The sequence below is a fragment of the Streptomyces sp. Inha503 genome (assembly GCF_047215865.1).
GTDB classification, from domain to species: Bacteria; Actinomycetota; Actinomycetes; order Streptomycetales; family Streptomycetaceae; genus Streptomyces; species Streptomyces lycopersici.
In genome coordinates, this window is record NZ_CP178360.1 from 3322736 (window position 1) to 3434343 (window position 111608).

Genomic DNA, 111608 nt, shown 5'->3' on the forward strand with positions numbered 1-111608 from the left:
CCGCGGCCACCGCGGGGTGGCCGAAGGGGAAGCGCAGTGCGGCGGCCCGCAGCGGCACCTCGAACTCGGCGCACACCTCGGCCAGCCGCCGGGCCCGCGCGAGGAGTTCGGGCGGCGCCTGCTGGTAGTCGTAGCGGGCCCCGGGGGCGGGGTCGGCGAGCAGCCCGGAGTTGTAGACCCCGGCGGCCACGACGGAGGTGCCGCGCCGCTCGCACACCGGCAGCAGATCGTCGAAGGCGGTGCGCTCCAGCAGCGTCCAGCGCCCGGCGCACAGTACGACGTCCACGTCGAAGTCGGCGACGAACCGGGCGAGGAGGTCGCTGTGGTTCATGCCGAAGCCGATGGCCCGGACGAGCTTCTCCCGCTTCAGCTCGGCCAGTGCCGCGAAGGCCGTCTCATAGACCTCATGGACGTGGTCCTCCGGGTCGTGGAGGTAGACGATGTCCACGGCGTCGACCCCGAGCCGTTCCAGGGAGGACTCGAGGCTCGCGCGGATGCCGTCCCGGGTGAAGTCCCACTCCCGGACCCGGTCGGGGGTGTCGGCGAAGCCGTCCGCCTGGACGGGCTCCCCGGGGGCGCGCGGCCGCAGCCGCCGCCCCACCTTGGTGGAGAGCGTGTACCCGGCGCGGTCGCGCCCGGCCAGCACCCGCCCCAGCCGCTCCTCGGACAGCCCGACGCCGTAGTGCGGCGCGGTGTCCATATAGGTGAGGCCGGTGTCGAACGCCGCCCTTACGGTGTCCAGCGCGCGCTCCTCGGGCACCGCCTCGTAGAGGTTGGCCAGCGGCGCGCAGCCCAGGCCCAGGGGTGGTACGCGCACCCCCGAGCGCCCCAGTTCACGCGGGCCGCTCGGTACCCGTCCGCCGTCGACCGCCATGGCTTTCCTCCCGGCCCTCAGTCCTGCTTCTCGCCGCTGGCGTAGCGGGAGATGATCAGCGCGACGATGATGATCGAGCCGTTGATGAACTGGTTCCACAGGGGCGGTACCCCGCCGAGGGTCATCACGTTGACGACCAGCTGGAGCGTCAGCACACCGGTGAGCGCGCCGAAGAGGGTGCCGCGGCCGCCCTTGAGGCTGATCCCGCCGATGACCGCGGCAGCGAACACCTGGAAGATCCAGCCGTTGCCCTGGGTCGCGGCGACCGAGCCGTAGTGGCCCGTGTACAGGATGCCCGCGAAGGCGGCCAGCAGTCCGCCGACGCTCAGCACGATCCAGGTGATCCGGTCCACCCGGATGCCCGCCGCCCGCGCGGCCTCGGGGTTGCCGCCGATCGCGTACAGCGACCGTCCGTGCCGCAGATAGCCCAGCGCCAGACCGCCGAGGGCGTACAGCCCCAGGCAGATCCACACGGCGGCGGGCACGCCCAGCCACTCGGCCTTGCCGAGGTAGCGGAAGGACTCGGGGACGTTGACGATCGACTGGCCCTCGGCGATGCCGACCTGGAGTCCGCGCAGCATGGTGAGCATGCCCAGGGTCGCGATGAAGCCGTTGACGCGCAGTTTGAGCATCAGGAAGCCGTTGGCGGCGCCGATCAGCGCCCCGACCGCCAGGCACAGCGGTATCGCGGTCCACACCGGCAGCAGCCCCAGGCCCTCGAACCGCGCCCCGTGCTCGGGCAGCACTAACCACAGGGCGATCACCGGCGCCACGGCGATGGTCGACTCCAGGGAGAGGTCCATCCGCCCGCTGATCAGGATCAGCGCCTCGCCCAGCACCAGCAGCCCCAGCTCGGTGGACTGCTGGACGACGCCGATCAGGTTGTCCTCGGTGAGGAAGGCGGGCGAGACGATGAAGCCGATCACCCCGAGGACGAAGATCACGGGGACCAGCGACAGATCGCGCCAGCGCGCGATGTCGATCCGCGGCCGGCCCCCCGCCGGGTCGTCAGCCACCGCCTCGGCGGTCCGCTGCCGTGCGGTATCGGTCATGTCTGCCTTCCTTCTGTGCGGTCTTCGGTGTCCCCCGCCGTGCCGTTGGTGCCCGGCTCCGTGATGCCCTCCATGGCGGCCACGAGCTGGCGGTCGCTCCAGCCGCTGCCGAACTCCGCGACCACCCGCCCGTGGAAGAACGCCAGGATCCGGTCGCAGACCCGCAGATCGTCCAGTTCGTCGGAGACGATGACCGCGCCGCTCCCGGAGGCGGCCACGTCCCGTACGACGCCGAGCAGCGCGTCCTTGGACTTCACGTCCACCCCGGCGGTCGGGCGGATCGCGACCAGGACGCTGGGCTCACGGGCCAGCGCCCGCGCGATGACGACCTTCTGCTGATTTCCGCCGGACAAACCCGAAACGGGCTGCGAGGGTCCCGAGGTCTTGATGTCCAGGGAGGTGATCATCCGCTGGGCGAAGGCGCGGGTCCGGGAGGGCAGCACCGTGCCGTAGGGCCCGAGCTGGTCGGTGACGGTCAGCGTGGCGTTCTCGGCGACGCTGCGGCCCAGGACCAGGCCCTGGTCGTGCCGGTCCTCCGGGACGTAGCCGATACCCGCGTCGATGGCGTGCGGCACGCTGCCGGGGCGCACCGGCCGGCCGCGCACCGACAGCCGCCCGCCGGCCGGTTTGCGCAAGCCCACCAGGGTCTCGCCGACCGCCGTGTTGCCGCTGGCCGTGGCCCCGGCCAGGCCGAGCACCTCACCGGGGCGCACCACCAGGTCCAGCGGGTCGAACTCGCCCTCCAGGGCGAGCCCTTCGGTGCGCAGCACCGGCTCCCCGTCCGGGTCGGCCTCCTTACGGGCGACGGGAGCGCGGACGACGGCCCGGGAGTCGCCCTCGGGCGCCCGGCCGTCGTCCCCGGTCATCGCCGCCACCAGCTCCTCCTTGGGGAGGCCGGCGACCGGGGCGGTCAGCACATGGCGGGCGTCGCGGAAGACGGTGACGGTGTCGCAGAGTTCGTAGACCTCTTGCAGATGGTGCGAGATGAACAGGAAGGCGACCCCCTGCCGGCGCAGCTCGAGCAGCTTGGCGAAGAGCCGGTCGATCCCGCCCGCGTCGAGCTGGGCGGTGGGCTCGTCGAGGATGATCAGCCGGGCGCCGAAGGAGAGCGCGCGGGCGATCTCCACGAACTGCCGCTGCTCGACGCTGAGGTCCTTGGCCCGCGCCTGCGGATCCACCTCCACGCCGTACTCGGCCAGCAGCGCGCGGGCGTCCTCGCGCAGGGCGCGCCAGCGGATGCGCCCCGTGCCCGGGAAGCGGTTGAGGTAGAGGTTCTCGGCGACCGTCAGGTCCGGGACCACCATCGACTTCTGGTAGACGCAGGCCACCTTGCGCTGCCAGGCGGCCGTGTCGCCGTAGCCGGGGGCGGACTCGCCCGCGAAGGTCACCTCGCCCTCGTCCGGGCGCTCCATCCCGGTCAGGACGGACACCAGCGTGGACTTGCCCGCCCCGTTGCGCCCGACGAGCGCATGGGCCTCCCCGGGCCGCACCGCCAGCCGGGCGTGGTCCAGGGCGACGGTGGGCCCGAACCGTTTGACGATGCCCTGGGCCCGTACGACGGCGGGCTGCTCGGCCTCGGCCATGGTCACTTCTTCTCGAGCTGGTTGGCCCACAGCTTCTTGTCGTCGACGTTCTCCTTGGTCACCAGCGGCGCCGGGAGCTGGTCCTCCAGGCCGTTCGCGATCTTGACGATCTTGGAGTCGTGGTCGGTGGGGCCGGGTTTGAACGTCTTGCCGTCCAGAGCGGCCTTCGCGTAGTTCAGGGCCCACTGGGCGTAGAGGTCGGCGGGCTGGGAGAGCGTGGCGTCGATCTTCCCGGAGCGGATCGCGTCCAGCTCCTCGGGTATCCCGTCGTTGGAGATGATCGTGATGTGCTTGGCCGAACCGGCGGGCTTCAGCAGCCGCTTCTGCTCCAGCAGCGCGAGCGTGGGCTGGAGGAAGGCGCCGCCCGCCTGCATGTAGATGCCGTTCACGTCCTTGTGCTGGGCCAGCAGGCTCTGGAGCTTGGCGGAGGCGACATCGCCCTTCCAGTCGGTGGGCAGCTCATGCACCTTGATGCCGGGGTACTTCTTCTTCATGCAGGAGGCGAACGCCTGCGAGCGGTCCCGGCCGTTGATGGAGCTGAGGTCGCCCTGGAGCTCGGCGATCCGGCCCTTGCCGCCCAGCTTCTCGCCGAGGTACTCGCACGCCTTGGTGCCGTACGCCCGGTTGTCGGCGCGCACCACCATGTAGACCTTGCCGGAGTCGGGCCGGGTGTCCACGCTGATGACGGGGATCTTCTTCTCCTCCAGCTGCTCCAGGGTGGAGGAGATGGCCCCGGTGTCCTGGGGCGCCATGATGACCGCCTTGGCGCCCTGGTCGGTGAACGCCTGGACGTTGGCGACCAGCTTGCCGATGTCGTTCTGCGAGTTGGACAGCGGGAGCGCGGAGACCGTGCCCTTGTCGATGCCCTTCTCCAGGTACTGCTGGTAGGAGTTCCAGAAGTCGGTGTCCGTCCGCGGCATGTCGATGCCGACCTTGCCGCCGCCGGCGCCATTGCTCTCTCGGTTGCAGCCGGTGAGCGCTGCGACGGCCAGCAGCACGGCGCAGGCGGCGGTGCCGGTGGTGCGGAGTCTCGTCATCGAGTCCCGTCCTTGGTCGTTCCTGGGTCGAGTAGTGCGGGTGGTGCCGGCCCCTCGGGCGGAGGCGATTGTGCGGTTGTCTCAAGCGATCGGGCGGTTGTCTAGGAGGCGGCGGGGCGCAGCCGCAGCCCCTGCATCCCTCCGTCGACGGCCAGCGCGGTGCCGGTGACGGCCGCGGCGGCGGGGCTGGCGAGGTACGCGACGGCGGCGGCGACCTCGTCGGCGGAGACCAGCCGTCCGGTGGGCTGCCGGGCCTCCAGGGCGGCGCGCTCGGCCGCCGGGTCGGTGGCCTGGCCGAGCAGCCGGCCGACCCACGGGGTGTCCACGGTGCCGGGGTTGACGCAATTGACGCGCACCCCTTCGCGGATGTGGTCCGCCGCCATGGCGAGGGTCAACGACAGCACCGCGCCCTTGCTGGCGCTGTACGCGGCGCGCTGCGGCAGCCCCGCGGTGGCGGCGATCGAGCAGGTGTGGGTGATGGAGACGGCGCCGGGCCGGTCGGCCGCGGCGGCGCGCAAGTGGGGCAGCGCGGCCCGCGCGGTGCGGACCAGGCCCAGCACATTGATGTCCAGCAGCCGGTGCCACTCCTCGTCGGAGTTGTCCTCGACGCTGCCGATCGCGCCGATGCCCGCGTTGCCGACGACGGTGTGCAGGGCACCGAACTCGGCCACGGCCGCCTCCACCGCGGCCCTGACGCCCTCGTCGGAGGTGACGTCGGCCTTGAGCGGCAGCGTGCCGTCCGGGGCGCCCGACGGATCGCGGTCGAGCACGGCGACCCGCGCGCCCCGGTCGCGCAGCGCGGCGGCGATGGCGGCGCCGATACCGGAGGCGCCGCCGGTGACGAGCGCGGCCAGCCCTTCGAAGTCGCCGGTGGTCACTGGTGGTCCTCCTGAGGCTGTGCGGGTGCGGACGGTGCCGGTACGGGCTGGGCCGCTGCGGACGGAGCCGGTACGGGCCGTGCGATGCGGGCCCGCCATTCGGGCCCGTCCGGATAGCGGTAGGCGGCGATCGACTCTGGGTACATACGGGCGGAGAAGCCCGGCGCGGTCGGAGCCCGGTAACGGCCCGACTCGACGACCACGGGATCGGCGAAGTGCTCGTGGAGGTGGTCGACATACTCGATGACCCGGTCCTCCCAGCTGCCCGAGACGGCCACGAAGTCGAACATGGCCAGGTGCTGGACGAGTTCGCACAGCCCGACGCCGCCCGCGTGCGGGCACACCGGAAGTCCGTACTTGGCGGCGAGCAGCAGGATCGTGAGGTTCTCGTTGACCCCCGCGACCCGTGCCGCGTCGATCTGGACGAAGTCCACCGCCTCGGCCTGGAGCAGCTGCTTGAAGACCACGCGGTTGGCGACGTGCTCACCGGTGGCCACCTTGACCGGCTGTCCGGCACGGATGGCGGCGTGGGCGAGGACGTCGTCCGGGCTGGTGGGCTCCTCGATCCAGTGCGGGTCGTACGGCGCGAGGGCGCTCATCCAGCGCACCGCCTCCGCCACGTCCCAGCGCTGGTTGGCGTCCACGGCGATGCGCACATCGGGGCCGACGGCCTCGCGCGCGAGCCGCATCCGTCTGAGGTCCTCGTCCAGATCGGACCCGACCTTGAGCTTGATCTGGCCGAAGCCGTCGGCGACGGCCTCCTGCGCCAGCTTGATCATTTTCTCGTCGGAGTAACCGAGCCAGCCGGGCGAGGTGGTGTAGGCGGGGTAGCCCCGCTCGCGCAGCCGCGCGGCGCGCTCGGCGCGGCCGGGCTCGGCGGCGCGCAGGATGGCGAGCGCCTCCTCCGGGGTGAGCGCGTCGCTGAGGTAGCGGAAGTCGACCAGCTCGACCAGCTCCTCGGGCGACATCTCGGCGAGGAACTGCCACAGGGGCTTTCCGGCCTGCCGGGCGGCGAGGTCCCAGGCGGCGTTGACCACCGCACCCGCGGCCATGTGCATGACGCCCTTCTCGGGCCCCAGCCAGCGCAGCTGGGAGTCATGGGTCAGCTCACGGTGCAGGGCGGCGAGATCCGCGGCCGTCAGCGGCGCGGGGCGGCCCACCACATGGGGGCGCAGGGAGCGGATGGCGGCCGCGGTGACATCGTTGCCGCGGCCGATGGTGAAGACGAAGCCGTGTCCCTCGGAGGCCGCGCCCTCCTCCGCGTCCGTGCGCAGCACGACATAGGCGGCGGAGTAGTCGGGGTCCGGATTCATGGCGTCCGAGCCGTCGAGCTGCTCCGAGGTGGGAAACCGGATGTCATGGACCTCGAGCTCGGTGACGGATGGACGCTGACTCAATGGGGGCTCCCTGAAACGATGCGCGAGAGAGAACATCGGACCTTTCGCGATGATCCGATGTATAGCGCTGCCCTATGGGTTTCGTCCAGAGGGGTGGCCGAACTTTTGAAGGACAGATCGGATGAATCTCTTAGTGCTCCTGGACAGGGGCTGCGGCCGGGGCCCCGGAAAGCCGTAGGCTTGGGTGGCACGCAATGGGAAACGGCAGCTGGAGGCGGCATCATCCGTCCGCCCCGGCCGGAAGGAGGCGCTGGGTGATCGAGCTTGAGGGGGTTCCCGAGCTGATCGACCCGGTCATGATCTGTGCCTTCGAGGGCTGGAACGACGCCGGAGACGCCGCCTCGACCGCGGTCGGGCACCTGGACCGGGAGTGGAAGGGCGAGGTCTTCGCCTCGCTCGACGCGGAGGACTACTACGACTTCCAGGTGAACCGGCCCACCGTCGCCCTGGAGGGCGGGGTGCGCAAGATCACTTGGCCGACGACCCGGCTCTCGGTGGTCCGGGCGGACACCGGGGAGAAGTCCCGGGACCTGGTGCTGGTGCGCGGAATCGAACCGAGCATGCGCTGGCGGTCGTTCTGCAACGAGATCCTCGGCTACGCCCATGAGTTGGGCGTGGAGATGGTCGTCATCCTCGGCGCGCTGCTCGGCGACACCCCGCACACCCGGCCGGTGCCGGTCAGCGGGGTCACCTCCGACCCGGACCTGGCCCGCAGCCTCGATCTGGAGGAGACCCGCTACGAGGGCCCGACCGGGATCGTCGGGGTCCTCCAGGAGGCGTGTGCCCACGCCGGCGTCCCGGCGGTGAGCCTGTGGGCGGCCGTGCCGCACTACGTCTCGCAGCCGCCGAACCCAAAGGCCACCCTGGCGCTGCTGAACCGCCTCGAGGACCTGATCACGGTGCGCATCCCCCTCGGCGAGCTGACCGAGGACTCCCGGGCCTGGCAGCTGGGCGTGGACCAGCTGGCCGCCGAGGACAGCGAGGTCGCCGAGTACGTCCAGTCGCTGGAGGAGGCGCGGGACACCGCCGAGCTGCCCGAGGCGTCCGGCGAGGCCATCGCCCGCGAGTTCGAGCGCTATCTGCGGCGGCGCGACGGCCAGCCCGGCCCCGCCGGCGGCCACGCGACCGAGAGCGGCGGTCTGGAGGGCGGCTCGGGAGGGCCGGGCGCCCCCTATCTGCGCGACTCCTCCACCGGCCATGGGCGGCCGCGCAAGCCGTCCCCCAAGGACGAGATGGCCAAGGACGACGCCGAGGACACCGGCGGCGCCGCCGAGGACGAGGCCAAGGACGTGGCCGAGGCCAAGGAAGCCGACAGCGCCAAGGGGGCGGACGACGCCAAGGAGGCGGACGGCGGCCAGGGCACCGATGAGCGGGACGGCGAGGACCGGGGTGGCGACGGGGACGAGGGGTCCGGCTCCGACCGGTGACCACGGCCGCCACGCACGGCGTACGACACCACACCATGCGCACCACGCCACGCACCCTCGTACGACGGGCACACCGCGTACGACGCGCACGACGCGTACGAGACAGCGCGAAGCCCGCGCCGGGAGGATCCCGGCGCGGGCTCATGCGTTCACCGTCGCGGCGCGGGCGCCCGACGTCGCGTCAGAGGGCCACGCCCAGCAGCGCGTCCACGGCGCGCGAGACCAGTCCTGGCGCCCCCTCGTCCGTACCGCCGGTGGCCGACTGCGCGGCGGCCCAGCGGTCGACGGCGGCCAGGGCGGCCGGGGAGTCCAGGTCGTCCGCGAGCGCCTCGCGGATCTCCTCCACCAGCGCGTCGGCCGGGGGCCCGTCGGGCCGCGAGACGGCGGTACGCCAGCGGGCGAGGCGCTCCTCGGCCTCCCGCAGCAGCCCGTTCGTCCACTCCCAGTCCGAGCGGTAGTGGCGGGCCAGCAGCGCGAGCCGTATGGCCGCCGGGTCGACGCCGTCGCGGCGCAGCGCCGAGACGAAGACCAGGTTGCCCTTGGACTTGGACATCTTCTCGCCGTCCAGGGCCACCATCCCGGCGTGTACGTACGTCTTGGCGAACGGCCGCTCACCGGTGAGGACCTGGGCGTGCGAGGCCCCCATCTCGTGGTGCGGGAAGGCGAGATCGGATCCGCCGCCCTGCACGTCGAAGCCCATGCCGAGGTGGTCCAGGGCGATGGCCACGCACTCGATGTGCCAGCCCGGGCGGCCCCGGCCGAGCGATCCGCCGTCCCAACTCGGCTCGCCGTCACGGGCGGCCATCCACAGCATCGGGTCGAGGGGGCTCTTCTTGCCCGGGCGCTCCGGGTCGCCGCCGCGCTCGGCGGACAGCAGCCGCATGGCCTCGGCGTCGAGCCGGCTGACCGAGCCGAAGGAGGGGTCGGACTCCACGGAGAAGTAGATGTCGCCTTCGAGTTCATAGGCGGCGCCCAGGTCGCGCAGCCGCTCCACGAGCGGCACGATCCCCGGTATCGCCTCGACGGCGCCGATGTAGTGCCGCGGGGGCAGCATCCGCAGGGCCGTCATGTCCTCGCGGAAGAGGGCGGTCTCGCGCTCGGCGAGGGCAGTCCAGTCGTCGCCGTTCTCCTGCGCCCGCTCCAGCAGGGGATCGTCGACATCGGTGACGTTCTGGACGTAGTGCACCTGGCGCTTGGTGTCGAGCCATACGCGCTGAACGAGGTCGAACGCGTTGTAAGTCGCCGCATGACCCATGTGGGTCGCGTCGTACGGGGTGATCCCGCAGACGTAGATGCGCGCGACGGGACCGGGGGTCAGGGTGATCCTTCCCCCGGTCGCGGTGTCGTGAATGCTCAGGTCGCGGCCACTGCCGGGCAGGGCGGGAACCTCAGAAGCGGGCCAGGCATACATGCAATGAGCGTAACCGGATGCAGCGTCCGTATACGAACCGGACCAGTGGTGTTGGCCGGATGGGCGGTCTTGCGCGGACGCCCACGAGCTGCTTGAGCTGCCCGATCCCCGTTCCAGGGGCTCCGGACGTGAGCACGGCGAGCCCATCCGGTCAGACCGGCCGCCATCCCCTGGCCGCGGGTCAGACCGGCGGCCAGGGGATGGCGGGCCACTGGCCGCTGGGCTCGGGGTGTCTCCCGGTGCGCAACAGCGCGGCGACACGGGCCCGCAGGGCCTCGATCTCGGCCCCGGTGATCAGTTCCGCCAGCCGGGCGCTCAGCGGGCCGCCGTCGGCGAGCTCGCCCGCCAGCCGGCGCAGCACCTTCAGCACATCTTCCGGCAGCGGCTCCCCTGCCCAGCCCCACAGCAGCGTGCGCAGCTTGTCGTCGGCGTTGAAGGTCACTCCGTGATCAATCGCATAGAGCCGGCCACCGGCCGCGGGCAGCAGATGGCCGCCCTTGCGGTCGCCGTTGTTGATCACCGCGTCGAGGACGGCCAGCCGGCGCAGCCGTACGTCGTCGGCGTGGACCAGCAGCGCCGTACGGCCCTCGCCCACCTCGGCGTAGCCCACCGCCTTCCAGCCGGGGCCCGGCTCATCGCCCTCGACGAGCGCGAGCAGCTCCGCTCCCCCGGTCTCCTCCGAGCCGTCGCCGTCCGGCCCGCCGTCGGCCCCGTCCGGCCCGCCGTCGGCCGTCTCGACCTCCACCCAGAGCTGGCACATCCCCTGCCCGTACGGCCCGTCGCGCAGCACCGTGGGCGGCACCAGGCCCCAGCCGGTGGCCTCGGAGATCTCGTAGGCCGCGACCTCGCGCTGGGCGAGCGTGCCGTCCGGGAAGTCCCACAGCGGCCGCTCCCCGGCCACCGGCTTGTAGACACAAGGGGCGCTGTGGCCCTCGTACTCGACCGTGCAGTACAGCACCGCGTTGGACGCCTCCCGGACCCGGCCGCGCACCGTCAGCTCACCGAGAGCCAGCAGCTCGGCCGGGGACAAGAGCCGCGGAGCCTCCGTTGCGGGGGGTGCGAGACGGGTGGGCGGCGTCAGGCTCCGCGGCGGTATCCGTTCTGGCGCGGACATACGTGTCCCTCCGGGTCGAGCGGCAGACTGCACAGCGGGCAGGGCGGCCGGCCGGCGTTGACGACATCCAGGGCGCGCTTGGCGAACGCACGCGCCTGCGCCCCGGTGAGCCGCACCCGCAGCATGGGCGGGCCGTTCACATCGTCCTGGAGCAGCCGCTCCTCGGCCTCGGCCAGGTCCTCCTCGGACTCGGCCTCAAGCTCGACCAGCGCCTGCGCCTCGACGATCATCCGCTGCTCCTCGCCGTCCCAGGCGAGTGCCATGGTACCGACCCGGAACTCCTCCTCCACGGGGACTTCCAACGGTGCGGTGTCGCTGACTTCGGTCGGTGCGACGGCGGGGACCGGGGCGTTTCCGCCGGTACGCCGCACCACCTCGTCCAGCAGCTCGTCTATCCGCTCGGCCAACGCCGCGACCTGTGTCTTCTCCAACGCGACACTGGTGGTCCGGCTACCGGCGGACGCCTGTAGGAAAAAGGTACGGCGACCAGGCAGCCCGACCGTACCGGCGACGAAACGGTCCGGCGGGTCATAGAGGAACACCTGACGGGACAACGTCCTGCTCCATTTGATTCGACTGCTCGGCTGACTGACTGCTGACCGCTGGGTGTCACGACCGCCCGGTCACGGCTGCCACGGCGCCCTCGCACCGCGGCACCACCCTACTGCGCACGGCGATCACGGTGCTCCCGCGTCGCCGCCCACCGCCGCGTCCCCGCCGCGGCCGCCGGAGTTCTCCGCACGCGGCGCCAGTCCGGCGAAGTCCCCGGTGTCGCCGAGCCGGACGAGGAAGGGGCGGGTCGGGGTGTACCGGATCGCGGTGACCGAGCAGGGCTCGACCGAGATCCGCTGGAACAGATCGAGATGGAGTCCTAGGGCGTCCGCGACCAGCGCCTTGATGATGTCGCCGTGGGAGCACATCAGATAGACCGCGTCGGCGCCGTGCTCCCGCTCGATCCGGGCGTTCCAGTCGCGCACCGCCTCGACCGCGCGCGCGTGCATGGCGCGCATGGACTCGCCACCGGGGAAGGCGGCCGCGGACGGATGCTGCTGGACGATGTTCATCAATGGTTCATCGGCGAGCTCGGCCAGCTTCCGGCCGGACCAGTCGCCGTAGTGGCACTCCCCGATCCGGTCGTCGGGGTGCAGCGCCAGTTCGGGGCGGGCGGCGAGCAGCGGGGCCAGGGTCTCCCGGCAGCGTTGCAGGGGGCTGGTGACGGCGGCGGCGAGCGGCAGTCCGGCCAGTCTGCCGGGCAGCGCCGCGGCCTGGGCCGTACCGCGCTCGTCGAGGGCGACACCGGGTGTCCAGCCCGCGAGGACGCCCGCGGTATTGGCGGTGGACCGGCCGTGCCGTACGAGGATCAGCATGGGCATGGCTGCCACCCTACGACCCCTCCGGCGCCGCTCAGCGGGGATGCGCACCGATCCCGTACCGGGGTCCCCCTGTGCCGATCCGCGTCTCGCGAGGCACAATGCGCAGCGTGATCGTGGATTGTGCCATCTACCGGGACGGGGCCCGCACCGAGGGACCCGCTGACTTCTCCGACGCCCTGGACGAGGCGCGCGCGAGTGGGGACGCCTTCTTGTGGATCGGGCTGCACGAGCCGACCGAGAAGGAGTTCGAGCTGGTCACCAGCGAGTTCGGACTGCATCCGCTGGCCGTCGAGGACGCCCTGTGCGCCCACCAGAGGCCGAAGCTGGAGGTCTATGACGACTCGCTGTTCCTGGTGCTCAAGCCGGTGCAGTACGACGACAAGGCCGGGACCGTCACCGCGGGTGAGCTGATGGTCTTCGTCGGTGACTCCTTCGTGGTGACCGTAAGGCACGGCGGGGCCAATCCGCTCGGCTCGGTGCGCGACCGGCTGGAGAAGATGCCCGAGGTGCTCCAGCACGGCCCTACGGCGGTGATGTACGCGGTCTCGGACGCGGTCGTGGACCACTACCTGGACGTGGCCGACGATCTGCACGGGGACCTGGAGGAGCTGGAGACGGAGGTCTTCGCCCCGAACGCGGGCGCCGGGCAGAACACCGCCGGGCGGATCTACGCCTTCAAGCGCGAGGTGATGGAATTCCGCCGCTCGGCCGGGCCGTTGGGGGAGCCGATGGAGCGGCTGACCGGCGCCGGGGTGCCGTTCGTGCACGAGGGCTCCCGGCCGTTCTTCCGCGATGTCAGCGACCATCTGACCCGGGTGAACGAGCATGTTGAGGGGCTGGACCGGCTGCTGTCGGACATCCTCTCCGCCCATCTCGCGCAGATGGGCGTGCGGCAGAACGACGACATGCGGAAGATCTCGGCGTGGGCGGCCATGGCCGCGGTCCCGACGATGATCGCCGGGATCTACGGCATGAACTTCACGCATATGCCGGAGCTGAAGCAGCCCTGGGGATACCCGGGGGTGGTCGCGCTCATGGCCGGTGTGATCGCGCTGCTGTACCGCTGGTTCAAGCGGCGTGGGTGGCTCTGAGCAGGGGACTCGGTCCCAGGGCTCCGTCAGACGTCAGAAGTCAGACATCAGACGCCAGACGTCAGACGAACTCGGGCGCCTCGGGCGCGCCGGAGGCGCTCTTCGCGGGTCCGCCCAGCGCGTTCCGCCGCTCGGGCATCCGCAGTGACACCATGCGCCGCCAGCCGCCCAGCCGCTCGTATGTGTGCAGGGCCTGGATCCCGGCCGCGAGCAGCGCGGACTTCGGCTTGGGCCAGCCCAGGAGGCGTCCCATGTGGGCCATCACGGCCAGGCTGACGTCCCGGTAGACCTCCGTCTCGACGAGCGCGCTCTCCCGCAGGGTCCGCTGGATGGTCCGGCCGTACCCGTCGGCGGCCAGGCGCAGCAGCTCCTCGTGGCAGTAGGCGAGGTGGTTGTCCTCGTCGTCGGCGATCATGCGCACCGCGCGGCCGAGGTCGGGGTGGTCGCCGAAGTACCTGCGCAACATCGTCATCTGGGCGGAGGCGCGCTGTTCGGTGACCCGGCTGTGGGCGAGGTAGATCACGATGTCGTGCTCGGTGAGCGGCTCGTCGCGGCGCAGCTTGTCATGGGCGAGGCCGATGCCGCGCGCCTCCAGGAGCATCGTGTAGTCGGTCTCGCGCGGCACTTCCATGGGCTCCAGACCCCGCTTGTGGAGCAGGGCGTTGAAGATCCGGCCGTGTTTGTCCTCGTCGGCGCCATGGCGGGCGATCTTGGGCGCGAGGTCGCGGCGGCTCTCGGGCACCAGGGCGGCGATCCGGCCGTTCTCCCAGCCTCCCTGGGCCTCCCCGCTGGCCGCGACGGAGCAGAAGAGCCGGAACGACTCGTCGTTGTCGAGGACCTCCTGGAACACGCTTCTCGCCGAGAGCATCGCCGCCACCTCCGTGCGCTGGTCGTGCGCCGCCGGGCGCAGAAAAAGTCAACGGCCCGGTGGGGGCGGTGGCAACAGCTGGGACACCCGGCTCGGCCGAACGGGGGATCCCTCCGTACGCCGCGTCCGCGTAACCCCTGGGCGGCGGAGGCGTTGTGCTGGATGACGGCCGTGGCGGGGAAGACCCCCGAGCCCCCACCACGGCCGCAGAACTTCCTGGCGCCACCTTCCTGGCGCCGCTCTCCCGGCACCGCTTTCCCGGCGCCGCGCTTGGCTCGGCTCTTACGCGAGCCCGGCCCGCTCCAGGGCCTCGACGCCCGCCCGCAGCCCGGCGAGCCGCTCCTCCAGCGTGAAGCCCGCGGGCGTGAGCGACAGAGTGGTGACCCCGGCCCCCGCGTACGCCTGCATGCGGTCGGCGATGCGCTCGACGGGGCCGAGCAGCGCGGTGGAGTCGATCAGCTCGTGCGGGACGGCCGCGGCGGCGCCCTCCTTGTCCCCGGAGAGGTACTTCTCCTGGATCTCGGCGGCCTCCTTCTCATACCCCATGCGCTGCGCCAGCTTGTTGTAGAAGTTCTGCTTGGCGCTGCCCATACCGCCCACGTAGAGCGCGGTGTACGGGCGGAACTGGTCGGCGAGGCCGCGGACGTCGTCGCCGAGGGCCATCGGGACGGTGGGCACCACGTCGAAGCCCTCGAGGTCCTTGCCCGCCTTCTCGCGGCCCGCGCGCAGCGAGCTGAGGGTGGTCTCCTCGGCGTGCTCGGGATCGTAGAACAGGACCAGGGCGCCGTCGGCGATCTCGCCGGTCTGCTCCAGGTTCTTCGGGCCGATGGCCGCGATGTACAGCGGGATGTACTCCCGCACCGGGTGGACGGTGAGCTTGAGGGGCTTGCCGGGGCCGTCGGGCAGCGGCAGGGTCCAGTTCCGGCCCTCGTGGGTCAGCCGCTCGCGCGACATCGCCTTGCGGATGATCTCCACGTACTCGCGGGTGCGGGCGAGCGGCTTGTCGAACCGGACCCCGTACCAGCCCTCGGACACCTGGGGCCCCGAGACGCCGAGCCCGAGGCGGAAGCGGCCGCCGGAGAGGGTGTCCAGAGTGGCGGCGGTCATCGCCGTCATGGCGGGGGTGCGGGCCGGGATCTGGAAGATGGCGGAGCCGACGTCGATGCGCTCGGTCTGCGCGGCGACCCACGCGAGCACCGTGGCGGCGTCCGAGCCGTAGGCTTCGGCGGCCCAGCAGACGGAATAGCCGAGCCTGTCGGCCTCGCGGGCGACCGCGAGGTTGTCCGCGTCCATTCCGGCGCCCCAGTAGCCGAGGTTGATGCCGAGCCTCATACGCACCCCTTACTGATCAGTAACGTCGCTGTTCCGGGGACTCTAGCGCGCATGGCCCCGGTACGTCAGGGGTGGGTTATCCACAGGCTGCCACGTGGCGCTTTGCGGCCAGTAATCTCGACGTTCATGGAGCTAAGGCACCTCGGCAGCACGGGCCTGCGCGTCTCCCGGCTCGGGCTCGGCACGCTCACTTGGGGGCGGGACACTGACGAACACGACGCCGCGGATCAGCTCAAGGCGTTCTGGGAGGCGGGCGGGACGCTCGTCGACACCGCGGATGTGTACGCGGACGGCGGCGCCGAATACCTCCTGGGGCAGCTGCTGGAGGGGTTACTGCCCCGGCGCGATCTCCAGATCGCGACCAAGGCGGGCAGCGTGCCCGACCCCGACCGCCGCTTCGACGCCTCGCGCGGCCATCTGCTGGCCGCGCTGGACGCCTCGCTGGAGCGGCTGGGCACGGACTATGTCGACCTGTGGCAGGTGCACGCCTTCGACCCGTTCACCCCGCTCGAGGAGACCCTTCAGGCGCTCGACATCGCGGTGAGCAGCGGGCGGGCCCGCTATGTGGGGGTGTCCAACTTCAGCGGCTGGCAGCTCGCGAAGGCCGCCACCTGGCAGCTGGCCTCCTCGGGCGCGCACACCCGGCTGGCCAGCACACAGATGGAGTACTCGCTGCTCCAGCGCGGTGTGGAGCGCGAGGTGCTGCCCGCCGCGCTCGACTTGGGCGTCGGGCTGCTGCCGTCCTCGCCGCTCGGCCGCGGTGTGCTCACCGGCAAGTACCGCCATACGACGCCCGCCGACTCACGCGGCGCCTCCGAGCTCGCGGCGTTCGTCGAGCCGTATCTGGACGAGGAGGCGAGCCGCATCGTCGAGGCGGTCGCCATAGCCGCCGACGGCCTGGCGACCACCGCGCTCAACGTGGCCCTGGCCTGGGTCCGCGACCGCCCGGGCGTCACCGCCCCGGTCGTCGGCGCGCGCAACGCCCAGCAGCTGAGGGCGGCGTTGTCGGCGGAGACCCTTAGTCTTCCGGACGAGATCTGCCAGGCGCTCGACGATGTGTCGGCGCCCGTGCACCGCTATCCCGATCAGGACTGGAGCACGCTGTGAGTACCGACCGCCTCGCCGGCGACGCCGCACCCGCGCCCGAGGAGGCCGACCCGTCGGCGAAGCCGGAAAACCCTGGGGCCCGCGCGCCGGGTGCCCCGGGCGCCCCCGGCACCGGGACGGACCCGGACCACGCCCCGGACGACCGCGGCGAGCCCGCCGCCACGGTCGCGCCCGCGGGGGCGGACCGGAACGACGCGGGGGCGGCCGCGGCCGCCGGACCCGCGGAATCCGCCGGACGGGGCGGGGCCGACGAGGCGGGGGCTCCCGGCACCGGAGCGAGCCCCCACAGCGCCCAAGAAGGCACCGACGGCGAACAGCCCCCGGCAGGCGGGGCCGATGGGCCCGCAGCGGGTGGGCAGGCCCCATCCGCTGGGCAGGGCACGTCCGGCGGCCCAGGGTCGGGCCAGGGCTCCGGGGACGCGAAAGCGCCGGGGCCAGGCGGGGTCAGCGGTGGCGCGGGAGCAGGGGCTCCCACCCCCGCCGGACAGGGCGAGTCCGGCGATGCCGAGGCGGGCCCCCGCGCCGAGGGCGCCGGCCGAGAGCGGGCTCCCGCCGGGCACCGCGCATCCAGCCCGGGGGTGGGCCAGGGCGGCGCCGGAACGAGTGGTGACGCGGGCACGGGAGATGGTGCTTCCGGACCCGCCGGGCAGGGCGAGTCCGGCGGCGCTGGGGAAACCTCCGGCGGTGGGGGCAAGGGGCGGCGGTCGGCGGCGGCTGAGGCGTTGGCCGCTGCCGTGCGGGCCGTGGAGAGCGGTGAGCGGTCGGCCGCGTCGTTCTTCAACGACGCCCCGGCAGCGCGTCCGGCGGCGCCCGCCGCCCCCGCGGCCCCCGCGGCCCCCCGTGAGCGGGCCCGTACGGCGGCGCCCGCCTCCGCGCCCGCTCCCGTACGGCCGTCGTCGGCCCGTCCGGCGCGCGGGCCGAGGGCCGAGATCCCCGGCAGCGGCGACGTCCGGGCGGTGCTCGCGGCGGGCGGGGCCCCCGAGGCCCTGGCCGGGAAGGTCGCCGAAGCGCTCGGGGAGCACGCCGCCGAGGCGCTGCGCGAGGACCCCTGGCAGTTGCTCACCGTGCCCGGCGTACGCCCCGACCAGGCGGACGGCTTTGCCCGCTCCCTCCTCGGCCCGGCCTGCGAGCCCGGCGACGAGCGCCGTGCGCTGGCGCTCACCGGCTGGCTGCTGGAGCGCGCCGCCCTCGAGGGGCACACCGCGCTGGAGTCGTCCGCACTGCACGACGCGCTCGCCAAGGCGTCGGTGCCGGACCCGGACGAGGCGCTGCGCACCGCGATCGCGGAGGGCGTGGTGCTGGTCTTCCAGGACGCGCTCGACGCCCCGGCTGGGGCCCGTCCCCGGGCGGCCGAGGACGAGGACGCCGAGCAGCCGGTGCGGGTGCTGCTGGGGCTGGACCGCTATGCCCTGGCGGAGGAGAGCCTGGCCGACGGTCTCGCCCGGCTGGCGAGCACCTTCGCCCCCGCGCAGGACGGCGAGGCGCCCGTGGGGGACGCCGAGTGGGAGGCCGCGGCCGCCGCCGCGCCGTCCGCCTCCGCCGCGGAGCTCATCCGTACCGTCGCGGCCCACGGCCTGGTCGCCCACAGCGGTGGCGAGGCGGCGCGCGCCGAACCGGCGGCGCTGGTCGCCGCCGCCCGTGCGATGGGCCTGCGGGCCTACGCGGCCGCGCACACCGAGGACGGCAGGCGGCGGCTGGCCGCCGCACTCAGCGAGACCGCGGGCACCGGCCAGGACCCGGACCCGGGCCCGAGCCCGGAGGCAGGCCCGGACGAGGCCCCGGGCACCGGCCCGGAGGCAGGCACGGAAGCCGCCTCGGCGGCCGTCACGGTCGCCGGGCTGCTGGCCGGCGCCGAGGGCCCCGGACGTGACGAGGAGGGCGCTCTGGCGCTCGATCTGCTCGTCGTCCTGGACGCCCCGCAGCTCGATGTCGAAACGGCCGCGATGCTGGTCGAGTCGCTGCCGGACGGCGCCCGTCTGGTGCTCAGCGGGGACCCCGGGGTGCTGTGGTCGGCCGGTCCCGGCCGGGTCTTCGCGGACCTGGTGGCGGCCCGCCGCTGCCCGCAGGTCGTCTCCCGCACCCCCGACCCGGGCCCCATCGGCGAGCTGGTCTCGGGCATCGGGATCGGCGAGCTCAACCAGGTGGAGGCGCCCGGCAAGGAGGTCGTGATCGTGCCCGTGCGGGACGCGGGCGAGGCGGTGCACCGCACCGTGCAGCTCGTCGCCGACTCGGTGCCCCGTGCGATCGGCGTCCCGCCGGAGCAGACCCAGGTGATCACCCCGGGCCACGGCGGCGCGGCCGGCACCCGCGCGCTCAACGCGGCCCTGAAGGACCGCCTCAACCCCGGCCCCGGCCGGTTCGGCGGCTTCGACCCGGGCGACCGCGTGGCGTACACCCCGGCCCCGGGCCGTACGGTGCCGGGCACCGTGGTCTCGGCGGACGCCGAGGGGCTGCGTCTGGACTGCGCGGGCACGCCGGTCGTGGTGGCGCGAGAGGAGGTCGGCGAGCTGGTTCGGCACGGCTGGGCCCTCACCGCGCACCAGGCGGCGGGAGCGCGCTGGCCCGCGGCCGTGGTGGTGCTGCCGGGTGACGCCACGGCGGGGCTGACCCGGGCCTGGGTCTACACGGCCTTCGGCCGCGGTGAGCGCCATCTGTCGGTGGTGCACGGCGCGGATGCGGCGCTGCCGCGAGCGGTGGCGGAAATCCCCTTCAAGGACCGCACCACCCGCCTGCGCGCCCTCCTCCAGGCCCAGGTCCCACCCGCGCCCACCGGCTGACCGACGGCCCGCGCCGGGCCCCGCCCCGCGACGGGCCTCCAGCACGCCCCCGGCCCCGGATCGCCGGTCTCATGACCGAGCGTTCCGGGGCCGGGGTACGGAGCCGAGTGACCCGGTTCCGGGCGGCCCGAAGCCACCGCCGGGCCCGAGTCGCCCGGAACCGGGCGATCCGAGGGCAACCGGCCCCGGGCCAAGCGGCCCGGAACCCGGACCTCAGCTGCCCGGCTCCAGGACCTCCAGGTCGTCCTCGTCCTCGAGTTCCTCGTCGTCCTCGAGCTCTTCGTCGAAGACCGAGCTCATGTCGAAGCGGCACACGACCATATGCGGATCCGCCTGGTCGAAGGGGGCGGAGAGCCACTCCCCCGGCTCCGGGGGCTCCTCGGCCGCCACCACCCAGAGCGTGGAGTCGCCCTCCTCAAGGCCGAACTCCTTGTGTCGGGAGGCGATCTCGTCCGGCTCGAACTCGCCGAAGACCACCCCCAGGGCGGTGTGCACGCTCTCCCCGGCGGCCGCCCCGCCACCCTGCTTGTCGTTCCCCGTGTCGATGTCCGGATCCAGGTCGGCGATCCGCTGCGCCTGCGAGAGCAGTCGCTGCGGCTCGGCGACGACGTAGTCCCTGCGGATCAGCACGCTCAGCGCGCTCGGCTCCTCCGGCCCGGTGTAGGCGGGGAGACGGTCGTCACCAGGGATCTCGAAGGGCGTCACCTCGTCGTAGGCGTCATAGAGCAGCTCGTCGTAGACCTCGGCTGCCGCGGCCAGTTCGTTGAACGCGGCGTAGACGGCCGGATCGCCTTCCCCCGAGCGACGTTCGACGGCGTCGAGGTGACGATCCAGTGCGGCTTTCACCGCTTCGGCGGCGGCACGTACCTCGGCAGCGGATGGCTGCGCAGCATCAGACATAGTGCAGACGCTATCCGTAGCAGGGCAGTTCCCGCACAATAGATGCGATGCCGGAATACGAATTCTGTGATGTGTATGTGCCGCGCGGTGTTTCCCGCAAGGCCACTACCCGCCTGCTCACCGACCATGCCGAGTACGGACACTGGGAGTTGGATCGCTTGAGACTCAACCCCGACGGCAGCCGCAGAGTGCGATTGCGGCGCCGGATCATCCGCCAGCTCCGGGCGACCTGGTAGCGGGCCGGGACATGACCGGGCGGGCCCCGCCGACCGCGGGGCCCGCCCGGAGTGACGCCACCGTCACCCGGCGTATGGGATCCGGTGTGTGATGCGTGGCGTGTGAGGTGCGGTGCACGGTGTGTGGTGCGGTGCTGCCACCGCCCGGCACCTGTCAGCGCCCATCAGCGCGAGGTGTGATCAGCGCTGCGCGGCGCGGGCCCGGCGGTAGAGCACCGTGCCCGCCAGCAGCATGCCCGCGGCGGCCGGAATGGCCAGCTCGACGGGGCCCGCGCCGGTCTGCGCGAGCTGCTCCTTGCTGCCGAGGTTCGCGGACGGGTCGAGGCCATGGGCTCCCGCGTGCTCGGCCTGGTGGCCCTGCGAGGAGTCTCCCGGCTGCTCCGAGCCACCACCGGGGTTCGAACCTCCCGGGTTACCGGGGTTGCCAGGGTTGCCCGGGTTCCCAGGCTGACCCGGGTTTCCGGGGTTACCCGGGTTTCCGGGGTTGCCAGGGTTACCCGGGTTTCCGGGGTTACCCGGATCACCAGGGTTACCCGGGTTCCCAGGGTTACCCGGATTCCCCGGGTTGCCGGGCTCCCCCGGCTCCCCCGGGTTCTCCGGCACCGCCGGCACCGTCTCCCCGCAGTCGCCGCCGCCACTGCTGTTCCCGTACCCGACCGCGCTGACGTTGTTCCCGCACACATTGACCGGAACGCCGATCGGGGCCTGGATGTTGTTGCCGGAACCGATGCCCGACGAGCCGCTGCTGCTGCCCTGCGCCTGCGAGCCGCCGGACTGCGAGCCGCCACCGCCGGACGAGCCTCCCGAGCCGCCCGAGCCGCCCGAGCCGCCCCCGGACCGGTTGCCGCACTCGGCGCCGTTGAAGACACCGACGATGCTGATCGTGTTTCCACACAGGTTCACCGGCACATGCACCGGGGCCTGGATGTTGTTGCCCGAGACGATGCCCGGCGAGTATCCGGCGCCACCGTCGGCGCCCGACCCCGCCGCGTGGGCATAGCCGCCGGTCACGGCGAGAACGCCGCTGGCCGCGGCTACGGTGATCAGGCCCTTTTTCGCAACCTGTCGCATAACTGTCTGCTCCCCTAGCCTTCCGTCCCGGACGGAGCGCGCGCGGGCGATCTCGCCCGCACCCCCATCCCCGAGCGGCCCCGGAGCGCGCACACTCCGGAACCGCCCGGGATCACACCCCGGTGGACCGTGACCCGATGTCACGTGATCGATGCGGTAGTTGCCGAAGGCGGGGCACAGCACCACCCCCTTGTCGGCATCGCGGCCCGGTTACGAGCCGCACACACCATGTAACGAGGAGGGAGCAATCAAGCTATCAAGCTACGACACCATTCACCCTTTTTGGTCCCTTCGGTATGTGTGATCGATTAGGCCGATCGTGTCAGCCGCTCAGCGGGCCCGGCAGCCCCCTCAGCAGGCCCACAACAGACTCAGCAGGCGTCCAGGAACCGGTCCAGCACCCGCACGCCGAACTTCAGCCCGTCCACCGGCACCCGCTCGTCGACCCCGTGGAACATCCCGGCGAAGTCCAGCTCCGGGGGCAGCCGCAGCGGCGCGAAGCCGAAGCAGCGGATGCCGAGGTCGTCGAAGGACTTCGCGTCCGTACCGCCCGAGAGGCAGTACGGCACGGCGCGGGCGATCGGGTCCTCGGCCTTCAGCGCCGACTGCATGGCGTCCACCAGCGCCCCGTCGAAGGTGGTCTCCAGCGCCTTGTCCGCGTGCACGTCCTCGCGCTTGACCCGCGGGCCGAGGATGCGGTCGAGGTCGGCCAGGAACTCCTCCTCGAACCCCGGCAGGAAGCGCCCGTCCACATGCGCCGTGGCCTGCCCCGGAATGACGTTCACCTTGTAGCCGGCGCTGAGCATGGTCGGGGCGGCGGTGTTCTGGAGCGTGGCGCCGATGATCTTCGCGATGCCGCCCAGCTTGGCGAGCGTCTCGTCCATGTTCTCCGGGTCGAGCGGGGTGCCGAGCGCGTCGGACAGCTCGTCCAGGAAGGACCGTACGGTCTTGGTGACCCGCACCGGGAACTTGTGCCGCCCGAGCCGCCCGACCGCCTCGGTCAGCTCGGTGATGGCGTTGTCGTTGTTGGTCATCGAGCCGTGACCCGCGGTGCCGTCCACCGTGAGCCGCATCCAGTGCATGCCCTTCTGCGCGGTCTCGATCAGATAGAGCCGCAGCTGCTCGTTGACGGTGAAGGAGAAGCCGCCGACCTCGCCGATCGCCTCCGTCACCCCCTCGAAGAGCTCGGGATGGTTGTTGACCAGGTGCTTGGCCCCGTAGACGCCGCCCGCCTCCTCATCGGCGAGGAAGGCCAGCACGATGTCGCGCGGGGGCTTGCGGCCGCTGCGCAGTCGCTCCCGGATAACCGCGAGCGTCATCGCGTCCATGTCCTTCATGTCCACCGCGCCCCGGCCCCAGACGCAGTCGTCCACGATCTCGCCGGAGAAGGGGTGGTGGGTCCAGTCCTCGGCGTTGGCCGGTACGACGTCGGTGTGGCCGTGGATCAGCAGCGCGGGACGGGACGGATCCTCCCCCTCGATCCGCGCCACGGTCGACGCCCTGCCCTTGTGCGACTCGAAGATCTTGGGCTCGAGCCCCACCTCGGCCAGCTTCTCGGCGACGTACTCGGCGGCCGCGCGCTCACCGGGGCCGGAGTGGTCGCCATAGTTACTGGTGTCGATCCGGATCAGGTCACGGCAGAGGTCGACCACCTCGTCCTCGCCCTTGACCGTCCCGGTCGTCGTCGCGCCCGAAAGCGACTCACTCACGATGCCTCCTCGTCGTTGCGCTGCCGCGGAACGCCCTGCCACGGCCCCCCGCGGCAGGGGGTCACCCGCCCATCCTCCTCCGCTCGCCCGCCCAGCCCAAGGCGGCAATACCGCCGTCATGCCCCCGTCACACAGCCCGCCCATCCCGCCACCCCGGGGGCACGACCGGCCGTGATCGAGCACGTCCCGATGTTTGCTATGGTTTTCCATGTCGGAACGGCCACGGGCCGACCGGCAGACACCTGGTCCGGGTGGCGGAATGGCAGACGCGCTAGCTTGAGGTGCTAGTGCCCTTTATCGGGCGTGGGGGTTCAAGTCCCCCCTCGGACACAGAGGGTATCCCCAACTTGTGCGGGTCGAGCTGAGCCTCGGCCCGCACGAGCTGTTTTCCGGGCCTCGTAGATCAGCTTGAGCCCGAGCTGCTGGTAGACCTCAGCCTTGTCGCGCGGCTCGGCGTCGGCGAGGGCATCGCGGATCGGGCCCAGCGGCTTGAACATGGCGCGGATCTCGTCCTGGGTCATTGGTCTCTTCTTCAACGCCGGCCCGGAAGCTCCCGCCGCCCATCCCTGGGAGGGCCACGCAGATCCGTGCCGCGGCAGCCCGCAAGTTCTGCTCTGGTTGCCCAGTACCCGCCGCGAAAACGGAGCTCGCCGCGCCCTCACCGCAGCCTTGGCAGCCCTGACGCCCCCTCTCTCGTCCCGCTGGCCACCACCAACGCAGACCTCGTCGCCGACCATGAACAAAGCGACCCCGCCGTGGCCCGCTGGCTGCCCCTGGACACCGCCAACCCCTCAGCGCCCCCTCAATGTGGGGTGGCTGACCAGCGCGTTGGCGGCGAGCCAATGTGCGATGCGGAGCCAAGCGATTTCCAGGTCCTGAAGTGATTTCATGGTGATGGTCGTCGCATGGGCTGACCGCGGCCTGGGGGCCTCTGCACCGGTGATGTGCTTGCGAGGAGCGGTCAACGGATATGAGTCGCCGGATTTCAGCCATGGTGAGTAGGACGAGAGAGCCGACACACACTATTTCCACGGATCCCGCTTGGCGCGACTTCCACCCCCCTACCGTGGAGTTCATGACGCCTCTTCACATTCGCGACCATGGAGGCAGTGGCCCGCCGCTGGTGTTGCTGCACGGGGCGGGGAGGTCGCTCGCCGACTGGGACGCCTCGGCTTCCGCGCTCACCGTCGGGCATCGTGTCCTCGCCCTCGACCTCCCCGGGCACGGCCGTTCTCCCGATATCTCCCCCTGGACCTTCCCGGCGGTGGTGCGGCACCTCGCGGACACGCTGGACGCGTATGGGATACCGGAGGCCGTAGTGGTGGGCCACTCCCTCGGCGGGCTGGTCGCGGTCGAGTACGCGCGGGCGCACGCGGGCCGTGTCCGTGGAGCCGTGAACCTGGACGGCTTCTGGTGGGGGCGGCCGGGCCAGTACCCCGGTGCGGAGCGGGTCGGAGAACTGGTGCGGTCGTCGGCCGGTGCCATCGCGCCACCGGAGTACATCGAGGAGCAAGTCGCCCACACCGCGCGGTACGGGATCCCCTCCGAGCACGCTGAGCCGGCCACTCGCGCGGCCGTACGCCCGTTGCCCGACGGCAGGTGGCAGACACTGCCGGAGCGCAAGGCAGCTCTGGAGATGTACGACGAGCTCGACAGGCTGGGTGCGCTCGGTGTCAGCGCCTGGCTGGACGGGGTGGACCCTCCGCTGCTGCTGGTGCAGGCCGGTCGGCCACAACCGCCGACGCCCACGATGGAGTGGTTCGACGACTTCCTCGCCCGGTTCGCCCAAGGGCTCTCCACGGAACTGGACGGACTCTCCCGCACCCGGCCGACGATCACGGTCACCGGGATCGACGCCACCCACGCGATGGTCCTGGAAGCTCCGGAAGCGGTGGCGGCACTCATCGCCGGATTCGTCCGAGGACTGCCCGGCTGACGAAGACGCCGGTGGTCCGCACACGCTGCGCGTCGATCACACACGTGGAAGGCCCCGTGCCCTTGTCCACCGAGGGTTCGGCGGCCGGTCAGCCGTCCCTGGGCAGGGTGATGTGCAGTGAGCCGCAGCCGATGCGGGCGGCTTCGGCGGTCACATAACGAGGAAGGAGCCTGCGGATGTATACGGGAAACCGGCCGTCGGGCGACCGGATCAGGAAGGTGACCGGGCCGGTGCGGCACCGTGCCTGGAACAGCCCCAGGTCGTCACGGATGAAGCCGTGGCCGTCCCGCTTATCGGCCTTGATCTGCTGCGCGGCGCCTTCCTGGGCCAGCCGGTCGTAGAGCGGGGCCAGGCGGGGGTCTTCCACCGTCATCAACCGCACTGTGGGGTGGCCGTAGGTGACATCGCGGTCGCAGGTGCGCACCGGGCCCTCGCCACGGGTCACCCAGGTGCGGCCAATGTCGTACGCCTCTGGCAGAGGCAATCCCTTGATGCCACACAACGCGTCCTTCTTCTCCTCCAGGTCCCGTCCCGGCTCCGGCATCCGGCCGACCCGGTCCGCGGTGGTGCTGGTGCAGCCCTGGTCAGTCTTGTAGTGGTTGACCAGTGTGACGATGGCGTGGGCGAGCCGGTTGCGGGCGGCGGTGTCGACCTTGCCGTCGTAGTCGGTCCAGCCGGTCTCCATGTCGATCACCGTGGGGCCATCGCCGTGTAGGGGCCGGAAGTTACAGTCGTCGGGCACCGCGAGCCAGGCGCGGGTGTCCGAGGCCATGCCCAGCAGCCTGCCGCCCAGCGGGGACAGCCGCGCGGACAGGAATTCATCGGCCCACTGGTCGCTCGCACCGCCGGGCCAGGTCTCCAACTGGTGTACCTGAACGGTGATCTGATCGCGCCCCGACGTCAGACGGCATTCGCCGGAGGGCCCCTTGGTGTCGAGTCGGTTGACAGTGATGGGCAGCTCGGACGTCTTGATGTCCGTCTCACCGTCGAACAGGGTCGCCACATCGTCCCGGTCGAACGCGCCCCAGCAGGCCCGGTGGTCCGCGAACGGACCCGCCTCCGCCTGCCAGGCCACGCCCACGCCGCCGAGCAACGCCCCGACGACGGCCATGGTGATGGCGAGCCACAGCCGACCGCGGGTCAGGCGCCGCCAGTGCCACCAGCGGCGGCGCCCCTCGTGCGGCGGCTCATCCGTGCCCTTCTCGCTCTTGCCGTGCATGGTGTTCTCGGTATTGGGCATCGTCGGGTAACTCCTGGTGCGAAGGGCGCGCAATCGATGGGTCGCTCGTACAGGGACAGGACAAGGACGATTTCAGCCAGGTGCTCGGGCCCGCAACAAAGCGTGAAACTCCCCCAATTGACGATCAGGACTCATGTGCCGGGGCCGGGGTGCCCCTGGCGAGTTGCCTCGGCCCTGCGTTCGCGCCAGGCCAGCGGACTGACCAGCGCGATCAGGAACGCCGCTGCCGCGAAACCGCCGCCCACGCCCAGGACTTGAGAGACCATGCCCACCGCTACGGCACCGAGACCGGTTCCCGCGTCGTAGGCCATGTTCCACGCGGTGCTGGCCATGCCGTGCCCCGATCGGCCGGCACGGTGAAACATCACCACCAAAGTGTCGTTCTGCAACGCGCCGAAGCCCAGCCCGTACAGGACGGCCGCTGCCCAGGCCAGGCCGGGCAGACCGCTGATGGCGAGAGCGAACCCGGCAGTACCGAGAGTGCAGGCCAGCACGCCGGGCACCAGCAGGCGCCCGGCCCCGGTACGGTCGCTGAAGACCCCGGCCGCCCAGCGGCCCACGATCACCGCCGCGGACAGCATGAACAGCGCGGTCGGTGCCGCGGCTCCCCCCTCCAGGGCAAGGGGGAGGAAAGCCGTCACACCACCCACAGCGCAAGCTGCGACGATGAGCATGACCCACGGCCCGCTCAGTGGGCGCAGACCCGCCACAAGATGGCTTGAGTCCGCACGGGCCGACGACCGACCGCGATCAGGAGTGTCCTCCTCCACCCGCCCCGACATCAGCCCGGCCAAGGGGGCCGCGAGCACACTCAGGGCCCCGGTGACCACGAAGATCGCGGTGAAACCGAACCGCTGCGCGGACCACACGCCTACCGGCAGGCAGACGACTTGCGGCAGGCCGACCGCGATCCCGTACCGGCCCACCGCCCGACCGCGCTGGTGCGCCGGTACCAGTTCGGCGACCAGAGCACTCCCGGCCACCGCGACCATGCCGAAGCCGACGCCACGCACCGCCGAGACACCAAGCACCCATTCCAGACCGGAGGAAAAGGAATAAGTGAAGGTGGGCGCACCCAGCAGAAGCGCACCGACGGTCAGGAGCCGACGCGGTTCGTACCGGCGCAGCAACGGTCCCATGACCAACTGCACACCCACCGTGGTGGCCATGGTCACCCCGGTGGCCGCCCCCACGCCGCCATGTCCGGAACCGCCCCCGGCGACCCACAGCGAAACCACGGACAGCAAGGGTGCGTAGTTCGAGAAGGTCCCCAGCGTAGCGGCGATGAGCAGAGCGAAGTCCCGGCCGGCGAGCCCCACGGAAGACCGCTTGCCTGTCCCCATGACGCGGCGCGAGGCAACGAAAAGACCCATCACTCCGGTATAGACGTACTCACCCATCGAGTCCAACGAACATCATCGATCAAACCCATCAGAGATTACGATCGATTGATGGAGCTGAAACACCTCAATACGTACCTCACCGTCGCCCGCCATATGAGCTTCACCCGCGCCGCCCAAGAACTGGACTATGTGCAATCCAGCGTCACCGCCCACATCAAAGCGCTCGAAACGGACCTTGGCGTCCCTCTCTTCGAACGCCTCGGCCGCCGGGTCACTTTCACCGACGCCGGCCGCGAACTCCTGCCCCACGCCCAACAACTCATCCATCAAGCAGAACGCGCCCGCGATGCCGTCCAAGGCATCGGCGCGGACCCCCGAACCCTCCGCGGAACGCTCCGCATCGCCGCTCCCGAAAGTCTGTGCGCCCATCTCCTTCCACCCGTCCTCCGCGCCCTGATGGATCAATTCCCCCTCCTGCGCGTCACCTTCGGACCCGCCGACAGAAACAGCCTCCTCACCTCACTCGGCGACGGCACCCTCGACGCCGGTTTCCTCCTCGAAGAGCGCCTCACCGCCCCCATGGCCACCGCCGAACTCCTCGCCTGGCAAGAACTGACACTCATCACCCATCCGGCTCATCCGCTCCTCAACCGCGCCTCTGTCCACACCGCCGACCTCGCCCACGAAACCCTGCTCCTCATCGAAGCAGGCTGCGCCCAGCGCGATGTCATGGAACGCGAGCTCCACCAAGCAGCCATCCAGCCCGCGACAATGGAGTTCGTGAGCATCGAGGCGCTTAAACGGTGCGCGGCCGCCGGCCTGGGCATCGCCCTGCTTCCTCAGGCTGCCGTCTCCGGCGAACTGATCCGGGGAGAAGTCGCCGCCCTGCCCTGGAGCGCCAAGCCCGTCCTCGGCATTCATTACCTGATCCACAAAGACCGCCGACCCACCACGGTCCTCACCACCCTGGCCGATCTCGCCCGCCGCCACTGGAACCCCACACCCTGACTCCATCACGCACGCATGGGCGCTGACCGAAATGATTGACGATCTGGTCGACATCCTCTACCCGTCGCCGGGCGCAGGGGATCACGATCCGCTGCTGGCGGAGCCCAACTCAAGCTGAAAAGGTTGGAATATCAGCTGAGTGCTTGAATCTCGGTCGCTAGCCTCTCCTGGCTAGCCGCCCACGACGCCAATAGGGCTAGACCCTCCGCGGTCGCGGTGCCAGCGGGCGCGGTGTAGACGTTCAGGAGCAGGCCGGGTTCGGCAGGCAGATCCATCGACTCGACGTCCAGGTCGAGCCGGCCCACTACCGGATGGTGCACACGCTTGCGTCCGGACCGGTGGAGCCGAACGTCCTGAGATGCCCACCGCTGCCGAAATAGTTCACTGTGTGTTGATAGTTCTCCGACTAGGGCGATCAGCTCCTCGTCGTGCGGATTGCGGCCGGCTTCCATGCGTAGTTTCGCGGCCACATCGCAGGCGATTCGGTCATAGTCGACGAAGAACGTTTTTGCCGCTTCGGGATCTAGATACACGAACCGCGCGGTGTTCGCCGGCCGTCGCGTGTCGGCCAGCACCGGTGAATACAGCGCGCGGGCAAGTTGATTCGTGGCCAGCACGTCATAACGGGCGTTGCAAATCCAAGCCGGCGCATCGGTGATGGCGTCGAGCACCTGCTGAAGCGCCGGACGCACCGTCACGGCGGGTCGCCGGCGGCGTGGACCGCCGGGCGACCTGGACCGCCGCGCAAGGTGGAATAGGTGATCGCGCTCGGCCTCGTCAAGTTGCAAGGCAGAGGCCAACGCGTCGAGCACCCCGTCGGAGGCGCCGGTGAGGCTGCCGCGCTCCATACGCACGTAGTAGTCGACCGATACCCCTGCCAGTAGAGCCACCTCTTCGCGACGCAGACCTTTGACCCGGCGGTTGCCACCGTAGGCGGGCAGTCCGGCCCGCTCGGGCGCGATCCGCGCGCGACGCGAGCTCAGGAATTCCTTGATCTCAGTGCGTAGATCGATCGTGGCCACCCCTTCACCATAGGCCCTGTCCTCAGGCGAAGGGAGGTTCTGCTGGTACCCCCGACGGCTACGCACCCCCTCACACGCGGCATGCGCCCAGCGTCGTAGCGGGAAAAGGCCCGCGTCGACACCTGGATACCCGAAGCAGTCGTGGCAATGGCACCGTCGACCGGGACAATGGCGCCCGTCAGGTAGGACCCGGCCCGACTGGCGAGGAACACGGCGCTGCCCGCCATGTCGTCGTCGCGGCCAAGCCCCGGGCCATGGGAGCCCACACCCACCGAGAGCCGCCGCCACGACCGCGCCGGGCGCCGACGCCTAGGTACCTGATGCGGTCGTGGCGATGCCGCCGTCGACCGGGATGATGGTGCCCGTGAGGTACGATCCGGCCCGGCCAGCGAGGAACACGGCGATACCTGCCATGTCGTCGTCGCGGCCGAGCCGACGCAGAGGGGCCTTCGCCGCGATCGTGTCGCCGATGGCATCGAGCGTGGACGCCATCATCTGCGACGGGAACGGTCCCGGGGCCACCGCGTTCACCGTGACGTGCTGTGGGCCCATTTCCCTGGCAAGCACTCTGGTGAGTTGATGGAGTGCCGCTTTGCTGCTGGCGTACGAGTAGTTGGGCGACTCGGCGACATGGATGGCGGCGATACTGCCGATGTTAATGATCCGCGCGGGATCATCGGCGGTGCCCGCCCTGCGAAGTGCGGGGAGCAGCGCCTGCACCAGCCAGAACGGCGACTTGAGGTTGATGTCGATCACTGCGTCCCAGGCCTCGTCCGGGAACGTCTCCAGCGGCTCGCGCCACATCGCTCCCGCGTTGTTGACGAGGATGTCCAGGCGTTCCGAGTCGGCCTTCACAAGATCAGCGAGGCGCTGACACTCGTCGTACCTGGACAGGTCGGCGGGGATTGCTTGAACGTCGCCGAATTCGGACAGTAGATGCTGTGCCTCCGCGCACGTGTCTGCCTTGCGCGAGCTGATAATGACGCGGGCGCCCGCCTGTAGAAGGCCGCGCGCTATCATCATCCCAATGCCCCTGGTGCCGCCAGTGACAAGTGCGTACTTCCCACTCAGATCGAAAAGGTCTGCGTGAGTGGTGAACTGGTTGTCCGCCATTGTTTCTTCGTTCCTTCTGCCGTGGAAGCATGTGCTGACACGGTCGCGCGTCCGGTGCAGCTGAATTGAACTGATGAGGGCAAAGCAAAGCTGCAAGTGCGTGTCCATGGAGTGTTTTCGGCGCTTTCGTTCAAGGCGCCTGGGACGGATTCTCGGGCGGCCGCCGTGCGCGCCTCCCGTGGATCCATTACTTCTCCTCTGTGTAGCTGGGAACCGACTCAAACAGGTTGACAGGCGTCCTGGACGTCTGGGAGATCCTGGTGATACGGGTACTGTGAGAGCCCCCCTTGCCTGGTGCGCTGGCTCAGTACCAAGCCCCTCCAACTCGTCGGCCAGCACTGCTTCGGATGCGGGGCCGGGGGCGACGCCCGGATGTTCGCCGCCGGCGCCAGAACTGCAAGCGCCCGAACCGGACGGTGCAGGTCATCGTCACCGTAGCCACGTCCGGGGCGCCGGGGTCGAGCTGTTCGCCCAGCACCCGCGGCGAGAAGCCCCCGCCCAGCGGGCCCTCGTGCTCGGCCGGTGTGGTGCAGCCGGTCCCGTCGCTGCTCCACACACCGTGATGGCGGACAACCGTCCCGGGCGCCACCTTGCCACCACGGTGGCCGGGTCGCGCAGCGGCCGCAGGCCACGGGCGGGCTGGGAGGGGTGATCGTGTACCGGCCCAGGACGTTGACGTGTTTGTCCTTCAACGGCGAGAGCCGGGCGTACTCGGCGAACGCCTGCCCCAGCGGCGTCATCCGGCCTTCCCTGCCGAACACGCGCAGCGGGGCCGCGATGGTGTCCCCGCGCAGGTAGTTCTGGTCCACATGCGACAGGCGGCTGCGGGTCAGCCCCCCGTGGCCGGGGTTGATCACCGGGGTCGGACCGATGTTGCACGCCTCGGCGACCAGCAGTGCCACCAGCGAGCCCGGCAGGCCGGCCATCCTGGAGGCGCCCTCGGAGACGTGGGTGAACGCGTCGAGGAACCCGGTCCAGGAGTGCATCTCGAACACTCGGGCGGGACGACGACCTCGACCTTCGCGTCCGGCCCGGCCTCGGCCATCCTGTCGGCCATCCGCCGCCACACCGCGTCCGCAGCGCCCGGTGCGGCTGCTCGAACACGCACACCACGTAGGCGTCCCGGTCCACCGCCCCGGCCGGCAGCGCCGGGTTGGCGAACACCACCGGCTTCCACGAGCGCGGCACCAGATCGGCGTCGATGTCCTTGGTCGGCGGCGACTTCGAGGCGCCCTTGCGCCGCGACAGCCCCGACAGCCCCGACGGCGTGCGCACCGCGGCCCGGATCTGCCGCCCGCCCTGCGCGGCGGCCAGCGCCTCCGGCTCACCCACCGCCGCCAGAAACGGCCGGACCGTGTTGTAGCGGGCCGTCGGAGCCTTGCGTAACGCGATCTCGGCCGAGCCGTCATCGACGGGCACCAGCTTCTCGACCATCGACATCGCCGCCGTGATCTTGTCGCGGGGCGTGATCTCTCCCAGCACGTGCCACGCGGGCGATGGGTCCAGAGCGGCCTGGTCCCGGTCGGCTTCCTCCAGCAGCCGCAGCAGCGCACCCGACACCCGTTTCAGCGTCCGGGAGGCGCGCTCCAGCTGCGGCAGGTTCGCCAGCCGCTCCTTGTCGGTCGCACGCTTGGCCGGCGACAGCGCGAACCCCCGTGGGCGTGCCCGCCCTCCAGCCCACCGCGGTCTGCCTGACCGGGCAGCACCTCATCGTGACGACTGCCTCCTACGGGCTGGCCGATCCCGGTCCATGGGACGGGGCCGCGCTCCGCGCCTCCTGCACGGCCACCGCGCCGGCCACGCGTCGGCATGTCGTTTGGGGTAACCGGTCTGGTGGGTCTCCTGGTTGGGTTCTTTGAGGTCCACCCGCTGCGAGCAGCCGTGGTACAGGTAGTAGCCCTGCCAGACCGATCCGCTGCCCAGCTTCGTCAGGGCCAGCGAGGTGACGTCCGCCTCCGGTACGAGGGGGCGGCGGTGGTGGGCGATGGCCATGCCGCCGCCCAGTTCGCAGGTGGCATACGGGTAGCGGCTGATGTCGGGCCCGGTGCCGGTGGATGCGGCGTTGCGCAGGTCGGCGCCGATGGCGAAGTCGTCACGGATCGGGGTGAAGAAGAAGTGGCGGCGCATCTCCCGCGCCGGCCCCACCTCGGCGTCCTCCCAGAAGACCTCCGAGTAGCCGCCGTACAGGGGCAGCAGGGTGTCATGGGGGATGTCGGCCGCGCCCCAGGCGGTCGCCGTCGAAACGCAGGGTGCCGCGGTCGTTCTCGTGCTGGTTCCAGAACAGATAGGTGGCGACCAGGTCGATGCCGCCCGCCTTCATCTTGAGGAGTTCTTCGCGCCACTCGGCGGCCGGGTAGCGGCTGAAGTGGAACTCGCCCATGGCGGGGATCCAGGGCCGGCCGTCCCGGATCAGGCTCTGGCTGTCCACGGTCAGCGAGTGCGGCGCGGTGTCGGAACTGCCCATGGGCAGATGTCCGCTCAGGGCCGGAGGCGCTGGATGTATTCATAATTAACGCTCAGCGTTAGGATGAGACACATTCCGGCGCAACACCACTCTCAGCCGCAAGGAGAACTCCGCATGGCGTCCTACACGGGCAGAGGTGTGCACGGGCAGATCGTGCACACACTCGGCACTCGCATCGTCGGCGGTGACCTGCCCGAAGGTGCGATCCTCGACCTGCGGGCGCTCGGCGAGGAGCTGGACGTCAGCCTTACTGTCATGCGCGAGTCCATGAAGGTGCTGGCCGGCAAGGGCCTGATCGACGCGCGCCAGAAGCGCGGCACCTTCGTTCGGGAGCGCAAGCACTGGAATCTGCTCGATGCGGACCTCATCCGCTGGCAGGTGGAAAGCGGCGGGAGCCGGCGTCTGATGCGCGACCTGGCCGATGTCCGCTCCATCGTGGAACCCGCGGCCGCGCACCGGGCCGCGCTCCACCGCACTGACGAGGACCTGCACGCCATGCAGATAGCACTCGACGCCATGGCGGAGGCCCTCGCCCACTCCGCGGCAGACCACGCCGAGGCGGACGCCGCCTTCCACCGTGCGCTGCTCAACGCGACCGGCAACGAGATGCTGGCCAGGATGGACCTGCTCCTGGAACCGGGACTGCGCGAGCGTGATCGCGTGGTTCACTCCCACACTCGGGCCGCCGACCCGATCCCCAGCCACCAGGCCGTGCTCGACGCGGTCCGCGATCAGGATGCGGCCCGCGCGGAGCTGGCCATGCTCGACCTGCTCGCCCAGGCCACACACGACCTCGATCAGGTCACCGGCGACCTGCCCACCCCACCGCCGCAGCGCTCGTAGCGCCGCTTTAGATCCGAGCCGGGCGGTCAAAGATGAGCGCAGCTCATCGCGGTAGCGACGCCGCAGGCGTCCTTGATGGTCCGGCTCGGACCGGACACTTCACTGCCGGGCGGCCCGACTCCTTCGTGCTCACCTGAATCGCACAATTCCGGCCGGCCCTCGCCGCGGTGCCCGTAAGAGGCGCGTCAAAGGCGTGCTGATCGCCGTATGGGAGCCGTCAACGACGGTCGGTTCCGGCCATGGGGCGGGGTTTCCTTCTTGCGTTGCCCCTTCGATCCGCCGTTCGCGGATCTCCCCCGACCTCTTCTCCAGGAGCTCGCGATGGCCGATGTGGCCTTCGTCATCGCCACGATCGCGGTGTTCGCGCTGGTGGCCCTTGTCGCCAAGGGGGTGACGAAGCTGTGACCGCCGAAAACGTCGTCGGCCTGATCGTGGCCGTCGCCCTGCTGGGCTATCTCGTCCTCGCCCTGATCTTCCCGGAGAGGTTCTGAGAACAAGCATGAGTCCCGTACTCGCCGGCGTGCTACAGCTGCTCGCCCTCATGGGAGCGCTGGCGCTCGCCTACGTCCCCCTCGGCAACTACATGGCCAGGGTCTACTCCTCCGACAAGCACTTGCGGGTGGAGAAGTGGATCTACAAGGGCATCGGCGCCAACCCCGACGCCGAGATGCGCTGGACCGCGTATCTGCGCGGGGTGCTGGCCTTCTCGGCGGCCGGGGTGCTCTTCCTCTATCTGCTCCAGCGGCTCCAGGGCGGTCTGCCCGGCTCGCTGGGGTTCTCCTCGATCGAGCCCGCGCAGGCGTTCGACACGGCCGCGTCCTTCGTGACGAACACCAACTGGCAGTCGTACGCCGGCGAGCAGGCCATGGGCCACGTCGTGCAGACCGCCGGTCTGGCCGTGCAGAACTTCGTGTCGGCGGCGGTGGGCATCGCCGTCGCGGTGGCGCTGGTGCGCGGCTTCGCGCGCTCGCGCACCGGTGAGCTCGGGAACTTCTGGGCCGATCTGGTGCGCGGCACGGTCCGCGTCCTGGTGCCGGTGGCGGCGGTCGCCGCCGTGGTGCTGGTCGCCTGCGGGGCGATCCAGAACTTCTCCGGCATCCACGAGGTGGGCCAGTTCATGGGCGGCTCGCAGCAGTGGAACGGTGGCGCCGTGGCCTCGCAGGAGGCCATCAAGGAGCTGGGCACCAACGGCGGCGGGTACTTCAACGCCAACAGCGCCCACCCGTTCGAGAACCCGACCCCGTTCACCAACCTCTTCGAGATCTTCCTGATCCTGGTCATCCCGCTGGCGCTGACCCGCGCCTTCGGCGTCATGGTCGGCTCGGTCAAGCAGGGCTACGCGATCCTGGCGACCATGGTCACCATCTGGGTCGGCTTCGTCGCCCTGATGATGTGGACCGAGTTCGCCCACCACGGCCCGGCGCTTCAGGCCGCCGGTGGTTCGATGGAGGGCAAGGAGACCCGCTTCGGGGTGGGCGCCTCGGCGCTCTTCGGGGTGTCGACCACGCTCACCTCGACCGGGGCGGTGGACTCCTTCCACTCCTCCTTCACCGGCCTGGGCGGCGGCATCACCATGCTCGGCATGATGCTGGGCGAGATCGCGCCGGGCGGTGTGGGCTCCGGGCTCTACGGGATGCTGATCATGGCGATCATCGCGGTGTTCATCGCCGGGCTGATGGTCGGCCGTACGCCCGAGTACCTGGGCAAGAAGATCGGCCCCCGCGAGATCAAGCTGGCGGCCTGCTACATCCTGGTCACCCCGGCGCTGGTGCTGATCTTCACCGCCGCCTCCATGGCCCTGCCGACGCCGCCGAACTCGATGCTCAACTCCGGTGCGCACGGCTTCTCCGAGGTGCTGTACGCCTTCACCTCCGCCTCGAACAACAACGGCTCGGCCTTCGCGGGCCTGAACGCGAACACCGACTGGTACAACACCACGACCGGGCTCGCGATGCTGCTCGGCCGCTTCGTGCCCATGGTCTTCGTGCTGGCGCTCGCGGGCTCGCTCGCCGGGCAGCGGCCGGTACCGGCCACCGCGGGCACTCTGCGCACCGAGAAGCCCCTGTTCACCGGGTTGTTGGTGGGCGCGATCCTGATCATCACCGGTCTGACGTACTTCCCGGCGCTGGCGCTGGGGCCGCTGGCCGAGGGGCTGGCGTGATGACCACCCGCATAGAAAACCACGAGGACTCCATGTCCACTGCCACTCCGACCAGAGCGCCGCACAGCGGCGTTCGCACCGGGCACACCCCGGCCGAGGACCGTGTCGGCGGGGGTCTCTTCGACCCCAGGCAGCTGCTGCGGTCGCTGCCGGACGCCTTCCGCAAGCTGGATCCGCGGGTGATGGTGAAGTCGCCCGTGATGTTCGTCGTGCTGGTCGGGTCCGTACTGACCACCGCGTTCTCCTTCACCGACCCGGGCGACTGGTTCGGCTGGGCGATCAGTGCCTGGCTGTGGCTGACCGTGATCTTCGCCAATCTGGCGGAGGCGGTCGCCGAGGGCCGTGGCAAGGCGCAGGCCGACACCCTGCGCAAGGCCAAGACCGACACCGTCGCGCGACGGCTGCTGGGGGACGGCTCGGAGGAGCGGATCCCCGGTACCGGGCTGACCATCGGGGACCTGGTGGTCTGCGAGGCCGGCGATGTCATCCCCGGCGACGGCGATGTCGTCGAGGGCGTCGCCTCGGTCGACGAGTCGGCGATCACCGGCGAGTCGGCGCCGGTCATCCGGGAGTCCGGTGGCGACCGTTCGGCCGTGACCGGCGGGACGAAGGTGCTCTCCGACCGCATCGTCATCAGGATCACCACCAAGCCGGGCGAGACCTTCATCGACCGGATGATCAACCTGGTGGAGGGCGCCGCACGGCAGAAGACGCCCAACGAGATCGCGCTGAACATCCTGCTCGCCTCGCTGACCATCGTCTTCCTGCTCGCCTGCGCCACGCTGCCGCCGTTCGCCACTTACGCGGGCACCCATCTGACGATGGTGGTGCTGGTGGCGCTGCTGGTCTGTCTGATTCCGACGACGATCGGCGCGCTGCTGTCGGCGATCGGCATCGCGGGCATGGACCGGCTGGTGCAGCGCAATGTGCTGGCGATGTCGGGCCGGGCGGTGGAGGCCGCCGGTGATGTCTCCACGCTGCTGCTGGACAAGACCGGCACCATCACCCTGGGCAACCGGCAGGCGGCGGAGTTCGTGCCGGTGCGCGGCACCACCGAGGCCGAGGTGGCGGACGCAGCCCAGCTGTCGTCGCTGGCCGACGAGACCCCCGAGGGCCGGTCCGTCGTCGTCCTGGCGAAGGAGGCGTACGGGCTGCGCGAGCGCCACCAGGGTGAGCTGGTGGGCGCCGAGTGGATCGGGTTCACCGCGCAGACCCGGATGTCGGGCGTGGACGTGGACGGCCGGAAGATCCGCAAGGGGGCGGCCGGTTCGGTCGTCGCCTGGGTCCGGGAGCGGGGCGGTACGGTCGCCGAGGACGGGGGCGGGGGCGAGGACGCGGGCGCGGACGCGGGCCGGATCGCCCGCCGGATCTCCGCGGCCGGTGGCACCCCGCTGCTGGTGGCCGTTCAGGACGACGAGGGCGCTCGTGTGCTGGGCGTCATCCACCTCAAGGACGTGGTCAAGGAGGGCATGCGGGAGCGGTTCGAGGAGCTGCGCCGCATGGGCATCAAGACCGTCATGATCACGGGTGACAACCCGCTGACGGCCAAGGCGATCGCCGAGGAGGCGGGCGTCGACGACTTCCTCGCCGAGGCCACGCCCGAGGACAAGATGGCCCTGATCAAGCGGGAGCAGGCGGGCGGCAAGCTGGTCGCGATGACCGGCGACGGCACCAACGACGCCCCGGCGCTGGCGCAGGCGGACGTCGGGGTGGCGATGAACACGGGGACGTCGGCCGCCAAGGAGGCCGGCAACATGGTCGACCTCGACTCCAACCCGACCAAGCTGATCGAGATCGTGGAGATCGGCAAGCAGTTGCTGATCACCCGGGGCGCGCTGACCACCTTCTCCATCGCCAACGACGTCGCGAAGTACTTCGCGATCATCCCGGCTCTGTTCGCGGCGGTCTACCCGGGCCTGGACAGGCTGAACATCATGCGGCTGTCCTCGCCGGACTCGGCGATCCTGTCCGCGGTCGTCTTCAACGCGCTGATCATCATCGCGCTGGTGCCGCTCGCCCTGCGGGGCGTGCGCTACCGGCCGATGAGCGCGGACCGGATGCTGCGGCGCAACCTCGGGATCTACGGTCTCGGCGGCCTGATCGCGCCCTTCGTCGGCATCAAGATCATCGACCTGCTCATCTCCCTCATCCCCGGGATCGGCTGATCGCCATGAACCATTCCGTCACGAACACCGTCCGGCTGTTCGGCGCCGGGCTGCGCGCCCTGCTGATGCTGACCCTGGTCACGGGCGTCATCTACCCGCTGCTGGTCACCGGCGTCGCCCAGGGGCTGTTCCACGACAAGGCGAACGGCTCCGAGATCACGGCACACGGCAAGGTCGTCGGCTCCTCGCTGATCGGGCAGTCGTACGACCTGCCGCTGAAGAAGGGCCAGGAGACCCCGGATCCCGATCTGAAGTGGTTCCAGGGACGTCCGTCGAACGGCCTCGGCAGCAACAGCGTCAACACCCGGTACAAGCTGCTGCTGTCCGGAGCCACCAACCTCTCCGCCGACAGCAAGGAGCTCCTCCAGCGGGTCCGGGCCGCCAAGGCCGCGGTGGTCAGGGACAACTCGGTGCCCGGCTACACCGTCAAGCCGTCCCAGGTTCCCGCCGAGGCGGTGACGTCCTCCGGCTCCGGTCTTGACCCGGACATCTCCCCGCGGTACGCGAAGATCCAGGTCCATCGGGTCGCGGAGCGGAACGGGCTGTCCGTCGGCCAGGTGGAGAAGCTGGTCAAGGACAAGACTGAGGGCCGTACGGCCGGTTTCATCGGCGAGCCGCGGGTGAACGTCCTCGAGCTGAACGTCGCGCTCAGGGATCTGGTGGCCCGGCGCTGAGGTTCGAGCCCTGAGGTTCGTGCGCCGAGGAGTTGGTAGCTGTCGGCCGGAGGGTTCCCCGGCCGACAGCTCCCGTCTGCGGTGGGTTGTTCCCCTCCAGGGGCGGAGCCGCGCTTACGCGGGGGAACCCCTACGCGGGGGAACCGCTGCGTGGCCGCTCCGGCAGCACGGCCCGGTCGGGCGAGGGCACGGTTTCCGTGGTGGTCTTGGTGGACTTGGTGGTGGTGAGATCCTCGATGCGGTCGGCGAACCCCGGCTCCGGCAGCGGGAGGTCGATGTCGGGGTCGTCGGTGAAGTCGACGGCCTCGGCGACGTAGTGGATGACCGCCCTGGTGGCGGGCGGGACCTCCTGTCCCCTCTTCAGGCCGTGCAGGATGCGGAGGGCGGCGGCCATCTCGTGGTCGGTGGCGGTCCAGTCCTCCACGGTGTCGGTGACCGGCGGGATGTCGTTGCCCGCCTGCTCGTGCCACCACTCGAGCCATGCGTGCGCCTGGCCGTCCTCGCCCAGCGCCATGTGGTGGAGGTAGAGGCAGTACGCGGCGGCGGGGTCGCCCGCCCCGGCGGCGAACTGCCACCAGAACTGGGCGTGGTCCTCATGCCCGGCCAGCTGGAGCACGCATCCCAGGACCCGGGAGCCGGGCGGTTCGAGGATGCGGCGGGTGAGGAAGTCCCGTAGCTGGGTCAGGGCGTCGGGCCGGGCGATGATCGCCTCGCACAGGGTGTGCAGATCCTGCGCCATCCGCTCGTCCGCGCCCGGCGCCGCGGCTCCGGCGGTCGCGGCGGTCCGCCGTTCCTGTTGTGGCGGGCGCTCCTGGGGCGGGATATGGCCGGGGTTGGTGTGGCGGGCGGCGAGCCGGGCCTCCGCGGCCTCGAAGTCGATGGGAGGGGTGGGGTTGAGCAGGGCCCGCGCGAGGATGCGGTCAATGGGTGGGGTCATCGGTTGTCCTTGGCCAGGAGTTGCTGGAGACGGCGGCGGGCGTAGCGGGCGGTGGAACGGACACCGGCCTCGGTTATCCCGAGGTGGGTGGCGGTCTCGGCGACGCTGTAGCCGCGGCAGTGGAGCAGGATGACCACGTCCTGCTGGCGCTCGGGGAGTTTCTTGATCGCCTGATAGAGGTTCAGGCTCTCCTCCAGGGCGGCGATGGGGTCGACCGCGTCCTTGAGGATCGCGGTCTCGAAGGTCGCGTTGTCCAGGAGGGCGGGGCCCCGGTTGCGGGCCCTGGCGAGGTCGATGACCCGGTTCTTCATCACCTTCCAGGCGTAGGCGGCCGGGTTCTCCATGGTCAGCACCTTGGGCCAACAGCGCAGGAGTTGTTCGAAGGCGGCGTCGACGGCCTCTTCGGCGTCCGCGTGGTTGCCGAGGTAGACCATGGCCCGGTCGATGTACGCCTTCCGGTGGAGTTGGTGGAAGGCACGGAAGTCGGCGGGGAGTCCGGCGGTCATCGAGGTGATCTGGCGCGAGCGCGGGAAGTCGTTGGTCACCGCTCCCCTCCCTCCTGATTGTTGCGATGCAGTTCCGATACGCCGACGCGGACGCCCGTCGCGGCCGCGCGGCGCAGGAGGGCGATGGCGTCCCTGCCGAATACCCGGGTGACGAGTACGGCGGTGACGACGTTCACCACGGTTTGAAGATTCACCGGACTTCGCTGTCCTTCTGTTCGTCGTACGAGGGTGGCCCCCACACGCCCCGCGAGTGCGCCGTGTTGCGCCCTCTGTTCAGATAGCGCGTACCGACGCGGGTTCGTGCATCGGATGAGCCTAAAATCTTACGGAACGCAGCGATCCAATTACGCAAATATGAAAATCTCATCGCAAGATTCGGGTGCACGGGTCCGGCCCCGTACCACCCCCTACCACCCCGCGCGGCCCCGTGCCGTCGTACGCGAGGTCGTACGCGAGCGGCGGGCTACGGGGGGGTCCGCCGCGTGGCAAGGGCTACCGGGCTGCCGGGACGGCGATTCGGCCACCCCTATCGCCTCCACTGATGCGGATCCAGCCATCCCGGCCTGATGGGAGCCCTCATACGGCCCCGCCGCCACCCTCGTCCCCACCCTCCGTGGCGGCCAAGGGAATTCACGGCTCCAGATACGTGATTCCGTAGTGCGCCAGGCACGTCGCCGTCCGTACCGTCATTGGTGTCCGGGAACGCGGAAGACAACAAAAGCCGGTTCCCGAACGGATCGGATCCCTCGCAACCATCGGGAAGGGAAAAGCGATGACGGTTACGGCCCAGAAGAGCGCGGTCTGCCTCGTATGCGAAAGCGAGCTGGAAATAGAGAGCGATGCGGAGAACGGAGAGATCATCGAATGCGGGACCTGCGGTCAGGAGCATGAGCTGACCGGCCGGACCCAAAGCGGCTGCTCGGTCGCGCTGGCGCCCGAGGTCGAGGAGGACTGGGGCGAATGACCGTCGCAGCCACCGATGTCCTGCTGTCGGTGACCGTGCTGCGCCCCGACGAGCGTCGGCTCCTGGACGCCTTGCGCGCCCAGGGGCTGACCGCCCGTCCGGTGCTGCCGCCGGACATCGCGGAGGTCCTCAGCGACGAAGGGGCCAGGCCCCGGCTCGTCGTGCTCAGAAACCTGTCCCACCGTGAGGCGATCGGCACCGCGCGTCGGCTCGAACAGGCCGGGATCGCCACGCTGAACAGCCCCTCGGCCATCGAGGTCTGCAACGACAAGGGCCTTCAGGCCCTGCTCTTCGCGCGGCACGGCATCCCCCACCCGGTGACCCGGCACGCGTTCAGCTACGACCAGGTCCGCTCCGCCGTCTCCGAACTCGGCCAGCCCGTGGTGGTGAAGCCGCCCTCCGGCTCATGGGGGCGCGGGGTCACCCGGCTGGCCGACGAGGGCGAGCTGGAGGCGTGGACGGGCGGGCGGGAGTCGGCCGACGCGGCCGGAAAGCTCTTCCCCGTCCTGGTGCAGGAGTACGTGGACAAGCCGGGCCACGACATGCGTGTCGTGGTGATCGGGGAAACCCCGGCGGTCGCCTTCCGCCGGAAGTCGGACAACTGGCGCACCAATACGCATCTGGGCGCCACGGTGGAACGTGTCGAGATCACCGCGGAAATCGAGCGACTGTGCGCCCTGGCGGTTTCCGCTCTCGGTCCCGGTTTCTACGGGGTGGACCTCGTGGAGGACCGGCTCACCGGTGAATTGACGGTGCTGGAGATAAACGCCAATCCCGAATTCGCCCGGTCCTCCGATGCGCATGGAGTCGATGTCGCCGGCCGGTACGCCGAATACGTCGCCGACGTTCTGGGCTCCCCACTGCTGTCCATAGCGGCCTGAGTCGCCTCGCACCGGTACCAGCGGCACCACGGGGGAACTCCGGTGCCACCGAACACCATGATCCGTTTGAGGGGATATTTCATGGAACAGTTCGACGCCGCGCTCGTCCTCACCCGGGTACTGACCTCCGGCATCGTGATGAGCATCGAGAAGAACGACAAGGAGCTGCCCTCCTTGGAACGGCTGTTGACCAAGCGGACCGGCCGCGCCAAGGCGGTGCTGGTCAACAGCCGGACGGCCGCGATCCATGCCGCGCTGAGCGGTCAGGGCATCGGCCACGGTGACCGGGCCGCGCTGCCCGAGCTCGATGAGCGTGCCCGCTCCTTCGTCCACTGGCTCGGCGTGGAGGAGGCCGGGCCGGGCGCCGGTGGACCGGCCTTCGAGCTGCTGAGCGTCACCGCGGAGAACGCCGACGGGTTCGGCGAGGCCGCCGCGGCCGCCACCGCCCCGGCGCTGGCCGTGGACCTCACCGGGCTCGGCTTCGGCCCGGCGGCCGCCGTGCTCACCGACGACGAACAGATCTGGTCGCGGGCCGAGCGGCTGAAAATCTTCGGTGCCTTCGATCTGCGCACGATGTGGACGCAGGAGGAGGCCGCGCCCGGCCTGGCACCGGGCGTCCAGTTCAACTACCGGCTCAGCCCGCTGGTCGCGGCCTGTGTCCGGATGGCACTCAGGCAGGTCGGTCCGCGCACGCCCGTCATGACCGGAGGAACCAACTGATGATCACGGACTTCCCGTCGGCCCCGCTCCCGCTGCCCGACGCCGCCGAGGTCGCGGCCGAACTCGCCGAGTTCGGCGGCGGGGCGATGATCCCCAAGGAGATGCGGCGCACCATCTTCCCGGTGATCACCAAGGAGGATGTGTTCACCATGCTGCTGGCGCAGCGGTCCGACCCGGACAAGGTCGTGGCCGACTTCGCCGAGAGCTACCGCGCCTATGTGGGCGCCCACCGCGCACTGCCCACCGCGAGCGGCACCTCCAGCCTCCATCTGGCCCTGATCGGAGCGGGTGTGCTCCCCGGTGACGAGGTGATCGTCCCCGCCTTCACCTTCATCGCCACCGCGCAGGCGGTCGTGGCCGCCAAGGCCGTACCGGTCTTCGTCGACATCGATCCGGACACCTACTGCATGTCGGCCGAGGCCGCCGAGGCGGCGGTCACCGAGCGCACCCGGGCCATCATGCCGGTGCATGTTCACGGGCTGCCCGCGGACGTCGCCGCGCTGCGCGAGGTGTGCGGCCGACATGGGGTGGCGCTGGTGGAGGATGCCTCGCACGCCCACTCCGCGAAGATCGGTGACCGGGTCTGCGGCTCCCTCGGGGACGCCGCCGGGCAGAGCCTGATGGCGGACAAGAACTTCCCGCTCGGCGGCGAGGGCGGGATCGCCTTCTTCGGCAGCGACGAGGCGTACGGCCGCACGACCGAGTTCCTCGACCGGAACGGCATCGACTACGGGATGTCCTGGGTGGCCGCGGCGTTCGGCGCGAGCCAGCTGGCGCGGCTGCCCTACTACGACGCGATCCGGGCCCGGAACGCGGCGCTGCTGGCCGACGCGCTGCGGGAGACCGGTCTGTTCACCCCGCCGCATGTGCCGGACGGCCATGTCCACGCGTACAACATGTACCGCGTGGGGCTGGTGCCCGAGGCGGTCGGCCTCGACGATCTGCCGGTCTGGGCGGTGAAGGAGGCGGTGCACGAGCTGCTCACCGCCGAGGGGGTACCGGCCCGCGAGTGGCAGAACACCCCCATCCCCTGCCATCTGCCCTTCAAGGAGCGGGCGGGCTTCGGCAACGGCTATCCGTTCACCCTCAACCCGGCCGCGGTCCGGGACCACGAGCCGGGGGACTTCCCGAACGTGACCGCCATGCTCGACTCCACCGTGGTGCTCTGCCGTGAGCTGCGCTCCCCGGTGGAGTACGAGCGGGCGACCCGCTACGCGGACGCCTTCCGCAAGGTCGCCGCCCGCCCCGACGCCATCCGCAAGCTCGTCGCCGAGCGCGAGTACCGGCGGCCCTATGAGAAGGCGGCCCGCCTTGGCTGACAACGACCGGCTGCGGGTGGCCGTTCTCGGCGCCAGCGGCTACACCGGTGCGGAGCTGGTCCGGCTGCTGCTGGACCACCCGCGAGTGGAACTCGCCTATCTGTCCTCGGAGCGCTACAGCGGGCTCCCCATCACCTCCGTGCTGGCCGGGGTGCGCAACCACCCCGCCGCCTCCGGGTTGCGGTTCCGGCCGCTGGACGCCGTCGACGAGGTCGATGTGGCCTTCGGCTGCCTGCCCACCGGGGCGCTTCCGCCGCGGATGCCCAAGCTCGCCGAGCGGGCGGGGCGGGTGATCAACCTGGCCGGGGACTTCCGGCTCACCGACCCCGAACAGGCCGCCACCCACTACCCCGAGTCGGCCGGGTGGGAGGAGCCGTTCCACTACTTCGTCCCGGAGTTCTCACCCCCGCCCACCGACGCCCGATTCGTCAATCTGCCCGGCTGCATGGCCGTCACCACGCTCTACGCCCTGCAACCGCTGGTCGCCGCCGACCTGGTGGGGGACGAGGTCGTGGTGGACGCAAAGACCGGGGCCAGCGGCAGCGGGGCCAAGTCCTCGGAGCACCCCGCCGAGCGGATCGGCAACTTCCGGGTGCACAAGCCGTTCGGGCACCGGCACGCCCCCGAGATCACGCAGGCGCTGCGGGCCTTCTCCGGACGCGCCCCTCGGCTGCGGTTCTCCACGTACAGCCTGGATGTCTCCCGGGGCATCCTGATCTCCGCGTACGGTCCGCTGCGCCCGGAGGTCTCCCGGCTGGACGTCAAACGGGCCTACGGCAAGGCGTATGCGAAGACCCCGTTCGTCCGGATGCGCACCGCGCTGAAGACCCCCGGGGACTTCCCGATGCTCAAGAGCGTCGTCGGCTCCAACATGGCCGAGGTGGCGGTCTCGGTCCGGGACGACCGGTACGTGGCCGTCGCCGCGCTGGACAACCTGCTCAAGGGCGCGGCCGGACAAGCGGTCCAGGCCCTCAACCTCCTCCACGGCTTCGAGCAGTCCACGGCCCTCCCCTTCACGGCGGTGACACCATGAGCGGACTGCCCCTGTACGTGATCAAGGTCGGCAGCAGCACCCTGCTGCACCCCCAGGTCTTCGCCGAGATCGCCGCCGTCCGCCGGCGCGGGGCGCGGGTGCTGCTGGTCGCGGGCGGCGCCGAGGGGATCGAGCGCCACTACCGGTCCATCGGCCGGGCCATGCCCGAACTGACCCTGCGCAACGGCGACACCGTGCGTTACTGCCCGCCGGAGGAGATGCCGCATATCGTCGCCGCGTACAGGCGGGTCACGCTGCCGGTGGTGGAGGCCGGTCTGACCGCGCACGGCCTTGGGGTCTTCACCGCCGTCGCGGCCCAGGGCGGGCTGGTCACCGGACGCGTCAACCGGCCGCTGCGGGTGCTGGCGGACGGCCGGTCCAAGGTGGTCAGGGACCATCGCGCGGGCACCGCCGAGGAGGTGGACACCGAGCGGCTCGGCGCGCTGCTGGACGCCTACGACGTGGTGTGCCTCTCGCCGCCGGTGCGGGACGCCGAGGGCGGGAGCGAACTCAACGTCGACGCCGATGTGCTGGCCGCCACGGTGGCCAACGCGCTGGGCGCGGACCATCTGCGGCTGGTGACCGGGACCGCGGGGATCCTCACCGACCCCGCGGACCCCGGCTCCACCCTGCACGACGCGTTCCCCGGCACGGCCGGCCCGTACGCGGGCGGCCGGATGAAGCAGAAGGTGCGGGCGGCAGAGCTCGGGCTGCTGGGGACCGCGGACGTCGCGGTGACCGGCCCGCACACCATGGCGGAGCCGGGCGGCTGGACCCGGTTCTGGGCCGCCGAGGAGCCGGCCGCGGACCTGGCCCTGCTCAGCCGGACCGTGCAGATCCCTTCCACCTCCTACGACGAACACGAGCTGGTGGACTATCTGGTGCGGTGGTGCCGGGAGCGGGAGATCCGGGCGTGGCGCGACGAGGCCGGCAATCTGGTCGCCGAGCGTGGCACCGGACCGCGCACCCTGCTCCTCCTCGGCCACCTGGACACCGTGCCGTTCACCTGGCCGGTGCGCTGGGAATCCGGCGCGGACGGCGAGGAGGGCGCGGAGAACGCGGTGTTGCACGGCCGGGGCAGTGTGGATGCCAAGGCGTCCATGGCCGTCTTCCTCGACGTCCTGGCCGCCGCACCGGTCCCCGAGGGGTGGCGGCTGCGCGTGGTCGGCGCGGTGGAGGAGGAGGTCTCCTCGTCCAAGGGGGCCTTCCATGTGCGCGACCACTATCCGGCGGACGCGGTCGTGGTGGGCGAGCCGAGCGGTTCGGGCGCCCTCACCCTCGGCTACTTCGGGCTGTTCAAACTGCGGGTCACCGCGACGGTGCGCAGCGGCCACTCCGCCGGTTTCCAGGCCAGGTCCGCGCCCGACCAGCTGATCGAGTCGCTGGAGGCGATCCGGGCGGCGGTGCTGAAGGAGGCCGACGACGCGCTGAGCGCGGTCATCGACATCGGCTGCTCGGCCGACGCCGGCAGCCAGTCGGCCACCGGGATCCTCAACTTCCGGGTGCCGCCGGCCGCGGATCTCCAGGCGCTGCGGGCCAGGGCGCTGGAGGCGGCGGACGAGGGCGTGCGGATCGAGTTCCTGCGCGCCACCCCGGGCTTCTCCGGCCCCCGCTCGACGCCGCTGGCCAAGGCGTTCAGCCGTGGCTTCGGCCGCAGCGGCATCCGCCCCCGGTTCCTGCTGAAGAAGGGCACATCCGATATGAACACGCTCGCCACGACGTGGCGGAACGTCCCGATGGTGGCCTACGGACCGGGTGACGCGGCCCTGGACCACACCGAGCACGAGCACATCGACGCGGCCGAGTACCGCAGGGCGCGCACCGTGCTGCGCGAGGCGGTGACTGGTTTCTTCGCCCTCAGCGGCGCGGGCGCCGACACCGTACGGACCGGGGAGGTGGCGTGATGACGGCGATCGTCGCGGAGGCCGGGGCGCCCGGGGCCGGCGCATCCGTCGCCGAGCGGCCCGCCGCTCACCGGACCCTCCCCGATGTGCTGCGGGAGCGCGCGCTGACCGCCCGCCGCATGGTGATCGACATGGCGGCCTCGCCGACCGGCTGCCACCTCGGCGGCAGCCTGTCCGCGATGGACATCCTGATCGCCGCACTGGACCGGACGGCCTCGTCCGACGACGGCAGCCAGGTGGTGCTGAGCAAGGGCCACGCCGCCGCGGGGCTCTACGCGGCGCTGTATGTCACCGGGATCCTCCAGGAGGACCCGGTGCCGCACTACGGCGCCCCGACCCACCACTTCACCGGCCATCCAGGGCCCGCCGTGCCGGGCGTGCGGTTCCCCACCGGAAGCCTCGGCCACGGTATGCCGTACGCGCTGGGCTGGGGCTTGAGCCGCCGGCTGGCCGGCTCGGGCGGGCTCGGCATCGCCGTCGTCGGGGACGGTGAACTCCAGGAGGGGCTGATCTGGGAGACCTGCCAGGTCGCCGCCGCGCAACGGGTGGGCAATCTGGTGGTGTTCGTGGACCGCAACGGCGGCCAGAACGACGGCCTGGTCGCGGACATCTCCCCGCAGCCGCGGCTGGCCGAGCGGTTCGAGGCGTTCGGCTTCGAGGTGTGCGAGGCGGACGGACACGATGTGGCCGCCCTGCGGACGCTGCTGGAGCCGGACCGGACGGCCGCGGTGAAACCGCTGGCCATCATCGCCGACACCGTCAAGGGCAAGGGGCTCCGCCCGGTCGAGGGAAAGGCCGCCTCGCACTACGTGACCATCGACGCCGCGCGGGCCACCGCCTGGAAGGGGATCGTACGATGACGCTGCCCGGACGCACCGCCTACCGCGAGGAACTGACAAAGATCGCCGCGGACAACCCCCGGGTGCTGTGCCTGGAGGCGGATCTGGGCGGCCGGGGCCATTCCTTCGCCGAGGCTCATCCCGACCGCTTCTTCAACGTCGGCATCGCCGAGGGTGCCATGGTCGACATGGCCGCCGGGCTGGCGGCCGGCGGCTACCAGCCCTTCGTCTCCACCTTCGCGCCGTTCGCCGCGCTGCGCGCCGCGGAGAGCCTGAAGCTCGCCCTGGGCTATCTGGGGGCGGGCATCACGGTGGTGGCCCCGTACGCCGGGGTGTCCGGCGGCTGGTTCGGCACCACCCACCACTGCCTGGAGGACTTCGCGGTCCTCCGGGCGGTGCCCGGCGTCACCATCGCCGCCCCGTACGGGGAGCGGGAGATGCGCGCGGTCATCCGCCGGGCCGCACGCACCGGGACCCCGCACTATGTGCGCACCGGGCGCAACGCCGCCCCGGAGAGCCTGCCGTGGCAGGGGACGGATCCGCCGGTGGTCAACTGGGACGACGCGGGGGCACGGCCGGACCGCGTCTGCCTGGTGTCGGTCGGCGAGGTCGGCACCGAGCTGTGCCTGGCGGTGCGCCGGGCCGACCCTGGGCTCGCGCACGCGCATCTGTGCTTCGTCGACCAGCCGCATCTGGAGCAGGCCGCCGCCGAACTGGCGCGCCGGTACGACCGGTTCGTGGTGGTCGAGGAGCACCGGCCCGCCGGGAGCGTCGGCTCCGCGCTCGCCCTGCTGCTGTCCGGGCGCGTGGTGCGCTCGGTCAACGCCGGCGAGGGCTGGCCGAGCCGGGGCGGCAGCCATGAGCAGGTGCTCGATCAACTCGGCCTGAACGAGGCCGCGGTGTGGGAAGCGCTGGCTTCCGTCAAGGAATCGCCGCTCGTCACCGGCGCACGGGAGAGGAACGGGATATGAGTACGCATCGGGTCGGGCTGGGGCAGGGGACCGCGATCTATGTGGGCGCGATCCTGGGCGCCGGCATTCTGGCGCTGCCCGCGCTCGCGGCGCGGGCGGCGGGCCCCGCCTCGCTGCTGGCATGGCTGGCGCTGCTGCTGTTCTGCGTACCGGTGGCCACCAGCTTCGCCGCGATGGGGGCGCGCTATCCGGACAGCGGCGGCGTGGCCACCTTCGTCTCCAAGGCTTTCGGACCACGGTTCTCCGGCGCGGTGGGGTACTGGTTCTACTTCGCCCTGCCCGCCGGGGCACCGGCCACCGCCTATGTCGGCGGCCAGTACGCGGCCCATGCCCTGGGCGCCGGACAGCATGTCACGCTGGCGGTGGCCGCGGGGCTGCTGCTGGCGGCGTTCGGCAGCAACGCGGTGGGGCTGCGGATGTCGGCGCGGGTACAGCTGGTGCTGGTGGGGCTGCTGGCGGTGCTGCTGCTGATCGCCGTGGTCACCGCGCTGCCGCACGCCCGTACGACCAACCTCACGCCGTTCGCGCCGCATGGCGGCGCGGCCGTCGGGCAGGCCGCCAGCCTGCTGTTCTTCACCTTCGCGGGGTGGGAGGCGGTCACCCATCTCTCCGGGGAGTTCCGCGATCCGCGCCGTGATCTACGCCGGGTCACCGCGGCCACCCTGGTGGTCATCGGGGTGCTCTATCTGGGCCTGGCGGTGACGTGTGTGCTGGTGCTGGGGCCCGAACTCAGCGAGACCGACGCCCCGTTGACGCTCCTGCTGCAACGCGGGATCGGCTCGTCCGCCTCGGCGATCACCGCGGTGATGGCCATGCTGCTCACGTTCGGCACCATGAACTCCTATCTGGCCGGGGCCTCCCGGCTCGGGGCGGCGCTGGCCCGGGACGGCGCGCTGCCGGCCCCGCTCGCCAAGGGGCACCGGCCCGGGGAGGTGCCGCGCCGGAGCCTGGCCCTGTTGTTCCTGCTCAGCGCGCTGGTGTGCGCCTTCGCGCTGCTGACCGGCACCGGGCTGGGGAAGGTCATGCTGGCCGCCTCCGCCTGCTTCATCGCGGTCACGGTGGCCGGTCTGGTCGCCGGGGTGCGGCTGCTGCCGAGGGGCAGCGCGGTGTGGTGGGGCGCGATCATCGCAGCCGTGGTGATGAGCGTGGTCCTGGCGTTCTCCGGATGGTTCCTGATCCTTCCGGTGCTGCTGGGAGCGGCGGCGGTCGGCGGGCAGTGGTGGTCGGCGCGGGCCCGGGAGCGGGCACCCAGGGCGCGGACGTCGGCGGCGCCGAAAGTGGTGACCGCCTGCGCGCCGCTGTCGGAACAGGCAGAGTGAGCGGTCCGGAGAAGTCCGAGGAGGGGTGACGTGGATCTGGGGTTGAAGGGGCGGGTCGCGATGGTCGCGGCCGGTACAAGCGGCATCGGGCTCGCCGTGGCCCGCCGGCTGGCCGGGGAGGGCGCCACCGTGTCGGTGTGCGGGCGCTCCCCCGGCCGGCTGCGGGAGGCGATGGGCCTGCTGGCGGAAGAGGCGCCCGGGGCGGTGCACGGAACGGCGCTGGACGTCACCGACCAGACCGCGGTGGAGGGCTGGGTGCGGGAGGTGGCCGAGCTCCACGGCGGGCCGCATGTGGTGGTCGCCAACGCGGGAAGCCCCCCGGAGGGCGGGGCCGAGCGGTTCGGCGTACCGGACTACCGGGCGGCGGTGGAGCTGAACCTGCTGTCCGCGATCGCCCTGACCCGGGCGGCCCTGCCGCATATGCGGGAGGCGGGCTACGGGCGGATTCTCTTCATCACCTCGCTGGCCGCCAAGCAGCCCATCCCTGGCCTGGCGCTGTCCAACACGGTGCGCCCGGCGGTGGTCGGCTACGCCAAGGCACTGGTGCACGAACTCGCCGAGGCGGGCGAGGGCTCGGTGACGGTCAATGTGCTCGCCCCCGGGATGACCCGTACCCCCACGCTACAGGCGTGGGCGGAGGAACTCGAGGGCGGCGTGGAGCGGTTGAGCGCGGACATCCCGATCGGGCGGCTGGCGGAACCCGACGAGGTGGGTGCCGCCGCCGCCTTCCTCGCCTCGTCGCTGGCGGGAGCCACCACCGGGGTGGTGCTCCCGGTGGACGGCGGCGCCACCCGCGGCCTGCTGTGAGAGGAGACCGCGGGTGGCGCCGCCATCGGGTCAGACGGCCACGGTGGGACGTCCGTGCAGGGCCACCGCGAGCTGGGCGCGGCGGCTGATGCCGAGTTTGCGGTAGATCCGGGTGATGTGCTGTTCCACGGCGCGCGGGGAGACCCGAAGCCGTTCGGCCATCTGCTGGTTGGTGAGGCCGTCGAGCATCATCTGGGTCAACCGCCGCTCGTGGGGCTTGAGTTCCCCCGCCTCGCCAGTCGGCCACCCCGGACCGGGGACATCGGGGCCGGCCGGCGGGGCGGAACCCTCGGTGAGGATGTCTCCGAGCTTTCTGGCACGGGTGTCGAGGACGAGCCGCTGCCGGACGTAGGGATCCCCTCCCAGCACGCTCCACAGCGCGTCGTGGTCGTCGACCTGGAGCAGCAGCGTGTCGCCCCGCCCCTCCCCCCAGGTTCCCCCGTACAGCAGAACTCTCTCGCGGGCCATGTGTCGCCAGTACGAGCGGTGGCTCGACCTCGTACGGTGTAGGTCCTCTCCCTTGCGAAGTCGGCGTTCTATCATGAATTTCATCGCTGCTCCCGTTGCCAGGGACGGTGCCCACGAGACCCGGACGCCCCGCGGTACTACGCCCGTAGCATCCAGCGGCGCTCTCCCCAACGCTTCCCGTCCTGTTACCAGATGGCCGAGTCATGACCGGGAAGCGTTGTATTTTTTTCGGGCCCTGGTCATTACAGTGGGTACGCAACCGTTTGCCGAGGGGGCAACATTGACCGAGGAGAGGCCGGATCCGGTCCGGTTCAATGTGCTCGGCTCACTGGAATGTCTGACGGCGGACGGGGCACAGCTTCCCCTCGGCGGGCCCGTCCACGAGCGGGTGCTGGTCTCCCTGTTGCTCTCCCCGAACCGGGTGCTGCCGGTCAGCCGGCTGGTCGAGGCCGTCTGGGACGAGGACCCACCGGCCACCGCCTCGCACCAGGTGCGCAAGGCGATCGCCGGGCTCCGCGGCCGCATTCCGCGGGGGCGTGAGCTGCTCCTCACCGACGGTCCCGGCTACCGGGCGGCGGTCGCGGCGGACCGGCTGGACCTGAGCGTGTTCTCCGAGGGGCTGCGCCGGGCCCAGCAGGAGGCGGCCGAAGGCCGCGCCGTGGACGCGGTCGACACCCTGCGCGACACGCTCGCGTTATGGCGCGGACCGGTGCTGGCCGGGACCGGCGGAGCGGTGATCACGGCCGCCTCCGCCGCGCTGGAGGAGCGGCGGCTGGCCGCCACCGAGCAGTACTTCGAGCTGAGGCTGTCCCTCGGCGAGAGCAGTGAACTCGTCGGGGACCTGCGCATTCTGATCGGCTCGCATCCGTTCCAGGAGACCCTGCGCGGGCTGCTGATGCTCGCCCTGTACCGGTCGGGGCGGCAGGCGGAAGCGCTTGCGGAATTCGACTCGGTGCGCAAGCTGCTCTCCGTGGAGCTGGGCATCGATCCGGGCGACCGGTTGTCGAGGCTGCACGAGGCGATTCTGCGCAACAGCCCCGAACTCGCCGCCCCCAGCCGCCCGGCGCCCGTCGCCCCCGCGCCGCCACCCGCGCCCGTAGCCACCGTGACGGTCACCGCCCCCACCGGCCACTCACCGCCGCCCTCCCCCGCCCCCACTCCCGCACCGCATCCGTCGGTACCAGCCGCCGCGCACTGCTGCACCCTCCCCTACGACCTGCCGGACTTCACCGGACGGGACCGGGAGTTGCGGGACCTGCTGGAGGGCGGCGGCGGTCTCGGTCCGCGGCCCGGCCGCGGCCCCCGCATCATGGCCATCGACGGTATGGGCGGCAGCGGCAAGACCTCGCTCGCGGTGCGGGTCGCCCATCAGCTCGCCGACCACTGGCCGGACGCCCATCTCTACCTCGATCTGCGCGGTTTCACCCCCGGCGAGCCACCGCTACAGCCCGCCGCCGTCGCCGAGGCGATGCTGCGGATGCTCGACGTGCCCGGCGAGCGCATCCCCGACGACGAGGCGGGCCGGCTTGCCCTGTGGCGCACCACGGCGGCGCAACGCCGGCTGGTGCTCCTCCTCGACAACGCTGTCGACAGCGCTCAGGTCCGGCCGCTGCTGCCGGGCACCTCCGACGCGCTAGTCCTGATCACCAGCCGTTCCCGGCTGGTCGAACTGGACGGGGCGCAGTGGATATCGCTCGGGATCATGCCCCCGGAGGACAGCACCGCGCTGGTCGTCAGGATGCTCGGCGAGGAGCGCATGGCGGCCGAGCCGGGAGCGGTCGCCGAGCTGGTGGAGTTATGCGGCCATCTGCCGCTCGCGTTGCGGATCGCGGCGGCCCGGCTGCGCAACCGGCCGCGCTGGACCGTCCGTTATCTGGTCGAGCGGCTGCGGGACGAGACCCGTCGGCTGGACGAGCTGCGCTCCGGGGAACGGGGCGTCACCGCGACCCTGACTCTGTCGTACGAAGGACTCGACCCGGCGCACCGCGCCGCGTTCCGGCTGCTGGGCCGGCACCCGGGCGCGGATGTCGACGCGTACTCGGCCGCGGCGCTGCTCGGCACCGATCCGAGCCTGGCCGAGGATGTGCTGGAACATCTCCTCGACACCCATCTGATGCAGCAGCACGAGACCGGCCGCTACGCCTTCCACGACCTGGTGCGCAGTTTCGCGCAGTGGCTACGGAACCAGGAGAGCGCGGACCAGGACCAGGCGGACACCGCGGCGGCGGAGCGGCTGCTCGACTACTACCTGACGGCCACCGAGGCGGCCTGTGACATCGTTTTCCCGGGCCGGGCACCGCTGAGCCCCGGGCCCGACGGGCCTGTCCGGCGCTCCGGCGCCGTGGTCCCGGTGCTGGGCAACACCGTGCGCGCCCGGGAATGGCTCGACCGTGAGAAGGACAGCCTGCTGGCGGCCGTCACCCTCGCGGACCGCCAGGGGCTGTACCGGCACGCCGCCGAACTGGCCCGCAATGTCGTCTTCCAGCTCGACAGCCGGGGGCGCTACGAGGAGTTCCGGCAGGTGGCGGGCGTGGCGGTGGCCGCGTCACGCGCCCTGGACGACCGGTCCCTGCTGGCCCTGAGCCTGTCGAACCTGGCGGTCGCCGACTGGAAGCTGGGCCGCTTCACCGAGGGACTGACGGCGGCCGAGGAGAGCCTGGGGCTCTCGGTGGAGCTGGGCGACCGCAGGGGGGCCGCCAAGAGCACCGGGCTGCTGGGGCTGCTGCTGGCCACGGTCGGGCGGTTCGACGAATCGCTGCCCCAGCTGGAGAAGTCCATCGCGCTCAAACGGGAGTTGGGCGCCCCGCGTGCGGAGGCGGAGTCCCTGACCAACCTCAGCTCACTGTTCGAGCATTGGGGCAGATACCGCGAGGCCGCCGAGGCGGCGCGGCGCGCGGTCGAACTCAATCAGCGGATCGGCGCCCGAGACAACGAGATCGTGGCCCTGACCGATCTGGCCCTCGCCCTGCTCGGCCTCGGCGAGGACGCGGAGGCCCGCGCCTGTCTGGACCGGGCCCTGGAGATGAGCGGCGAATCGGACTCCCTGGGGGATGTGGCCCTGGTGTTCGCGCTGTCCGCCAAGGTACGGCGCCGGCTCGGCAGGCCCGCGGAGGCGTCGAGCCATGCCGAGCGCGCCCTGGAGCTGGAGCGGGAGAGCCGGGCGCCGATCCGGCAGGCGACGGTCAAGAACATCCTGGGCCGCCTGCACGGCCACCGGGGTGAGCATGCCGCCGCCCTCGAACTGCACACCGACGCCCACCGGATCGCCTCGGCGGTCGGCTACCGCATCGAGATGGCGCGCGCCCTGTTCGGTATGTCCGAGATGCTGCGGGCTCGCGGCGACACTGCGGCGGCCGACCATCACCGCGAGGGCTCGGACGCGCTGTTCGACGCGATGGGCGTGCCGGAGGCGTTCCGACGGTCCGGCTGAGACCGCCGGACCGGACGTTGTCGCGCGGGACACCACCGACATCAGCCGGCGATGACGGCCGGGCCCTCGCCGGAGAGGGGGGCGATGGCCGGTCCCTCTCCGGAGAGGGGTGCGATGGCCGGTCCCTCTCCGGAGGCCAGGGCGTGCCGGGCGGTGTGGTGCTGGGGAACGACCATCCGGCCCAGTTCGTCCGCCGCCCTGGCGGAGGCGGCGAACGCCATGGCCGTGATGAGTCCGATCAGTGTGGTCCGCGTGGCTCGCATGGGATGTGACTCCTCATTCGGATGGCCGCTGTTGACATCTCCGATGCTGCTCGCGACCGTTCCCGAACCCGTCCGGTCTCGTTACCGGCCGCCGCCCGCCGTGCGGTGCGGAAACGGGAATCCGCGGTATCCGGCGCCGGGCGGGAACGGCGCACCGCGCCCGCCCCCGCCGCCCAGCCCAGCCCGGCTCACAGCGGGCCCATCGGGCCCAGCCCGCTGTCGGCGGAGCCGGCGTCCCCGGGCCGGAAGCCGGAGCCGTGGTGTCCGGGCTCACAGTCGCGTACGACGACGGTGACGGCCTCGACTGGGCAGCCGGCCACCCGGGAGACGGTCGCGGCCAGCTCGGACACCAGGACGGCGCGGCGTTCCCGGTCGTTCCCCTGCCACCAGTCGACGGTGACCACAGGCATATCGGTACTCCTCGGAAGTAGTCGGCGCAGGTCCGCCGGGTCCGTCCCGCCGCTTGCCCGAAGACGCGGCGGCGGAGGCGGGCGGGGACCATGAGAGTCAGCCATCTTCCCGGCCCGGGTTCCCTGACGATTACCGCGCCGTTCCCTCGCTCCCGGGCGATACCGGTGCCCTTCCCCGCTTCCCTTTCGCTTCCCCTCGGCTTCCGCGCACCCCCGTAGCCGGGTGGCACCACAAAAGCCCGCCGGACGGGCCCTAGCCCACGAGGGTCTGGGTGCCCAGCACCGTGAGCAGGGCCAGGCGTTCGGCGTCCTCGGTGTCGGGCTCGGCGGTGTAGACCACGATGCGCAGATCGCTGCCCGCCACGGTGAGCACATCGCAGTCCAGCGTCAGCGGGCCCACCCGTGGATGGTCGATGGTCTTGCGCGACGCCTCGTGGTGGCCCACGGCGCCGGAGTCCCACAGCTCGGCGAACCGTTCGCTGTGCGCGCGCAGCTCCGCGACCAGCCGTCGCAGCCGCTGGTCGGCCGGGTAGCGTGCGGCGGCCGTACGGAGGTCGGCGACCAGCGCGGCCTGGAACTCGTTCCGGGCCTCATGTGTCTGCCGGGAGCCGGTGTCCTCGCTGACGAACTGGCGCCAGACTCCGTTGCGCTCGTTGCCGCGCCACCGGGACGGATCGCCCCTCAGGGCCACATACGGCGGATTGGCCATGAGCAGCGTCCAGGACGCGTCGCTCACCGCCACGGGCGTCCCGGTCAGCCGGTCCAGCAGCCGCTGGACGCTCGGGGTGATGTACGCGGGGACCGTCTCGGGGCCCGGTGGGGCCAGCCCGGCCAGCCGGAAGAGGTGGGCGCGCTCGGCCGCCGACAGTCGCAGCGCCCTGGCCAGGGCCTCGACGACCTGGGTCGAGGGATGGGAGGCCCGGCCCTGTTCGAGGCGGGTGACGTAGTCGACGGAGATCCCGGCGAGCAGGGCCAGCTCCTCACGGCGCAGCCCGGCCGCGCGCCGCTGTCCCCCGGCCGGCAGCCCGGCGGCCTCCGGCGGGACCCGGTCCCGCCAGCGCCGTACCGCCTGCCCGAACTCCGTGGTCGCCATGGTCACCAGTCTGCACCTCGGACCGGGGACGAGCCTGGTACCCGCGGTCCCAGGAAGACGGAGCACCTGGCTGCCCGCGCGGCCCCCGATGCAGCCTGGACGGCATGACTACAACACTCATCACCGGAGCGAACAAGGGTCTCGGCTTCGAGACCGCCCGCCGTCTGATCGCCGCGGGCCACACCGTCTATCTGGGCAGCCGGGACGCCGAGCGCGGACGCCGCGCCGCCGAGCAGCTGGGGGCGGGGGCGCGGCTGGTCGTCCTCGATGTCACCGATGACGCCTCCGTGGCCGCCGCCGCGAAGACCGTCGAGGCCGACGGCGGACTGGATGTACTGATCAACAACGCCGGTATCGAGGCGCGGACGCCGGACGGCGGGGTGATCGGCGCCGCCGAGGTCACCGCCGACATGATGAAGGAGGTCTTCGAGACGAACGTCTTCGGCGTGGTGCGGGTGACCCATGCCTTCCTGCCGCTGCTGCGGCGGTCCGCCGCCCCGGTCGTGGTCAACGTCAGCAGCGGGCTGGCCTCGCTGGAGCGGGTCTCCACCCCGGACACCCCCACGCACGCCTATCCGGGGGTCGCCTATCCGGCGTCGAAGACCACGGTCAACATGGTCACCGTGCAGTACGCGAAGGCGTTCCCGGAGATGCGGATCAACGCCGTGGAGCCCGGCTACACCGCGACGGACCTCAATGGGCACACCGGTCATCAGACCGTCGAGGAGGGCGCCGAGATCATCGTCCGTATGGCGACGGTGGGCCCGGACGGCCCGACGGGAGGCTACTTCGACATCGAGGGCACTCTCCCCTGGTAGCCAGGGCCCCCTCCGGCAGCGGGCGCCGGGCTCGTCGGCGCCGCCGCCGCGCTCACTGCGCCCGGCTCTCCCGGGTGCGCCACAGCCACCTGATGTCGCGGGCGAAGGACCAGCTGAGCAGGGTCAGGGCCAGCAGCGCGGCGCCGAAGGCCGCCGGATACGGGAGCACATCGGCGCCGACGACCAGCAGCAGGACGCCCTGGAGCGCGGCCACCGTCTTGCGGGCCGTGCTCGGGGGCAGCTGGCCGTTCAGCCAGGGCAGCACCCATGCCGCGGCGACGAAGGCGTAGCGCATGGCGCCGATCAGCAGCACCCAGGGGCCGAGGAAGGTGGCCACGTAGATGCTGAGCACCAGGATGAGGACGGCGTCGACCTCCATGTCGAACCGCGCGCCCAGGGAGGACGAGGTGCCGGTGCGGCGCGCCACCTGTCCGTCGACCGCGTCGAGGATCAGCGCGACCGCGGTGAGGGACACCAGGGCGGTGACCGGCGTCGGGCTCTCGAAGGAGTCGGCGACCAGTGCGGTCACCCCGCCGACGAGCGTGGCCCGCGCCAGGGTGACGCGGTTGGCCGCGCCGAAGGAGGCGAGCCAGGACCGCTGGAGGGCGCGGGTGAGCACCGCCCAGGTGGCGACCGCGAAGGCCAGGCCGGTCAGCCAGCCCGCGGGTCCCAGGTCGATCGCCGTGCCGAGCAGGACGAGCAACAGCAGCTGCGCGGCCGCCCCGGCGGCTGTCTCATTGCGCAACAGCGTCGTGTTGTAGGGATTGTTCAGGGCCACCGTGCACCCTCCGGGCTGTGTGGCGGAGTGAATGGGTGCCGCGTACCGTGTTCGCGGCTTCATGGTCATCCGTACGTGGGCCACCGTCCGATTGTTCAGCCCCTCAGGAGAACGTCGTATGACGCGCACCGCCCGTGCCTTCTGGCTCCGCTCCCCCGGCCATGGCGAGATACGGGAGGTGGAGCTGGACGAACCCGGGCCCGAGGACGTGGTGGTGCGCACGCTGTGCTCCGGGGTGAGCCGCGGTACGGAGACCCTGGTCTTCCGCGGCGGCGTACCGCAGAGCCAGTACTCCGCGATGCGCGCGCCGTTCCAGGAGGGCGGGTTCCCTGGGCCGGTGAAGTATGGCTATCTGAATGTGGGTCTGGTCGAGGAGGGACCGGCGTCCCTGCGGGGGCGCACCGTCTTCAGTCTGTATCCGCATCAGACCCGCTATGTGGTCCCGGCGAGCGCGGTGACCCCGGTGCCGGAGGGCGTGCCCGCGCCGCGCGCGGTGCTGGCGGGGACGGTGGAGACCGCGGTGAACGCCGCCTGGGACGCCGCCCCGCTGCTGGGCGACCGGATCGCGGTGGTGGGGGCGGGGATGGTGGGCGCCTCCGTCGCGGCGGTGCTGTCCCGGTTCCCGGCCGTACGGGTGCAGCTGGTGGACGCCGAGCCGGCGCGCGCGGAGGTCGCGCGGGCGCTCGGGGTGGACTTCGCGCTCCCCGGCGAGGCGGCGGGCGACCTCGATCTGGTGGTACACGCCAGCGCCACCGAACAGGGGCTCGCGCGCTCGCTGGAGCTCCTCGCCCCGGAGGGCACCGTACTGGAGCTGAGCTGGTACGGGGACCGGCGGATCGGCCTGCCGCTGGGCGAGGCGTTCCACTCCCGGCGGCTGACGGTGCGCAGCAGCCAGGTGGGGACGGTCTCCCCGGCCCGGGGCGCCCGCCGCTCCTACGGCGATCGGATGGCGCTGGCGCTCGAACTGCTCGCCGACCCCGCCTTCGACGCCCTCGTCACCGGCGAATGCGGTTTCGAGGAGCTTCCCGGGGTGCTTCCGAGGCTCGCCTCGGGCGAGATTCCGGGGCTGTGCCACCGGGTTCGCTACGACGCGGAATCTGCCGTGTCGCCCGGCTGAACACGGGGAACGCGACGGCCGTACTAGAAGGCGTGCCCCGGCCGAGGGCCCGACGCGCCGTATCTGGAGGGTCATCCGTTGTTCAGCATCACCGTTCGCGATCACATCATGATCGCTCACAGTTTTCGCGGCGAGGTCTTCGGACCCGCGCAGCGGTTGCACGGGGCGACGTTCCTCGTGGACGCCACCTTCCGCCGTGCCGAGTTGGACGACGACAACATCGTCGTCGACATCGGCCTGGCCACCCGTGAGCTGGGGGAGGTGTGCGGCGCGCTCAGCTATCGCAACCTCGACGACGAACCCGATTTCAAGGGGATCAACACCTCCACCGAGTTCCTGGCCAAGGTGATCGCCGACCGCCTCGCCGAGCGGGTCGGCTCGGGCGCGCTGGGCGAGGGCGCCCGGGGCCTGTCCGGGATCACCATCACGCTGCATGAGTCGCATGTCGCCTGGGCGAGTTACGAGCGTGGCCTATGAGTACGGCCGCACCGCGCACGGTGCACTTCGTGATGCCCGGCGGCGTGGCCGATCCGGCCGCGCCGAGCGGCGGCAACGTCTACGACCGGCGGATCTGCCGGGATCTGCCCGGCTCCGGCTGGCGGGTCGAGGAGCACGCCATCGCGGGCGACTGGCCCCAGCCGGGCCCGGCCGCCCACGCCGAGCTGGCCCGGCTGCTGACCGCGCTGGCGGACGGCACGCTGGTCCTGCTCGATGGGCTGGTGGCCTGTGCGCTCCCGTACATCGTCGTCCCGCAGGCCCAGCGGCTGCGGCTGTCGGTGCTGGTGCATCTGCCGCTGAGCGACGAGACGGGGCTGGCCCCCGGCCGGGCCGAGGATCTGAAGGCGCTGGAGGGCCGGACGCTGCGCGCGGTGCGGACGGTGGTGGCCACCAGCGCCTGGGCGGCCGGGCGGCTGGTGGATCTGCACGGGCTGGTCCCGGACCGGGTCCATGTGGCGGCGCCCGGCGCCGACATCGCGCCGCTCGCCTCCCCGGGCGGCGACGGCTCACGGCTGCTGTGCGTGGCCTCGGTGACCCCGCGCAAGGGGCAGCTGCGACTGGTCGAGGCGCTCGCGCGGATCGACGATCTGCCCTGGGCCTGCGACTGCGTGGGCTCCCTGGACCAGGATCCGGAGTACGCCGCCCGGCTCCGGAAGCTGGTCGGGAAGCTGGGCGTGGCCGACCGGGTGCATCTGCTCGGCCCGAGGACCGGCGCCGAGCTGGACGCCGGTTACGCCTCCGCCGACGCGGTGGTGCTCGCCTCGTACGCCGAGACCTATGGCATGGCGGTGACCGAGGCGCTGGCCCGGGGGATCCCGGTGCTGGCCACGGCCGTCGGCGGGGTTCCGGAGGCGGTCGGGCAGGCGCCCGACGGCAGGGTGCCGGGCATCCTCGTCGACCCGGACGACCCCGATGCGCTCACGGCGGCGCTGCGCCGCTGGCTGGGCGACCCCGGTGCGCGCCGCCGGCTCACCGCCGCCGCGCACGAGCGGCGCACCGCGCTGGCCGGGTGGGAGAACACCACCCGCAATCTGGCCGGTGCGCTGGAACAGCTCCGAGACGAACCGCGGAGGGCCGCGTGAAGACGACCGACGTACCGCGTTACACCCCCGACTGGCTGGAGCTGCGGGAGGGCGCCGACGCGGCGGCCCGCTCCCCCGAACTCCTCGAGGCGCTGGGCCCCCGGCTGTCCGGCCCGCCGCTGGTGATCCACGACCTGGGCTGCGGCACCGGCTCCATGGGGCGCTGGCTGGCGCCCCGGCTGAGCGGCCCGCAGCTGTGGATCCTGCACGACCGCGACCCCGATCTGCTGGACCGGGCGGCGGTGCGGATGCCCCGGGCGGCCACCGACGGCAGCCGTATCACCGTCGCGACGGCGCGCGGCGACCTCTCCCGGCTGACCGCGAGCGCCCTGGACGGCGCCTCGCTGGTGACGGCGTCCGCGCTGCTGGACGTGCTCACCCCGGAGGAGGTGGACGGGATCGCCGCGGCCTGCGCCGAGGCGGAGTGCCCGGCGCTGCTGGCGCTGTCCGTGGTGGGGCGGGTCGAGCTCACCCCGGCCGACCCGATGGACGCGGAGATCACCGAGGCGTTCAACGCCCACCAGCGGCGCGGCGGTCTGGTGGGCCCCGACGCGATGGCGGTGGCCTCCGAGGCGTTCGCCCGGTACGGCGCGACGGTACGGACCCACGCCAGTCCCTGGGTGCTGGGCGCCGAGCACTCCGCGCTGACGGCCGAGTGGCTGCGGGGCTGGGTGGGCGCGGCCGTGGAGCACCGGCCGGAGCTCGGCGCGCACGCCGAGGCGTATCTGCGCCGCCGGCTGGCGATGGCTGCGGCCGGCGCGCTGCGGGTGGTGGTGCACCACCACGATCTGCTGGCGCTGCCCGCGCCCCGCACCCTGGGGGCGGCCGCGTGACCGGCGCGCTGCGGGCCCGGCTCGGGGCGGCCGCGGGCGTCGCCATCCTCGGGGTGGTGCTGTGGCGGCTGGGCACCGGGGCCTTCCTGGACGGCCTGCGCACCATCGACGGGCTCACCCTGCTGGCGGCGGTCGGCCTCGGCCTGCTCACCACGGTCTTCAGCGCCTGGCGCTGGTGTCTGGTGGCGCGGGGGCTGCGGATCAGGCTGCCGCTGGGCCCGGCCGTCGCCGACTACTACCGCGCGCTGTTCCTGAACGCCGCGCTGCCCGGCGGGGTGCTCGGTGATGTGCACCGCGCGGTGCGGCACGGGCGGGGCGCGGGGGATGTCGGCCGGGGCGTGCGCGCGGTGGTGCTGGAGCGGGTCGCGGGCCAGGTGGTGCTGATCGCGGTGGGGGTGGCGATCCTGCTGGCCCACCCCTCCCTGGCCCTGGAACACACCGGCCGGCTGATCGGCGGGCCGGCCACGGCGTGGGTACTGGCCGCGGGGGGCGTTCTGTCGCTCCTCGCGGTGGTGGCCGTCCGGCGCCGCCGCCGTGCGGCGCCGGTGGCCGGGCGGCGGCGGGGCGCGGTCCGCGGCGCGCTCCTCGAGGCGCGCCGCGGGCTGCTGGCCCGGGGCAGCTGGCCGGGGGTGGTGATCTCCTCGGTGGTGGTGCTGGCCGGGCATCTGACGACGTTCGTCCTGGCCGCGCGGGTGGCGGGGTCAGACGCCCCGCTGACCGAGCTGGTGCCCCTGATGGTGCTCGCCCTGATCGCCATGGCCCTGCCGCTGAACGTCGGCGGCTGGGGCCCCCGCGAGGGCGTGACCGCCTGGGCCTTCGGCGCCGCGGGCCTCGGCGCGAGCCAGGGGCTGACCGTGGCCGTGGTCTACGGGGTGCTCACCTTCGCCGCGAGCCTCCCCGGTGTCGTGGTGCTGGCCGTCCAGTGGTGCGGCCGGCTGCGCGGCCGACAGGTCGAGCTCGAAGAGGGTGTCCTCGCCGAGGGTGTCGCGGCGGACGGGCGGGCGGAGCGCGTCCCGCATGACCGTCGTCCCGTCGAAGCGCAGCCCGGGGATGCCGCCGCCGAGCAGGACCGGGGCCACGGTGACGTAGAGCCGGTGCAGCGCCCCCGCGTGCAGGAAGCGCGACACGGTGACCCCGCCGCCCTCGACGAGTACCCGGCCGAGGCCGCGCCGCCGAAGCGTCCGCACCAGGTGGTGGGGGGCAAAGGCGTCCGGGTCGTCAAGCGTCAGCACGTCCACGCCGTCCGGCGGCGCCGGCCGGCGCTCGCCGGTGGTGCCCACCACCCACAGGGTCGGAGCTGAGCCATCGGTGAACACCCGTCGGTCGAGCGGCACCCGTCCGCGCGGATCGAGGACGACCCGCACCGGATGGGCGCCCGCACAGGCGCGCACCGTCAGCTGGGGGTCGTCCGCGACGGCGGTGCCGGCCCCGACGACCACCGCGTCGGCGAGGGCGCGCAGCCGGTGGAGATGGCGGCGGTCCTCCTCGCCGGTGACGTAGTCGGCGTCGCCGGTGCGGGTGGCGATGAAGCCGTCCAGGCTCTGGCCGAGCTGAGCGATGGTCAGCCGCGGGCCCGCCAGGCACAGCGGGAGATAGCGGTCGACCAGGAGCCGGGCCTCCGGCGAGGCGGCCTCGTTCCACCGCCACCGGCCGTCCGGGCCCCGGACCAGACCGGCGGCCCCGGTGTCCGCCCCGGTCCGGACGGAGCGCAGCCGCTCCCATGCCTCTTCCGTCTCCAGGAAGGTCATCACGCCTCCTTCTCGGCACCGACCAGGGAAAGATACTCGGCGAAGCAGTCGACGAGCCCGGCCAGGAGTTCCTTTCCCTTATCCGCGGATGCCCTGGACGGACGGCCGACGACCCCGGACTCGGTATAGGCGGACATACCGAGGGTGAGCAGATGTTTCCGATCGTCGGATATCCAGTCGGAGGTTTCATGACCGGGCCGTACGAGTTCCGGATGGGCATGCAGGAGGATCGATGTCTCCAGTTCGCCCGCGTGCATATCGCTGTTGGCCGGGGTGCGTACTCCGGCGCGTGTCCTGGCGGCTTCCCAGTCGGCCGATCCAGGGAATAGCGCCATGCGGAAGTCGGTGCCCGCGGATTCCTGGACGATGTTGCGCAGTACGTAATTTCCGCCGTGTCCGTTCACCAGAATCAGACCGCGTATACCCGAGCGCCTGAGTGAGTCCGCGATATCGCGGACGACGGCGTAGAGGGTGGCCGCGGATATTGACACCGTCCCTGGCCAGGCGGCGTGTTCATGGGAGCAGGAAACCGTCACCGGGGGCAGTTGGAGCACCGGATACGCGGCCGCGATCTCGGCTGCGACCGTGCAGGCGATGACGGTGTCGGTCACCAGTGGGAGAAATGCGCCGTGTTGTTCGAAGCTGCCTACGGGAAGAACGGCGACATCGGCCCGGTCGGCCCGCACTTCCTCCGTCGTCCGTGTCGGCAACACCATGCCGGCCTGCGGGCGCGTTCCCGAACCGCTCATATCTCGTGGACCTTTCATGTGTCGACCGGACAGCTTGTTGCTGCGGCTTTCTCATTCTCCTGTACAAGGGCGGTGGTTTTCCAGATAAGATCGGGACATGACAGAAAGTGATGGCGTGTTCGATGTCGACACCCGCACCTCGGGTGTCGAACGAGTGGTGAATGTCCGGCTGGCCACGAAGCATGGCGACTTTCTCGCGATCGGCTATCGGGACCTCGTGCGCGGTGATGAACAAATAGCGCTGGTATATGGCGATGTCGGCGGGGAGGAAGCACTTACCCGGCTGCATTCCGAGTGCCTCACCGGAGACGCGTTCGGCTCCCGTCACTGCGAGTGCGGCGACCAGCTCTCCGCCGCGCTGAAGGCGATCGTGGCCGAAGGCCGGGGCGTTCTGGTCTATCTGAGGGGCCATGAGGGGCGCGGGATCGGGCTGCTCGCCAAGCTCCAGGCGATGAAGCTCCAGTCCGAGGGGCTGGACACCGTCGAGGCCAACCTCGCCCTCGGCCTGCCGGCGGACGCCCGCGACTACAAGGTGGCGGCGGATGTGCTGCACGACCTCGAGGTGCGCTCCGTACGGCTGCTGTCCAACAACCCCCAGAAGCGGGACGCGCTGCTGCGGCACGGAGTCCGGGTCAGCGAGCAGGTGCCGCTGCTGATGACTCCGCACCAGGAGAACCTCCCGTATCTGCTCACCAAGCGGGACCGCATGGACCACTATCTGCCCCATCTGGAGGCCGTGATCCAGCGCACCTGAAGGAGGTCCTGGCCCCGGGCCGCGGCCTGGTCCACCGGTGTCGGCCGGGCGACGGGCCGCGGCTCGTATCGGTGCGGCGTTCCGGCGTGACCATACCGCCGAACGGGCGATCAGTACCCATATGTCCGAGAATGGGGGTGCCGCGTGACGTTCCGAAGGACGACGATCAAGGGTAGGGAACATGGACCTCGAGATCGAGCTCCGAGTGGACGGGACCGAGCACCGCCTCACCGTCGACACCCGTACGACGCTGCTGGACGCCCTGCGCGAACAGCTGGGGAACACCAGCCCCAAGAAGGGCTGCGACCACGGACAGTGCGGCGCCTGCACCCTGCTGCTCGACGGCCGCCGGATCCTCGGCTGCCTCGCACTGGCCGTCGCCCACCAGGGCGCGGACATCGTCACGGCGGCCGGGCTCACCGACGGTGAGCTGCATCCGCTCCAGCGGTCGTTCATCGCCCATGACGCCTTCCAGTGCGGCTACTGCACACCCGGTCAGATCGTCTCGGCGGCCGGGATGCTCCAGGAGGCCCGGGAGGGCTGGCCCAGCGCCGTGTCCAAGGACCCGGGCGCCACCGACGTGGTGCTCGACGACGAGGAGATCGCCGAGCGGATGAGCGGCAATCTGTGCCGCTGCGCCGCGTACGCGAACATCGTCCCGGCGATCGCGGAGGTGGCGCACCGATGAAGCCCTTTCGCTACGAACGCGCCGATGAGGTCCCGGCGGCCGTCGCCACCCTGGTGAGGGAGGCCGAGGCGGCCTATCTGGCCGGGGGCACCAATCTGGTCGATCTGATGCGCCTCGAGGTGACGACCCCGGAGGTGCTGATCGACGTCCGGCGGCTCACCTCGGACCGGATCGAGGAGCTGCCCGACGGCGGTCTGCGGATCGGGGCGGCGGTGCCCAACAGCGATCTGGCCGCCGACCCGCGGGTCCGGCGGCGTTATCCGGTGCTCTCCCAGGCGCTGCTCTCGGGCGCCTCGGGCCAGCTGCGCAACCTCGCCACCACCGGCGGCAATCTGCTCCAGCGCACCCGCTGCCCGTACTTCCAGAACGTCACCACCCCCTGCAACAAGCGCATACCGGGCTCGGGCTGCTCCGCGATGGAGGGCTATCAGCGCGATATGGCGATCCTGGGCGCCTCCCCCGTCTGCGTGGCCACCCACCCCTCCGACATGGCCGTCGCGCTGGCCGCGCTGGACGCGGTGGTGACGGTGACCGGCCCGGCCGCCGAGCGGCGGATCCCGCTGACCCGGCTGCACCGGCTGCCGGAGGACACCCCCGACCGCGACACCGTCCTGGAGCGCGGTGAGCTGATCACCGGCGTTGAGCTGCCGCCCCCGCACGCCGCGGCCCGCTCCCGCTACCGCAAGGTGCGCGACCGCGCCTCGTACGCCTTCGCGCTGGTCTCGGTCGCCGCCGCGCTGGAGGTCACCGACGGGGCGGTACGGGACGTGGCGATCGCGCTGGGCGGGGTGGCGCACAAGCCCTGGCGGGCCGCCACGGCGGAGGCGGTGCTGCGCGGCGCGCCCGCCACGCGGGAGAGCTTCGTGGACGCGGCCGCCGCCGAACTGGCCGCGGCGCGGCCGCTGCCGGGCAACGCCTTCAAGGTCCCGCTCGCCCGCAACACGATGGTCGGCACCCTGCTGGAGCTGCTGGAGGAGGCGCGATGAGCGACGTCACGGCACGCCCCCGCGCCATCGGCGTCCCGATGGACCGTATCGACGGTGTGCAGAAGGTCACCGGCACCGCCACCTACGCCTATGAATGGCCCCTCGACCAGCCCGTCTATCTGTATCCACTCCAGTCCACGATCGCCGCCGGGCGGGTCACCGGGGTGGACAGCGCGCTCGCGGAGGCGGAGCCGGGGGTGCTGGCGGTGCTCAGCCATCTCAACGCGCCCACCCTGACCCGGCCCGAGGATCCGGAGCTCGCGGTGCTCCAGTCCGACGAGGTCGCCTGGCGCGGCCAGTTCATCGGGGCGGTGGTGGCCGAGAGCCTGGAGACCGCGCGCCACGCGGCGGGGCTCGTCCGCGTGGACTACGAGAGCCGGCCCCCCGATGTGGTGCTGCGCGCCGACCGCGGCGACCTCTACTCCCCGGTGCACGCCGCGACCTTCGGCTCGGGCGGCGGAGAGCTCCAGGACGGCTCGCCCGCCGACAGTGTGCTCGGGGACGCCGATACGGCGCTGGCGGCCTCGCCGACCATGGTGGACGTCACGTACTCCACTCCGATGTACCACAACAACCCGATGGAGCCGCACACCGCCGTGGTCACCTGGCTGGACGGTGAGCTGATCGTGCGCTGCTCCACCCAGGGCGCCTCCATGAGCCAGGCTCTGATCTCCGGGGTGCTGGGTCTCGAACCGGGGCGGGTGCGGGTGATCTCCCCGCATGTCGGGGGCGCGTTCGGCTCGAAGGTCTACCCCCACTCGTACGCCGTGCTCGCCGCGATGGCGGCCCGGATGGTCCGGCGGCCGGTCAAGTTCTCCCTGACCCGGCAGCAGATGTTCGCCCTGGTGGGCTACCGTCCGGCGTCGATCCAGCGGATCCGGCTGGCCGCCGGCCGGGACGGCAGGCTGACCGCGCTCTCCCACGAGGTGATCGAGCAGACCGCCAGGGCCAAGGGGTACGCGGAGCAGGTGGGCGTCTGCTCCCGGATGATGTACGCGGCGCCGCACCGGCGCACCACCCACCGGCTGGCCCCGCTGGATGTCCCGGTGCCGACGATCATGCGGGCGCCGGGCGAGGCACAGGGGATGTTCGCGCTGGAGTCGGCGATGGACGAGATGGCGATCGCCTGCGGTCTGGACCCGGTGGAGTTCCGGATCCGCAATGAGCCGGAGGTGCATCCGGAGTCCGGGCTGCCGTTCTCCAGCCGCCATCTGAGGGGCTGTCTGCGCGAGGGCGCCCGCCGGGCCGGCTGGGACCACCGCGACCCGGTTCCCCGGTCGCGGCGCGAGGGCCGCTGGCTGGTGGGCACCGGCGTGGCCGCCTCGACGTACCCCTCCCCCCGCTTCCCCGGCAACGCGGCCACCATCCGGCTCGCCCCGGACGGCCACTACACGGTCCGGATCGCCGCCGCCGACCTGGGCACCGGCACCTGGACGGCGCTCACCCAGATCGCCGCGGACGCGCTGAGCGTACCCGTGGGGCAGGTGGAGATGCGGATCGGGGACACGGCGCTGCCGGCCGCGTCGGTCGCCGGGTTCTCGGCGGGCATCAACAGCTGGGGCACCGCGATCTGGGAGGCGGCGGACCGGCTGCGGGCCCGGCTCCAGGCCGAGCACGGCGGTATCGCGCCGCCGGAGGGGCTGGAGGTCACCGCGGAGCTGCCCGGCGGCAATCCGGAGGCCGAGCGCTTCGCGATGCACAGCTTCGGCGCCCAGTTCGCCGAGGTACGGGTGGACGAGGACACCGGCGAGGTGCGGGTGGCGCGGCTGCTGGGGATGTTCGACGTGGGCCGGGTCATCAACCCCAAGACGGCCCGCTCCCAGCTGATCGGCGGGATGACCCAGGGCATCTCGATGGCGCTGTACGAACACAGCGTGCTGGACCCGCGGTTCGGCCATGTGGTCAACCAGGACTTCGCCCAATACCACATCGCCTCCGCCGCCGATGTCCACTCGGTCGAGGCCCACTGGCTGGACGAGTCCGATCCGTACACCAACCCCATGGGGGCGAAGGGCCTCGGCGAGGTGGGGATCACGGGCACCGCCGCGGCCATCGCCAACGCCGTGCACCACGCCACCGGTGTCCGGATCCGCGAACTGCCCATCACCCTCGACAAGCTGGTGTCCTAGCCATGCCCGATCCACCGGTCCTGGTGACCGGCGCCGCGGGCAGCACCGGGGCCGTCGGCCGCACCGTGGTCGAGGAGCTGCGCCGCCGCGAGCTGCCCGTGCGCGCCATGGTCCACCGGGAGGACGAGCGGGCCGAGGCCCTGCGCGCCACGGGCGCGGAGGTGGTGGCGGGCGATCTGACCCGCGCCCCGGACGTGGTCCGGGTGCTGGACGGCTGCGGTCGGATGTACTTCGGCATGAGCGTGTCGCCGAGGTATCTGGAGGCGACGATGACCACGGCGGCGGTCGCCCGCGACTACGCGCGGCTGGACGCGCTGGTCAACATGTCGCAGATGACGGTCTCCCAGATGGACTTCACCAGCACCTCGGAGTCGGCGCAGCAGCGGGAGCACTGGCTGGCGGAGCAGGCGCTCAACTGGTCCGGGCTGCCCGTCACCCATCTGCGGCCCACTGTCTTCCTGGAGAATCCGCTGTTCACGGCCTTCGTCTACCGCTCCATCGCCGAGGAGGGCACGATCCGGCTGCCGTTCGGCACCGGGCGCACCTCCCCGGTCGCGGCACGGGACGTCGCCGCGGTGGTGGCGGCGATCCTGGTGGACCCCTCCTCGCACATCGGCAGGACCTACCACCTGACCGGCCCGGCCTCCGTCGACATGACCACCATGGCCGCGGAGTTCGCCGACGCGCTCGGCCGGCCGGTCGCCTATGTGGACGTCTCCTACGAGGCCTGGGTCAACCACGACCTGAAGCCGCTGGGCCTGCCCGACCACCTCTTCGACCACCTCGCCACGATGGCGCGGCTGCACGCGGAGAACCGCTACGACCGCCGGACCGACGACATCGAGACGATCACGGGAAGGCCCGCGACCGGGGTGCGGGAGTACGTCCGCGAGCACCCCGAGATGTTCACGAGATGACGTGGGCGCGATGGCCCATTCCCTGGAATACACCTCCAAGGGAGTAAATTTTCCCCATGGGCATGGACGACGCCATCGCCGCTCGGATACGCATGATCACCGAGGCGGGTGACGGGCTGAGCGGCCCCGATCTGCTCGGATTCACGCTCGACCACGCCGTGACGGAGACCGGCGGCCTCGGCGGCATGGTGCATCTGCGCGGTCCCGGCGCCCGGTCGCCGCTGCTCACGGCGGTGCACGGGCTGATCCGTCCGGTCGCCCGGGACTGGGCGGAGGTCGAGCCGGCCGGCGCCAGCGCCCCGGCCCGCGCGATGGCCCGGGGCATATCGGTGTGGGCACCGACCCTCGGCGCCGGGGACGGCACGGGCCCGGCGCTGCCCGCCGGAAGCGGGCTGCTGGCGGTTCCGCTGATCACTCCCGAGGGGGTCACCGGCGCGGTGTCGGTGCTGATGGTCCCGGCCGAGCGGCCCGCGCCGGAGCGGTGGGCGGCCGTCGAGACGCTGGCCGCGTGGGCCGCCCTGCGGCTGCGGGAGGACCCTCCCGACCCGGACCGGGACCAGGGCCGGGGCCGGGGCCAGGACCAGGGCCAGGGCCGGGGCCGGGGCGGCACCGGCACCTTGCCGGCGGACGACCAGGTGAGCCAGGCGCTCTGGCATATGAGCGACGCCTTCTTCGCGGTCGACGGCGACTGGCGCATCACCTTCGTCAACGGCGAGGCGGAGCGGCTGCTCGGCGCCGCCCGGACGACTCTCGGCCGGACGCTGTGGGACGCCTTCGCGCGGCTGAGCGTCGAGGAGGCCGAGCCGGGCCTGCAAAGCCGCTACCGGCGGGCCGCCGAGAGCGGCACCCCGGTCGGGTTCGAGGTCCGCTGGCCCACCAATCAGCGCTGGTACTCCATGCGGCTGGTCCCGGTGCCGAACGGGCTCACGGTCTACGCCGCCGATATCACCGCGAGCCGGGCGCGGGAGGCGGAGCGGGCCGCGGCCGAGCACGCGGCGGCCGAGCGCACCGCCCGGATCGGCGAGCTGACCAACGCCCTCGCGCAGGCGCTGACGATGCGCGACGTGGTGAACGCCATCGCCGACCGGGTGCTGCCGCCGTTCGGCGCCTCGGGGATGGTGGTACAGCTCATCGAGGGCGACGTGATCCGGATCGCCGGGGCCGTCGGCTATCCGCAGCCCTTCCTGGAGTCGATCGACGGGGCCTCGATCCATGAGGTGTCGCCGGTCTCGGAGGTGTACCAGACCGGGGCGCCGGCCTTCGTCGAGTCGGCCGAGGAGTACACCGCGCGCTATCCCGGCATGGCCGGGCGGCCCGCCGCGGCCGAGAAGCAGGCATGGGCCTTCCTGCCGTTGATCGTCTCCGGCCGGAACATCGGCTGCTCGGTGGTCGCCTTCGCCGAGCCGCGCCGGCTCGACGCGGAGGAGCGGGCCCTGCTCACCGCGCTCAGCGGACTGATGGGGCAGGCCATCGAGCGCGCCCGGCTGTACGACGTGGAGCACACCCGGGCCAAGGAGCTCCAGCGGGGGCTGCTGCCCCGTGCCCTGCCGTCGCTGTCCTCGGTCACCACCGCCGCACGCTATCTGCCCGCCAGCGAGGGCATCGACGTGGGCGGCGACTGGTACGACGTGATCCCGCTGTCCGGCGCCCGGGTGGCCCTGGTCATCGGCGATGTGATGGGGCACGGGCTGTCCGAGGCGGCCACCATGGGCCGGCTGCGCACCGCCGTGAACACCCTGGCCGAATTGGAGTTCCCGCCCGCCGAGTTGCTCACCCGGCTCAACGACGTGGTGAGCGAGCTGGGCGACAACCTCTACGCGACCTGTCTGTACGCCGTGTACGACCCGGTCGGCGCCACCTGCGTCTTCTCCAGCGCCGGACATCCGCCGCCGGCCGTCGTACGCCCCGGCCACCCGGTCCGCTTCGCCGGCGGCGCCCCCGATCCGCCGCTGGGCGCGGCCCAGCCGCCGTTCGAGACCACCGAGGTGAGGCTGGAGGAGGGCAGTCTGCTGGTGCTCTACACCGACGGTCTGGTGGAATCCGCCGCCCGGGACATCGACCGCGGGATGCGGCACCTGGCGAGCGCGCTGTCCAGCGCGGCCCGCACACCCGGCCCGGGGGACGGCCGGCCCGACGGAGACCGGGGCGGACACGCGTCGCTGGAGCGGCTGTGCGACGAGGTGCTGGCCGAGTTGCTGCCGGAGAAGCAGCTCACCGCCGATGACGCGGCACTGCTGATCGCCCGTACCCATGCGCTCGCCCCCGACCACATCGCCGCCTGGCCGTTGTCCGAGGGGCCGATCGCCGCGGGTGAGGCGCGCGACCACGTCCGGGACCAGCTGGCCCGCTGGGAGCTGGCCCCGCTCACCCCCACCGCGGAGCTGCTGGTCAGCGAGTTGGTCGCGAACGCGATCCGGCATGGCAAGGGCCCGGTCGAACTGCGGCTGCTGCGTGGCGAGGGGCTGATCTGCGAGGTGACCGACGGCTCCTTGACCACCCCCCGGATCCGCCATGCCTCGGAGACCGACGAGGGCGGACGCGGACTCCAGCTGGTCTCGGCCCTCTCCCAGCGCTGGGGCACCCGCTACACGCCCACCGGCAAGTGCATCTGGACCGAACAGCCACTCCCCTGACGCCCAGCGGCGGGCAGCGGTCTCCGTCGCACCTCAGCCGGTCCAGACCCCGTCCCTCGCGGCCTGTCGCGCGTAGTCCGCGAAGTCCCGTGGCGCGCGCCCCAGGACGCGACGGACGTCGTCCGTCAGATGCGCGTTGCGCCCGTCCAGCAAGGTGGCGAAGAGCTCGGTCAGAAACGCCCCCAGCCCCTCCGGCAGCCCGTGGTCGCGCACCAGCGCGGCCCCGTAACTCCCGGCGGAGACCGGCACGTAGCGCACCGCGCGGCCCGTCGCCCCGGCGATCTCCGCGGCCGCCTCGGCGAAGGTCAGCAGCCTCGGCCCGGTGATCTCGAAACTCCGGTCTCCGGGTACGTCCCCGGTCAGCGCCGCGACCGCGACATCGGCGATGTCGTCGGCGTCCACGAAGGGCTCCTTGACGTCCCCGGCGGGGAAGACGATCTCGCCGTCGAGCACCCCGTCGCGCAGAATGCCCTCGTCGAAGTTCTGGAAGAACCAGCTCGCGCGCAGCACGGTCGCCGCCACGCCCGGCACCCGCACCGCCTCCTCGGCGGGCCGTGCCGCCTCCACACCCCGGGCGGAGAGCAGCACCAGCCGCCGGGTGCCGCGCTCGGCCGCCAGTCCGGCGAAGGCGCGGAGGGTGGCGGCGGCTCCCGGGTCGCAGACATCGGGGTAGTACGCGATGTACGCGGCGGCGGCCCCGTCCAGCGCGGGCTCCCAGGTGCGCGGGTCCTCCCAGTCGAACGGCGTTCCGCCGGACCGGGAGCCGATCCGCACCGGGTGTCCCGCCCGGCTCAGCCGTTCCGCGACCCGGCGGCCGGTCTTGCCGGTGCCGCCGAGGACGAGGACGGTCGTGCGCTCTGTGGACCGTGATCGCGTGGCCTGTGTTTCCGTGTGCTGTGTCGTCATACGGCCAGTCAACTCGCGGGCCGTGAGACGGGCCATGGCCGAGAGGCTCCACCGCATGCGCGAGCGTCTACGCTGTGCCGCATGGACGCGCTGGCGAGCCTGCTGGACGGCCCGCGGGCCCGGGGGGCCTTTCTGCTGCGGGTCGTGATGGAGCCGCCCTGGGCGGTGCGGATCGAGGACCGGGCCCCGCTGTGCGTGATGACCATGGCACGCGGCGAGGCGTGGGTGGTGCCGGACGCGGGCGAGGCGGTGCGGCTGCGCCCGGGGGACGTGGCGATCGCGCGCGGCCCGGATCCGTATACGGTGGCCGGCGACCCCGCCACCGCGCCGCGGGCGTGGATCCTCCCCGGTGAGGTGTGCCGCACGGCGGACGGCGTCGATCTGGCCGAGGCGATGGCGCTGGGGGTGCGCACCTGGGGCAACAGCCCGGACGGCTCGGCCGTGATGCTCATCGGCAGCTATCTGCTGGACGGGGAGATCAACGGGCGGCTGCTGGACGCGCTGCCCCCGCTGCTGACGCTGGACGGCGGGGTGTGGGACTGCCCCCTGATGCCCTGGCTCGGCGAGGAGATCGTCAAGGACGAACCCGGGCAGGAGGCGGTCCTGGACCGGCTGCTGGATCTGCTGCTGATCTCGGTGCTGCGGGCCTGGTTCTCCCGGCCGGAGGCCGGGGCGCCCGGCTGGTACCGGGCGCTGGGCGACCCGGTGGTGGGCCGCGCCCTGCGGCTGCTCCAGAACAACCCGGCCCATCCGTGGACGGTCGCCGGGCTCGCCGCCGAGGCGGGTGTCTCGCGGGCGGCGCTGGCCCGCCGCTTCACCGCGCTGGTGGGCGAGCCGCCCATGGCGTATCTGACCGGCTGGCGGCTGTCGCTCGCGGCGGATCTGCTCCGGGATCCGGAGCAGACCCTGGCGGCGGTCGCCCGGCGGGTCGGCTACGGCAGCGCGTTCGCGCTCAGCGCCGCCTTCAAGCGCGAGCGCGGCCTGAGCCCGCGGGCGCACCGCGCATCGGCATTGAGCGCGGCTCACGCTTCGGGCAACAAAAGCTGACCGATTCACTGTGGGCGCGGGGATACCGGAGGCATGGCGCTGCCGGACACCACCGCCCCGCTCAGCCTCCACTCGCTGGTCCAGCCGGTCTCCCGGGCCCTCGTCACGGTCAGCCGCGCGGGCACCGGCAACGGCGACGGCGGGTCCGCGCCACGCGGCTGATGCCCCGTCGCGCGGGCCGTCTCAGCCCGCGGGCGCGCCGCGCCGCGGCATGCGGCTGACCGGCGGCACTCGCAGGCAGCCGTCCGGGCCGCAGGTGGTGGTGCGGTCGTAGAGGTCCATCAGGCGGCGGGCGGCGCGGGCGATGGCGTAGCGGTCGACGGCGTCCGGGACCGGGAAGCGCAGCGGGCCCTGGGCGGCCTGCGCGCGCAGGGCGGCGGCGAGGGCGGCCGGGCCGGGGGCGATACGGCGGGCGCCGGGCGCGGCGCCGTCGGGCAGCTCGTCGAGGGCGGGGCAGACGGTGTGCAGCACCGGCAGCCCGGCGGCCAGCCCCTCCAGTGCCGCGAGGCCGAACGCCTCCTCGGCGGACGGCGAGACCAGGACGTCCATGGCGGCCAGCAGCGCGGGCAGCCCCGCGGGCCGGTCGTCGGCCGGGGCCACCGCGCCGTCGCGCTCCCCCAGCAGCCTGACCCGGTCGGCCACGCCGAGCCGGGCGGCCAGGTCCTCCAGGGCGGGGCGCTCGGGGCCCTCGCCGACCAGCAGCAGCCGGGCGTCCGGCACCTCGGCGACGGCCCGCACCGCCGTGTCGAACCGCTTGTCCGCCACCAGGCGCCCCACCCCGCCGACCAGGAAGGCCCGGTCGGGGATGCCGAGCCGGGCGCGGGCGGCCGCCCGCGCGGTCGGCTCGAAGCGGAAGTGGCGGGCGTCGATCCCGTTGGGCACCAGATGGATCCGGCGGTTGGGCACGCCCCAGTCGCGCAGCCGGTCGGCCACGGCGGCCGAGACGGCGACGGTCGCCGAGCCCAGCCGCTCGGCGGCGAGATAGCGGGCGCGGAGGGCGGCGTTGAGCGGACGGCCGTCGATCCGGCGCTCGCCCAGGCTGTGTTCGGTGGCGATGACCGCCCGGACTCCGGCCAGCCGGGCGGCGATCCGGCCGAGCACACACGCCCGGTACAGATGGGTGTGCACCAGGTCGTAGCCGCCGGACCGGATGATCCGCGCCAGTCTGGGCACGGTGGTGAGCTGCCGCTCGCGCCCGCCGCCCAGGGGCGGATGGGTGACCGGGATGCCGTCCGCGCGAATGCCGTGCGCGGTGGCGCCGGGGCCCGAGAGGGCGATGACGTCACAGCGGACCGGCATATGGCGCAGCAGCAGCCGCAGTTGCTGTTCGGCTCCTCCGGCCCCGAGGCGGGAGATGATGTGCAGGACTCTCATCGGGCGACTGCGCCCCATCCTCCGTATTCCGATGGGCTTCGATCGGTGCCGACCCTGCCAGACGGCGGGATGTAAATCACGTAAGACGCGCGCCGCTGGGCCGTCGGAGTGGATGCCTTACGAGCCGTCAACAATGGCGCGCCGAATATCCGATGTGCGCGCTCATGCCCCATGGGATTGTTACCTTCTCATCTCGCGCGATGACCTGAAGAATATGGCCCGTATGGGTCATCGTGGCGCGACATTCGGTTCGAGCCAGCCCCGCGGGAGTGCCCAGATGTCTGCACCGACCCCCGTCAGAGATTCCCCCCGGAAAACCACCGCACGCGCCGTAGCCGGGCCGCCGCCCGCGCGTACCGCGTCGGATTCCCGCGTCCCGCACCACCGTCCCGCCCCGGTGTACGAGTACAAGCGGTACAGCGAACTGGCGGGCCCGCTGACCAAGCCCCCGGCGGACCGCCCCTACAGGGTGCGCTGCCGGAGCCTGCTGGCGCAGGAGCCGCACCGGATCCGTGCCGCGCTGCTGCTGTGCGCGGCGCCGGTGTGCTCGGCGGTGCTGCTGCTGTGGCTGCTGCACCCGGACCACTGGGTGGAGCGCGGGTACGCGCCGGGGTGGCAGCGGGCGGCGGATGTGGCGATGCTGGTCTCGATCGCGCTGATCGAGGGGTTTCGCCTGTTCACGGTCGTCTCCAACGCCCATGCCACGCTGGTGGCGCGGGATCCGGTGCCGGTGGTGGCCGAGCCTGGGACCCGGGTGGCGTTCCTGACCAGCTTCGTGCCCGGCAAGGAGCCGATCGCGATGGTGCGGGCCACGCTGGAGGGGGCGGTGCGGATCCGGCACACCGGTCCGCTGGACGTCTGGCTGCTCGACGAGGGGGACGACGACGAGGTCAAGGCGCTGTGCGAGCGGCTGGGCGTACGGCACTTCTCGCGCAAGGGAATCGAGAAGTGGAATCAGCCGAAGGGGGCTTTCCGGGCGCGGACCAAGCACGGGAATTACAACGCCTGGCTGGACGCGCACGGCGACGGTTATGAATTCATGGCGTGTGTGGACACCGACCATGTGCCGCTGTCCAACTTCCTGGAGCGCATGCTGGGTTACTTCCGGGATCCGGATATCGCCTTCGTGGTCGGCCCGCAGGTCTACGGGAATTACGACACCCCGGTCACCAAGGCCGCCGAAAGCCAGCAGTTCCTTTTCCACGCGCTGATCCAGCGGGCCGGAAACGCCTATGGCGGCCCGATGTTCGTGGGGACCAACAACGTGGTGCGGATCAGCGCGCTGCGCTCGATCGGCGGGCTGTACGACTCGATCACCGAGGACATGGCCACCGGTTTCGAGCTGCACCGCCACCGCAACCCGGCGACCCGTAAGAAGTGGCGCTCGGTCTACACCCCCGATGTGCTCGCGGTCGGCGAGGGGCCGAGCACCTGGACGGACTTCTTCACCCAGCAGATGCGGTGGAGCCGCGGCACCTACGAGACCGTGCTCAAGCAGTTCTGGAAGGGCCCGTTCACCCTGTCGCCCGGCAAGCTGCTGAACTACTCGCTGATGATCGCGTACTACCCGATGACCGCGGTCAACTGGCTCCTCTCCGCGCTGTCGTGCGCGCTGTTCCTGATGCTGGGCGCCGCCGGGATCCACATCCCGGCCGAGATGTGGATGATGCTCTACAGCGACGCCGCGATGCTCCAGATCGGGCTGTACATCTGGAACCGGCGGCACAACGTCTCCCCGCACGAGCCGGAGGGCTCCGGCGGGCTGGCCGGGATGCTGCTCTCGGCGCTGTCCGCGCCGATCTACGCCAAGTCGCTGTGCGACGCGGTGCTGCGGCGCACCAGCCGGTTCGTGGTCACGCCCAAGGGCGACTCGTCCAGCCCCGACCGGCTCGCCACGTTCCGTATCCATCTGCTGTGGGCGGGGGTGTTCGGCTCCTCGCTGGTCGGCTCGTTCTTCCTGGGGCACACCCATGCGGTGATGCGGGTGTGGGCGGTGCTCGCGCTGGCCCTGTGCCTGGCTCCGGTGGCGATCTGGTCGGTGGGGCTGCCGCGCCGCGGCCGGAAGGGTCCGGCGCGTGGCACGGTGCCGACGGCGCGCGACGCGGCGAGCCCCGAAGGGGCGCGGGGCTGCGTCGATATGCTGCTCCGCCGCGTGGGCGCGACCGGCCACCACGGCGCCGCGGCCGATTGACGGCAGATCAGGGCGCTTCCAGCGGAGCGCTCAGCGGTGGGGGGCGTTGCGGGCCAGGTCGAGGGCGTACTTGGTCCACCAGTGGCCCGCCGGAGGGCCGCCGTTGCAGGTGCCGTCGGACTCCCCGGGCCGTTTGATCCACAGATAGGCGTCCACGAGGGGGTCCCCGGTGTGGGTGCTGGGCGGCTCGCCCAGCGCCCGCCCCGGCGGGTTGCACCAGCGGTCCCGCGCCCGGATGCCGTGCCGGGCCGCGCCGCGGGCCCGCAGCGGCCCGTTGCCGTTGCGGCTGGTGTCGATGATGAAGTGGGCCTTGTCGAGGGCGGTGGAGAGCCGGTGGCCGTACGCCTTGGTGCGGGCGGTCGGCTGGAAGTTGGAGACGTTCAGCGCGAAGCCGTCCGCCTGCTCGATACCGGCGTCGCGCAGCGGCCGCACCAGCCGGGCGGGATTCCGGATCCAGCTCGGGTTCCCCGCGTCCAGGTACACCTGGACGCGGGGCAGCGCGGCGAACAGGGCGACCGCCTCGCGGAGCATCTCCAGCCGGGCCTTGCGCAGCCTGCGCGGCACACAGCCGTCGACCAGCTGGGCCACCGCGTCGGGCTCCAGGACGACGATCGCCCTGCGATCGCCGATGCCGAGCGTGAACTGCTCGATCCACCACCGGTAGGCCGCGCGGTTCCGCGCGCCGCCCGCCGAGTACCGCCCACAGTCGCGGTACGGGATGTGATAGGCCACCAGAACCGGGGTGGACCCGGTCCGCGCCGCCGATTCGGTGATGGAGCGGGCCCGTTCCCGGGGCGGCGCGGGGCCGAACCATTCGGCGACCGGCTGCTGGGCGATCCGCCGGATGAGCGCGGCGTCGCCGTTCTTTCCCTCGTGTTCCCTCTCATGAGCCTGCCGGGCGGCGAGGCTGTCCGGGTTCACCCAGAGCCCGCCGCGCCGCAGGGGGGACTCGAACATGCGGCATGCACCCAGCGGAAGCATCACCGCGAGGCATACGGCGGCATGCAACCAAAGCCGCATAATGCTCGTTCTTGCACCTTTCTCTCGCATGCGACGAATCATGGCACCGGGTGTCATGGGTTCAGCGTTCCCGGCGCTCCCGCGCGTCCTCGTCCGTACGCCACAGGGGGTGCTCCCGGGCCGCCCACGCCCGCTCGACCCGGCCCGTGCGCATCCCGCGCCGGGCCTCCGGATCGGCGAGCGCCTTGCTGATATGGCCGAGCAGGACGATGCCGATGGCCAGCGCCAGCCAGTCGTGGACGAAGGTGGCGCTGGTGCGCCACACCAGCGGGGCCAGACCGGTGAACCACATCAGCAGCCCGGTGCCCGCCATCACCAGCACCGCGCCCGCGATGTACCCCGCGTACAGCTTCTGCCCGGCGTTGAACTTCCCCGCCGGGCGCTCCTGGGGCCGGTGGTCGCGCCGCAGCGCCGCGCGCAGCCAGCGGCGGTCGTGCGGGCCGAAGCGGTTGAGGCGGGTGAGATCGGCGCGGAAGGCGCGGGAGACGAGGCCGAGCAGGGCCGGGAGCGGGGCCAGGATGCCGGTCCACTCATGGACGGTGACGACGAGCTCGCGGCGGCCGACCAGTTCGGCGAGCGCGGGCAGATAGAGACAGGCCGCGCTGACCACGCACGCGCCCAGCAGGAGGGCCGTGGTGCGGTGGATCCAGCGCTCGGCGGGGCTGAACCGGAGCACCCGGGAGCCGGCCTCCCGCTCCCCGGCCCGGGGCGGAGGCGCCGTCGTCCGCTCAGGCGGTGGGGTCATCGTCGCGTCCGTTCGACCTGCCGACCCAGGCGTCGACGTCATAGCCCCGCTCCTCCCAGTAGCCGGGCCGCACCTCATCGGTGACGGTGATGCCGGAGAGCCACTTCGCCGACTTGTAGAAGTACATCGGCGCCACGTACAGCCGCACCGGCCCGCCGTGGGAGTGGCCGAGCGGCTTGTCCCGAAGCTTCAGCGTGACCAGCACATCAGGGCGCCGCGCCTGGTCGAGGGTCAGGCTCTCGCTGTACGCGCCGTCGAAGCAGGTGAAGCGGACCGCCTTGGCCCCTCGGCGCACTCCGGCGGCGTCCAGCAGCGCCGACAGCCGCACCCCCTCGAACGGGGTCTCGGGCACCCGCCAGCCGGTGACGCACTGGACGTCGCGCACCAGGCGGGTCTGCGGCAGCGCGCGCAGATCGGCGAGGCGGTACGCACCGGGCTTGTCGACGAGTCCGTCGACGGTGAGGCGGTAGCTGTCGGCGTCCTTGTGGGGCACGGAGGAGGTGACGGAGTAGTAGCGGAAGCCGCCGCCGTTGGGGAGGAGTCCGGTCACCCCCGTCGGGTCCTTGTCGGCCACCGCGCCCAGGGCGGTCTCCAGCCGGCCCTGGAGCCAGGGGGCCGCGGCCATCGCGCCCGCGCCGAGGCCCAGCATGCCGAGGACGAGGCGCCGGCCGACGGGCGTGCCGTCGCCGTCCGGTCCGGCACCGGTGTTGGGGTCCATGGATTGATGAGAGCACCGGGCGGGGGTGGTGCGCCATCTCCTGCCGGGATTCGTCAGACTTCGGTAAGACTCCGGGGGCGAGCGGCGTACGAGGGGGTTACGCCACTAAGGTCTCCCCCGCCTGCCCGGCTGCCCACCTACCCGCCTACCCCACCGCCTCGGCCGCCGCGCGGCCCGCCGTACGGCCCGAGAAGAGGCAGCCGCCCAGGAAGGTGCCCTCCAGGGAGCGGTAGCCGTGCACTCCGCCGCCGCCGAAGCCCGCCGCCTCACCGGCCGCGTAGACGCCGGGCAGCGGTTCGCCGCCCTCGGTCAGGACGCGGGAGGAGAGGTCCGTCTCCAGGCCGCCGAGCGTCTTACGGGTCAGGATGTGCAGCCGCACGGCGATCAGCGGGCCCGCCTTGGGGTCGAGGACGCGGTGCGGGGCGGCGGTGCGGATGAGCCGGTCGGCGATGTACTTGCGGGTGCCGCGCAGGGCGGTGACCTGGAGGTCCTTGGTGTAGGGGTTGGCGATCTCGCGGTCCCGGGCGACGATCTCCCGCCGCAGTTCGGCCTCGTCGATGAGCGGCTCCTTGGTGAGCTCGTTCATCCGCCGGACCAGCGCGGGCAACGACCGCTCGACGATGAAGTCCGCGCCGTGGTCCATGAACGCCTGGACCGGGCCCGGCGCCCCGGCCCGCCCGCGGCCGATCACACCGCGGACGCTCTTGCCGGTGAGGTCCGGGTTCTGCTCGGAGCCGGAGAGCGCGAACTCCTTCTCGATGATCTTCTGGGTGAGCACGAACCAGGTGTGGTCGTGGCCGGTCCGCATGATGTGCTCGAGCGTGCCGAGGGTGTCGAAGCCGGGGAACAGCGGCACCGGCAACCGCTTGCCGCGCGCGTCGAACCACAGGGAGGACGGGCCGGGCAGGATGCGGATGCCGTGCCGGGGCCAGATGGGGTTCCAGTTCTGGATGCCCTCGGTGTAGTGCCACATCCGGTCGCGGTTGATGATCCGTCCGCCGGCGCCCTCGGCGATGCCGAGCATATGGCCGTCCACATGGGCCGGGACCCCGGAGATCATCCGCTCGGGCGGGGAGCCGAGCCGCTCGGGCCAGTTGGCGCGGACGAGGTCGTGGTTGCCGCCGATGCCGCCGGAGGTGACGATCACGGCCTGGGCGCGCAGTTCGAAGGCGCCGGTGACCTCGCGGCTGCTGGGGCTGCCGCGCTCGGCCTGGCTGGGCTCCAGGATGTCGCCGGTGACGGTGTCGACCGTGCCCGCGCTGCGGGCCAGCCCCGTCACCCGGTGCCGGAAGCGCAGCTCGACCAGGCCGCGGGCGGCGGCGGCCCGCACCCGCCGCTCGAAGGGGGCCACGATGCCGGGGCCGGTGCCCCAGGTGATGTGGAAGCGGGGCACGGAGTTGCCGTGCCCGGTGGCGTCGTAACCGCCGCGCTCGGCCCAGCCGACCAGCGGGAACAGCCGCAGCCCCTGGGCGTGCAGCCAGGACCGCTTCTCGCCCGCCGCGAAGTCCACGTACGCCTCGGCCCAGCGGCGCGGCCAGTGGTCCTCCTCGCGGTCGAACCCGGCCGTGCCCAGCCAGTCCTGCCAGGCGAGCTCGTGGCTGTCACGGATGCGCAGACGGCGCTGCTCGGGTGAGTCGACGAGGAAGAGACCGCCGAAGGACCAGTGGGCCTGGCCGCCGAGCGACTGCTCGGGCTCCTGGTCGAGCAGGATCACCTTACGGCCGGCGTCGGCCAGTTCGGCGGTGGCCGCGAGGCCCGCGAGCCCCGCGCCGACCACGATGACATCCGCGTCGTACGCCATGGTGTGGTGTCCCGTTCTCGTGAGCCCGCCGGCGGCCACCGGCGGTGTGCCGGCGGTGCACCGCCGGAGCCATGACCGCCGATCCTGCCTACCGGCTAGTACGGCGTCAACCCGGGGTGTGGGAGCGGTTTCCGGCCGCTGCCGCCCCGTGCCCGCCCCGTGCCGGACGGCCAACTCCGTCCGTGCAGCCTGGGCGTGGAACAAAAGGTCACATTCGTTCACCGACATTGGACAGGGTTCGGCCAAACGGGCATCATCATCGACCATGGCTGACCGCTCCGTTGAGCACTCAGGGCCGAGGCCCGATGTCGAACGTCGTGTGGTGAACCCGACGCTCATCACGCCCGGCCCACAGCCCCTCTTAGCCGCACCGGACGCGGACGAGGCACCACAGGTGCTCCGCGGCGAGGTGATCGGCCCCCGGCACGCCCGCCGCCGCCAGGCGGACAACCGGCGCAAGGCGGCCGCAGGGGCGATTCTGCTGTCGGCCACCGGCGCCGCCACCGCGCTCTTCATGCTCATGGGCAAGGACGCCCGCCAGGCGACGGCCGCCTCCGGCCACGACAGCTCGACGGCCGCGCCGGACGAGCCCGAGAGCCATGCCGTCCCGTACGCCGAGGCGGCGGTCGGCGAGACCCCGCTGCGCGGCGCCCGCGCCGAGAAGCCCAAGCCGCAGCCACCGGCCGCCGCCCAGCCGACGGCCCAGGCCCCGGCGGGCGACTCCGCACCGGACAAGCCCGCGGCGTCGTCGTCCGGCAAGGGCCGCTCCACCCCGTCCTGGCCGGGCTGGTCGTCCCGGGGACCGGGGCAGTACGACGACTGGCAGGACGCGGTGGAGGCGTTCGACAGCTGGGCCGAACAGCAGGCGAGACAGCGCGGCCAGGACGGCGGCTCCGGGCCGTACGGACCGGGACAGGGACAGGGCGACGGCTACGGCGGCGGCTATGGCGGAGACTATGGCGGCGGCAACGGCTATGGCGGTGGGAACGGCTATGGCGGAGGCTATGGCGGCGAGTACGGGGGCGGCTACGGCGGGGGCCACCGGCGCTGACCGCGCCCCCGATCTGCTTGTATGGCGGTATGCCTGATCAGGAACCGCTTTCCGCCGACGAACTGCTGGACATCGTGGACGAGCGGGATCGCGTGGTGGGCCAGGCCCGGCGCGGCGACGCCATGGCCCATCGGCTCCGCCACCGCTGCGTCTTCATCCAGGCGCGGGACGCCCAGGGCCGGATCTTCGTCCATCGCCGCACCGCCGAGAAGCTGGTCTTCCCGTCGCTGTACGACATGTTCGTGGGCGGGGTCGTCGGCGCGGGCGAGGGCTATGACGAGGCGGCGCTGCGCGAGGCGGAGGAGGAGCTGGGAGTGCGGGGGCTGCCCCAGCCCGTACCGCTGTTCTCGTTCCTCTACGAGACGCCCGAGCACACCTGGTGGAGCCGGATCTACGAGGTGCGCTGCGAGCTGCCGGTCGATCCGCAGACCGAGGAGGTCGCCTGGCACGCGTTCCTCACCGAGGAGGAGCTGACGCGGCGGCTGCCGGAGTGGGAGTGGGTGCCGGACGGGTGGGAGGCGTACCAGCGGCTGGCGGAGTGGCACCGTGAGAAGGTCGAAAAGTGACGGATACTTCCGGGCCCTCGGAGCCTTCCCGCCACACCGAGCCCGAGCCCGAGCCGCGTGGCGGTGGCCGCCTCTCAGCGGTCTCGGACATCCGGCTGTGGTTCGCGCCCGAGCGGCTGCGGGAGGAGGGCAGCACCCCCGACTACCGCTTCTCGCTCGCCAACGAACGGACCTTCTTGGCATGGCTGCGCACCGCGATGGCGCTGGTGGGCGGCGGATTCGCGGTCGACCAGTTCCTCCCGGAGACCGGCCGCCCACTGCGGCTCGCGCTGGCGCTCATGCTGCTGGCGGCCGGCGCGCTGTGCGCCCTGCGGGCCATCAGCCACTGGGTGCGCTGCGAGCGGGCCATGCGACGCGGCGAGGACCTGCCGGCGTCCCGCTTCCCGATCGTGCTGGGGCTGGCGGTCGGGGTGGTCGCGCTGCTGATGGTGATCGTGGCCGCCTTCGGGTGGGGCGGGTGAGCCGGGAGGTGTGAGGCGATGCCGGAAGGGAAAGGGACCGGCGGGTCCCGAACGCGGGACCGGGACCCCGGCCTCCAGCCGGAGCGGACGCGGCTGGCTTGGCGCCGTACGACGCTGGCGTGCGCGGTGGCCGCCTCGCTCGCGGGTCGGCAGACGCTGCACAGCGGTATCGACCCGGTCTCGCTCGTGGTCCTGGCCCTGGTCGTGCTGGCGTGGCTGGCCTTCCTGGCCCTGGCCCACCACCGTATCCGGGCCATGCACGCGCCCCGGCCGCCCGCCCTGTCCCCGCGGGCGGCCGCGGCCGTGGTCGCCTGCACGGTCGCGTTGACGGCGCTGGGGGCGGCGACGCTGCGATAGGGCTGGGCTGGGGCCGGGGGCGATTCCCCACCCCGCCCCTTCCCGATACAAGGGGCTCCGCCCCTTGACCCCACCGGGGCTCCGCCCCGACCCCCAGCCGCCCCAGCACACACGCTGGCCCGCGCCGCCCCGCACGCCCACGTCGGCGCCCGGGGCGAAGCCCTGGCGGGGCCCCGAGCAGAACCCCGGCGGGGACGGGGGCGGAGCCCTGGCGGGGCCCGGAACGGAGACCCGGCAGGGCCCGGGGCGGAGCCCCGGTGGAGTCCGGAGCAGAACCCCGGCAGGGTCCGGAGCGAAGCCCTGGCGGGGCCCGGAGCAGAACCCCGGCGGGGTCGAGGGCGGAGCCCTGGCGGGGCCCGGAACGGAGACCCGGCAGGGCCCGGAGCAGAACCCCGGCAGGGCCCGGAACGGAGACCCGGCAGGGGCCCGGAGCAGAACCCCGGCGGGGTCCCCGGTGGGGTCCGGGGCCGAGCCCCGGCGGGGTCCGGGACGGGGCCCTGGCGGGGCCCGGAGCGGAGCCCCGGCGGGGACGGGGGCTGAGCCCCGGTGGAGTCCGGAGCAGAACCCTGGCAGGGCCCGGAACAGAACCACGGCGGGGTCGAGGGCGGAGCCCTGGCGGGGCCCGGAACGGAGACCCGGCAGGGCCCGGAGCAGAACCCCGGCAGGGCCCGGAACGGAGACCCGGCAGGGGCCCGGAGCAGAACCCCGGCGGGGTCCCCGGTGGGGTCCGGGGCCGAGCCCCGGCGGGGTCCGGGACGGGGCCCTGGCGGGGCCCGGAGCGGAGCCCCGGCGGGGACGGGGGCTGAGCCCCGGTGGAGTCCGGAGCAGAACCCTGGCAGGGCCCGGAACAGAACCACGGCAGGGGCCCGGAGCAGAACCCCCGGCGGGGTCCCCGGTGGGGTCCGGGGCCGAGCCCCGGCGGGGTCCGGGACGGGGCCCTGGCGGGGTCCGGGACGGGGCCCTGGCGGGGTCCGGGGCGGAGCCCTGGCGGGGTTCAAGGGGCGGAGCCCCTTGTATCGGGAAGGGGCGGGGTGGGGGCTCAGCACGCCGCAGGCGGCCTCCGGTCAATCCACCGTGATGGCGACCTTGCCCCTGACATGGCCCTCCATGCTCAGACGCTGCGCGTCCGCCGTCTTCTGGAGGGGGAAGACCGCGGAGACCTCGACACCGAGGGCGCCGCGTTCGGCGAGGTCGGTGAGGTCCTGGAGGTCGTTGGGGTCGGGGCGGACGAAGACGTAGTGGCCGCCCAGGCCGAGGACGGCGGGATCGGCGATGGAGGCCAAGCGGCCCCCGGGGGCGAGAAGTTCGGAGGAGACGGCGAGCGCGTCGCCGCCGACGAGGTCGAGCACGGCGTCCACCCCGTTCGGGGCGAGGGCGCGGACCCGGCCGGCGAGCCCGTCCCCGTACGCGGTCGGCTCGGCCCCGAGCGCCCGCAGATACTCGTGGTTGCGCTCCCCCGCCGTGCCGATCACCCGCGCCCCCATGTGCCGGGCCAACTGCACCGCCATCGAGCCGACCCCGCCCGCCCCCGCGTGCACCAGCACCGTGTCGCCCTCGCCGACCCTCAGCGCCCGCACCAGGCACTGGTACGCCGTCAGGCCCGCCAGCGGGATGCCCGCGGCCTGCGTGAAGGAGAGGTTCCGCGGTTTGCGGGCGAGGGTGCGGACGGGCGCGGCCACGTACTCGGCGCAGGTGCCCCGGGAGAGGAAGTCCTCCCGTACGTAGCCGATCACCTCGTCACCTGGCTGGAACTCCGTCACCGCCGGGCCCGGCTGCTCCACCACCCCCGCGACGTCCCAGCCGGGGATGACCGGGAAGACCGCGTCCAGGACCGGTTCGAGGTATCCGGCCTGCGCCTTCCAGTCGACGGGGTTCACGGCGGCGGCCTTGACCCTGATCAGTACGGAGTCGGGGCCGACCTTGGGCTCCGGCCGCTCCCCGTACTCCAGGATCTCGGGGCCGCCGTAGCGGCGGTAGCTGATGGCCTTCATGGTGGTGCTCCTCGCGGTCTTCGCGGTCTTCGCGGTTCGCGGCGGGTCCGCGGTTCGTTCGCGGGTTCACGATTTCGTTCGCGGCTTCGCGGCTTCGTTCGCGGGTTCGCGGGTTCGCGGGTTCCCCGTCCCGGCGTCTTCTTGCCCGCTCCTCCCCTTCGACGCTCCTGCTCGCCCACCGCCACCGCAAATCCGCACCCGTCCCCCCGCCCGCTACGCCCGCCCCTGCACCGCCAGCGGCGGCAGCGCGGCGCGCGGCTCCACCCCGCCGAACCAGAAGCCCAGCAGAAACGCCACGGTGGCCTCCAGCAGGCGGGCCCGCTCCAGACCACCGCCGTCCAGCGGTACGCAGCCCATGTCGCGGACCAGGGTCCGTACGGCCTCCAGGGCGCCCTCGTCGTCCCCGCACAGCGGAACCCCCAGCGGGCCGTCGGCGAAGACCGGCGGGGTCATCCGCCACACCGCGTCCGCGCAGTGGCAGAACCCCTTCACCACCCGCGCCCCGACGGCCCGCGCCGCGATCTCGGCCATGCCCGGCCCGCCGTCCGTGGCGAGGGTGAAGCGGCCGGGGACGATCGCGTTGGTGCAGTCGATCAGTGCCCGGCCGCTTAGCGTCCCCTCGGCCGCGCCCGCCGCGTCCAGGGCCGCCTCGACGCCCTCGTACGCCACTGCCAGCAGCGTCACCTCGCCGAAACCGGCGGCCTCGCGCGGGCTCCCCGCCCGCGCGCCATGGCCGATCCGCGCGGCCAGCGCCTCCGCCTTCGGCCGCGAGCGGCCGCCGATCAGCAGCTCGTGGCCCGCCCGCGCCCACTGGGTTCCCAGCGCGTCGGCCATGTTGCCCGTGCCCAGCACTCCGATCCGCATCGCGGTCTCCTCGTCATCGCGCGTCGTAGGGCAGCGACACTAGGAAGTCCGTCGCACACCGCGCGGTGTGCGACGGATGCGCTAGGACGGCGGCCAGGAGGTCATCAGTGAGCGAACAGGCGACGACGACACGGCCCACCACCCCGGGCGGATTCATCGCCCCGGACGGATTCATCGCCGACTGCCGGGCGCGGCTGGGTTTCGATCTGCTGGCCCATACCTGGACCGCCGTCGTGATCTTCGGGCTGCGAGAAGGGCCGCGCCGCCCCGGCGAGCTGCGCGAGGCCATCGGCGGCATCAGCGCGAAGGTGCTCAACGACACCCTGCGCCGCCTGGAGGACGACGGGCTGGTGGAGCGGCACCGGTACGCGGAGGCGCCGCCCCGGGTCGAGTACGGGCTGACCCCGCTCGGGGAGACCCTGCTGGGGCCGGTCGAGGCGCTCGGCGCCTGGTCGGTGGAGTACGGGGACGCGGTGGTCGAGGCCCAGGAGCGGGCCGAGCGGCGGCGAGCGCGGCAGGAGCGGCAGGAGCGGAACACCGGGCAGGAGCGGAACACCGGGCAGGGACGGAGCACCGGGCAGGGGCGGTAGGCCCCGCCCGGCGGTCCGCCCCGGTGACCGGCCCCAGCGCCCCGCCCCGGCGGTCCGCCCCAGCGCCCGCCCCGGGCCCGCCTCGTCGCCCCCCGAACCGCCATGTCACACGCCCCGCACCCGACACCCACTGGACTACATACCGACTGGTCGGCATCATGAGGCGGGACGAACGGCCCGCCCGTTCCCGTATACGAGTACGAGAGAGGTTCGATGAACGCAGGCAATCCCCCAGGGCTCGACCTCGAACGGCTCCGCGCCCACCTCGACCGCGAACGTGCGGGGCTGGTGCGCGGGCCGCTGAGTGCCGAGCTGATCGAAGGCGGCCGCTCGAATCTCACCTACACCGTCACCGATGGCACGTCGCGCTGGGTGGTCCGCCGTCCGCCGCTGGGCCATGTGCTCGCCACCGCCCATGACATGGCGCGGGAGCACCGGGTGATCAGCGCCCTGCATCCGACGGCCGTGCCGGTGCCGGAGCCGGTGCTGCTGTGCGGGGACGAGTCGGTCATCGGATCGCCCTTCTACGTCATGGAGTTCGTCGAGGGCACCCCGTACCGCACCGCCGAGCAGCTCGCCGCCATCGGCCCGGAGCGCACCCGGGAGGTCGTGCTCTCCCTCGTCGACACGCTCGTGACGCTGCACTCCGTCGACCCGGCCGAGGTCGGGCTCGGTGACTTCGGGCGCCCGGAGGGCTTCCTGGAGCGGCAGCTGCGGCGCTGGGGCAAGCAGCTGACCGCCTCGCGCAGCCGTGAGCTGGCCGGGATCGACGAGCTGCACACCCGGCTCGCCAAGGCGCTCCCGGCCTCCCCCGCACCCACGGTCGTGCACGGCGACTACCGCCTCGACAACGTTCTGGTGAACGCCGACGACCGGATCACCGCGATCCTCGACTGGGAGATGTCCACGCTCGGCGATCCGCTGACCGACCTCGGACTGATCGTGATGTACAGCGGTCATCCGAACCTCGCCGACTCCCCCATCTCCTCCACCCAGGGCGCCCCCGGCCACCCCTCCACGGACGAGCTGATCCAGCGGTACGCCGAGGGTTCGGGGCGCGATGTCAGCGGCGTCGCCTGGTACACCGCCTTCGCCTACTTCAAGCTGGCGGTGATCCTCGAGGGCATCCACTACCGCTACACCCTCGGTCAGACCCTCGGCGCGGGCTTCGACCGCATCGGCGACATCGTCCCCGCCTTCATCGACCACGGCCTCACCACCCTCCAGGAGAGCTGATCCCGTCATGGACTTCGCATTCGACGCCCGGACCGAAGAGCTCCGCGCCAAGCTGCTCGCCTTCATGGACGAGCACGTCCATCCCGCGGAGGCGGTCGCCGAGGAGCAGCGGGCCGCCCTCGACTCCCCCTGGCTGACCCCGCCGGTCGTCGAGGAGCTCAAGGCCGAGGCCCGCCGCCAGGGCCTGTGGAACCTCTTCCTGCCCGACGCCGAGTACGGCGCGGGGCTGACCAACCTCCAGTACGCCCCACTCGCGGAGATCACCGGCCGCAGCCCCCAGCTGGCCCCCACCGCCCTGAACTGCGCCGCCCCCGACACCGGCAACATGGAGGTGCTCGCCCAGTTCGGCGACGAGCGGCAGCGCAAGCAGTGGCTGGAGCCGCTGCTCGCGGGCGAGATCCGGTCGGCCTTCGCGATGACCGAGCCCGAGGTCGCCTCCTCCGACGCGACCAACATCGAGACCCGGATCGAGCGCGACGGCGACGACTACGTCATCACCGGGCGCAAGTGGTACATCTCCGGGGCCATGAACCCCGACTGCAAGATCTTCATCGTGATGGGCAAAACCGACCCGGAGGGCGCCGATGTGCGCCGCCAGCAGTCGATGGTGCTGGTGCCGCGCGACACCCCGGGTGTCGAGGTGCGGCGCGCGATGCGGGTGTACGGCTACGAGGACCACTACCACGGCGGCCACGCCGAGGTGGTCTTCGACCGGGCGCGGGTGCCGGTCGGCAACCTCATCGGCGAGGAGGGCGGCGGCTTCGCCATCGCCCAGGCCCGCCTCGGCCCCGGCCGGATCCACCACTGCATGCGGCTGATCGGCATGGCCGAGCGCGGTATCGAGCTGATGTGCCGACGGGCGGTGAACCGGCAGGCGTTCGGCAAGGCGCTCGCCCAGCAGGGGCAGGTGCACGAGTGGATCGCGGACGCGCGGGTCGCGGTGGAGCAGCTGCGGCTGCTGGTGCTGAAGACGGCCTGGCTGATGGACACGGTGGGCAACCGCGAGGCGCACACCGAGATCCAGGCCATCAAGATCGCGACGCCGCGGACGGTGGTGGGGATCCTGGACCGGGCGGTGCAGTTGCATGGGGCGGGTGGGGTGAGCCAGGACTTTCCGCTGGCGGAGCTGTGGGCTGCGGCGCGTACGTTGCGGCTCGCGGACGGTCCGGATGAGGTGCATCAGCGGTCGCTGGCGCGGCGGGAGTTGAAGCGGTACGTGTAGGTAGAGCGGGGTGGGGTTTGTTCCCCGCCCCGCCCCTTCCCGCAACCGGGGGCTCCGCCCCCGGACCCCCGGTCCTCAAACTCCCCCAGCCACCGCTGGGAGGTGCCCCCTGGACGGGCTGGTTTTACGGCCGTAGCGCGCGCATCAGGAGGTCGGCCAGGTGGTCGGCGACCTCCTGGGGGGCCCAGCGGCCGCCGGGGCGGTACCAGGTGCCCAGGTGGTGGACGGAGCCGAAGTGGTAGTCCACCACCAGGTCCGCCGGGGTCCGGGAGCTGAACACCCCGGCCCGCTGCCCCTCCTCGATCAACGCGCGGAACCGCTCGTGGTAGCGGCGCCGCTCGGCGCGCACCTGCTTGTGCTTCTCCGGGCTGAGTTGGTGCATCGACCGGAAGAAGATGGTCGCGTCGTCGAGGTTCTCGATGGTGGTCACCACGACATCCGCCGCCGCCTCCCGCAGCCGGGTCTCCACCGGTGCGTCGGCGTCCGCGAAGGCGTCCAGCCGCTCCTGCTGAAGCCGGAGCACCCGGCCGTAGATCTCGTGGAGCAGATCGTCCTTGGAGCCGAAGTAGTGGTAGAGCGCGCCCTTGGTGACGCCCGCCGCCTCGACGATCTCCTGTACGGACGTCCGGTCGTAGCCCCGCTCCGCGAAGAGGCGGGTGGCAGCGGCCAGCAGCCGCTGTGGCACCGGCTGTCCGTCACCGTCCGTCGCTCTGGCCATGGTCGCCACCCGTTCTCTTCCTCTTCTCTCTCATCCTCGCAGTTCCCGCCGGAGGATCTTGCCACTGGTCGTCTTCGGCAGCTCGGGCAGGATCTCCACCTCGCGGGGGTACTTGTACGCGGCAAGCCGCTCCGCACAGTACGCGGACAGCTCGTCCGGTGTGACCTCGGCCCCTGATCGGAGGCTCACATACGCCTTGACCGTCTCGCCGCGGTACGCGTCGGGTTTGCCGACGACGGCCGCCTCCCGCACGGCGGGGTGAGTGTAGAGCACGTCCTCGACCTCACGCGGCCAGACCTTGAACCCCGAGGCGTTGATCATGTCCTTCTTGCGGTCGACCACGTACAGCCAGCCGCCCTCGTCCATGAAACCGATGTCGCCGGTGCGCAGTTCCCCGTCGGGGAGGGCGGCCGCGGTCGCCTCCGGGCGCCGCCAGTAGCCGGGCACCACCATCGGGCCGCGGACGACGATCTCGCCCTGCTCGCCGAACGGCACGTCCCGCCCCTCGTCGTCCGCGATGCGCACGATGGTGTCGGCGCCGGGGACGCCGACGGCGAGGGTGCCGGAGACCGGGTCGACGGGGGCGCGGACCCCGGGCGGGACGCTTGCGCAGGGCGCGGTGCACTCGGTGAGCCCGTAGCCGTTGTGCAGATACGGGCCGAAGCCGGACTGGAACCGCTCGACCAGCGCGGGCGGCAGCGGGGCGCCGCCGGAGGAGATGATGCGGAAGGACGAGAAGTGGTCGCGGGTGGCCCCGGGGTGGGCCATCAGCGCCATGAAGGCGGTGGAGGGGCCCACGGTGTAGAGGGGGCGGTGCTCGGCGAAGGCGTCGAGGACGACACCGGTCTCGAAGCGGTAGGCCAGGGCGAGGGTGCCGGCTCCGGAGACGCATGCGCACAGCTGGCAGACCATACCGGTGATGTGGAACAGCGGGGCGAGCGCGAAGAGCGTCGAACCGGTGGGCAGCTCATGGAGGAGGTGCTGCCGGTCGGCGTTGTAGGAGATGTTGCCGTGGGTGTTGGTGGCGCCCTTGGGGGTGCCGCTGGTCCCGGAGGTGTAGCTGATCAGCGCGATGTCGTCGGGGCCCGGGGCGGGGACGGATGGCGGGCGGGCCCCGGCGCGGGCGACGGCGAGGAGGTCCTGGGTGTCCTCGGGGACCGGGATGGGCTGGTCGCGCAGCACCCGCTCGTCGTCGCGGGTCTGGAGGTCGCGGGCGTCGGCGGTGAGGGCGATGCGCACCGGGGACGCGGCGGCCGTGTCGCGTATGTAGTCCTCCCAGCCGTGGCGGGAGCAGACCAGGGCGCTCACCTCGGCGTCGTCGAGGATGTGCGCGAGCTCGGCACCCTTGTACATGGGGTTGACCGGGACGACCGTACCGCCCGCCTTCCACGCCCCCAGCAGCGCGAGCACGAAGTGCGGGGTGTTCTGGAGCATGATCGCGAGGCGGTCGCCGGGCCGGAAGTCGCGCTCGGCGAGATGGCCGGCTACGCCGTCGGAGAGCTCGTCGGCCTCCCGGTAGGTCAGCCGTCCGTCGAAGTAGGCGAGCGCCGGGTGGTCGGGGGCGGTGCGCACGGCGTCCCGGAACGCGTGCAGCGGACTCGGCCGCGGGACGATCGGCCGGCGCTGTTTCTCATTGAGCTGAGCGAGCCATGGCTGGTCCTGGTATGTGGTCATGGGTGCGGCCCTGTCTCGACGGGGGTGAGGGTGGTGGCGCGGGAAGGTGCGGAGGAGGCGGGAAGGTACGCAAGAGCGGGAAGGTACGCAAGATACGGGAGCGCCGGGCCGTGGGGTCAGCCCGTGGTCCCGGACGCCGCCTCGAGCTCTTCGAGCTTGCGCTGGAGCTTGTTGATGCCGCCGAGCCAGCGGTCGGTGTCACCAGCGCGGGAGGCGTAGTGGCGGGCCACCTCGGGGTGCGGAAGGATCAGGAAGCGCTCCTCCTCGATGCCCGCGAGGACCGCGTCGGCCACCTGCTCGGGCTCGATCGCGGTGGGCGCCAGCACCAGCTCCCCAGCGGTTCCGGAGGCGGTGAGCATGTCGGTGCGCACCCCCTGCGGGCAGACGGCGTGGACGCCGATGCCGCGGTGGCGGTAGGTGGCCGAGAGCCATTCGGCGAAGGCGAGCGCGGCGTGCTTGGAGACGGCGTACGGCGCCGAACCGATCATGGTGAGGATCCCGGCGGCGGAGACGGTGGCCACGAAGCGGCCGCTGCCGCGCTCCAGCCACTCGGGCAGCAGCTCCCGGGCGGCCCGCACATGGGCCATCACATTGACGTCCCAGGACTGCTGCCACAGCGCCTCGTCGGCCTCGGGGCCGCCGTCGTGGCCGACGCCCGCGTTGGCGCAGAAGATGTCGATGGCGCCGCCCAGCGCCTCACGCGCCGCGGGTACGACACCGGAGGCGTCACCGGGGACGGGGATCCCGCCGATCTCCCCGGCGACCGAGGCGGCCTTGGCGGCGTCGAGGTCGTTGACCACGACCCGGGCGCCCTCGGCGGCGAAGCGCCGGGCGAGGGCGGCGCCGATGCCGCCGCCCGCTCCGGTGACCACTACACGCGCCCCACGCACGCTACCCACGATTCGCAGCTCCTCGGCTCGGCTCGGATCGGCTTCCGCCCGGCTCGGCCTCTGCCCGGCCCGGCTTCCGCCCAGCAGACTAACCAGTCGGTATGTGTGAACGGAAGAGGCACATCCACCACCCCCCGGACGGCCGCGGGGTTATCCACCGGCGGCGTGCGGGTTACCGGCCGGGGCGCTCCTTGCGCATGACGCTGCGCCACCGCGCGTTCTCCCCGGCGAGCGCGCTCCACAGCACGTTGAGCGGATGGCCGGCGTCCTGCGCGGTGCGCTCCCCGGCCCGTACGAACACCCCGACCAGCACTTCCAGCTCCGGCCCCATGCCGTCGGTCAGCTCCAGGGTGCGCAGCCCGACCCCGGCCCGGATCCGGCCGTCGGCCACCGCGTCGCCGATGCCCTCGGTGACCAGCACACAGCCGCGCTGCACCCCCGAGGAGAGCAGTTCGAGACCGTACTGCACGGTGTCGATCTCGGCGGCGATATGCAGTTCCTGGCGGTAGCGGGCGCCGAACCAGCCGCGCAGGAAGCCGGGTATGAGGCCGTCGGCGGAGACCGCGAGCGGCAGCCGGGGCAGCTCGCTCACCGGGACCGAGGGTCCGGGCAGCTCCTCGGCGTCGAGGTTGGTGACCAGGGAAAGACCGCTGCGCCGCCACTCCATCACCTCGAAGCCGTCGAGCCGGTCGTCGTGGCCCGCAGTGGTGAGCACGCTGCCACAGACCAGGTCGAGCTCCTTGGCGTCGAGCCGCTGGAGCAGATCCCGGGTGCGCACATGCTCGACCTTGAGCTCGACGCCCCGGCCGTCGAATTCCTCGGTGACCAGCTCCACGGCATTCAGCAGAAAGCCGAGGGTGTAACGGGTGGAGCCGACCACGAGCCGGCTGCCGAGCCGGCGGCGGCAGTCGTGCAGCCCCTCCCGCCAGTCCTCCAGGGTGCCGCGCGCGAGTCCGGCGAGCGACTCCCCGGTCGCGGTGAAGAGCACATTCTGACTGCGCCCCCGTTTGACCACCAGCGGCTCTCCGCACAGTGCGCCGAAGTTCCGGTTCAGGGTGTCCAGTTGTTTCTGCACACTGGACTGCTCGCGCCCCAGCAGCCGGGCGGCGCCCAGCGCGGTGCCCGCCTCATGGACCGCGAGCAACGTCCTGAGCTGGTCCATCGTGGTGTCCAGCAGCGCCGTCGGGTACTGCCATCGATCCTTTAAGGGCATTCCGGCCTTCCGCTCGAAGAGTATTCGGCACCCCAATGACGTTTCCGTTCGCAGCATAGTGCAGCGCCTTGTCATGTACTGATCCCGAGAACAGCGGCGATATTCTTCCGATGGATATTCGGGAATTCCCTATCGCCGGATGGTGACGGAGTCCGGCATTCCAGGTTCCACCCGTCCCATTCCGGGTAAGTCGAACGGCTGGCCGATTGTCCGACGGCGACCGTACGCGTGTCGTATGGCCAGCGGTCGGGGCAGTTGGGACGATGCACGCACATCGGACCATCCGAGGGGAAAGAACGATGACGGGGATGAGCGTAAGGCCGTACTGGGAGCTGAGATTCGACGCGGACGGGGACGTCGACACCCGGCAGCGGGACCGGCTGCTGGAAGGGGCCGCTCAAGCGGAGCTCACCGATCTGGTGGTGTTCTCGCACGGCTGGAACAACACCCGGACGATGGCCACACGACTGTACGACCGCTTCTTCGCGCCCTTTCCGGGGCTGCTCGGCGAGGCGGGCCCGGCGCGGCTGGGCTATGTGGGAGTGGTGTGGCCGTCGATGCGGTTCGCCGACGAGTCGCTCGGCGGGTTACCCCGGGAGCAGGCGCCCGGCGCGCCCCCGGGGCTGGACGCGGACACCCACCGGGCGCTGGACGTGGTCTTCCCGGGGCGGCAGCAGATCGTGGCGCGCCTCGCGGAGCTGCTGGCCGAGCGGCCGGAACGGCTGGCGGCGCTGGACGAGTTCGCGGTGCTGGTGCGCGGTCTTGTGCGGGTGCGCGGGATGTCCGGCGGCGCGGGGGACGCGGCGGACACGGGCGCGGAGCGGGACGAGGACGGCGTACCGGCGATGTTCGGGGAGGATGTGACGGAGGTCTGTGAGCGGTTCGCCGCCGCGCTCACCGAGGCGCGCGGGAAGACCGACTCCGAGGACCGCGCCGCCTTCGACAGCGGGCTCGGCGGACTCGGCGGACTCGGCGGGCTCTGGGACGGGGCGCACGAGCTGCTGCGCCAGGGGACGTACTACGTGATGAAGCGGCGGGCCGGCACGGTCGGACGCGAGGGCCTCGGGCCGGTGCTCGGCGCCCTCGCGTCCCTCCGGCCCGCGCCGCGGCTCCATCTGGTCGGCCACAGCTTCGGCGGCCGGCTGGTGTCGTTCGCGCTGACCGGTCTTCCGGAGGGTGCCACGGTGGCGTCGGTGACCCTGCTCCAGGGGGCGTTCTCGACTTACGCCTTCGCCGAGCGGCTGCCGCACGCGGCCGACCGGGGCGGGGTGCTGCGCGACGCCCCGCGCCGGGTCGGCGGACCGCTGGTGTCCTGCCATTCGCGCCATGACACGGCGCTCGGGCTGCTGTATCCGGTGGCGTCGCGGGCGTCCTGGGACGACGCCCCGCTGCTGCCGGGCGACATCCGCTGGGGGGCGATCGGGTACGACGGCGTCCAGGCGGTGGACGACTGCCCGCGGCTGGAGCTGGCCGAGGCGCTGGACGGCCGGCTCCCGGCCGGGGGCTGTGTGAGCGTCGATGTCTCGGAGGTGGTCAGGCACGGTGTGCCGCCGGCCGGGGCGCACAGCGACATCTGCCATGAGGAGCTGGCCCGGGTGGTGCTGCGCGCGGGCCGGATCGGAGAGGGGTAGCCGACCGGGGACGGGGCCTCACCGGGTGCGAGGCCCCGCCCCTCATGGCGTCGGCGGTGGGCCGTCCTCATGGCCTCAGCGGTGCGCCGGGAACTCCACGACCTGCTGGAAGGTGGGCCGGTTCTGCCAGCTGATCTTGTCGTGGGTGAGCCCGCCGACGGGCCGTTGGATGATGGCGTCGGCGCACCACTGGTCGCCCGCGGAGCAGTTGTCGTCCCCCGGGTAGACCTGGGCGGCGGTCTTGCCCACGGCCGTCTTCAGGCTGGTCAGCAGGGCGTCACGGCAGGCGCCGAGCTCCCCGCCGCCGCAGTACGGGCGGGCCAGCGGGCCCTTGACGTCCTCGCCGAGTACCGTGCGCAGGTCCTTGTCGACATAGGACCACCAGCCGTACTGGAAGGACGACCCGGCGTGCGAGCCGGTGGGGCCGTGCCCGGCCGAGGGCGATTCGTCGACGGACAGATTGGTGCGCAGCGCGTCGTAGAGCCCGTCGCCCAGGCCGGACTTGAACTCGGCCTCGACCAGCAGCGGCCACCAGGCGTCCATGATGCGCACCGCGTCGGCGTGCCCGTAGGTGTGCGATCCGGCGCTGGTCTCATGGCGCTGTGAGCCCGCCGACCGCCAGGAGTCCAGCTGAGCCACGGCCGTCGCCAGCTTGGGGTCGTCGATGGGCTTGGAGCGCACCACCTTCAGCAGCTCCGGCAGCACGTCCTCGCCGCGCAGATCGGTGACGGCCGCCTCGGCCATGGCCCGGGTGAGCGCGGAGCGGGTCACACCGCCCTTGCGGACCAGGGCGCGCACCCGGTCGTCGAGGAGGTTGCCGCGGTGCACCGAGCCGTTGCCGAAGCCGGCCGCGCTGTAGTCCTTGGCCAGTTTGTTGTTCCAGCTGATGTAGTAGTCCTGGTCGATGGACTGGGGGTGTTCGGCGGGCGGGGTGGCGGCCGCGGTGTTGTCCTTCGGGTCGAAGTCCCGCCATTCATAGGCGGTTTCGGCCTTCACCGGGAGCGAGGAGTCGACGTCGGCGGCGCGCACCGGGTTGAGCCCGCTGTTGTAGTAGCCGGTCTGCCGGGAGTCGGCGTAGAACCAGTTGAAGGTGTAGTTGATGTGCTGCGCCGCGCTCTGGAAGGACTTGGCGTCGGTCACATAGCCGGGGTCGTTGAGCATCTGGAAGCCGATGATGGAGTCGGCCTCGTGGCGGTAGGTGGAGCGCAGCATGGTGTAGGCCACCGGTTTGCCGCCGACGGTCGCGCGATGGGTCACCAGCCCGTACTTGGTGCGGTAGACCTGCATCCGGTACGAGCCGGCGGCGGTGGAGTCGGCGAGGGTGGGCTTCCAGGCATTGCGCCGCTCGAGCTTGTCCATCGGCACACAGTCGCCGCGGAAGCGGTAGTACGTGGAGTCCTTGGACGGCGCGGAGCCGTCCGGGGAGCACAGCTCGACCGCGTAGGTGTCGGTGATGTCCTGCGCGGAGGTGGTGGCGCTCCAGGCGTAGTCCTGGCCCCGGCCGAGCTGGACGTACATCCCGACCCCCGCGAAGGAGGCGCCGCGGGCGCTGATCCCCGGGCCCTGGATCTCCTGGAGCATCAGCAGCTGCGGGGCGAAGTAGCCGGTCTGGGGGCCGAAGACGGCCACCGGGTGGCCGCTCTCGGTGTACTTGCCGGAGACCACGAGCGCGTTGGACATGCCCTTCTTACGACTGAACAGATCGCGGGGCAGCACTCCGTCGTCGTAGATGCCGCGCAGCGGCTCCAGGGACGACTTGGGGGCCTTGACCTGGGTGCGGGCCTTGGTGGCGGCGCCGCCCTCGCGGTCGTAGACGAGCTGTTCGGGGGTGACCGAGCCGGTGTCGGGCAGGGCGGTGCCCTTGGGATCGGCGGGCTTCCCCGCGTACGGGAAGCTGCCGTCCCGTACGGTCAGCACCGCCTCCGGGTCGTTGCGCTCCCGGAAGGACTCCCACACCTTGGTGCCCTCGGCGAGGCCGTACTTCTGCTGGGCGGCGAGCAGCGAGAGCGCGCCCTCCACCTCGCCGCCCCCGCCGTTGCCGAAGAGCGCGCCGACGACGGAGGCGAGGGCGATCAGGTCGGTGAGCTTGAACGGCTGGATCTCACCGGCGTTGGTGATCGCGTCGATATGGCCGGTGAGCACGTACTCGCCGGGGAAGTATCGGCCGTCCTTGGACTTCTTGGCGTAGGCGTTGATGCCGTCGACATACGCCTGGGCGTCGGCCAGCGCCTGGCGGCCGCGCTCTCCGCCGTGCGCGAGGATGTAGTCGATCTGCGCCTGGTAGTCCTCTTCGGTGTACGGCGCCTGGCGGAAGAAGTCCTGTTCCAGGCCCTGGTTGGCGGGTGCGCCGCCGGCGAAGGGGGTCAGCTCGCCGCGGCCCACATGGCGGAAGAGGTCCATCAGCCACAGCCGGTCCTGGGCGGCGGCGTATCCGGCGCCGTACTCGGTGCCCTCGCGGGTGGTGCCCTGGATGTGCGGGACGCCGGTCTTCTTGTCGCGGGTGATCGTGACGTCGTCGCGCGGCTTGGTCACGGAGGCGACCTGGTCGGCGGGGACTCCGAAGGAGGAGTCGTTGAAGAAGCTGTTCAGCTTGTCGTCGGTGAGGGTGGGGTAGCCGCTCGCCAGATCGCCGTACGGGCCGAGCTGGTCGGTGCTGTGCTCGGGGTGGGTGCCCAGCACCCGGTTGGCGAGGATGTCGGCGAGGGTGGCGTTGCCGGTGGCGCCCGGCGGGAGGATGTCGGAGCACTGGCCCCGGCAGTAGTCGGTGGCGGCCGCCGCGGCGGGCTCCGCCCGGGCCGGCTGGGGCACCGGGGCCGCGAGGGCGATGCCGAGGCCGAGCGCGGCGGCCGCGGCGAGCACGGTACTGGTGAGCTTGCGGGTTCTGGTGGGCCTGGGGGTTCGTCGTCGCATGTGCGCTCCTCCCGATTACCGTCGGACGGAGGTTACCGGCGGTATCAGCGGCCCGGAAGATGAGCGGGCGTCAACTTCTTTCCGCTCGGGGGCCAATGAGGACTGCTCGCGAAGATCCAGGGAATTCGATGGATCCGGATCGCGCTGCGTTACGTCCATTCGACAACGAGTCGGGTCCGCAATCGCGGAGGTGGTAGGAAGTGGCCGGTTTCAGAGCACTCGCCCGAGAGGTTCGCAATCCACGCAGACACATCACCGCTCGGCGCACATCGCTGCGCAAATGCCTGGAACGGTTCGCGCCGTACGGGCACCGGGCGACCTGGCACCATCTGTGCACCCGCTCCGGGATCACCCCGGAGGATCGCAGGCCGGACCCCCTACGACTGCTCACCGCCCTTGAGGAGCTCGAGGAGGCCCGCACACTGTGGCTCGCGTACGAGGCGGACTTCGCCGCCCGGCGCAGGCAGGAGAAACTCCTCGGCATCCGGCAGCCCAGCGCTGTCGACGACTGGCATCTGCGCACCTGGGGCGGATGCGACATCATTCCCTGCGAGAGCCCCTCGACCCACCCCGACGACCGCCTCGCGGATGTGCTGCGACGGCTGATCGCGGCGATGGAGTCGGGCCCGGGGGCGGCCTGCCCGGTATGCATCCGACCGGGGCTGGTCTGGCGCGAGAACCTGGACCGCTATCCCTCGGCCGGGCCGGTCTGCGCGGACTGCGGCATCGTGGTGCCGCTGCCGCTGCTGACCACCGAGGCCCTGGCGGCGGCGCGGCGCGTGGTCCGGATGAGCCGGTACGCCACCGTATGACACCCGGCCGCCCCGGCCGGGAGCGCGCTCGTCGGAACCTTTGAGCACCGGACGACCGGCGAGCGCGCCGGAATCCCCCTGAGACCGCCGTCGATCACCGTCGGCCGCTGACACATGCCGTCGATCGCTGACGCATGCCGATGGCCGCGTCGGCGCGGGCCGCGTTGACAGGGTCCAGGTCAGCCCACCATGCTGAGCAGTCGCTTAGTGAGTGGTTGCCCGGGAGGCACGCATGACAGAGCCCAGGATCTTCACCTCGCCCGATGAACTGCGGTCCGCGGTCGGCGAGGAACTCGGCCCCAGCGACTGGCTGGAGATCGACCAGAAGCGCATCGATCTGTTCGCCGACGCGACCGGCGACCACCAGTGGATCCATGTGGACCCGGAGAAGGCGGCCGCCGGTCCGTTCGGCACCACGATCGCGCACGGCTATCTGACGCTGTCCCTGCTGCCGTCGTTCACCCCGCAGCTGCTGCGGGTCGAGGGCGTGAGCATGGGCATCAACTACGGGGTCAACAAGGTCCGCTTCCCCTCCCCCGTCCCGGTCGGCTCCCGGCTGCGCGCCACCGGCCGGATCGTGGACGTGGCCGAGGTCAAGGACGGTCTCCAGATGACGCTGACGGTGACCCTGGAGCGGGAGGGCGGCGCCAAGCCGGTCTGCGTGGCGGAGTCCGTCGTCCGCTACTACCCCTGATCGCCTCCGGCGCCCACCATGCGCAGCACCAGACCCGCGTAGAGGTCGCCGACCTCGTCGGGGGTGCTGCGCCCGGCGGCGTTGAACCAGCGGGCGACGTCGATGCACAGGGACAGCACCGCGACCGTGGTGCCGCGGACGTCGGGGACGTCGAAGACGCCCGCCTTCACCCCGTCCTCGATGATCGAGCGCACCGCCCCGTCCGTGGCCTTGCGGACCGCGATGACCTCCGCGTGGTGCTCCGCCGCGAGCGCGCCGAGCTCGTACTGCACCACGCGCGCGGTCGTATGGTGCTCGGCGTGCCAGCGGACGAAGGAGCGGACGGCGGCGGCCAGCCGCTCGGCGGGGGTGCCTTCGCCGTCCCGCGCCCGCTCCACGATCGACAGGGCCCGCTCATGGCCGACCTTGCTGATCTGGTAGAGGAGCTCTTCCTTGGTCTTGTAGTGGATGTAGAGCGCGGCCGGGCTCATTCCGGCGCGGCTGGCGATGTCCCGGGTGGTGGTGGCGTGGTAGCCACGCTCCGCGAAGGCGTGCACGGCGGCGCTCACCAGCCGCCGGGCGGCGTCGGGGGTGATGTCGCCCCAGGGCTCGACCTTGCCTCCGGTGTTCTTGGGCTCCGCGTCCATGGCGCACACCCTACACGGAGAGTGAGCAAGCGCTTAGGCCCGCTCCGGTGGACCTTCACGCCTGTGACATCAGCGGCTGACGCTGCGGGGCCGCGGTGGGCGCTCAGCGGGCCGCCGCCGTCTCGGTGCCCACCCGGCCGGGAAACTCCGCGCCCAGCAGCCGCAGTAGCGGGGTCGCCTTCACGGCCGTCTCCTCGAACTCCTCGTCCGGGTCGGACAGCGCCACTATCGCCCCGCCCACCCCGTACCTGACCCGGTCCGGGGTCACCACCAGGGTGCGGATCACGATGCTCAGATCGCACGCCCCGGACAGCGAGAAGTAGCCGATGGCGCCGGAGTACACCCCGCGCGGCCCCGCCTCCAGATCGTCGATGATCTGCATGGTGCGGATCTTGGGCGCGCCGGTCATCGACCCGCCGGGGAAGGCGGCGCGCACGCTCTCGACCGCGGAGGTGGCCGGCCGCAGCGTGGCGCGTACCGTGCTGACCAGCTGATGCACCGTCGCATAGGTCTCGACGTCGAATATCTTGGGCACCCGCACCGAGCCGATCTCCGCGGTGCGGCCGAGGTCGTTGCGCACCAGATCGACGATCATCAGGTTCTCGGAGCGGTCCTTCTCGCTGGTCGCGAGGTCCACCCGCAGCAGTTCGTCCTCGGCCGGGGAGCCGCCGCGCGGCCGGGTGCCCTTGATCGGCTGGGACTCCACGGTGCCGTCCCGGAAGACCCGCAGAAAGCGCTCGGGCGAGGTGCTCAGCACGGACAGCGGGCCGAAGCGGAGCAGGGCGGCGAACGGCGCGGGGCTGAGCCGGCGCAGGTACTGGTACGCGGCCCACGGGTCCACCGGGCCGTCGGCCTCGGCCATGTTCGTCAGGCACACCTCATAGGTCTCCCCCGCGGTGATCAGCTCCTGGCAGGTGGCGATCATCTCCAGGTAGCGCTCGCGGTCATGGCGCAGCCGTACCTCGTCCGGGCCGGTGGTGAGCGGGGTGGCGCGGGGCTCCCGCCCGGCCAGCTCCGCAAGCCGGCCGGCGGTCCCGCGCAGCCATGTCCGGGCCTGCTCCTCGCCGCCCCGCCGCTCGCCCTCCTCCGCCAGGGCGAGGAGGTAGGTGGTCGAGGTCTGGTGGTCGAACACCACGGCGCGGTCCGCGAAGACCATCGCGGCGTCGGGTTCCGGGGAGCGGTGGGTGCGCTCACCGCCGCATTCGGCCTTGAGCTCGTACCCGAGGTAGCCGGTCCAGCCGAGGGCGAAGTCGAAGGGCAGCGCGGGCAGTTGGACCCGGGCGGCGCGCAGGTCGCGCTCGATCCAGGTCAGGAACTCCTCGTGGAGCACCTCGCGGGAGCCGCCCGCCGTGACGGTGACCGTGCCCGCCCAGGTGTCGGCGGTGGCGACCCGGGCGAGCGGCCCGGAGGCGTCCCCCATCATCGAGAACCGTCCGCGCTCGCCCCCGGTGGCGCTGCTGTCCAGCCAGAAGGCGTGTCCGTCGGCGCGGAACAGCCGGTCGAAGACGACCTCGTCGGACCAGCGGGTGGGCAGGGTCTCCACCAGCACCCGCAGGGACCGCGGGGTGGCGCGCGGGGTGGCGGTGGGCTCCGCGCCGCCCCGGGGGGCGGAGCGGGTGCCGCGCCGCCGCGCCGCCGGTTCCACTCCCCGCCGGGCCTGCCAGGACCGGGTGAGACCGGCGAAGTTGCCCAGCAGCAGCCGGCCGTGCTCGGTGCAGATGGACTCGGGGTGGAACTGCACGCCCCACAGGGGCCGTTCGCGGTGGGCGATCCCCATCAGCACCCCGTCCTCGGTCCAGGCGGTGGCCCGCAGCTCCTCGGGCAGGTCGGTGACGGTGAGCGAGTGGTAGCGGACGACGTCGAAGGGGCTGGGCAGTCCGGCGAAGAGGCCGGTGCCGTCATGGGTCACCCGGGACAGCCGCCCGTGCCGGGGCTCGGCGGCCCGGACCACCCGGGCGCCGCTCAGCAGGCCCACCCCCTGGTGGCCCAGGCAGACGCCGAGCAGCGGCAGGGCGCCTTCGAGGACGATGTCGCGGCAGATGCCGAAGTCGGCCGCGCGCTCGGGGCTGCCGGGGCCGGGGGAGATGACGACGTTGTCGAAGTCCCGCAGCATCTCGGGCTTCCAGCCGGGGTCGTCGTGCCGGATCACCTCGGGCTCCCGGCCGCCCACCTCGGCCAGGTAGTGGAACAGGTTGTAGGTGAACGAGTCGTGGTTGTCTACCAGCAGCGTGCGCATCGAAACCTCGAACCTATCGGAACTTAAGGATGACCGGCACGGTTCACCCCGCGCTGAGCAGCGAGGTGAACGCGTGGACCGTTTCGGCGGCCTGCTCGGGGTTCAGCCGGGGGTCACAGGGGGACCGGAACCGGGGGAACGCGGCGGCCCCGGCGTCCCCGGCCTCCGCGACGCACTCGGTCACCGGTTCCGGCGTCAGCTCCAGGTGCAGCCCGCCGGGCCACTGACCGCGGTCCCGCAGGATCCGGTGGAACGCGGCCATCTCGTCGCGGATCGCCCACAGGGTTCTGGTCTTGTGACCGCTTCCGGAGCGGATCGTGTTGCCGTGCATGGGATCGCTCAGCCAGACCACCGGGATCCCGGTCTCCGCGACCGCCTCGACCAGCGGCGGCAGCAGCCAGCCGATCCGGTCCGCGCCCATGCGCACGATGAAGGCCAGCCGGCCGGGCCGGCGCTGGGGGTTGAGCAGCCGGGCCAGTTCCACCAGGTCCGCGGGGGTCGCGGAGGGCCCGACCTTGACGCCGACGGGGTTGCGGATCGAGGCGGCCAGCCGGATGTGCGGCCCCCCGGGGTCCCTGGTCCGCTCGCCGATCCAGCCGAAGTGGAGGGAGGAGGCGAAGCCGCCGCCGTCGGCGGCCGCCCGGACCAGGGGCAACTCATAGGGGAGCAGCAGCAGTTCATGGGAGGCGTGGATCCGCTCGGCGTCGTCGTGGGCCGTCTGTTCGTTCCGCATCGTGGACAGCACGGCTGCCGCGCGGTCGTAGGCGGTGAGCAGCCGGTCCGGGTCGGGGATCCGGGCGCGCGGATCGGCGGCGGCGCCGTTGACCGCGTCTCCCCGGTAGACGGGTAACCGGCTCCCGTCGGCGAGCGTGTCGTACGGCGCCGATCTGGGCTTGGCGTACTGGCCCGCGATCCGGCCCATCGTCACCACCGGAAGGCCGAGACCGGTGCGGATCACCGTGGACAGCTCGCGCAGCTGCCCCAGTTTGCGCCGCACCACCCGCGGCGCGGCGTCGGTGAACAGCTCGGCGCAGTCCCCGCCCTGGAGCACGGCGGCCTCGCCGCGCTGCACCGCGGCCATCCGCCGGGTGAGCTGCTCGGTCTCCTCCAGGGGGATCAGCGCGGGGCGGCCGCTCAGGGCGTGCCGGATCTCCTCGAGCCGGTCCGGGTCGGGCCACGGCGGCTGCTGAGCGGTCACCTTCTCCGCGGTCGGGCCGGGAGCGGTCATGTAGGAAGCCTCCACTGGTCGGGCCGGACACATCCTGCTGAAGCGCCGAGGCGGCGCGGGACACCCGTGAGGCCCGCGAACCGGCTGGCCGGACGGGTCGACGGAACCGAGGAAACGGACGCATCCGCTCCCGGTCGCAAATCCGCGACCAGCGGATATAGAAATGGTGAATATGCGTCCGTCACTCCTTCGAGTGAATTTCTTCATCACCCGGAAGGGATTACCAGCGGTTACTGCCGGAATTTCCGGCTTAGAGCCCCCGTTGCGCGGCCGACGACACGGTCGATTCAACGCGGCAGGGAGCTTAGCAATAGGGTGTAACCGTAAGCGACAGTTCCGCCGACATTTCGGAATGTGACGAAGGTCACATGCGTAAGACTTGCACTCAGACTCGCCTTCTATAGTGTTTTCGACCTGCGCTTATCCAGTGGGGGCACTGCAACGGATGGCGTAGAAATCACATGAGACTTACGGGGGTAAGTGAATGTCTCTTCCATCGCATCGTCTCCGAGCGCCGGCTTCCGGAGACCGCCCTTAACGCCCTGCCTCCCGGCAGTGGCTCTCTCGGCGTTTCCCCAGCTCAGATCAGCTTTCATGGCCGTGTGGGCAATTGCTGACCGCTGGGCCGCCGACCCTTCGACAGCCATCCGCAAACGTCGGGACAAAGCCATGACCGCCTTAGGCGGCATGGCCGCACAGCGACGCGTCCATTCTCATCCGAGCCGCAAGCCGGCGTTGGAGCAATACGTCATGCGCTTAAGCACGAAGACCTCCCAGCCCGATACGAGAGCGTCCCGCAAACGCGTCATCCTCGCCGAACCCCGTGGTTTCTGCGCGGGTGTCCGCCGCGCCATTGCCATGGTCGAGCGGGCCCTTGAGGTATACGGCCCGCCTATTTATGTTCGAAAACAGATCGTCCACAACCACTACGTCGTCGGCCTCCTGGAGCGCAAGGGCGCACGCTTTGTGGAATCGGAATACGACGTTCCCGAAGGGGCCGTCTGCCTCTTTTCCGCACACGGTGTCGCGCCCGCCGTCCGCACCGCCGCGTCCACCAGAAATCTCCAGGTCATCGACGCCACCTGCCCTCTGGTCGCCAAGGTGCACCAGCAGGCGCGCCGGGTGGTCAGGGACGGCCGGGTACTGCTGCTCGTGGGACATGCGGAACACGAGGAAACGGAAGGGACTCGCGGGGAGGCACCGAGGGAAACCCTGGTCGTGGAGACCGTCGAGGACGTCGAACGGCTGGACCTGCCCCGGAACACCCCGGTGGCCTATCTGACCCAGACCACCCTGTCGGTGGACGAGACCGCCGACATCGTCCGCGCCCTCACCGAGCGGTTCGACGACATCGCCGGCCCCGGGACCGACACCATCTGCTACGCCAGCCAGAACCGGCAGAACGGCATCAAGTCCCTCGCCCGGCAGGCGGATCTGGTGCTGGTGGTGGGCTCGGAGAACTCCAGCAACTCCCAGCGGATGGTCGATGTCGCCCGCGACGCCGGAACCCCCGCCCAGCTGGTCCCGGACGTCTCCCGGCTGGACGGCGGCTGGCTGGAGGGCGTGACCACCGTCGGCGTCAGCTCCGGCGCCAGCGTCCCGGACGCCCTGGTCAACCAACTCCTCGACCGGCTGGCCGAGTTCGGCCATGACCAGGTCGACATCGAGTCCACGGCCGTCGAGGACGTGGTCTTCTCCATGCCCCTGTCGCTCACCGACGGCATCCGGTCCGAGGACCGGGAACGGCTCGACGACGCCTGGTCGAAGGTCCCGACGGACGCACCGGCCGGCCCCTCCAGGAGGACGAAGTGACGGTCCATACGATGGCGACCCCCCGCCCCGCCCCGGCCCAGGCCACCACCGCCCGCCGGACGCTGATGAGCCTGCTGCCCCGGGTCGAGGAGCGGCTGCGCACCTTCCTGTCCGCGGAGTACGAGCGCTGGCACGGTCTCGACCCCCGCTCGAGCGTCCCCATCGACGCGATCGCCGACCTGGTCGGCGCGGGCGGCAAGCGGATGCGCCCGGCGTTCTGCCTGAGCGGCTATCTGGCCGCCGGCGGCGATCCGGAGGACGGCCGGGCCATCCCCGTCGCCGCCGCGCTGGAGCTGCTCCACGCCTGTGCGCTGATCCACGACGATGTGATGGACGAGTCCGCGGTGCGGCGCGGCGCGCCGACCGTGCACACCAGCCAGGCCGCGCTGCACCGCGAGCGCGAATGGCAGGGCACGGCGGAGCGCTTCGGGGAGAACGTGGCGATCCTCGCGGGCGATCTGGCCCTGGTCTACTCCGACGAGATCATGGCCGAGGTGGAGCCCGCGGTGGCCGCGGAGTGGCATCTGCTGCGCTCGGAGCTGATCATCGGCCAGTACATGGACGTCGCGGCGTCCGTGGAGTTCGAGCCGGACCCGGAGACCTCGCGGTGGATCGCCATCGCCAAGTCCGGCCGCTACACCATCCACCGGCCGCTGGTCCTGGGCGCGGCCGTGGCCGGCCGCGCCGACGCGGCGCCGGCCTTCGAGGAGTACGGGGCGGCGCTCGGCGAGGCGTTCCAGCTGCGGGACGACCTGCTGGACGCCTTCGGGGACTCCGAGGTGACCGGCAAGCCGAGCGGTCTGGACTTCGAGCAGCACAAGATGACGCTGCTGATGGCCCTGGCCATCCAGCGCAACGCGCACATCCGCGAGCTGGTGCCCGCTCAGCTGCGGAGCGCCGACCACCTGCGGCGGCTGCTGATCGAGACGGGTGTGCGCGACGACGTCGAGAAGCACATCGACGGGCTCGTGGAGCGGGCCTGCCGCGCCATCGCCGAGGCCCCGCTGGAGCCGGAGTGGCGGGAGGAACTGGCCGCCATGGCCCACGAGGTCGCCTACCGGAGCGCTTGAGGCCACCGATGGGCACCGACAGCGACCGCGCCCGCTGGCACCGACGCTTCAGGGAGCAAACCCGGATGACACTGCTGGAGACCATCCACGGTCCCGCCGACATCAAGCACCTGGACGCCGGCCAACTCACCGATCTCGCGGCGGAAATCAGGCAGTTCCTCATCGACAAGGTGCTGCGGACCGGCGGCCACCTGGGGCCCAACCTGGGCACCGTCGAACTCACCATCGCCCTGCACCGCGTCTTCGACTCCCCCCGGGACCGCGTCCTGTGGGACACCGGACACCAGGCGTATGTGCACAAGATCCTGACCGGCCGCCGGGAGGGGTTCGACCGGCTCCGGCAGAAGGGCGGCCTGTCCGGCTACCCCAGCCGGGCGGAGTCCGAGCACGACACCATCGAGAACAGCCACGCCTCCACCGTGCTGTCGTACGCCGACGGCCTCGCCAAGGGGTTCCGGCTGCGGGGCGAGACCGACCGCGCGGTGGTGGCCGTCATCGGGGACGGGGCGCTGACCGGGGGCATGGCCTGGGAGGCGCTGAACAACATCTCGGGCGCCCCGGACCGTCCCGTCGTCATCGTGGTGAACGACAACGGCCGTTCCTACGCGCCGACCACGGGCGGCCTCGCCACCCGTCTGGCGGGCCTGCGCACCTCCCCCGACTACGAGCGGTTCCTGGAGTGGTCCAAGCAGCGGCTGCGGCCGGCCCCGAAGCTCTACGAGGCGCTGCACGCGGTCAAGGCGGGGCTGAAGGACATGCTGGCCCCGCAGGGGCTCTTCGCCGACCTGGGGCTGAAGTACCTCGGGCCGGTCGACGGACACGACATCGCGGCGGTGGAGGCCGCCCTGCGGCAGGCCGCCGGGTTCGGCGGGCCGGTCGTGGTGCACTGTCTGACCCGTAAGGGCCGCGGCTACCGGCGCGCGGAGGCCGACGAGCGCGACCACCACCACGCGGTGGCTGCCGGCGACCCGGCCACCGGCGAACCGCTGGGCTCCCCGGGCCCGTCCTGGACCTCGGTCTTCGGCGCGGAGCTGGTCGAGATCGGCCGTGAGCGCCCCGAGGTGGTGGCGGTGACGGCGGCGATGCTCCAGCCCACCGGGCTCGCGGCGTACGCCGAGGAGTTCCCCGACCGGGTCTTCGACGTCGGCATCGCCGAGCAGCACGCGATCACCTCGGCCGCCGGGCTCGCCATGGCGGGGATGGTGCCGGTGGTGGCCGTGTACTCCACGTTCCTCAATCGCGGCTTCGACCAGTTGCTGATGGATGTGGCGATGCACTCCTGCCCGGTGGTGTTCGTCCTGGACCGGGCCGGTGTCACCGGCGACGACGGGGCGTCCCACAACGGCGTGTGGGATCTGTCGGTGCTCGGGATCGTGCCCGGCCTGCGGATCGCGGCGCCCCGCGACGGTGCCTCCCTGCGCACCGCGCTGCGCGAGGCGGTGGCGATCACCGAAGGACCCAGCGCCATCCGGTTCCCCAAGGGCCCGGTGGGGCCCGACATTCCCGCCGTCGACCAGCACGACGGCATCGATGTGCTGCACCGCTCCCCCGGCGACGACGTCCTGCTGGTGTCCGTGGGCGCCATGGCAGCGACGGCGTGCGAGGCGGCGCGCCGGCTCACCGAGGAGGGCCTGGGCGTCACGGTGGTGGACCCGGCCTGGCTCAAACCGGTCGGCCCGTCGCTGATCAAGCTGGCGGAGCAGTACCGGCTCGTGGTGACCGTCGAGGACAACCTGCGCGTCGGCGGCTACGGCTCGCTGCTCGCCCAGGAGTTGCGCGACGCCGGTGTCCCGGCCCCGGTGTCCGGTTTCGGGATTCCGCAGCGCTTCCTGGACCACGGCAAACGCGCCGACATCCTCGCCGAATGCGGCCTGAGCCCCGAAGAACTGGCCCGCTCGATCCGGATGCGGATCGCGGCCGACCGTGCGCCGGGCGTCCGGCGCCCCGAGGAGGATTCCCGATGACCGTCGATCTCGGCCTGCCCGCCGCGCCGCCACCGGTGCTCGGCAAGCGCCGCGTCACCCGTCAGCTCCGCGTCGGCGCGGTGGGTGTCGGCAGCGACTTCCCCGTCTCCGTGCAGTCCATGACGACCACCGTCACCGCCGATGTCAACGCCACCCTCCAGCAGATCGCCGAGCTGACCGCGACCGGCTGTGACATCGTCCGGGTGGCCTGCCCCAGCCAGGACGACGCCGACGCGCTGCCGCAGATCGCCCGCAAGTCCAAGATCCCGGTGATCGCCGATATCCACTTCCAGCCCAAGTACGTGTTCGCCGCCATCGAGGCGGGGTGCGCGGCGGTGCGGGTGAACCCAGGGAACATCAAGAAGTTCGACGACAAGGTCAAGGAGATCGCCCGCGCCGCGAAGGACCACGGCACCCCGATCCGCATCGGGGTGAACGCGGGCTCACTGGACGCGCGGCTGATGGCCAAGCACGGCAAGGCCACCCCCGAGGCGCTGGTGGAGTCGGCGCTGTGGGAGGCGGAGCTCTTCGCCGAGCACGACTTCCACGATCTGAAGATCTCGGTGAAGCACAACGACCCGGTGGTCATGGTGCGCGCCTACGAACTGCTCGCCGAGTCCTGCGACTATCCGCTGCACCTGGGGGTGACCGAGGCGGGCCCCGCGTTCCAGGGCACCGTCAAGTCGGCGGTGGCCTTCGGCGCGCTGCTGCGGCAGGGCATCGGCGACACCATCAGGGTGTCGCTGTCGGCGCCTCCGATGGAGGAGGTGAAGGTCGGCACCCAGATCCTCCAGTCGCTCAATCTGCGGCCGCGCAAGCTGGAGATCGTCTCCTGCCCCTCCTGCGGCCGGGCCCAGGTGGATGTGTACAAGCTGGCCGACCAGGTCACCGCCGGTCTCGAGGGCATGGAAGTGCCGCTGCGGGTCGCGGTGATGGGGTGTGTGGTCAACGGTCCGGGGGAGGCGCGGGAGGCCGATCTCGGGGTGGCCTCGGGCAATGGCAAGGGCCAGATCTTCGTCAAGGGGAAGGTCATCAAGACCGTCCCCGAGAGCAAGATCGTGGAGACCCTGATCGAGGAGGCCATGCGCCTGGCCGAGGAGGCGGGCCCGCGGGACGCCCCCGAGTCCCCCACCGTCAGCGTGGGATGAGGGGGCATCCGTGAAGCGCCTGACCACACGGGTCGCGATCGT

101 protein-coding genes, 1 tRNA gene and 3 pseudogenes (2 of these 105 running past the window's edge) are annotated in these 111608 nt (G+C 71.9%); 56 read left to right on the forward strand and 49 right to left on the reverse strand.

The window, feature by feature from the left end:
* From ACJX2R_RS13460 to ACJX2R_RS13485, 6 genes are all read right to left on the reverse strand, one after another.
* A protein-coding gene (locus ACJX2R_RS13460) for an aldo/keto reductase (protein WP_413100311.1) crosses the window boundary here: on the reverse strand, window positions 1-874 show its 5' portion. The gene continues 134 nt to the left of window position 1, outside the view; only the first 874 of its 1008 coding nucleotides appear in the window; it begins with the start codon at window positions 872-874; its stop codon lies off the left edge, out of view.
* Between the two features lie 17 nt (window positions 875-891).
* Entirely contained in the window at window positions 892-1926 is a 1035-nt protein-coding gene (locus ACJX2R_RS13465; protein WP_037956487.1) for an ABC transporter permease, read from the reverse strand.
* Window positions 1923-3509, reverse strand: a complete 1587-nt coding sequence (locus ACJX2R_RS13470) for a sugar ABC transporter ATP-binding protein (protein WP_413100312.1) — start codon at window positions 3507-3509, stop codon at window positions 1923-1925. Before ACJX2R_RS13470 ends, ACJX2R_RS13465 begins: the two co-directional genes overlap by 4 nt.
* A gap of 2 nt (window positions 3510-3511) precedes the next feature.
* Window positions 3512-4546 (reverse strand): sugar ABC transporter substrate-binding protein, encoded by a 1035-nt coding sequence (locus ACJX2R_RS13475; protein ID WP_262704370.1) that lies wholly within the window; start codon window positions 4544-4546, stop codon window positions 3512-3514.
* A 101-nt stretch (window positions 4547-4647) separates the two neighbouring features.
* Window positions 4648-5424 (reverse strand): SDR family NAD(P)-dependent oxidoreductase, encoded by a 777-nt coding sequence (locus ACJX2R_RS13480; protein WP_413100313.1) that lies wholly within the window; start codon window positions 5422-5424, stop codon window positions 4648-4650.
* Complete coding sequence (locus tag ACJX2R_RS13485) at window positions 5421-6737, reverse strand: enolase C-terminal domain-like protein (protein ID WP_413105848.1); 1317 nt, start codon at window positions 6735-6737, stop codon at window positions 5421-5423. The genes ACJX2R_RS13480 and ACJX2R_RS13485 overlap by 4 nt, the downstream gene beginning before the upstream one ends.
* A 338-nt stretch (window positions 6738-7075) precedes the next feature.
* Here ACJX2R_RS13485 and ACJX2R_RS13490 point away from each other — a divergent pair, with 338 nt between their 5' ends.
* On the forward strand, window positions 7076-8248 hold the full coding sequence (locus ACJX2R_RS13490; protein ID WP_413100314.1) for a PAC2 family protein: 1173 nt from the start codon (window positions 7076-7078) through the stop codon (window positions 8246-8248).
* A 181-nt stretch (window positions 8249-8429) separates the two neighbouring features.
* Here ACJX2R_RS13490 and mshC read toward each other — a convergent pair whose 3' ends face one another.
* The 4 genes from mshC to ACJX2R_RS13510 form a co-directional block, all read right to left on the reverse strand.
* Window positions 8430-9659, reverse strand: a complete 1230-nt coding sequence (mshC, locus tag ACJX2R_RS13495; RefSeq protein WP_413100315.1) for a cysteine--1-D-myo-inosityl 2-amino-2-deoxy-alpha-D-glucopyranoside ligase — start codon at window positions 9657-9659, stop codon at window positions 8430-8432.
* A 181-nt stretch (window positions 9660-9840) separates the two neighbouring features.
* Window positions 9841-10773 (reverse strand): SCO1664 family protein, encoded by a 933-nt coding sequence (locus tag ACJX2R_RS13500; protein ID WP_413100316.1) that lies wholly within the window; start codon window positions 10771-10773, stop codon window positions 9841-9843.
* Window positions 10737-11327: a DUF3090 domain-containing protein gene (locus ACJX2R_RS13505; protein ID WP_262704364.1), complete on the reverse strand. Its 591-nt coding sequence runs from the start codon at window positions 11325-11327 to the stop codon at window positions 10737-10739. The genes ACJX2R_RS13500 and ACJX2R_RS13505 overlap by 37 nt, the downstream gene beginning before the upstream one ends.
* 123 nt (window positions 11328-11450) lie before the next feature.
* On the reverse strand, window positions 11451-12146 hold the full coding sequence (locus tag ACJX2R_RS13510; protein ID WP_413100317.1) for a histidine phosphatase family protein: 696 nt from the start codon (window positions 12144-12146) through the stop codon (window positions 11451-11453).
* Between the two features lie 98 nt (window positions 12147-12244).
* Between ACJX2R_RS13510 and corA the strand changes: the two genes are divergently transcribed.
* The gene (corA, locus tag ACJX2R_RS13515) at window positions 12245-13237 is read left to right on the forward strand and encodes a magnesium/cobalt transporter CorA (RefSeq protein WP_413100318.1); all 993 of its coding nucleotides are present in this window, start codon (window positions 12245-12247) and stop codon (window positions 13235-13237) included.
* Between the two features lie 61 nt (window positions 13238-13298).
* Here the strand turns inward: corA and ACJX2R_RS13520 are convergent, their stop codons facing one another.
* On the reverse strand, window positions 13299-14105 hold the full coding sequence (locus tag ACJX2R_RS13520; RefSeq protein ID WP_413100319.1) for a ferritin-like domain-containing protein: 807 nt from the start codon (window positions 14103-14105) through the stop codon (window positions 13299-13301).
* 282 nt (window positions 14106-14387) lie between these two features.
* Window positions 14388-15437, reverse strand: a complete 1050-nt coding sequence (locus tag ACJX2R_RS13525; RefSeq protein ID WP_262704360.1) for an LLM class F420-dependent oxidoreductase — start codon at window positions 15435-15437, stop codon at window positions 14388-14390.
* Between the two features lie 126 nt (window positions 15438-15563).
* Here ACJX2R_RS13525 and ACJX2R_RS13530 point away from each other — a divergent pair, with 126 nt between their 5' ends.
* Together ACJX2R_RS13530 and ACJX2R_RS13535 are read left to right on the forward strand one after the other, a co-directional pair.
* Window positions 15564-16544: an aldo/keto reductase gene (locus ACJX2R_RS13530; RefSeq protein ID WP_413100320.1), complete on the forward strand. Its 981-nt coding sequence runs from the start codon at window positions 15564-15566 to the stop codon at window positions 16542-16544.
* Window positions 16541-19321 (forward strand): helix-hairpin-helix domain-containing protein, encoded by a 2781-nt coding sequence (locus tag ACJX2R_RS13535; protein WP_413100321.1) that lies wholly within the window; start codon window positions 16541-16543, stop codon window positions 19319-19321. Before ACJX2R_RS13530 ends, ACJX2R_RS13535 begins: the two co-directional genes overlap by 4 nt.
* A 213-nt stretch (window positions 19322-19534) precedes the next feature.
* Here ACJX2R_RS13535 and ACJX2R_RS13540 read toward each other — a convergent pair whose 3' ends face one another.
* A complete protein-coding gene (locus ACJX2R_RS13540; RefSeq protein WP_262704359.1) occupies window positions 19535-20221 on the reverse strand; it encodes a hypothetical protein in 687 nt (228 codons plus the stop codon).
* A gap of 47 nt (window positions 20222-20268) precedes the next feature.
* Between ACJX2R_RS13540 and ACJX2R_RS13545 the strand changes: the two genes are divergently transcribed.
* Complete coding sequence (locus ACJX2R_RS13545; protein ID WP_014059547.1) at window positions 20269-20457, forward strand: DUF5703 family protein; 189 nt, start codon at window positions 20269-20271, stop codon at window positions 20455-20457.
* 180 nt (window positions 20458-20637) lie between these two features.
* Here ACJX2R_RS13545 and ACJX2R_RS13550 read toward each other — a convergent pair whose 3' ends face one another.
* Both ACJX2R_RS13550 and ACJX2R_RS13555 read right to left on the reverse strand, forming a co-directional pair.
* Entirely contained in the window at window positions 20638-21528 is an 891-nt protein-coding gene (locus tag ACJX2R_RS13550) for a chaplin family protein (protein WP_413100322.1), read from the reverse strand.
* A 371-nt stretch (window positions 21529-21899) separates the two neighbouring features.
* Window positions 21900-23237: a M20/M25/M40 family metallo-hydrolase gene (locus ACJX2R_RS13555; RefSeq protein WP_262704357.1), complete on the reverse strand. Its 1338-nt coding sequence runs from the start codon at window positions 23235-23237 to the stop codon at window positions 21900-21902.
* A 245-nt stretch (window positions 23238-23482) separates the two neighbouring features.
* Between ACJX2R_RS13555 and ACJX2R_RS13560 the strand changes: the two genes are divergently transcribed.
* Window positions 23483-23567: transfer RNA gene (locus ACJX2R_RS13560), tRNA-Leu, on the forward strand.
* Here ACJX2R_RS13560 and ACJX2R_RS13565 read toward each other — a convergent pair.
* Complete coding sequence (locus ACJX2R_RS13565; RefSeq protein WP_413100323.1) at window positions 23549-23758, reverse strand: hypothetical protein; 210 nt, start codon at window positions 23756-23758, stop codon at window positions 23549-23551. The genes ACJX2R_RS13560 and ACJX2R_RS13565 overlap by 19 nt on opposite strands.
* Window positions 23759-24312: 554 nt before the next feature.
* Here ACJX2R_RS13565 and ACJX2R_RS13570 point away from each other — a divergent pair.
* Window positions 24313-25173 carry an alpha/beta fold hydrolase gene (locus ACJX2R_RS13570; RefSeq protein WP_413100324.1) on the forward strand — a complete coding sequence of 287 codons (861 nt, stop codon included), beginning with the start codon at window positions 24313-24315 and terminating at the stop codon, window positions 25171-25173.
* Between the two features lie 88 nt (window positions 25174-25261).
* Here ACJX2R_RS13570 and ACJX2R_RS13575 read toward each other — a convergent pair whose 3' ends face one another.
* Together ACJX2R_RS13575 and ACJX2R_RS13580 are read right to left on the reverse strand one after the other, a co-directional pair.
* Window positions 25262-26413 (reverse strand): hypothetical protein, encoded by a 1152-nt coding sequence (locus ACJX2R_RS13575; RefSeq protein ID WP_413100325.1) that lies wholly within the window; start codon window positions 26411-26413, stop codon window positions 25262-25264.
* 131 nt (window positions 26414-26544) lie between these two features.
* Window positions 26545-27786, reverse strand: a complete 1242-nt coding sequence (locus ACJX2R_RS13580) for an MFS transporter (protein ID WP_413100326.1) — start codon at window positions 27784-27786, stop codon at window positions 26545-26547.
* A 78-nt stretch (window positions 27787-27864) separates the two neighbouring features.
* Between ACJX2R_RS13580 and ACJX2R_RS13585 the strand changes: the two genes are divergently transcribed.
* A complete protein-coding gene (locus ACJX2R_RS13585; protein ID WP_413100327.1) occupies window positions 27865-28764 on the forward strand; it encodes a LysR family transcriptional regulator in 900 nt (299 codons plus the stop codon).
* Between the two features lie 131 nt (window positions 28765-28895).
* Here the strand turns inward: ACJX2R_RS13585 and ACJX2R_RS13590 are convergent, their stop codons facing one another.
* From ACJX2R_RS13590 to ACJX2R_RS13600, 3 genes and pseudogenes are all read right to left on the reverse strand, one after another.
* The gene (locus ACJX2R_RS13590; protein ID WP_413100328.1) at window positions 28896-29786 is read right to left on the reverse strand and encodes a helix-turn-helix transcriptional regulator; all 891 of its coding nucleotides are present in this window, start codon (window positions 29784-29786) and stop codon (window positions 28896-28898) included.
* Between the two features lie 309 nt (window positions 29787-30095).
* Window positions 30096-30899 (reverse strand): SDR family oxidoreductase, encoded by an 804-nt coding sequence (locus tag ACJX2R_RS13595; RefSeq protein WP_413100329.1) that lies wholly within the window; start codon window positions 30897-30899, stop codon window positions 30096-30098.
* A 770-nt stretch (window positions 30900-31669) separates the two neighbouring features.
* Window positions 31670-32108, reverse strand: a pseudogene (locus ACJX2R_RS13600) (Tn3 family transposase); the annotation flags it as partial.
* Between ACJX2R_RS13600 and ACJX2R_RS13605 the strand changes: the two are divergent.
* Entirely contained in the window at window positions 32053-32262 is a 210-nt protein-coding gene (locus ACJX2R_RS13605) for a hypothetical protein (RefSeq protein WP_413106187.1), read from the forward strand. The pseudogene ACJX2R_RS13600 and the gene ACJX2R_RS13605 overlap by 56 nt on opposite strands.
* Before the next feature lie 344 nt (window positions 32263-32606).
* Here ACJX2R_RS13605 and ACJX2R_RS13610 read toward each other — a convergent pair whose 3' ends face one another.
* Complete coding sequence (locus ACJX2R_RS13610) at window positions 32607-33044, reverse strand: hypothetical protein (protein WP_413100330.1); 438 nt, start codon at window positions 33042-33044, stop codon at window positions 32607-32609.
* 55 nt (window positions 33045-33099) lie between these two features.
* Window positions 33100-33363 carry a beta-galactosidase gene (locus ACJX2R_RS13615; protein ID WP_413100331.1) on the reverse strand — a complete coding sequence of 88 codons (264 nt, stop codon included), beginning with the start codon at window positions 33361-33363 and terminating at the stop codon, window positions 33100-33102.
* A gap of 114 nt (window positions 33364-33477) precedes the next feature.
* Here ACJX2R_RS13615 and ACJX2R_RS13620 point away from each other — a divergent pair, with 114 nt between their 5' ends.
* The 6 genes from ACJX2R_RS13620 to ACJX2R_RS13645 all read left to right on the forward strand — a co-directional run bounded on the left by ACJX2R_RS13620 (window position 33478) and on the right by ACJX2R_RS13645 (window position 39206).
* Window positions 33478-34206 (forward strand): FadR/GntR family transcriptional regulator, encoded by a 729-nt coding sequence (locus tag ACJX2R_RS13620; RefSeq protein ID WP_413100332.1) that lies wholly within the window; start codon window positions 33478-33480, stop codon window positions 34204-34206.
* 258 nt (window positions 34207-34464) lie between these two features.
* Window positions 34465-34611 (forward strand): hypothetical protein, encoded by a 147-nt coding sequence (locus ACJX2R_RS13625; protein WP_262704341.1) that lies wholly within the window; start codon window positions 34465-34467, stop codon window positions 34609-34611.
* Window positions 34608-34697: a K(+)-transporting ATPase subunit F gene (gene kdpF / locus ACJX2R_RS13630; RefSeq protein WP_018566520.1), complete on the forward strand. Its 90-nt coding sequence runs from the start codon at window positions 34608-34610 to the stop codon at window positions 34695-34697. Before ACJX2R_RS13625 ends, kdpF begins: the two co-directional genes overlap by 4 nt.
* Window positions 34698-34705: 8 nt before the next feature.
* Window positions 34706-36367, forward strand: a complete 1662-nt coding sequence (gene kdpA / locus ACJX2R_RS13635; protein ID WP_413100333.1) for a potassium-transporting ATPase subunit KdpA — start codon at window positions 34706-34708, stop codon at window positions 36365-36367.
* Entirely contained in the window at window positions 36367-38532 is a 2166-nt protein-coding gene (gene kdpB, locus ACJX2R_RS13640; protein ID WP_413100334.1) for a potassium-transporting ATPase subunit KdpB, read from the forward strand. The genes kdpA and kdpB overlap by 1 nt, the downstream gene beginning before the upstream one ends.
* 5 nt (window positions 38533-38537) lie before the next feature.
* Window positions 38538-39206 (forward strand): potassium-transporting ATPase subunit C, encoded by a 669-nt coding sequence (locus ACJX2R_RS13645; protein WP_413100335.1) that lies wholly within the window; start codon window positions 38538-38540, stop codon window positions 39204-39206.
* 130 nt (window positions 39207-39336) lie between these two features.
* On the opposite strand, the gene ACJX2R_RS13650 is transcribed toward ACJX2R_RS13645, so the two are convergent.
* The 3 genes from ACJX2R_RS13650 to ACJX2R_RS13660 are packed head-to-tail and all read right to left on the reverse strand — an operon-like array spanning window position 39337 to window position 40843.
* Window positions 39337-40143, reverse strand: a complete 807-nt coding sequence (locus ACJX2R_RS13650) for a hypothetical protein (RefSeq protein ID WP_413100336.1) — start codon at window positions 40141-40143, stop codon at window positions 39337-39339.
* Window positions 40140-40688: an RNA polymerase sigma factor gene (locus tag ACJX2R_RS13655; protein WP_262703620.1), complete on the reverse strand. Its 549-nt coding sequence runs from the start codon at window positions 40686-40688 to the stop codon at window positions 40140-40142. Before ACJX2R_RS13655 ends, ACJX2R_RS13650 begins: the two co-directional genes overlap by 4 nt.
* Window positions 40685-40843: a hypothetical protein gene (locus ACJX2R_RS13660; protein ID WP_262703621.1), complete on the reverse strand. Its 159-nt coding sequence runs from the start codon at window positions 40841-40843 to the stop codon at window positions 40685-40687. The genes ACJX2R_RS13655 and ACJX2R_RS13660 overlap by 4 nt, the downstream gene beginning before the upstream one ends.
* Window positions 40844-41421: 578 nt before the next feature.
* Between ACJX2R_RS13660 and ACJX2R_RS13665 the strand changes: the two genes are divergently transcribed.
* The 10 genes from ACJX2R_RS13665 (at window position 41422) to ACJX2R_RS13710 (ending at window position 51406) form a co-directional block, all read left to right on the forward strand.
* Window positions 41422-41613 carry a lysine biosynthesis protein LysW gene (locus ACJX2R_RS13665; protein WP_413100337.1) on the forward strand — a complete coding sequence of 64 codons (192 nt, stop codon included), beginning with the start codon at window positions 41422-41424 and terminating at the stop codon, window positions 41611-41613.
* Window positions 41610-42494, forward strand: a complete 885-nt coding sequence (locus ACJX2R_RS13670; RefSeq protein WP_262703623.1) for a RimK family alpha-L-glutamate ligase — start codon at window positions 41610-41612, stop codon at window positions 42492-42494. Before ACJX2R_RS13665 ends, ACJX2R_RS13670 begins: the two co-directional genes overlap by 4 nt.
* Window positions 42495-42575: 81 nt before the next feature.
* Entirely contained in the window at window positions 42576-43214 is a 639-nt protein-coding gene (locus tag ACJX2R_RS13675) for a degT/DnrJ/EryC1/StrS aminotransferase (RefSeq protein WP_262703624.1), read from the forward strand.
* Window positions 43214-44533 (forward strand): aminotransferase class I/II-fold pyridoxal phosphate-dependent enzyme, encoded by a 1320-nt coding sequence (locus ACJX2R_RS13680; protein WP_413100338.1) that lies wholly within the window; start codon window positions 43214-43216, stop codon window positions 44531-44533. Before ACJX2R_RS13675 ends, ACJX2R_RS13680 begins: the two co-directional genes overlap by 1 nt.
* Window positions 44526-45566: an N-acetyl-gamma-glutamyl-phosphate reductase gene (gene argC, locus ACJX2R_RS13685; protein ID WP_413100339.1), complete on the forward strand. Its 1041-nt coding sequence runs from the start codon at window positions 44526-44528 to the stop codon at window positions 45564-45566. The genes ACJX2R_RS13680 and argC overlap by 8 nt, the downstream gene beginning before the upstream one ends.
* A complete protein-coding gene (locus tag ACJX2R_RS13690) occupies window positions 45563-47470 on the forward strand; it encodes a M20/M25/M40 family metallo-hydrolase (RefSeq protein ID WP_413100340.1) in 1908 nt (635 codons plus the stop codon). Before argC ends, ACJX2R_RS13690 begins: the two co-directional genes overlap by 4 nt.
* On the forward strand, window positions 47470-48330 hold the full coding sequence (locus ACJX2R_RS13695; protein WP_413100341.1) for a transketolase: 861 nt from the start codon (window positions 47470-47472) through the stop codon (window positions 48328-48330). Before ACJX2R_RS13690 ends, ACJX2R_RS13695 begins: the two co-directional genes overlap by 1 nt.
* On the forward strand, window positions 48327-49280 hold the full coding sequence (locus ACJX2R_RS13700; RefSeq protein WP_413100342.1) for a transketolase family protein: 954 nt from the start codon (window positions 48327-48329) through the stop codon (window positions 49278-49280). The genes ACJX2R_RS13695 and ACJX2R_RS13700 overlap by 4 nt, the downstream gene beginning before the upstream one ends.
* Window positions 49277-50599 carry an APC family permease gene (locus ACJX2R_RS13705; RefSeq protein ID WP_413100343.1) on the forward strand — a complete coding sequence of 441 codons (1323 nt, stop codon included), beginning with the start codon at window positions 49277-49279 and terminating at the stop codon, window positions 50597-50599. The genes ACJX2R_RS13700 and ACJX2R_RS13705 overlap by 4 nt, the downstream gene beginning before the upstream one ends.
* A 30-nt stretch (window positions 50600-50629) precedes the next feature.
* Window positions 50630-51406 carry an SDR family NAD(P)-dependent oxidoreductase gene (locus ACJX2R_RS13710; protein WP_262703631.1) on the forward strand — a complete coding sequence of 259 codons (777 nt, stop codon included), beginning with the start codon at window positions 50630-50632 and terminating at the stop codon, window positions 51404-51406.
* Between the two features lie 30 nt (window positions 51407-51436).
* Here ACJX2R_RS13710 and ACJX2R_RS13715 read toward each other — a convergent pair whose 3' ends face one another.
* Complete coding sequence (locus ACJX2R_RS13715) at window positions 51437-51874, reverse strand: helix-turn-helix domain-containing protein (protein WP_413100344.1); 438 nt, start codon at window positions 51872-51874, stop codon at window positions 51437-51439.
* Window positions 51875-52154: 280 nt separating this feature from the next.
* Between ACJX2R_RS13715 and ACJX2R_RS13720 the strand changes: the two genes are divergently transcribed.
* Window positions 52155-55304 (forward strand): AfsR/SARP family transcriptional regulator, encoded by a 3150-nt coding sequence (locus ACJX2R_RS13720; RefSeq protein WP_413100345.1) that lies wholly within the window; start codon window positions 52155-52157, stop codon window positions 55302-55304.
* 41 nt (window positions 55305-55345) lie between these two features.
* Here ACJX2R_RS13720 and ACJX2R_RS13725 read toward each other — a convergent pair whose 3' ends face one another.
* The 3 genes from ACJX2R_RS13725 to ACJX2R_RS13735 form a co-directional block, all read right to left on the reverse strand.
* Complete coding sequence (locus ACJX2R_RS13725) at window positions 55346-55567, reverse strand: hypothetical protein (RefSeq protein ID WP_413100346.1); 222 nt, start codon at window positions 55565-55567, stop codon at window positions 55346-55348.
* Between the two features lie 188 nt (window positions 55568-55755).
* Complete coding sequence (locus ACJX2R_RS13730; protein ID WP_262703635.1) at window positions 55756-55977, reverse strand: tautomerase family protein; 222 nt, start codon at window positions 55975-55977, stop codon at window positions 55756-55758.
* 253 nt (window positions 55978-56230) lie between these two features.
* Window positions 56231-57070, reverse strand: coding sequence for a helix-turn-helix transcriptional regulator (locus ACJX2R_RS13735; protein WP_413100347.1), 840 nt, complete (start codon window positions 57068-57070; stop codon window positions 56231-56233).
* Between the two features lie 104 nt (window positions 57071-57174).
* On the opposite strand from ACJX2R_RS13735, the gene ACJX2R_RS13740 reads away from it, so the two are divergent.
* Window positions 57175-57888 (forward strand): SDR family oxidoreductase, encoded by a 714-nt coding sequence (locus ACJX2R_RS13740; RefSeq protein WP_262703637.1) that lies wholly within the window; start codon window positions 57175-57177, stop codon window positions 57886-57888.
* Between the two features lie 52 nt (window positions 57889-57940).
* Here the strand turns inward: ACJX2R_RS13740 and ACJX2R_RS13745 are convergent, their stop codons facing one another.
* A complete protein-coding gene (locus ACJX2R_RS13745; protein WP_262703638.1) occupies window positions 57941-58666 on the reverse strand; it encodes a CDP-alcohol phosphatidyltransferase family protein in 726 nt (241 codons plus the stop codon).
* Between the two features lie 118 nt (window positions 58667-58784).
* Here ACJX2R_RS13745 and ACJX2R_RS13750 point away from each other — a divergent pair, with 118 nt between their 5' ends.
* From ACJX2R_RS13750 to ACJX2R_RS13770, 5 genes and pseudogenes are all read left to right on the forward strand, one after another.
* Window positions 58785-59783 (forward strand): zinc-dependent alcohol dehydrogenase, encoded by a 999-nt coding sequence (locus tag ACJX2R_RS13750; protein WP_413100348.1) that lies wholly within the window; start codon window positions 58785-58787, stop codon window positions 59781-59783.
* Window positions 59784-59861: 78 nt separating this feature from the next.
* A complete protein-coding gene (locus ACJX2R_RS13755; RefSeq protein WP_413100349.1) occupies window positions 59862-60260 on the forward strand; it encodes a 6-pyruvoyl trahydropterin synthase family protein in 399 nt (132 codons plus the stop codon).
* On the forward strand, window positions 60257-61363 hold the full coding sequence (locus ACJX2R_RS13760) for a glycosyltransferase family 4 protein (protein ID WP_413100350.1): 1107 nt from the start codon (window positions 60257-60259) through the stop codon (window positions 61361-61363). The genes ACJX2R_RS13755 and ACJX2R_RS13760 overlap by 4 nt, the downstream gene beginning before the upstream one ends.
* Window positions 61360-62196 (forward strand): SAM-dependent methyltransferase, encoded by an 837-nt coding sequence (locus ACJX2R_RS13765; protein WP_413100351.1) that lies wholly within the window; start codon window positions 61360-61362, stop codon window positions 62194-62196. The genes ACJX2R_RS13760 and ACJX2R_RS13765 overlap by 4 nt, the downstream gene beginning before the upstream one ends.
* 56 nt (window positions 62197-62252) lie before the next feature.
* A pseudogene (locus ACJX2R_RS13770) lies at window positions 62253-63032 on the forward strand (lysylphosphatidylglycerol synthase transmembrane domain-containing protein); the annotation flags it as partial.
* Window positions 63033-63308: 276 nt separating this feature from the next.
* Here ACJX2R_RS13770 and ACJX2R_RS13775 read toward each other — a convergent pair.
* Window positions 63309-63944: pseudogene (locus tag ACJX2R_RS13775) on the reverse strand (RibD family protein); the annotation flags it as partial.
* Window positions 63944-64693 (reverse strand): creatininase family protein, encoded by a 750-nt coding sequence (locus tag ACJX2R_RS13780; protein WP_413100352.1) that lies wholly within the window; start codon window positions 64691-64693, stop codon window positions 63944-63946. The gene ACJX2R_RS13780 and the pseudogene ACJX2R_RS13775, both read right to left, overlap by 1 nt.
* A gap of 97 nt (window positions 64694-64790) precedes the next feature.
* Here ACJX2R_RS13780 and ribA point away from each other — a divergent pair, with 97 nt between their 5' ends.
* The 6 genes from ribA (at window position 64791) to ACJX2R_RS13810 (ending at window position 72800) form a co-directional block, all read left to right on the forward strand.
* Window positions 64791-65447 (forward strand): GTP cyclohydrolase II, encoded by a 657-nt coding sequence (gene ribA / locus ACJX2R_RS13785; protein WP_262703644.1) that lies wholly within the window; start codon window positions 64791-64793, stop codon window positions 65445-65447.
* A gap of 181 nt (window positions 65448-65628) precedes the next feature.
* Entirely contained in the window at window positions 65629-66135 is a 507-nt protein-coding gene (locus ACJX2R_RS13790) for a (2Fe-2S)-binding protein (RefSeq protein ID WP_413100353.1), read from the forward strand.
* Window positions 66132-67121 (forward strand): FAD binding domain-containing protein, encoded by a 990-nt coding sequence (locus ACJX2R_RS13795; protein ID WP_413100354.1) that lies wholly within the window; start codon window positions 66132-66134, stop codon window positions 67119-67121. The genes ACJX2R_RS13790 and ACJX2R_RS13795 overlap by 4 nt, the downstream gene beginning before the upstream one ends.
* A complete protein-coding gene (locus ACJX2R_RS13800) occupies window positions 67118-69250 on the forward strand; it encodes a xanthine dehydrogenase family protein molybdopterin-binding subunit (RefSeq protein ID WP_413100355.1) in 2133 nt (710 codons plus the stop codon). Before ACJX2R_RS13795 ends, ACJX2R_RS13800 begins: the two co-directional genes overlap by 4 nt.
* A 2-nt stretch (window positions 69251-69252) precedes the next feature.
* Window positions 69253-70167, forward strand: a complete 915-nt coding sequence (locus ACJX2R_RS13805) for an NAD(P)H-binding protein (protein WP_413100356.1) — start codon at window positions 69253-69255, stop codon at window positions 70165-70167.
* Between the two features lie 56 nt (window positions 70168-70223).
* Window positions 70224-72800 (forward strand): SpoIIE family protein phosphatase, encoded by a 2577-nt coding sequence (locus ACJX2R_RS13810; protein ID WP_413100357.1) that lies wholly within the window; start codon window positions 70224-70226, stop codon window positions 72798-72800.
* A 33-nt stretch (window positions 72801-72833) separates the two neighbouring features.
* Here ACJX2R_RS13810 and ACJX2R_RS13815 read toward each other — a convergent pair whose 3' ends face one another.
* Window positions 72834-73706, reverse strand: coding sequence for an NmrA family transcriptional regulator (locus ACJX2R_RS13815; RefSeq protein WP_413100358.1), 873 nt, complete (start codon window positions 73704-73706; stop codon window positions 72834-72836).
* 81 nt (window positions 73707-73787) lie between these two features.
* Between ACJX2R_RS13815 and ACJX2R_RS13820 the strand changes: the two genes are divergently transcribed.
* Both ACJX2R_RS13820 and ACJX2R_RS13825 read left to right on the forward strand, forming a co-directional pair.
* On the forward strand, window positions 73788-74753 hold the full coding sequence (locus ACJX2R_RS13820) for an AraC family transcriptional regulator (RefSeq protein WP_413100359.1): 966 nt from the start codon (window positions 73788-73790) through the stop codon (window positions 74751-74753).
* 33 nt (window positions 74754-74786) lie between these two features.
* Window positions 74787-74915: a hypothetical protein gene (locus ACJX2R_RS13825; protein WP_413100360.1), complete on the forward strand. Its 129-nt coding sequence runs from the start codon at window positions 74787-74789 to the stop codon at window positions 74913-74915.
* 21 nt (window positions 74916-74936) lie between these two features.
* Here ACJX2R_RS13825 and ACJX2R_RS13830 read toward each other — a convergent pair whose 3' ends face one another.
* Window positions 74937-76127, reverse strand: coding sequence for a glycosyltransferase (locus ACJX2R_RS13830; RefSeq protein ID WP_413100361.1), 1191 nt, complete (start codon window positions 76125-76127; stop codon window positions 74937-74939).
* A gap of 277 nt (window positions 76128-76404) precedes the next feature.
* Between ACJX2R_RS13830 and ACJX2R_RS13835 the strand changes: the two genes are divergently transcribed.
* Entirely contained in the window at window positions 76405-78318 is a 1914-nt protein-coding gene (locus ACJX2R_RS13835) for a glycosyltransferase family 2 protein (protein ID WP_413100362.1), read from the forward strand.
* A 30-nt stretch (window positions 78319-78348) separates the two neighbouring features.
* Here the strand turns inward: ACJX2R_RS13835 and ACJX2R_RS13840 are convergent, their stop codons facing one another.
* From ACJX2R_RS13840 to ACJX2R_RS13855, 4 genes are all read right to left on the reverse strand, one after another.
* Window positions 78349-79275 carry a glycoside hydrolase family 6 protein gene (locus tag ACJX2R_RS13840; RefSeq protein ID WP_413100363.1) on the reverse strand — a complete coding sequence of 309 codons (927 nt, stop codon included), beginning with the start codon at window positions 79273-79275 and terminating at the stop codon, window positions 78349-78351.
* A 124-nt stretch (window positions 79276-79399) separates the two neighbouring features.
* Complete coding sequence (locus tag ACJX2R_RS13845; protein ID WP_413100364.1) at window positions 79400-80083, reverse strand: cytochrome b/b6 domain-containing protein; 684 nt, start codon at window positions 80081-80083, stop codon at window positions 79400-79402.
* A complete protein-coding gene (locus ACJX2R_RS13850; protein ID WP_138911406.1) occupies window positions 80067-80801 on the reverse strand; it encodes a molybdopterin-dependent oxidoreductase in 735 nt (244 codons plus the stop codon). The genes ACJX2R_RS13845 and ACJX2R_RS13850 overlap by 17 nt, the downstream gene beginning before the upstream one ends.
* A gap of 145 nt (window positions 80802-80946) precedes the next feature.
* Window positions 80947-82602 (reverse strand): FAD-binding dehydrogenase, encoded by a 1656-nt coding sequence (locus tag ACJX2R_RS13855; protein WP_262703656.1) that lies wholly within the window; start codon window positions 82600-82602, stop codon window positions 80947-80949.
* 265 nt (window positions 82603-82867) lie between these two features.
* On the opposite strand from ACJX2R_RS13855, the gene ACJX2R_RS13860 reads away from it, so the two are divergent.
* The 4 genes from ACJX2R_RS13860 to ACJX2R_RS13875 all read left to right on the forward strand — a co-directional run bounded on the left by ACJX2R_RS13860 (window position 82868) and on the right by ACJX2R_RS13875 (window position 85037).
* Entirely contained in the window at window positions 82868-83653 is a 786-nt protein-coding gene (locus ACJX2R_RS13860) for a hypothetical protein (protein ID WP_413100365.1), read from the forward strand.
* A 29-nt stretch (window positions 83654-83682) separates the two neighbouring features.
* Complete coding sequence (locus ACJX2R_RS13865) at window positions 83683-84219, forward strand: NUDIX domain-containing protein (protein ID WP_413100366.1); 537 nt, start codon at window positions 83683-83685, stop codon at window positions 84217-84219.
* 89 nt (window positions 84220-84308) lie between these two features.
* Window positions 84309-84680, forward strand: coding sequence for a YidH family protein (locus ACJX2R_RS13870; RefSeq protein WP_262703727.1), 372 nt, complete (start codon window positions 84309-84311; stop codon window positions 84678-84680).
* An 18-nt stretch (window positions 84681-84698) separates the two neighbouring features.
* Complete coding sequence (locus tag ACJX2R_RS13875) at window positions 84699-85037, forward strand: DUF202 domain-containing protein (protein WP_262703659.1); 339 nt, start codon at window positions 84699-84701, stop codon at window positions 85035-85037.
* A 1064-nt stretch (window positions 85038-86101) separates the two neighbouring features.
* Here the strand turns inward: ACJX2R_RS13875 and ACJX2R_RS13880 are convergent.
* Both ACJX2R_RS13880 and ACJX2R_RS13885 read right to left on the reverse strand, forming a co-directional pair.
* Window positions 86102-87028, reverse strand: coding sequence for an NADP-dependent oxidoreductase (locus ACJX2R_RS13880; RefSeq protein ID WP_413100367.1), 927 nt, complete (start codon window positions 87026-87028; stop codon window positions 86102-86104).
* Window positions 87029-87241: 213 nt separating this feature from the next.
* Window positions 87242-87892, reverse strand: a complete 651-nt coding sequence (locus ACJX2R_RS13885) for an NADPH-dependent F420 reductase (protein WP_413100368.1) — start codon at window positions 87890-87892, stop codon at window positions 87242-87244.
* A gap of 107 nt (window positions 87893-87999) precedes the next feature.
* Here ACJX2R_RS13885 and ACJX2R_RS13890 point away from each other — a divergent pair, with 107 nt between their 5' ends.
* The 3 genes from ACJX2R_RS13890 to ACJX2R_RS13900 all read left to right on the forward strand — a co-directional run bounded on the left by ACJX2R_RS13890 (window position 88000) and on the right by ACJX2R_RS13900 (window position 90940).
* Window positions 88000-88482, forward strand: a complete 483-nt coding sequence (locus ACJX2R_RS13890; RefSeq protein ID WP_413100369.1) for a winged helix-turn-helix transcriptional regulator — start codon at window positions 88000-88002, stop codon at window positions 88480-88482.
* A 213-nt stretch (window positions 88483-88695) separates the two neighbouring features.
* Window positions 88696-89718 (forward strand): phosphotransferase family protein, encoded by a 1023-nt coding sequence (locus ACJX2R_RS13895; protein WP_413100370.1) that lies wholly within the window; start codon window positions 88696-88698, stop codon window positions 89716-89718.
* 7 nt (window positions 89719-89725) lie between these two features.
* Window positions 89726-90940 carry an acyl-CoA dehydrogenase family protein gene (locus tag ACJX2R_RS13900; protein WP_413100371.1) on the forward strand — a complete coding sequence of 405 codons (1215 nt, stop codon included), beginning with the start codon at window positions 89726-89728 and terminating at the stop codon, window positions 90938-90940.
* Window positions 90941-91064: 124 nt separating this feature from the next.
* Here ACJX2R_RS13900 and ACJX2R_RS13905 read toward each other — a convergent pair whose 3' ends face one another.
* The 4 genes from ACJX2R_RS13905 to ACJX2R_RS13920 form a co-directional block, all read right to left on the reverse strand.
* The gene (locus ACJX2R_RS13905) at window positions 91065-91658 is read right to left on the reverse strand and encodes a TetR/AcrR family transcriptional regulator (RefSeq protein WP_121825018.1); all 594 of its coding nucleotides are present in this window, start codon (window positions 91656-91658) and stop codon (window positions 91065-91067) included.
* Window positions 91659-91688: 30 nt separating this feature from the next.
* Window positions 91689-93332: an AMP-binding protein gene (locus tag ACJX2R_RS13910; protein WP_413100372.1), complete on the reverse strand. Its 1644-nt coding sequence runs from the start codon at window positions 93330-93332 to the stop codon at window positions 91689-91691.
* Window positions 93333-93448: 116 nt separating this feature from the next.
* Entirely contained in the window at window positions 93449-94231 is a 783-nt protein-coding gene (locus ACJX2R_RS13915; protein ID WP_262703665.1) for an SDR family oxidoreductase, read from the reverse strand.
* 163 nt (window positions 94232-94394) lie between these two features.
* Window positions 94395-95435, reverse strand: coding sequence for a LysR family transcriptional regulator (locus ACJX2R_RS13920; RefSeq protein WP_413100373.1), 1041 nt, complete (start codon window positions 95433-95435; stop codon window positions 94395-94397).
* Between the two features lie 299 nt (window positions 95436-95734).
* Between ACJX2R_RS13920 and ACJX2R_RS13925 the strand changes: the two genes are divergently transcribed.
* Complete coding sequence (locus tag ACJX2R_RS13925) at window positions 95735-97066, forward strand: serine-threonine protein kinase (protein WP_413100374.1); 1332 nt, start codon at window positions 95735-95737, stop codon at window positions 97064-97066.
* Between the two features lie 75 nt (window positions 97067-97141).
* Here the strand turns inward: ACJX2R_RS13925 and ACJX2R_RS13930 are convergent, their stop codons facing one another.
* Window positions 97142-99976 carry a penicillin acylase family protein gene (locus ACJX2R_RS13930; protein WP_413100375.1) on the reverse strand — a complete coding sequence of 945 codons (2835 nt, stop codon included), beginning with the start codon at window positions 99974-99976 and terminating at the stop codon, window positions 97142-97144.
* 200 nt (window positions 99977-100176) lie between these two features.
* On the opposite strand from ACJX2R_RS13930, the gene ACJX2R_RS13935 reads away from it, so the two are divergent.
* Together ACJX2R_RS13935 and ACJX2R_RS13940 are read left to right on the forward strand one after the other, a co-directional pair.
* The gene (locus ACJX2R_RS13935) at window positions 100177-100788 is read left to right on the forward strand and encodes a hypothetical protein (protein ID WP_262703669.1); all 612 of its coding nucleotides are present in this window, start codon (window positions 100177-100179) and stop codon (window positions 100786-100788) included.
* 232 nt (window positions 100789-101020) lie between these two features.
* Window positions 101021-101482 (forward strand): MaoC family dehydratase, encoded by a 462-nt coding sequence (locus tag ACJX2R_RS13940; RefSeq protein WP_262703670.1) that lies wholly within the window; start codon window positions 101021-101023, stop codon window positions 101480-101482.
* Here ACJX2R_RS13940 and ACJX2R_RS13945 read toward each other — a convergent pair.
* The 3 genes from ACJX2R_RS13945 to ACJX2R_RS13955 all read right to left on the reverse strand — a co-directional run bounded on the left by ACJX2R_RS13945 (window position 101473) and on the right by ACJX2R_RS13955 (window position 105572).
* Window positions 101473-102108 carry a TetR/AcrR family transcriptional regulator gene (locus ACJX2R_RS13945; protein ID WP_413100376.1) on the reverse strand — a complete coding sequence of 212 codons (636 nt, stop codon included), beginning with the start codon at window positions 102106-102108 and terminating at the stop codon, window positions 101473-101475. The two genes, ACJX2R_RS13940 and ACJX2R_RS13945, sit on opposite strands and share 10 nt — an antisense overlap.
* A gap of 103 nt (window positions 102109-102211) precedes the next feature.
* On the reverse strand, window positions 102212-104344 hold the full coding sequence (pabB, locus tag ACJX2R_RS13950) for an aminodeoxychorismate synthase component I (protein ID WP_413100377.1): 2133 nt from the start codon (window positions 104342-104344) through the stop codon (window positions 102212-102214).
* 43 nt (window positions 104345-104387) lie between these two features.
* A complete protein-coding gene (locus ACJX2R_RS13955; RefSeq protein WP_413100378.1) occupies window positions 104388-105572 on the reverse strand; it encodes a 3-deoxy-7-phosphoheptulonate synthase in 1185 nt (394 codons plus the stop codon).
* Between the two features lie 750 nt (window positions 105573-106322).
* Between ACJX2R_RS13955 and ispH the strand changes: the two genes are divergently transcribed.
* The 5 genes from ispH to ACJX2R_RS13980 all read left to right on the forward strand — a co-directional run.
* On the forward strand, window positions 106323-107384 hold the full coding sequence (ispH, locus tag ACJX2R_RS13960) for a 4-hydroxy-3-methylbut-2-enyl diphosphate reductase (RefSeq protein WP_413100379.1): 1062 nt from the start codon (window positions 106323-106325) through the stop codon (window positions 107382-107384).
* Window positions 107385-107395: 11 nt separating this feature from the next.
* Window positions 107396-108454 (forward strand): polyprenyl synthetase family protein, encoded by a 1059-nt coding sequence (locus ACJX2R_RS13965; protein WP_413100380.1) that lies wholly within the window; start codon window positions 107396-107398, stop codon window positions 108452-108454.
* Window positions 108455-108519: 65 nt separating this feature from the next.
* The gene (dxs, locus tag ACJX2R_RS13970; protein ID WP_413100381.1) at window positions 108520-110418 is read left to right on the forward strand and encodes a 1-deoxy-D-xylulose-5-phosphate synthase; all 1899 of its coding nucleotides are present in this window, start codon (window positions 108520-108522) and stop codon (window positions 110416-110418) included.
* Window positions 110415-111566 carry a flavodoxin-dependent (E)-4-hydroxy-3-methylbut-2-enyl-diphosphate synthase gene (ispG, locus tag ACJX2R_RS13975; RefSeq protein ID WP_210948530.1) on the forward strand — a complete coding sequence of 384 codons (1152 nt, stop codon included), beginning with the start codon at window positions 110415-110417 and terminating at the stop codon, window positions 111564-111566. The genes dxs and ispG overlap by 4 nt, the downstream gene beginning before the upstream one ends.
* Before the next feature lie 10 nt (window positions 111567-111576).
* Window positions 111577-111608 carry the 5' end (the start) of a 4-hydroxybenzoate 3-monooxygenase gene (locus tag ACJX2R_RS13980; RefSeq protein WP_413100382.1) on the forward strand. 1177 nt of this gene lie beyond the right edge of the window, so 32 of the gene's 1209 nt are visible here — the first part of the coding sequence; it begins with the start codon at window positions 111577-111579; the stop codon falls past the right edge of the window.

Bases quoted from the DNA above. Each gene is read 5' to 3' on its own strand.
- ACJX2R_RS13465 (WP_037956487.1), bottom strand. From the start codon at position 1,926: ATGACCGATACCGCACGGCAGCGGACCGCCGAGGCGGTGGCTGACGAC.
- ACJX2R_RS13470 (WP_413100312.1), bottom strand. From the start codon at position 3,509: ATGGCCGAGGCCGAGCAGCCCGCCGTCGTACGGGCCCAGGGCATCGTC.
- ACJX2R_RS13475 (WP_262704370.1), bottom strand. From the start codon at position 4,546: ATGACGAGACTCCGCACCACCGGCACCGCCGCCTGCGCCGTGCTGCTG.
- ACJX2R_RS13485 (WP_413105848.1), bottom strand. From the start codon at position 6,737: ATGAATCCGGACCCCGACTACTCCGCCGCCTATGTCGTGCTGCGCACG.
- mshC (WP_413100315.1), bottom strand. From the start codon at position 9,659: ATGTATGCCTGGCCCGCTTCTGAGGTTCCCGCCCTGCCCGGCAGTGGC.
- ACJX2R_RS13500 (WP_413100316.1), bottom strand. From the start codon at position 10,773: ATGTCCGCGCCAGAACGGATACCGCCGCGGAGCCTGACGCCGCCCACC.
- ACJX2R_RS13510 (WP_413100317.1), bottom strand. From the start codon at position 12,146: ATGCCCATGCTGATCCTCGTACGGCACGGCCGGTCCACCGCCAATACC.
- corA (WP_413100318.1), top strand. From the start codon at position 12,245: ATGCGCAGCGTGATCGTGGATTGTGCCATCTACCGGGACGGGGCCCGC.
- ACJX2R_RS13520 (WP_413100319.1), bottom strand. From the start codon at position 14,105: ATGCTCTCGGCGAGAAGCGTGTTCCAGGAGGTCCTCGACAACGACGAG.
- ACJX2R_RS13525 (WP_262704360.1), bottom strand. From the start codon at position 15,437: ATGAGGCTCGGCATCAACCTCGGCTACTGGGGCGCCGGAATGGACGCG.
- ACJX2R_RS13530 (WP_413100320.1), top strand. From the start codon at position 15,564: ATGGAGCTAAGGCACCTCGGCAGCACGGGCCTGCGCGTCTCCCGGCTC.
- ACJX2R_RS13540 (WP_262704359.1), bottom strand. From the start codon at position 20,221: ATGTCTGATGCTGCGCAGCCATCCGCTGCCGAGGTACGTGCCGCCGCC.
- ACJX2R_RS13545 (WP_014059547.1), top strand. From the start codon at position 20,269: ATGCCGGAATACGAATTCTGTGATGTGTATGTGCCGCGCGGTGTTTCC.
- ACJX2R_RS13550 (WP_413100322.1), bottom strand. From the start codon at position 21,528: ATGCGACAGGTTGCGAAAAAGGGCCTGATCACCGTAGCCGCGGCCAGC.
- ACJX2R_RS13565 (WP_413100323.1), bottom strand. From the start codon at position 23,758: ATGACCCAGGACGAGATCCGCGCCATGTTCAAGCCGCTGGGCCCGATC.
- ACJX2R_RS13570 (WP_413100324.1), top strand. From the start codon at position 24,313: ATGACGCCTCTTCACATTCGCGACCATGGAGGCAGTGGCCCGCCGCTG.
- ACJX2R_RS13575 (WP_413100325.1), bottom strand. From the start codon at position 26,413: ATGCCCAATACCGAGAACACCATGCACGGCAAGAGCGAGAAGGGCACG.
- ACJX2R_RS13580 (WP_413100326.1), bottom strand. From the start codon at position 27,786: ATGGGTCTTTTCGTTGCCTCGCGCCGCGTCATGGGGACAGGCAAGCGG.
- ACJX2R_RS13585 (WP_413100327.1), top strand. From the start codon at position 27,865: ATGGAGCTGAAACACCTCAATACGTACCTCACCGTCGCCCGCCATATG.
- ACJX2R_RS13595 (WP_413100329.1), bottom strand. From the start codon at position 30,899: ATGGCGGACAACCAGTTCACCACTCACGCAGACCTTTTCGATCTGAGT.
- ACJX2R_RS13615 (WP_413100331.1), bottom strand. From the start codon at position 33,363: ATGGGCAGTTCCGACACCGCGCCGCACTCGCTGACCGTGGACAGCCAG.
- ACJX2R_RS13620 (WP_413100332.1), top strand. From the start codon at position 33,478: ATGGCGTCCTACACGGGCAGAGGTGTGCACGGGCAGATCGTGCACACA.
- kdpA (WP_413100333.1), top strand. From the start codon at position 34,706: ATGAGTCCCGTACTCGCCGGCGTGCTACAGCTGCTCGCCCTCATGGGA.
- kdpB (WP_413100334.1), top strand. From the start codon at position 36,367: ATGACCACCCGCATAGAAAACCACGAGGACTCCATGTCCACTGCCACT.
- ACJX2R_RS13645 (WP_413100335.1), top strand. From the start codon at position 38,538: ATGAACCATTCCGTCACGAACACCGTCCGGCTGTTCGGCGCCGGGCTG.
- ACJX2R_RS13650 (WP_413100336.1), bottom strand. From the start codon at position 40,143: ATGACCCCACCCATTGACCGCATCCTCGCGCGGGCCCTGCTCAACCCC.
- ACJX2R_RS13665 (WP_413100337.1), top strand. From the start codon at position 41,422: ATGACGGTTACGGCCCAGAAGAGCGCGGTCTGCCTCGTATGCGAAAGC.
- ACJX2R_RS13670 (WP_262703623.1), top strand. From the start codon at position 41,610: ATGACCGTCGCAGCCACCGATGTCCTGCTGTCGGTGACCGTGCTGCGC.
- ACJX2R_RS13675 (WP_262703624.1), top strand. From the start codon at position 42,576: ATGGAACAGTTCGACGCCGCGCTCGTCCTCACCCGGGTACTGACCTCC.
- ACJX2R_RS13680 (WP_413100338.1), top strand. From the start codon at position 43,214: ATGATCACGGACTTCCCGTCGGCCCCGCTCCCGCTGCCCGACGCCGCC.
- ACJX2R_RS13690 (WP_413100340.1), top strand. From the start codon at position 45,563: ATGAGCGGACTGCCCCTGTACGTGATCAAGGTCGGCAGCAGCACCCTG.
- ACJX2R_RS13695 (WP_413100341.1), top strand. From the start codon at position 47,470: ATGACGGCGATCGTCGCGGAGGCCGGGGCGCCCGGGGCCGGCGCATCC.
- ACJX2R_RS13700 (WP_413100342.1), top strand. From the start codon at position 48,327: ATGACGCTGCCCGGACGCACCGCCTACCGCGAGGAACTGACAAAGATC.
- ACJX2R_RS13705 (WP_413100343.1), top strand. From the start codon at position 49,277: ATGAGTACGCATCGGGTCGGGCTGGGGCAGGGGACCGCGATCTATGTG.
- ACJX2R_RS13715 (WP_413100344.1), bottom strand. From the start codon at position 51,874: ATGGCCCGCGAGAGAGTTCTGCTGTACGGGGGAACCTGGGGGGAGGGG.
- ACJX2R_RS13725 (WP_413100346.1), bottom strand. From the start codon at position 55,567: ATGCGAGCCACGCGGACCACACTGATCGGACTCATCACGGCCATGGCG.
- ACJX2R_RS13730 (WP_262703635.1), bottom strand. From the start codon at position 55,977: ATGCCTGTGGTCACCGTCGACTGGTGGCAGGGGAACGACCGGGAACGC.
- ACJX2R_RS13735 (WP_413100347.1), bottom strand. From the start codon at position 57,070: ATGGCGACCACGGAGTTCGGGCAGGCGGTACGGCGCTGGCGGGACCGG.
- ACJX2R_RS13740 (WP_262703637.1), top strand. From the start codon at position 57,175: ATGACTACAACACTCATCACCGGAGCGAACAAGGGTCTCGGCTTCGAG.
- ACJX2R_RS13750 (WP_413100348.1), top strand. From the start codon at position 58,785: ATGACGCGCACCGCCCGTGCCTTCTGGCTCCGCTCCCCCGGCCATGGC.
- ACJX2R_RS13760 (WP_413100350.1), top strand. From the start codon at position 60,257: ATGAGTACGGCCGCACCGCGCACGGTGCACTTCGTGATGCCCGGCGGC.
- ACJX2R_RS13780 (WP_413100352.1), bottom strand. From the start codon at position 64,693: ATGAGCGGTTCGGGAACGCGCCCGCAGGCCGGCATGGTGTTGCCGACA.
- ribA (WP_262703644.1), top strand. From the start codon at position 64,791: ATGACAGAAAGTGATGGCGTGTTCGATGTCGACACCCGCACCTCGGGT.
- ACJX2R_RS13790 (WP_413100353.1), top strand. From the start codon at position 65,629: ATGGACCTCGAGATCGAGCTCCGAGTGGACGGGACCGAGCACCGCCTC.
- ACJX2R_RS13795 (WP_413100354.1), top strand. From the start codon at position 66,132: ATGAAGCCCTTTCGCTACGAACGCGCCGATGAGGTCCCGGCGGCCGTC.
- ACJX2R_RS13800 (WP_413100355.1), top strand. From the start codon at position 67,118: ATGAGCGACGTCACGGCACGCCCCCGCGCCATCGGCGTCCCGATGGAC.
- ACJX2R_RS13805 (WP_413100356.1), top strand. From the start codon at position 69,253: ATGCCCGATCCACCGGTCCTGGTGACCGGCGCCGCGGGCAGCACCGGG.
- ACJX2R_RS13810 (WP_413100357.1), top strand. From the start codon at position 70,224: ATGGGCATGGACGACGCCATCGCCGCTCGGATACGCATGATCACCGAG.
- ACJX2R_RS13815 (WP_413100358.1), bottom strand. From the start codon at position 73,706: ATGACGACACAGCACACGGAAACACAGGCCACGCGATCACGGTCCACA.
- ACJX2R_RS13820 (WP_413100359.1), top strand. From the start codon at position 73,788: ATGGACGCGCTGGCGAGCCTGCTGGACGGCCCGCGGGCCCGGGGGGCC.
- ACJX2R_RS13825 (WP_413100360.1), top strand. From the start codon at position 74,787: ATGGCGCTGCCGGACACCACCGCCCCGCTCAGCCTCCACTCGCTGGTC.
- ACJX2R_RS13830 (WP_413100361.1), bottom strand. From the start codon at position 76,127: ATGAGAGTCCTGCACATCATCTCCCGCCTCGGGGCCGGAGGAGCCGAA.
- ACJX2R_RS13835 (WP_413100362.1), top strand. From the start codon at position 76,405: ATGTCTGCACCGACCCCCGTCAGAGATTCCCCCCGGAAAACCACCGCA.
- ACJX2R_RS13840 (WP_413100363.1), bottom strand. From the start codon at position 79,275: ATGTTCGAGTCCCCCCTGCGGCGCGGCGGGCTCTGGGTGAACCCGGAC.
- ACJX2R_RS13845 (WP_413100364.1), bottom strand. From the start codon at position 80,083: ATGACCCCACCGCCTGAGCGGACGACGGCGCCTCCGCCCCGGGCCGGG.
- ACJX2R_RS13850 (WP_138911406.1), bottom strand. From the start codon at position 80,801: ATGGACCCCAACACCGGTGCCGGACCGGACGGCGACGGCACGCCCGTC.
- ACJX2R_RS13855 (WP_262703656.1), bottom strand. From the start codon at position 82,602: ATGGCGTACGACGCGGATGTCATCGTGGTCGGCGCGGGGCTCGCGGGC.
- ACJX2R_RS13860 (WP_413100365.1), top strand. From the start codon at position 82,868: ATGGCTGACCGCTCCGTTGAGCACTCAGGGCCGAGGCCCGATGTCGAA.
- ACJX2R_RS13865 (WP_413100366.1), top strand. From the start codon at position 83,683: ATGCCTGATCAGGAACCGCTTTCCGCCGACGAACTGCTGGACATCGTG.
- ACJX2R_RS13875 (WP_262703659.1), top strand. From the start codon at position 84,699: ATGCCGGAAGGGAAAGGGACCGGCGGGTCCCGAACGCGGGACCGGGAC.
- ACJX2R_RS13880 (WP_413100367.1), bottom strand. From the start codon at position 87,028: ATGAAGGCCATCAGCTACCGCCGCTACGGCGGCCCCGAGATCCTGGAG.
- ACJX2R_RS13885 (WP_413100368.1), bottom strand. From the start codon at position 87,892: ATGCGGATCGGAGTGCTGGGCACGGGCAACATGGCCGACGCGCTGGGA.
- ACJX2R_RS13895 (WP_413100370.1), top strand. From the start codon at position 88,696: ATGAACGCAGGCAATCCCCCAGGGCTCGACCTCGAACGGCTCCGCGCC.
- ACJX2R_RS13900 (WP_413100371.1), top strand. From the start codon at position 89,726: ATGGACTTCGCATTCGACGCCCGGACCGAAGAGCTCCGCGCCAAGCTG.
- ACJX2R_RS13905 (WP_121825018.1), bottom strand. From the start codon at position 91,658: ATGGCCAGAGCGACGGACGGTGACGGACAGCCGGTGCCACAGCGGCTG.
- ACJX2R_RS13910 (WP_413100372.1), bottom strand. From the start codon at position 93,332: ATGACCACATACCAGGACCAGCCATGGCTCGCTCAGCTCAATGAGAAA.
- ACJX2R_RS13920 (WP_413100373.1), bottom strand. From the start codon at position 95,435: ATGCCCTTAAAGGATCGATGGCAGTACCCGACGGCGCTGCTGGACACC.
- ACJX2R_RS13925 (WP_413100374.1), top strand. From the start codon at position 95,735: ATGACGGGGATGAGCGTAAGGCCGTACTGGGAGCTGAGATTCGACGCG.
- ACJX2R_RS13930 (WP_413100375.1), bottom strand. From the start codon at position 99,976: ATGCGACGACGAACCCCCAGGCCCACCAGAACCCGCAAGCTCACCAGT.
- ACJX2R_RS13940 (WP_262703670.1), top strand. From the start codon at position 101,021: ATGACAGAGCCCAGGATCTTCACCTCGCCCGATGAACTGCGGTCCGCG.
- ACJX2R_RS13945 (WP_413100376.1), bottom strand. From the start codon at position 102,108: ATGGACGCGGAGCCCAAGAACACCGGAGGCAAGGTCGAGCCCTGGGGC.
- pabB (WP_413100377.1), bottom strand. From the start codon at position 104,344: ATGCGCACGCTGCTGGTAGACAACCACGACTCGTTCACCTACAACCTG.
- ACJX2R_RS13955 (WP_413100378.1), bottom strand. From the start codon at position 105,572: ATGACCGCTCCCGGCCCGACCGCGGAGAAGGTGACCGCTCAGCAGCCG.
- ispH (WP_413100379.1), top strand. From the start codon at position 106,323: ATGCGCTTAAGCACGAAGACCTCCCAGCCCGATACGAGAGCGTCCCGC.
- ACJX2R_RS13965 (WP_413100380.1), top strand. From the start codon at position 107,396: ATGGCGACCCCCCGCCCCGCCCCGGCCCAGGCCACCACCGCCCGCCGG.
- dxs (WP_413100381.1), top strand. From the start codon at position 108,520: ATGACACTGCTGGAGACCATCCACGGTCCCGCCGACATCAAGCACCTG.
- ispG (WP_210948530.1), top strand. From the start codon at position 110,415: ATGACCGTCGATCTCGGCCTGCCCGCCGCGCCGCCACCGGTGCTCGGC.